Consider the following 115,343-nt stretch of genomic DNA (forward strand, 5'->3'; position numbering starts at 1 on the left):
TCGAATTCATCGACGCCGGCCAGTACACCATCGACGGCGCCGGCCCGTTCGCCTACACCCCCGGCACGCCGATCACCGGCAACGGCTGGTCGCTCAAGCTCGACGGCATCCCGGCCGCGGGCGACCAGTTCAGCCTGTCGCGCACCCCGCCGCGCTCGTCCGACAACGCCAACGCACTGAACCTGGCCGCGACCGACAAGCAGGACCTGCTCACCGGCGGCACCCTGAGCCTCACCAACGGCCTGTCGCAACTGACCGGCAAGACCGGCGGCGAAGCCCGCCACGCCGCGTTGAACCTGGAAGCGCAGGTCGCGATCCACGGCCAGGTCATTGCCGAGCGCGAGTCGGTGTCCGGCGTCAACCTGGACGAGGAAGCCACCGACCTGCTGCGTTACCAGCAGGCCTACCAGGCCGCCGCCCAGGTCATCGCCACCGCCGACAGCCTGTTCCAGTCGCTGCTCAATGCCGTCCGCCGCTGATCGGCCGACAGCACACCGACACGCATCACGAGGTCGACCGCATGAGAATCTCCACCGCCGGCATGTACGCCCAGGGCCTGCAGAGCATGTTGCAGCGCCAGTCCGAGATGGTCCGCACGCACGAGCAGATGACCACCGGCCGGCTGTACTCGCACGCCGGCCAGAACCCCGCCGCCGCGTCCACCGCGCAGGGACTGGACCACGCCCTGGCCGCGCTGGACAGCTACAAGACCAGCGCCGGCCACCTGGACCGCCGCCTCAACCTGCAGGAGCACGCGCTCACCAGCGCGAACGACCGTGTCGGCCGCGCCCGCGACCTGATCGTGCAGGCCAATACGCCGACGCTCTCGGCCGATGACCGCAAGACCATCGCGACCGAACTGCGCCACCTGCGCGCGGAGCTGATCTCGATCGCCAACAGCAACGACGGCTCCGGCCGCGCCCTGTTCGCGGGCACCCGCGACGGCGTGGTGCCGTTCGCCGACAACGCCGGCACCGTCGTCTATGCCGGCAACGACGGCCAGAACAACGTCGTCGTCGCCCCCGGCCTGAATCTCGCTGACGCCGACCCCGGCAGCGCCTTGTTCATGCGCATGCCGACCGGCGACGGGATGGTCCGCGGCAGCGCCGGCACGGCCAACACCGGCAGCGGCATCCTGCAATCGGCCAGTGTCACCAATCACGGCGCATGGAACGGCAGCGGCATCACGGTGGAATTCACCGCCTCCGACAGCTACCGCGTGCTCGACGGCAGCGGTAACCAAGTCGCCACCGGGAGCTGGGCAAACGGCCAGACCATCAGCGCCGGCGGAGTACAGCTGAAGCTCGATGGCAGCCCAGAACCGGGCGACAGTTTCAGCGTGCAACGCGCGCCCGAGGCCGACATTTTCGCCACCCTGAAATCCCTTGCCGATGCACTTGAAGCGCCCGGCGGCTCTCCCGCCGACGCAGCCCGCCGCACCAACGCACTCAATGCCGGACTGGGCGACCTGACCAGCGCGCAAGAGCACCTGATCGGCGCACGCGCCAGCACCGGCAACCGCCTGTCCGCGCTGGATGCTGCCGCGGAAAGTCGTATCGCCACCAGCCTCTCGCTGGAGACCACGCTGTCGGGTTTACGCGACGTCAACTACGCCGAAGCCGCGAGCCAATTCACCATGCAGCTCACCGCGCTGGAAGCCGCGCAGCAGGTGACCCTGCGTATCCAGGGTCTCTCGCTGTTCAACAAAATCGGCTGAACTGCAAGTTTTTTCCTAAAGCTTCTCCGGCGCTTGCCGTTACCTTTCTCAGCAGCGGACAACACCCAAACGGGACGCCCCTGCGAGCTAACCGGCGCACCGCCGGCATCCCTTTCAGGAGACCAAAACAATGTCTGTCATCAACACCAACGTGATGTCGCTGAACGCCCAGCGCAACCTCGGCGCCAACAGCGCCGATCTGGGCACGACCATTCAGCGCCTTTCCTCGGGCCTGCGTATCAACAGCGCCAAGGACGACGCCGCCGGCCTCGCCATCTCGCAGCGCTTCACCACCCAGATCCGCGGCATGGACCAGGCCGCCCGCAACGCCAACGACGGCATCTCGCTGGCGCAGACCGCCGAAGGCGCGATGGGCGAGATCGGCAACAACCTGCAGCGCATCCGTGAGCTGGCCGTGCAGTCGGCGAACGCCACCAACTCCAGCGACGATCGCGCAGCTCTGCAGAAGGAAGTCAACCAGCTGCTCAGCGAGATCGACCGTGTCGCCGACACCACTAACTTCAACGGCACCAAGCTCCTGAACGGCGACGCCTCTTCGTTCGTGTTCCAAGTCGGCGCCAACGCGGGTGACACCATCACGGTCGACTCGATGATCGACGCGAATATCGCTGCACTGGGTGGCACGATCAGTGTTTCTACCGCCGAGTCGAGCGGGATTTCGGGCCTCGGGACCGGCGCAGTCGTTGCCGGCTCGCTGACCATCAACGGCACTGATATTGGTCCGCTAGACGCGGTCGGCACCGCGTCGCAGCGAGCTGCGCAGGTGGCGAATGCGATCAACCACGTCTCGACCGAAACCGGTGTCAACGCACGAATCAATGAGTCGACGGGCAAACTCGAGCTTTCGTCCGGCGCGACCATCACTATGGGCGGCACCGATGACGGCACTCTCACGGGTTTCGACGGCGCAGGAGCTGCGGTCTCCACAGACGCCACTCACACCGGAATCGCGACGCTCGATATCAGTTCCTACGCCGGCGCCGAACTGGCGATGAAGCAAATCGACGCCGCCATGAAAGAAGTCAACGACGGTCGCGCAGATCTCGGTGCCGTGCAGAACCGCTTCTCGTCGGTGGTGACCAACCTGCAGACCAGCTCGGAGAACCTCTCCGCAGCCCGCAGCCGGATCATGGACGCCGACTACGCCAAGGAAACCGCCAACCTGAGCCGCACCCAGATCCTGGCCCAGGCCGGTACTGCGATGCTGGCCCAGGCCAACCAGGTGCCGCAGAACGTGCTCAGCCTGCTGCGTTGATCGCTCCTCCCCTGGGAGCACCCCGACCGGTCAGTGGCTCCCGCCACTGGCCGGTTTTTTGTTTCTGCCCATGGCATCGCCACGTAGGAGCGACGTCAGTCGCGAATGCACGGCGAAATCGGGCGTCAACGCATTCGCGACTGATGTCGCTCCTATGCCCACTTCCCTATCTCCCGCCAGCGGGATGGGAAGGAGCGGGAGACAAGCGGCCGGTCCACGGCAACCACGGTGATGCCGATCACGGAACCGCTAAAGGTTGGCCCGTCGTTGCCGTTATCTACATCGCAGGGGCGGCGCGCATGAAGCGCCGACAATCCACCGGAACGCTTCTTGCTTGATGCCGTTGGATCAACCGGACTGGCCGGTCAGATCGCCCCAAGGAGACGCACGTGGCTACCATTTCCAATCCCGGTTTTTCCGCCGGCCTCAGCGGGCTGATTCCGCAGTTGGTCGCGGCCGAGCGCGCTCCCGGCGATGCGCGTTTCAACCGGATCGAAAGCACCGCCACCGCGCAGATTTCCGCGTTCGGAAAACTGTCCAGCGGACTGGCCGGGCTGCAGAGCACGCTGGCAAAGTTCGAGGGCACCGACGCGTCGCTGGGCCGCAAGGTCACTCTCGGCACGGACGCGGGCTTCACCGCGACGGCGAACACCAAGGCCGCGCTGGGCAGCTACCAGATCTCGGTGGAAAGCCTGGCCACCGCCCACAAACTGCAATCCGCCGCCGTCGCCAAGGACACCCAGCTCGGCCACGGCAGCCTGTCGATCACGGTCGGCGTCGGCGAGGCGATCGAGGTGGAGATTGCCGAGGGCAAGGGTTCGCTGGCCGATATCCGCGACGCCATCAACGCCCAGGCCGGCGGCAAGGGCGTGACCGCCACCCTCGTGCGCGGCGACGATGGCGACGTGCTGGTGTTGGCCTCGACCAAGACCGGTAGCGAGGGCCGCATGCAGATCACCACCACTGGCGATGGTCTGGGCGTACTTGCTACTGAAGGCGGCACCCTGAAGGTCGCCGATCCTGGCAATCAGGCGCAGATCGAGATCGACGGCATCCTCCACACCGGCAGCAGCAACCGCCTGGACGAGGTCATCGACGGGATCACCATCGACCTGACCAAGGCCAGGCCGGGCGAGACGTTCTCGCTGTCGCTGACCTCCGACGCCAGCCCGCTGAAAGCCAGCATGCTGAGCTTCATCAGCGCCTACAACACCGCCCTGGGCGCCTTGCGCACGCAGAGCGCGGCGGGCGGCGAGAACAGCTCCGGCGCCGCCCTGAGCGGCGACTCCGCGCCGCGCACCATCACCCAGAGCCTGCGCGGCACGATCAGTGCCAACTATTCGCAACTGGCCGAGCTGGGCCTGAAGACCGGGGTCGACGGTTCGCTCAGCCTGGACGGCAGCAAGTTCGATACCGTCATCGCCGCCGACCCCGAAGCCGTACAGCGCCTGCTCGGCGACGAGGGCGCCCTGCAGAAGCCGATGGCCGCCGCGCTCAAGTCCTACCTGGGTGACGACGGCATGATCAAGGGCCGCACCGATGCGCTCAACTCGCGGCTGAAATCGCTCAAGACGGAGCGCGAGATGTTCGACCGCCGTATCAGCGACGTCGAAGCCCGCTACACGCGCCAGTTCACGGCGCTGGACATGATGGTGTCGCAGATGCAGAGCACCAGCAGCTTCCTCACCCAGCAGCTGAGCCAGATCAGTCAGCTCAGACAATCCTGAGACCGCCATGCATAGCGCCCGCAACTACGCCAACCAGTACCGCCAGACCAGCGTCAACAGCGCGGTGCTGGACGCCAGTCCGCACCAGCTGGTTGCCCTGATGCTGGCCGGTGCGCGCGAACGCGCCCGCCTGGCCATCGCCTGCCTGGAACGCGGCGACCTGCCGCGCAAGTCGCAGGCCATCAGCGACGCCAGCGCGATCATCGGTGGCCTCAACGGCGCGCTCGACATGAAGGCCGGCGGCGAGATCGCCGATGGCCTGCAGGCGCTGTACGACTACGCGCAGCGCCGCCTGCTGGAAGCCAACATCGGCAACGACCGCGCGCCGCTGGAAGAGATCGACAGCCTGCTGGGTGACATCGAATCCGCCTGGTGCGCGATTGCCCCGGGCCAGCCGGCCGCCACGACCGGCACCCAGCAGTGAATGCGATGGTGACCCCGACCCTGCCCGCCGCCGCCATCCGCGAGGCACTGGAAGCCGACGACCTGGAAACCGCGATGGGCCTGATCTCCCACCACGAGCGCGATGTCCGTGCTGCGCTGGAGAAGGCAGGCGCCGCCGACCACGACTATTCCGGCTGGCAGGCGCTGCTGGCCGAGCAACGCGCGCTGCTGGAACAACTGCAGACCGCGCGCACCGACGCATCCGATGCGCTGCAGCGACTGAAAGGCAACCGCCGCAGCGTGCAGGCCTACCAGACCGGCAGCGCAAGATGAATGCCGACAACGCCCGCGCACTGGTATTCGGCGACACTCTGGCGTGCGAGGAAACCCGACCGGCGACCTTCGTCCCCGGCGCGCTGGATGCCAACGCCCTGCGCGTGGCCTGCCTGCGCAGCGATGCCCTGCTGCGCGCGATCGCGGTGGTCGAGGACAGCCGCAACGAGGACGGCGAGGAGCGCAGCACGCAGGAACTGGCGATGCAGCGGGTGGAAGCCAAGCTCGACCTGCTGACCGCGCTGGTCGCCACCCTGGTCAACAGCCAGGAGCCGCACGACCCGCCGCAACCGATCCGCTGGTCGGCGCTGGGCGTGTGCCTGGCCGTGGACACCGCCACCGCAAGCACGGCGACGCCGGGCACCGTCGGCATGTTCCGGGTGCAGCCCTGCGACTGGTTGCCGGAAGCGTTGCAATTGCCCGCGACCGTGCTGGCCAGCGTCGCCGACGGGGACGGCCATCACCTGTGGCTGCGCTTCCAGTCATTGCCGCCCACACTGTCCGCCGCGCTGGAACGCCATCTGTTCCGCGTGCACCGGCGCGCGATCGCCGAGTCCCGCCGCCCGCGCTGAGCGACCGGTGCGGATTGCATCACCACCAACTCGGTCCTGGCTCCGGACTCCCTTCTCCCGCCTGCTGGAGAAGAGCCTGCCCCGGACCCGATCCGGGGTGCCCGAAGGGCGGATGAGGGCAAACGCGACCACCCATGCGACGAATGCGTCCCCGCGCGAAATGCCCCTGCCGGAACGACGGAAACCCGACGTCTGGCCGAAGCATCCGCCGCAGTGCCCTTTTCCGGCCATCAACTGACCGAGGTCACGGACAGGGCTCTCTTCCTTCATGCATGATTCATACCACTCGCCATGCCGGAAACCGGACATGGCCCGGTATATGAATGGGTGAAAGGGGGAAGCTGTGAAACAGGTCGCTCGTGCGCAGCTTGCGCAGACCGTCAATCTCACGCCGCAGCTGCTGCAGTCGATCCGGCTGCTGCAGTTGACGGCGCCGCAGCTGGAGCAGGAGCTGCTGCAGGCGCTGGCGCTCAATCCGATGCTGGAGCAGGACGAGGACAACGAGGTCGGCGAGACCGAGATCGACGCGCGCGACGCCCACGACGACGTGGCTGCACTGGAAGCCGCGGCCTGGGACGAGTTGCCCGAGCCGATGCACAGCGCGCCGATGTCCAGCGGTGGCAGCAGTGACGACGACGGCATCGCCCGCATCGCCGCCGGCAGCTCCACCGATCCACGCGTGCGCCTGCTGCAGGAACTGACGCTGGACTGGGACCTGGCCGACCTGCGCCTGGCCCAGTGGTGGCTGGACCACTGCGACGACCGCGGCTATCTGGAGCAGCCGCTGGACGAGTTGACCCTTGCCGGCGCGCATGCCCTGTCCGTCCCGCGACAGGACCTGCAGACCGTGCGCCTGCGCCTGCTGCACGGCCCCTGGCCGGGCATGGCCGCCGTCGACGCGGCCGAGTGCCTGCGCGCGCAACTGGCCCGGCAACGCCAGCAGGCGCGACGCACCGATGCCGGCGCGGCCGCCACTTACGACCTTGCCGACCGCATCCTGACCCGCCACATCGACCTGCTGGCCGCGCACGACCATGCCGCGCTGGCCAAGGCGCTGGGCGTGCCCCGTGATGCGATCGACCGCGCGGCCGGCCTGATCCTCACCCTGAGCCCCAGCGCGATCGAGGAACCCGCCGATGCCGTCGCGGCCTACATCACTCCCGACGTGGTGGTGCGCTTTCTTGGCGGGGAATGGCGGGTGGCCCTGAACGGCCGCGCCACACCGCGCATCCGCGTCGCCGCCCATTGCGAGCGCGCGCTGGCCGGCGCGCCGGGCGACCAGAGCGCGCTGCGCGGCCTGCTCGACGAAGCCCGCTGGCTGGTGCGCGGCGTGGCGATGCGCAACGACACCCTGCTGCGCACCGCGCAGGTGCTGGCCGAGCGCCAGCGCGGCTTCCTGGAACGCGGCGACGAGGCCATCGCGCCGCTGACCCTGCGCGAGGTCGCCGACGCGATCGGCATGCACGAGTCCACTGTCTCGCGCATCACCACCGGCAAGTACATCCAGACCCCGCGCGGCACGTTCGAGCTCAAGCGCCTGTTCGCGGTGCGGCTGGACGGCGCGACGGTGTCCGGTGCGGCGGTCAAGGCGATGGTCAAGCGCCTGATCGACGCCGAGCCATCGCACGCGCCGCTGGCCGACGACACCATCGCCGGTCTGCTCGAGCGCCAGGGCGTGCGCATCGCGCGACGCACCGTGGCCAAATACCGCGACCAGCTTTCCATCGGTCCCGCGCGCTCACGCCAGCGCCCGGCCCCTTCCGCCATCACCGGCTGACCCGGAGTAGCACCTGATGCGCAATCTCAACGTCCTGCTGGTCGACGATCACGAAGGTTTCATCAATGCGGCCAAACGCCACCTGCGGCGGCTGGAATGGATCACCGTGGTCGGCTCGGCCGGCAACGGCATCGAGGCGATCGCCCAGTGCGAGGCGCTGCACCCCGATGCGGTGTTGATGGACCTGGCCATGCCGGAGATGGGCGGGCTGCAGGCCACGCGCCTGATCAAGGCCCAGGACGAGCCGCCCTACGTGGTGATCGCCAGCCATTTCGACGACGCCGAACACCGCGAGCACGCCCAGCGCGCCGGCGCGGATGCGTTCGTCAGCAAACTGTCCTACCTCCACGACGTGGTGCCGTTGCTGGAAGCGCTGGCCGGCACCCTCGCCATCGAGCCGGCCACCCAGGTTCTGCCATGAGTGAATCCCGCATTCTGGTGCTCGACAGCGACATGGAGCGCGCCGAGCGCGTCGCCACGTTGCTGGAGTTCATGGACTTCACCCCGCGGCTGGCCGAACCCGGCGACATCGACCTCAAGCGCGCGCGACCCGGCGACTGGGTGGCGATCGTCGTGGGCGATGTCGCCGACGACCCGGTCTGGCCGGACTTCGTCCAGTGGATCGCCGCCCAGCCGCTGCATCCACCGCTGATGCTGTTGACCGGCCACGCCGACGACGCGCCCTGGCGGGCCGCGCTGCACCCGGAAACGCTGTGGCCGCTGGACTACCCGATCCGCCGCACCCAATTGCAGGAAGCCCTGCGCCGCGCCAGCCTCAAGCGCATCAACGAGGACGAGCAACGCGAGCACTCCACCGGCGGCCCGACCGGCCGCAGCCCGGCGACGCTGCGGCTGTCGCGGATGATCGACCAGGTCGCGCCGTTCGATACCACTGTGCTGATCCTGGGCGAATCCGGCACCGGCAAGGAGGTCGCCGCGCGCACCGTGCATGCGCGTTCGCGGCGCCACGACAAGCCGTTCGTGGCGATGAACTGCGGCGCGATCCCGGCCGAGCTGCTGGAAAGCGAACTGTTCGGCCACGAAAAAGGCGCGTTCACCGGCGCCCTGACCCAGCGCAAGGGCCGCTTCGAGATGGCCGACGGCGGCACCCTGCTGCTGGACGAGATCGGCGACATGAGCATGCCGATGCAGGTCAAGCTGCTGCGCGTGCTGCAGGAGCGCACCTTCGAGCGCGTCGGCGGCAACCAGACCATCCAGTGCGACGTGCGCGTCATCGCCGCGACCCACCGCGACCTGGAATCGCACATCGCCGAGGGCAAGTTCCGCGAGGACCTGTTTTACCGGCTCAACGTGTTCCCGATCGAGATGCCGCCGCTGCGCGAGCGCAGCGACGACCTGCCCGACCTGATCGCCGCGATCACCCGCCAGCTGGCCGAGGCCGGCCGCGGCCGGGTCACCCTGAGCGAAGGCGCGGTGGACGTGCTGCGCCATTACGCCTGGCCGGGCAACGTGCGCGAGTTGAGCAACCTGCTGGAACGGCTGGCGGTGCTGCATCCCGCAGAAATCGTTCGCGCCACCGACCTGCCCGCGCGCTACCGGGCCGGGATGCCGGAGCTGCCGGAGGAGCCCGCGCCGAAGGCCGTCGCTGTCGATCCGGCCGGGAACCCGACAGACGACAGGCCAGCGGACGGGCCCCACCCCGCCGCGACCCTGTCGCCGCGTACCACGTTGCCGGCGGAGGGCATGGACCTGCGTTCGCACATCGCGGATGTCGAGCTGGAACTGATCCGCGCCGCCCTGGAGCAGGCCGACGGGGTGGTCGCCCACGCCGCCCCGCTGCTGGGCCTGCGACGCACCACCCTCGTGGAAAAGCTGCGCAAGTACGGCATCGAGCGCTGAGGCATGAAGTGAATGGGACAAGCCGGTAATCCGGCGGTCAAGCGGTGCATCCGCGATGGCATGGTGACTGTGGATGGCAAACCGATCGACCGGTTCCGGATTGACTGACGCAGTTTAGAGCGACTTGGTTTTTCTCGTCATTCCCGCGAAGGCGGGAATCCAGCGCCTTCGCTTTTAACTGTTGCATGGCGATGAATAGCGCTGCGTGCGTAAAAAGCAGCTTCGGCAGGTTGCGCGAAGGGAGGCCCGTGCCGGGGGCGATTGCTCACCCCTCGGTCAGGGCGTCCTGCCCTGACTCGGGGACGCAGACCCGCTCCGCGGTCCGGCCCGGCGCAGCGCGCCGGGCGTTCACGCGACCCGCGCGGCGATGCCGCGCAAACGGGCCGCGCTCACCCATGGCCTGCTTTCCGCAATACCCCCGGCACCGGCCTCCCGCGTAGATATCCGAACTTTTGAGGCAAGGGTCAAAGCGGAATGCCTTTTTTGAAGCCTTGCCATCTGAGCTTGCCGGGGAATGGGTCAAACAACGAAATGCCCTCCGGTAAAACCCCGATACCAAAGCGCTGCCACCACAGTCTGAACTGACGCCCCATGTTTCCGAAGCCAGCGCAACGATCCGCTGAAGGCGTCCTGCGGGGTGGTTGCGTAGAGCGGGCATGGATGCCCGCGGCCCCGAGTCGGCCAGGGATGGCCGATCGAGGGGAGGAGCAACTACCCCACAGGGCGCATTCAGCAGCGCGCCAAAGATCGAATCCGATGCCTTGGCCTTTGCCGGACACCAATGCCGGAATCCCGGCGCGCCACTGGCACACCGCTTGCATCGTCAGGCGCAGTTGACCTGACAGCCTGAAACCCGGCCATGACCGACGCGATTTCCTCGATCCTCTCCCAGATCCGTGCGCACCAGATGCACGCGGGTGGCCGTCTGGGCGATGCACCGGCGGGCAACGCGATCAGCCCCGGTGCGATCAACCCCGGTGGCATCGGGCAGGCAGAGGGGATAAAGGGGCCGGGCTTCTCGGAAACGCTGAACAACGCACTCGACAACGTCAGCCGCGCGCAGAACCACGCGGGGCAGATGCAGCAGGCGTTCGAGATGGGCGACCCGCGCGCGGACCTGGCTCGGGTGATGGTCGCGATGCAGCAGTCATCGGTGGCCTTCAAGGCCACCGCCGAAGTGCGCAACCGTCTGGTGCAGGCGTACCAGGACGTGATGAACATGCCGATATGACGGCGCCGATCGCCTTGGCCGGGCGACAGGCCCGCACGCTTTCGCCACATGGCCTCCGTAACCCGGCACGCCGCAGACCAGCATTCCCGAGAACGCACCGATGAGCGCCATTCTTCCCAAGAACCCCCTGGCCGGCCTGCGCGAGATGGGGCCATTGCAGGACATCCCGGTAGTGCGCCAGATGGGCACGTTCGCGCTGGTCGCGGCGGCGATCGCGATCGGGCTGTGGCTGTTCTTCTGGACCCAGCGCCCGGACTACGTGCCGGTGTTCGCCGGACTGGACGCGAAATCCACCAGCGAGGCGTCCGACCTGCTGCGCACTGCACGCATCCCGTTCCGCGTCGATCCGGTCAGCGGCGCGCTGGCGGTGCCGACCGACCAGAGCGGGCAGGCGAAGCTGGCCCTTGCCTCCGCCGGGTTGCCGGCGGGCAACGGCGGCGGCTTCGAATCGCTGCAGGGCGACCAGGGCTTCGGCACCAGCCAGTTCGTGGAGAACGCGCGTTACCAGCACGCGCTGGAGACCGAGCTGGCCCGCACCATCGCCAACCTGCGGCCGGTGCTGGAAGCGCGCGTGCACCTGGCGATCCCCAAGCCCAGCGCCTTCACCCGCCAGAAGGAGCCGGCCAGCGCGTCGGTGGTGCTGCACCTGCGCAACGGCAGCGTGCTGGAGACCGGCCAGGTCAACGCGATCGTGCACCTGGTGTCCAACAGCATCCCGCAGTTGCCGCTGGAGAGCATCACCGTGGTCGACCAGTTCGGCCGCATGCTGTCGGAGACCGATCCGGACAGCGATGCGGCGATCGGCGCCAAGCGTTTCGAGCAGCAGCGCCGCCAGGAAGCGGTCTACGTGCAGCGCATCCAGGAACTGCTGGCGCCGATGACCGGCCCCGGCCGGGTCAGCACCCAGGTCAGCGTGGACATGGACTTCGCCCAGACCGAGCAGGCGCGCGAGGTCTACGGGCCGGACCCGGCGATCGTCCGCAGCGAACAGATTTCCGAATCCGGCAACCTCGCCGCCGCGCAGCCGCCGCAAGGCGTACCCGGCAGCGCCAGCAACACGCCCGATGCAGCAGCAGCGGCCACGGCGGCGGCCGACCCGGCACCGGCACCCGCCGCGCCGCAGAACAGCAACGGCGCGCGCACCGCGGTGCGCAACTACGAGATCGACCGCACCCTGACCCACACCCGGCAAGCGCCCGGCCGGATCACCCGGGTCACGGCGGCGGTGCTGGTGGACAACATTCCCGGCCCGCCGGGCCAGGATGGCAAGGCGGTCACCCGCGCCCTCACTGCGGCCGAGCTGGGCCGCATCGAATCGCTGGTGCAGCAGGCCGTCGGTTTCGATGCGCAGCGTGGCGACATGGTCACCGTGGTGAACGCACCCTTCGCCCGCGACCTGGTGGACGAACCGGCCGGCACGCCGCTGTGGGAAAACCCGCGCGCCAAGGAACTGCTGCGCATCGCCCTGGGCGGTCTGGCGGTGCTGGCGTTGATCTTCACCGTGCTGCGGCCCGCCCTGCGCCAGCTGATGGGGCCGGTCAAGCCGCGCACCGCGGTGGCGACGCTGATCGAGGAGGACGAGGTGCCGGTCACGCTGTCCGCCCCCGCCGCCCCGGTCCGCCTGGGCAACGACGCCAGGGAAGCACCGATGGACTTCGACGAAAAACTGCAGGTGGCACGTACGGCGGTCAGCAACGACCCCAAGCGGGTCGCCAACGTGATCCGCAACTGGGTGGAAGTCGATGGCTGAGCCGAAGGAACCGCTGACCGGCGTGCAGCGCGCCGCCGTGGTGCTGCTGTCGCTGGGCGAAACGCAGGCCGCCGAGGTGCTCAAGCACATGGGCGCGAAGGAAGTGCAGAAGCTCGGCATGGCGATGGCGTCCGTGGGCGGCGTCTCGCGCGCGACCGTCGGCCTGGTGTTCGACGATTTCGTGGAGACCCTGGCCCAGCCCAGCGCGCTGGGCGCCGGCGCGGACGAATACATCCGCGCGGTGCTCAACCAGGCGCTCGGCGAGGAACGCGCCGGCAGCCTGATCGACCGCATCCTGGCCGGCCGCAACACCTCCGGCCTGGACACCCTGAAATGGATGGAGCCGCGGGCGATCTCCGAGCTGGTGCGCAACGAGCACCCGCAGATCATCGCGATCGTGATGGCCCACCTGGACGAGGACCAGGCCGCCGAAGTGCTCAAGTGCCTGTCCGAGCGCGTGCGCGCCGACGTGCTGCTGCGCATCGCCACCCTCGACGGCATCCCGCCCAATGCGCTCAACGAACTCAACGACGTGATGGCGCGCCAGTTCGCCGGCAGCCAGAACCTCAAGTCCTCCACCGTCGGCGGCGTGCGGGTGGCGGCCAACATCCTGAACTTCATGGACACCGGCCAGGACGAGACGATCCTGGAGAACATCCGCCAGATCGACGAGCCGCTCAGCGCGCAGATCCGCGACCTGATGTTCGTGTTCGACAACCTGGTCGAACTGGACGACCGCGCGATCCAGACCGTGCTGCGCGAGGTCTCCACCGACAAGCTGGCGCTGGCCCTGCGCGGCGCCGACCAGAAGGTCCGCGCCAAGATCACCGGCAACATGTCCCAGCGCGCGGCCGAGATCCTGATCGAGGACATGGAGGCACGCGGCCCGGTGCGCCTGGCCGAAGTCGAGGCGGCGCAGAAGGAGATCCTCGCCGAGGTCCGCAAGATGGCCGACAACGGCGTCATCCAGCTGTCCGCCAAAAGTGAGGCCTTCGTTTGATCGCCATGACCGACACCGACAGCGCGCGGGCGATCCGCTGGCTGGCACCCGACCTGGACCCGGCCACGGCCCCGCCGGTGGCCGCGACGCAGGCGGAATCCAACCCCATGCTGCCCAGCGTCGAGGAGTTGCAGGCACTGGAGCGGGCCGCGCGCGAGGAAGGCTACGCCAACGGTCACGCCGCCGGCCACGCCGAAGGGCTGGCCAGCGGGCAATCCGAGGTGCGCCGCATGGTCGCGCAGATGGAAGGCATCCTGGACGGCTTTACCCGTCCACTGGCGCGGCTGGACAACGAAGTCGCCGATGCGCTGGGCGAGCTGGCGGTGCGCATCGCCGGCAACCTGCTCGGACGCACCTACCAGGCCGACCCGACCCTGCTGGCCGACCTGGTGCGCGAGGCGCTCGACGCCGTCGGCGCCAGTTCGCGCGAGATCGAACTGCGCCTGCATCCCGACGACCTGGGCGTGCTGGCGCCGCACCTGATGGGGCTGAGCGGCGTGCGCCTGAGCGAGGACAGCGGCCTGGCCCGCGGCGAACTGCGGCTGCACAGCGAGAGCGTGCGCATCGACGGCACCCTCGCCGCGCGCCTGCAGGCTTGCCTGGATGCGGCCATGGACGCGGACGCGAGCGCCGATACGAACACCGATGCGAACCTGGAGATCACCCCATGAGCCGCATCGCCGCCGACCAGTGGGAAGCCATGCGCAACCTGCGCCTTTCCGCCCGGCTGGCCACCATCAACCCGCAGCCGCCGTCACTGGGTCTGGCCCGCGAAGGCGTGTTGCGGCGCGCGGTCGGCCTGACCCTGGAGGCCTCCGGCTGCAGCGCACCCTTGGGTTCGCGCTGCCGGGTGGAAACCTCCGGCGGCCGCTGGGTCGATGCCGAAGTGGTCGGTTTCTCCGGCGACCGCACCTTCCTGATGCCCACCGCCGACCTCGCCGGTCTGCTGCCCAACGCACGCGTGGTGACCACCCGCCAGCGCGGCGAAGTGGCGGTCGGCGACGGCCTGCTCGGGCGGGTGATCGACAGCGACGGCGTGCCGCTGGACGGCCGCGGCCCGCTGCGCCCGGAAAGCTGGGTCGGACTCGGTGGCCAGATCATCAACCCGCTGACGCGCGAGCCGATCACCCGCTCGCTGGATGTCGGCGTGCGCGCGATCAACGCCCTGCTGCCAATCGGCCGCGGCCAGCGCATCGGCCTGTTCGCCGGCTCCGGCGTCGGCAAGTCGACCCTGCTGGGCATGATGACCCGCTACACCGCCGCCGACGTCATCGTGGTCGGTTTGGTCGGCGAGCGCGGACGCGAAGTGCGCGACTTCGTCGAGGCCACCCTCGGCGAGGAAGGCATGCGCCGCGCCGTGGTGGTGGCGGCCCCGGCCGACCGGCCGCCGCTGGCGCGCCTGCACGGCGCGCTGCGGGCGACGGCCATCGCCGAGTGGTATCGCGACCAGGGCCTGCACGTGCTGCTGCTGATGGATTCGCTGACCCGCTTCGCCCAGGCCCAGCGCGAGATCGGCCTGTCGGTGGGCGAGCCGCCGACCACCCGCGGCTACCCGCCGTCGGTGTTCGCCAAGCTGCCGCAACTGGTGGAGCGCGCGGGCAACGGCGCCGACGGCCGCGGCTCGATCACCGCGTTCTACACCGTGCTGACCGAGGGCGACGACCAGCAGGAGCCGATCGCCGACGCCGCCCGCGCGATCCTCGACGGCCACATCGTGCTGACCCGCCGCATCGCCGACGCCGGCCAGTACCCGGCCATCGACGTGGAGGTTTCGGTCAGCCGGGTGATGCAGGACATCACCGACGCGCCATGGCGCGAGCGCATCCGCAAGCTGCGCCGGCTGCTGGCCGCGTACTCGGCCCAGCGCGACCTGATCGCGATCGGTGCCTACCAGCGCGGCAGCGATCCGGCGGTCGACGAGGCCGTCGCCCGCTGGCCCGCGATCCAGGCCTTCCTCGGCCAGGACGTCAGCGAGGCGGCCGATGTCGAAGCCAGCCGCGCCGCCCTCGCCCGGCTGCTCGACGACACCCCAGACAACACACCCGACAACACCGCCGGCACCCGGCAACCCGCAACCCCCACTGCGCAGGAGACGTGACCGACATGCGATCGCAACGACTGGATCCACTGTTGAAAGTGAAACAACGCCACCAGGACGACGTCGCCCGCGAAGTCGCCGAGCGCGACCGCGCGGTGGCCGAGCAGGAGGCGCGGCTGGAGGCGCTGCGACGGTACGCGCTGGAATACGCCGCGCCGGGGAGTTCCAACCTCACCAGCCCGGCGTTGCTGGCCAACCGGCTGGCGTTCCGCGAGCGCCTGGACGTCGCCATCGCCCAGCAGAGCCGCGTGGTCACCGACACCCGCCAGCAGAGCGATGTCGAACGCACCCGCCTGTTGCTGGCCAGCCGCGAAACCCACGTGCTGGAGAAACTGTCGGCCAGCTACCGCGCCGAGGAATCGCGCGTGGACGAGCAACGCAGCCAGCGCGAAATGGACGACCTGGGCGCACGCCGGGCATTGAACGGAGCCCAGACCCGCGATCCGGAGCCGGCGACGTGATGGCTTCCGGTCTCGGCAGCGGCGCGGTGGCGAGCCCCGGCATCGCGCCCGCGTCGTCACCGCAGGTCACCGCTCCAGCAGGCAACGGACGCGGCGGCGGCCGTCAACAGGACACGTTTGCCGGTCTGCTGGCCGGTGTCGCGCCGACCGCCGACACCGCAGCGGCGACCGCGCCGGCCAGCACGCCGGTGCTTGCCAGCGACACGTCGCCGGAAGAAGCCGTCCTCGACGATGCCCTTCCGGAGCAGATCCTGAACCTGATCGGCGGCGCCTGGCCGTCACCGGCTCCGCCGCCCGTCGCCGACGCTCTACCGCCGGGCGGGATAGCCGGCGATCCGTTGACGGATGGCGAGCCCCCGACACCCCTCCTGCCGATCAACGGAGCCATCGCCGATGGTGCCGGCGCGGCAACCACCGGACCGGTTGCCGGTCAGGCGGGCAGCGTACCGGCTCCCGTCACCGCGACGACCGGCCCGGCGTTGCCGTTGGCCCAGGCCGGCGCCATCGACAGTGCCGATGCATCGGGCGAGCTTGCCCGGGCCATCGCCCAGACCATCGATACCGATGCCGCGGCCAAGCCGTCGGCCAGCGCCACGGAAAGTGCGGACCCCACCGAGTTCATCCTGCCCGGCCAGCAGGCCACGGCCGGCAGCCCGGCGCGCAGCGTCGCGCCGGTACTGACCAGCGCCCCCGTCGCGATGCCGGCCGAGCCGGACGCCGGCTTCGACGACAGCTTCGGCGCGCGCATCGGCTGGATGGCCGAACAGCGCATCGGTCATGCGCAGATCCGCGTCAGCCCGGACCACGTCGGCCCGATCGACGTCCGCCTGCAACTGGACGGCTCCCGCGTCAGCGCCGAGTTCGTCTCCGCCAACGTCGATGTCCGCCAGGCCCTGGAAGCCAGCGTCGGCCGCCTGCGCGACCTGCTCGACCAGCAAGGCCTGCAACTGGCCCACACCGATATCGGCAGCGGCCAATCGGGCACCTCCGGCGAGCGCGCCGCGAGCGGCAGCACGGATGCACCGGGATCCGGTGACGGCGGCGGCATCAGCGACAACCTGCCGGCACCGGCCCTGATGCGCCGTGGGCTGCTGGACGAATACGCCTGACTATTTTTTCACCACGGGCATTCCCTCCGGTCGTCCGCCTGGACTTCCTGCGGTCGTAGGACGGCTTCAACCGCGAAGCCCCGACTGGCGGACACGATGCACCGGTCGCGACTCACGTCGCTCCTGCAGACAATCGGAGTAGGAGCGACGTGAGTCGCGACCTGTACATCCTCTCCCGCGATTGAGTTGCCTTGGACGGGGCGGTGGCGTCATCGGCACCGCTTTTCGTCCACCCAGGTGGACGCACCCGGCAAATGTGGTCTCTGCGCGTTCGCGACTCACGTCGCTCCTGCAGACAACCGGAGTAGGAGTGGCGGAAGCATGCCTCCGCCGGTGAGTCGCTCCCCCCTGAACCCGGCCACATTCACGTTGGATGGCGACGACGCCACCCAACGATGGATATTGCCCTGCGGGTTGCCTCCCCGGCCTCGTCAAATCAATGGCACCGGCGTCATCCGGCACGGCGTCAATTCCCCGTCGCAGGCGGGCATTCTTCCTGCGGCACGCCCCTTGCACTGTTCCGGCAATCCTTGCCTGCCGGAGTTTTCGAGTGCCTCCCAAGTCCCCACCCCCGTCCAGAAAGATGCCCTGGATCATTGTCACCGTGCTGATCGTGGCCCTGGCCGCGGGTGGTGGCTGGCTGTGGTATTCCAAGGCAGCCGCGGCCGAAGCGGCGGAACAGGCCGAGAACTCGCCCACCGCGGCGCGCAAGCCGGCGATCTACTTCGCGCTGGAGCCGTCCTTCGTAGTCAACCTGATCGACGCCGACTCGGTGCGCTACCTGCAGGCCGACGTGCAGTTGATGACCCGCGACGACGCCACCGCCAAGGCGCTGGAACTGCATGCGCCGGCAGTGCGCAACCGCCTGCTGCTGCTGTTCGGCCAGCACTCGGCCAGCCAGTTGGCGCTGCGCAGCGCCAAGGAGCGCCTGCAGGACAAGTCGCGCGATGAAGTGAACGCCTTGCTGAAGTCCGAAGGGGCCGCGAACAAGGTCGATGCCGTCTATTTCACCAGCTTCGTGACCCAGTAGGGACGCCGGCGATGAGCATGGACCTGCTTTCCCAGGACGAGATCGATGCCCTGCTGCATGGCGTCGACAGCGGCGCGGTCGATGTCGAGGAGGCCCCGCCGGCCCCCGACGAGGCGCGCAGCTACGACTTCGCCAGCCAGGACCGCATCGTCCGCGGCCGCCTGCCGACGCTGGAGATGATCAACGAGCGGTTCGCCCGCACCTGGCGGATCGGCCTGTTCAACCTGCTGCGCCGCTCGGCCGACCTGTCGGTGCGCGGCGTCGACCTGATGCGCTTCGGCGAGTACATGCACTCGCTGCAGGTGCCCAACAACCTGAACATGGTGAAGATGAAGCCGCTGCGTGGCACCGCGCTGGTGGTGTACGAACCGCGGCTGGTGTTCACCGTGGTCGACAACTTCTTCGGCGGCAACGGCAAGTACCACACCCGCATCGAGGGCCGCGAGTTCACCCCGACCGAGATGCGCGTCATCCAGCTGCTGCTCAAGCAGACCTTCGCCGACCTGGTCGAGGCCTGGGCGCCGGTGATGCCGGTGGAGTTCGAGTACCTCAACTCCGAGGTCAACCCGCACTTCGCCAACATCATCAGTCCGCGCGAGTACATCGTGGTCAGCCGCTTCCATGTCGAGCTGGAAGGCGGCGGCGGCGAATTCCACGTGTCCATTCCGTACTCGATGCTCGAACCGATCCGCGAGCAACTCGATGCCGGCGTGCAGAGCGACCGGGTCGAGCGCGACGAGAGCTGGACCCGCGCGATGCGCGAGCAGCTGCAGGACGCGCAGGTCGAACTGAGCAGTTCGCTGGCGCAGCGCCAGATCACCCTGCGCCAGTTGAGCCAGCTCAAGGTCGGCGACGTGATCCCGATCGACCTGCCCGACACGGTGACTCTGAAGGTCGAGCAGACGCCGCTGTTTTCCGGCGAGTTCGGCACCCACAACGGCCGCAACGCGATCAAGGTCACCACCGTGCACGCCGCACGCACCCTTCCCACTTTCGAAAGCCTGACAACGTCATGAACCCAACCGACACTGCCACCCTCGAAAACGACACCCCACGCGCCGCATTCGACACCCTGACCGCCGATACCGACGGACACGGGACCGACCTCAACCTGGACGTGATCCTGGATGTCTCGGTATCGCTGTCGCTGGAAGTCGGCCGCACGCGGATTCCGATCCGCAATCTGTTGCAGCTCAACCAGGGTTCGGTGGTCGAGCTGGAACGCGGCGCCGGCGAACCGCTGGACGTGTTCGTCAACGGCACCCTGATCGCCCAGGGCGAGGTCGTGGTGGTCAACGACCGTTTCGGCGTGCGCCTGACCGACGTGGTCAGCCCGGCCGAACGCATCAAGCGGCTGCGATGAGCGAGGCGCCCGACATCGTGGATGCCGCTGTGGCCACGTCCATGGATTCCCGCCTGCGCGGCAATGACGGTGCGGGCAATGCAGCCGGCGTCGCGGTCGTGCCGCCATCGAGCGATGCGGCAATGGAAGCCACGGCGCTGGGTTCCCGCTTTCGCGGGAATGACGGGGATGTGGGCAGTGCGGCCAGCACTGCGGTTGCGGCACCGTCGGGCGACGTCGCGACGGAAGCCACGTCCATGGGTTCCCGCCTGCGCGGGAACGACGGCGGTGTGGAAGATGCCGACGTTTCCAGCCGTCATCCCCGCGCAGGCGGGGGGACGTTGGCACCTGCCACTGCGCCAAATGCGACCACGACCGACACCGCAATCGACACCGACGCCGCCACGGCGGAATCCGCCGATGCCTTTTCGCAGGTCACCGTCAGCGTCGACAGCACCGCCGAGTTTGTCGCGATATCGCTGGCACGCGCGGGCACCGCTTCGGTAACCCAAGTACCTGCGCCAGTATTCGCGCCACCCGCCAGCGGTGCGGGCGCGATCGGCGGCGGCGTCATGGCGTTGCTGCTGGTGGTCGGCCTGATCCTCGCGCTGGCGTGGCTGGCCAGGCGCATGCCCGGCGTGGGTGCCGTCACCGCCGGCAATCCGGCGTTGCGGGTGGTGGGTTCGCTGGCACTGGGGCCGCGCGAGCGCGTGGTGGTGGTCGAGGTCGGCCACACCCAGCTGCTGCTCAGCGTCGGCGCCGGCGGCACCCGCGCCCTGCACACCCTGGCCGAGCCGCTGCCGGCCACCGATGCCACCCCCTCACCTTTCGCGAGCCTGCTCGCGCAACACTTCGGAAAGAAGTCGTGAACCGTACTGTCTCCCGCAGCCGGAACCCTTGGGCGCTGCGCGTTCTGGCCGCCCTGCTGCTGGCCGCCATCGTACTGATGCTGGCCCCCGACGCCATGGCGCAGACCGTGCCGGCACCCGCCACGCCGTCGGCAGCTCCCGCGCTGCCCAACCTCAACGTCGGCAACATCGGCGGCGAGCCGGTCAGCATGCCGCTGCAGGTGCTGCTGCTGATGACCGGCATCACCCTGCTGCCGGCGGCGCTGCTCGGGCTGACCGCGTTCACCCGCATCATCATCGTGCTGGGGCTGCTGCGGCAGGCGCTGGGCACCGGGCAGACGCCGGGCAACCAGGTGTTGCTGGCGCTGGCGCTGTTTTTGACTGCGATGATCATGATGCCGGTGTTCGACCAGGCCTGGGCCGCGGGCATCTCGCCCTACCTCAACGACCAGATGGACTTCCGCAGTGCGTGGACCGCCTCGATCGAGCCGTTCCGCGGCTTCATGCTGGCGCAGGTGCGCGAGAACGACCTGATGACCTTCGCCGGGCTGTCCAACAGTGGTCCGTATGCGACCGCGGCGGACGTGCCGTTCGGCGTGCTGGCGGCGTCGTTCCTGACCAGCGAGCTGAAGACCGCGTTCGAGATCGCATTCCTGGTCTACATCCCGTTCGTGATCATCGATCTGGTGGTCGCCAGCGTGCTGATGTCGATGGGCATGATGATGCTGTCGCCGATGCTGATCTCCGCGCCGTTCAAGATCCTGCTGTTCGTGCTGGTGGACGGCTGGATCCTCGTGGTCGGCTCGCTCGCCGCCAGCTTCAACGGGGTATGAGGCGATGACCCCGGAAACCGCCATCACCGAGATCGGCCGCGGCCTGCAGATGGCGCTGATGATGGGCGCGCCGCCGCTGCTGGCGGTGCTGGTGGTCGGCGTGGTCGTGGGCATCCTGCAGGCGGCCACCCAGATCAACGAGCAGACCATCGCGTTCGTGATGAAGGCCATCGCGCTGGCCACCACGCTGGCGCTGACCGGGCACTTCCTGCTGGGCAAGATGGTCGCCTTCACGACCGACCTGTTCCAGCGCATCCCGCACCTGATCGGCTAGCACCCATGTCGCTTTCGGGCATGCCGCTCAACGGCATGGCGGACTGATGGACCCGGTCACCGCCACCACCGTCGACGGGCTCAACCTGTTCGGCATGCTCGGCCAGGTGCTGTGGTACCTGCTGCGCATCGGCGCGGCGCTGCAGGCGATGCCGATGATCGGCGGCCGTGGCATGCCGGTGCGGGCGCGCATGATCATCGCCATCGCGCTGTCGGCCACGATGTCCACCGTGCTGCCGGCCGCACCGACCGCGGCGGTGGATGCGGCGACGGTGCTCACGGTGCTGCGCGAGATGGCGGTGGGCATTTCGATCGGGCTGGTATTGCGGCTCGCGTTCGAGGCCGGCCAGCTGGCCGGCGAGCTGATCAGCCAGGGCATGGCGCTGTCGTTCGCGACCCTGGCCGACCCGCTCAGCGGCGCGTCATCGACCGTGCTGTCGCAGTGGTTCTTCCTGATCTTCGGCCTGCTGTTCTTCACCCTCGACGGCCACCTCGCGCTGGTGGGCCTGCTGGCCGACAGCTACCAGGCGCTGCCGATCGGCGCGCCGCTGGTGGACATGGACGGGTTCCTCGCCGCGCTGCCGACGTTCTTCGCCAGTTGCCTGCGCGCGGGTCTGTTGCTGGCGCTGCCGGTGATGATGGCGCTGCTCGCCTCCAACCTCGCCTTCGGCGTGCTGTCGCGCGCGGCGGCGGCGTTGAATCCGATCGCGATCGGCCTGCCGGTCGCGCTGCTGGTCGGCATGACCCTGATGACACTGCTGGCACGGGAACTGCAGGAGCCGGTGCAGCGACTGTTCGAGGATGCCTTCCTCGCGGCGCGCGCGCTGACCGGCTGAGCAAGCACCCCGGACAGCGCGCCCACCCGGCGGACCCTGCGGCCGCCAGCCACGGAAGCGAGCGATGTCCGGCGACCAGGAAGACCGCACCGAACAACCGACCGAGAAACGCAAGCGCGAAGCCCGCGAAAAGGGTGACGTCCCGCGCTCGCGCGAACTGGCCAATGTCTCGATCCTGGGTGCGACTGCGGTCGCGGTGATGGTGCTGGCGCCGGGCATCGGGGTGGATGCCCAGACCTGGCTCGGCGGTGCGCTCACGGTGGACCCGGCGATCCTCGGCAAGCCCGACCGGCTGATCACCCACGCGGTGCTGCTGGTCATCAGCCTGGTGCTGTCGATCCTGCCGATCCTGGCGGCGTCGCTGGCCGCCTGCCTGATCGCACCGGCGCTGATGAGCGGCATCCGCTTTTCCGGCAAGTCGTTGAAGTTCGACGTCAAACGCCTCAACCCCGCCGCCGGGCTCAAGCGCATCTACGGCAAGGAAGGCTTCGCCGAACTGCTGCGCTCGCTGATGCGCGTGGTGCTGGTGGTCGGCACCGGCGCGCTGGTCATCACCGGCGCGATCGACGAGATCCTGGCGATGCCGCGGATGGCGCTGGACGTCGCCATCGGCACCGGCCTGCACACCGCGATGACCGCCCTGCTGGCGATGGCCGGCTCGCTGGCGCTGATCGCCGCCATCGACGTGCCCTGGCAGCGCTACCAGCACAACGCCAAGTTGAAGATGACCAAGCAGGAAATCCGCGACGAGATGAAGCAGACCGAGGGCAACCCGGAGATCAAGGCCCGCGTGCGCCAAGTCGCCCGCCAGTTGTCGCAGCGGCAGACGATGGAGGCGGTGCCGACCGCCGACGTGATCGTGATGAACCCGACCCACTACGCGGTCGCGCTGAAGTACGACGCCGACAAGATGCGCGCGCCGCGGGTGGTCGCCAAGGGCGTGGACGAGACCGCGCTGATGATCCGCGACGTGGGTGAAAAGCACCGCATCAGCGTGATCGAGGCACCGCCGCTGGCACGCGCCTTGTATAGGCAGGCACAGGTTGATCAGGAGATCCCCGTGAAGCTCTACGCCGCCGTCGCCCAGGTCCTGTCCTACGTCTACCAGCTCAAGCGCTGGCACCCGGCGCATGGGCCCGCGCCGTCACTGGAACTGCCGGATGTCGGCCCCGATGGCGCGGTCGATCCCCAGCCCGTGAATGGCGCTGACGGAATCCCGGCACCGTGAGTGCCCAGCCCGCTCCGATGAACTTCGGCGGCATCGCCCGCTCGCTGCGCAACGGCGCCGCCGCCCCGGTGGTGGTGCTGGCGATGCTGGCGATGGTGGTGGTGCCGCTGTCGCCGCTGGTGCTGGATGCGCTGTTCACGATCAACATCGCGCTGTCGCTGGTCGTGCTGCTGGCGGTGGTGTACGTCAAGCGGCCGCTGGAATTCTCGGTGTTCCCGTCGGTGCTGCTGATGGTCACCCTGCTGCGGCTGGCGCTGAACGTCGCCTCGACCCGGGTGGTGCTGCTGCACGGCCACGAAGGCCCCGGCGCGGCCGGCCACGTGATCGAGTCGTTCGGCAACTTCGTGATCGGCGGCAGCTACGCCGTCGGCATCATCGTTTTCGCGATCCTGACGATCGTCAACTTCATCGTGGTGACCAAGGGCTCCGGACGCATCGCAGAGGTCTCGGCACGTTTCATCCTGGACGCGATGCCCGGCAAGCAGATGGCGATCGACGCCGACCTCAACGCCGGCCTGCTGAGCCGCGAGGACGCCAAGGCGCGCCGCCAGGAAGTCGCCGAGGAAGCCGACTTCTACGGCTCGATGGACGGCGCCAGCAAGTTCGTGCGCGGCGATGCGATCGCCGGCCTGCTGATCCTGGTCATCAACCTGGTCGGCGGCATCCTGATCGGGGTGCTCGCGCACGACATGCCGTTCTCCAGCGCGGCCGAGGTGTACGCGCTGCTGACCATCGGCGACGGCCTGGTCGCGCAGCTGCCGGCGCTGCTGGTGTCCACCGCGGTGGCGATGCTGGTCACCCGCGCGACGCGCGAGCAGGACATGGGGCCGGCGATCTCCAAGCAGGTGTTCGGGCAGAAGCGCGCACTGATCGTGGCCGCCCTGCTGCTGGGGCTGATCGGCGTGGTGCCGGGGATGCCGAACCTGCCGTTCCTGGTGCTGTCGGCGACGATCGGCTATGCCGCCTGGCAGTTGCACAAGCGCGAGGCGAGCGCCGCGACGGAGACCGAAGATGCCGATCCCGTCACCGGCCTGGGCAGCGCCAACCAGGCCATGGCCGAGCTGAGCTGGGACGAAGTGCGTCCGGTGGAACCGCTCGGGCTGGAGGTCGGCTACAAGCTGATCGCGCTGGTCGACAAGACCCAGGGCGGCGAGCTGCTGGCGCGGCTCAAGGGCATCCGCCGCAAGCTGACCCAGGATCTGGGTTTCCTGATTCCGGCCGTGCACGTGCGCGACAACCTGGAACTCGCGCCGGGCCAGTACCGGATCCTCGTGCACGGCGTGCCGATGGCGACCGGCGAGCTGCATCCCGACCGCGATCTGGCGCTGGATCCGGGCCAGGTGTTCGGCACGCTGGACGGCATTCCCGGCAAGGACCCGGCGTTCGGGCTGGATGCGGTGTGGATCCCGCCCAGCCAGCGCGCGCATGCCGAATCGCTGGGCTACACGGTGGTGGATGCCTCCACCGTGGTCGCCACCCATCTTTCCCACGTGGTGCGCGAGCGCGCGTCCGAGCTGCTCGGCCACGACGAGGTGCAGCAGCTGCTGGCCAGCGTCGGCAAGGCGACACCGAAGCTCGTCGAGGATTTGACACCCAAGCTGCTGCCGCTGTCGGTGGTGGTGCGGGTGCTGCAATCGCTGCTCATCGAGAAGGTGCCGCTGCGGCAGATGCGCCAGATCGTCGAAGCGCTGCTGGAGCACGGCGCACACACCCAGGACCCGGCCGCGTTGACCGCTGCGGTGCGAACCGCGCTGGGCCGTTTCATCGTGCAGGAGCTCAACGGACTCAAGCCCGAACTGCCCGTCTACACCCTGGCGCCGGCTCTGGAACGGGTATTGCAGGAGTCGGTCAACGGCGCAGGTGCCGCGTTGGAACCCGGATTGGCTGAGCGGCTGCACCAGAACCTCAGCGATTGCGTGACCCAGCAGGAAGGACGCGGTGAACCCGCCGTCCTGCTGGTGCCCGGCGGGATCCGCGCGACCATCGCGCGCCTGGTGCGCCACAGCGTGCCGGCCCTGTCGGTACTGGCCTACACCGAAGTGCCGGAAGACAAGCGTTTGCGGTTGGTCGGCTCGATCGGTTGATCGGTCCGGGTACGGAATAACCGGCAGTAACGGGCAACAACGGAAACCCCCAGCAGGGAAACATCGTCATGAGAATCAAGCGTTTCATCGCCACCGACATGCGCAGCGCCCTGGGCATGGTCCGCGAGGAGCAGGGCCCGGACGCGGTGATCCTGTCCAGCCGCACGACCGCCGACGGCATTGAAGTGGTGGCCGCGACGGATTACGACGAGGCGCTGGTGCACCAGGCCCTGCGCGCGGCCGCCCCCAGGCCGCCGTCGGAGGCAGCGGATGCGCCTGCTGCGCCGGATGCCGACGGTTTCAGGGCAACGCTCCATGACGCCCCCACCGCGCTTGCGACACCCGCACCGGCCACTGCGCCACGCGACAGTTTCGCCAGCCGCGCGCGCGCCGTGTTCCGCATCGGCGATGCGCCGGCATCGACCAAAAGCGCCAAACCGCTCACCGAGCCGACGCTGGCCGAACTGACCGGCGGATTCCCGCTGGCCGCGGCCACAACCGTGTCGGCTTCCGCACCCCGTTCCGATTCGCCAGCCCCGTCCCATTTCGAGGCCATGATGGCCACCCTGTCCGGCCCGTCCGTTGGCACGCCTGCCAGCGAAGCGGTCACGGGCCTGGTGGCGCCGTCCTGGGCCCAGCCCGCGCCGGCCAGCCCCGGCATCCCCGCGCCCGGCGAGCCTGCTGCGTCCGCGCCGGTCGCCGCCGCACCGGCAGCGCCCCATACGACCACATCGGTTTCCACCGCACCCGCTCCCGCGTCGGATCTGCAAGCCGATCCGGATCCGGCGATGGCTGCACCGGCTGTGCCAGTCGCGCCTGCCGTGACCGCGGCCGTTGCAGTTGCCCCTGCAGTCACCGAAACCCAAACCGGGTCCGCCCCGCCGTCGCCCACCGAAACCACCGTCCCCCTGCTGCAGGTCGTCGCCGAACCCGATCCGGGCATCTCCGCCATGCGCGAGGAGTTGACCTCGATGCGGCGGATGATCGAGCGCGAGATGGGCCAGTTCACCGCCGAGCGCCTGCGCGGCTCGCCCGGTCGCGCGGCGGCCTACGACATGCTGCTGGGCTACGGCTGCGACGAATCGCTGGCGCAGTCGGTGGTCGCCAAGCTCAACCCGGCGCTGCCGCCCGACAAGGTCCGCGCACCGACGCTGGCCGAGCTGGCGCGGATGCTGACGATCATGCGCAGCGAGCCGATCGACGACGGCGGCGTGATCGCCCTGATCGGCCCGACCGGTGCCGGCAAGACCACCACCGTGGCCAAGCTGGCCGCGCGCTTCGCCGCCCGCCACCGGGCCCGCGACGTCGCCATGGTCACCACCGACAGCGAGCGCGTCGGCGCGATCGAACAATTGCACGCGCACGGTCGCCGCCTCGGCATCACCGTATGCGAGGCCCACGGCGCAGAGAGCCTGGCGCAGACCCTGGAACAGCTGCAGGACTACCCGCTGGTGCTGGTGGATACCGCCGGCTACGGCGCCCGCGACCGCGCCCTGCTCGGCCAGATCACCTGGCTGCGCGCGACCCGTCAGCTGCGCAGCCTGCTGGTGCTGCCCGCCAACGCCCACCCGCACGACCTCAACGAGCTCGTCCGCCGTTACCGGATGGCCAGCCCCGAGGGCGTGGTGCTGACCAAGACGGACGAGACCGGCCGCCTCGGCGCGGCCCTGTCGGTGGCGGTCCGCAACGGCCTGAGCCTGGCCTACACCGCCCACGGCCAGCAGGTTCCCAGCGATCTGGAAGCGGCGGACGGATCGAACCTGGTGTTGCAGCTGGAGAAACTGCGACGTGCGGCCGATAACCCCTTTGTCACCGAGGACCACCATGCCATCGCCTGACTTCCAATCCGCATCGCCGACCCCGGCGCAGCCCGTTGCCGCAGCGCCGGTGGCGCCCGTGCGCGTCATTGCCGTTGCCAGCGGAAAGGGCGGCGTGGGCAAGACCAGTGTGTCGGTCAATCTGGCGATGGCGATGGTCAACGCCGGCCAGCGCACCCTGCTGCTGGACACCGACCTGGGCCTGGCCAACGTCGACGTGATGCTGGGCCTGTCGCCACGCTTCACCCTGGCCGACGTGTTCGCCGGCCGCTGCGAGCTGCGCGACACCCTGCTGGAAGGCCCCGGCGGGCTGTGGGTGGTGCCCGCCGCCTCCGGCAAGCGCCACATGACCGAACTGCTGCCGCAACAGCACGTCGGTCTGGTGCATGCCTTCAGCCAGCTGGACCTGCCGATCGACACGATGGTGGTCGACAACGCGGCCGGCATCGCCGATGGCGTACTGACCTTCTGCCAGGCCGCCCAGGACGTGATCGTGGTGGTCTGCGACGAGCCCGCCTCGGTCACCGACGCTTACGCGCTGATCAAGGTGCTCAACCGCGACCGCGGCGTCAGCCGCGTCCAGGTGCTCGCCAACCAGGTGCAGAACGCCGCCGAAGGCCGGCAGCTGTTCGGCAAGCTGGAGCGGGTCGCCTCGCGTTTCCTCGACGTCACCCTGAACTACCTGGGTGCAATCCCGCGCGACGAGTGGCTGCGCCGGGCGATCCAGCGCCAGGAATCGGTGATCGAGGCATTTCCCTCCAGCCCGTCGGCGATCGCGTTCCGCGACATCGCCCGCCGGGCCGGCCAGTGGCAGTCGCCGCTGGGCCCGAGCGGACACGTGGAGTTCTACATGGAACGCCTGATCACGCCCGCCAGGAGTGCCGTCGCATGAGCCACGCCGCCGCTGCCTACCGTGCCTCGATGCCGCGCCACGACGCCGCCGACGTGGTCGAACGCCACGGCGAGCTGGTCCGCCGCATCGCCCACCACCTCGCCGCGCGCCTGCCGTCCAGCGTCGAGGTCGACGACCTGATCCAGGCCGGCATGCTCGGCCTGCTGGACGCCGCCCGCAATTTCCAGGACGACCTGGGCGCGGCGTTCGAGACCTATGCCTCGATCCGCATCCGCGGCTCGATGATCGATGAGATCCGCCGTGGCGATTGGGTGCCACGCTCGGTCCACCGCCGCTACCGCGACGTGGTCGCCGCAACCCGCCGGATCGAGCAGGCCACCGGCCGCCCGGCCACCGCGCAGGAAGTCGCCGCCGAGCTGGAGATCAGCCTCGACGAGTACTACCGCATGCTGGAGGAAGCCTCGCGCGGCCAGCTGATCAGCCTGGACGCGCACACCGAGGAGCACGACGGCGAACCGCGCGTCGCCGCTGGCGACGCCACCCCGGCCAGTGCGTTCGACTACAGCGAGTTCCGCGAATCGCTGGGCAGCGCGATCGGCGAGCTGCCCGAACGCGAACAACTCGTGCTGTCGCTGTACTACGAGCAGGAACTGAACATGCGCGAGATCGGTGCGGTGATGTCGATCAGCGAATCGCGCGTGTGCCAGATCCACGGCCAGTCGATGCTGCGCCTGCGCGCCCGCCTGGGCGAATGGCGCGACACCGCACTGGACGCCGACTGAGCACCGCCGACCCCACTTATCAGCACCACCGCGGTGAAAGCCCGCCCTCCACGACTACCAACGAGCATCCATGGACAAGAACATCCGCATCCTGATCGTCGACGACTTCTCCACGATGCGCCGCATCGTCAAGAACCTGCTCAACGACCTGGGCTTCCACAACACCACCGAAGCCGACGACGGCACCACCGCGCTGGTGGAGTTGAACAAGGCCAGCTTCGACCTGGTGATCACCGACTGGAACATGCCCGGCATGCCCGGCATCGACCTGCTGCGGGCGATCCGCGCCAACCCGGCATTGGCCAGCATTCCGGTGCTGATGGTGACCGCGGAAGCCAAGCGCGAACAGATCATCGAGGCCGCCCAGGCCGGCGTGAACGGGTATGTGATCAAGCCGTTCACCGCCGCGACGCTGGGCGACAAGCTGGGCAAGGTGTTCGAGCGCATCGGAGCCGGTGCGTGACCAGCCACGACCGCCAGGCCATCAGCCAGCGCCTGCACGCCGCGTTGTGGGCGCTGGAGAACGACGACCACGCCGGCTGGCGCGCCAACGTCGACGCCCTGATCGAATGGCGCACCCAGCCCTTCGTGCAGGGGTTGGCCAGGCTGGCCCGCGAGCTGGAGCAGGCGCTCGGCGACACCGCCGGCAGCCCGGCCAACGCCGCCTCCCTGCCGGATGCCTGTGCCCGGCTGGAGCACGTGGTCACCCTGACCGAGCAGGCCAGCATGCGTTCGCTGGACCTGGTCGACGAATGCGGAAAACTGCTGCGCCAATTGCCGGTCCCCAACGATGCGGCCGAAGCCGAGGCGATCGCGGGCATCCGCTCGCGGCTGTCCGAGCTGACCGCGGCGCAGGGCTACCAGGACCTCACCGGGCAGATCATCCTGCGCGTGGTCGCGCTGGTGCGCGCCGTGCACATCGGCCTGGGCGAGGTGACCGGCGAGGCCGACCGTCCGCTGCAGTTGTCCAACAACCGCGGCCACGGCCCGGCGGTGGGCGGACTGGATCCGGCACCGGTCAGCCAGGACGACGCCAACTCGCTGTTGTCGTCGCTGGGCCTGTAGACCCGTGGACGTCGCCTCCGACATCTGCGCGGACTTCCTGATCGAGGCGCGCGAGATCGTGGACCAGCTCGGCGAGCAGATGGTCGCGCTGGAGTACGCGCCGACCGACCGCGAATGCCTGAACTCGGTGTTCCGCGGTTTCCACACCATCAAGGGCGGCGCGGGCTTCCTGGACTTTCCGGCGATGGTGACGATCTGCCATGCCGTGGAAGACCGCTTCGACCTCGCCCGCAACGGCGCGATGCCGATGGATGCCCTGGCATTCGACGGCGCGCAGCAGGCCCTCGACCTGCTGGTCGACATGCTCGATTGCATCGCCGCCGGCGAGCCGATGCCTGATCCGCCACAGGCGCTCATCGACAGCATGCGCGTGGATGCCCCTGCTCCCCGCGGCGCTGCACCGGTGGTCGCGGCCACGGCGGAAAGCGACGACCTCGACGACCTGGATTTCGAAGCCCTGCTCGACAGCCTGCACGGCAGTGGCGGCATCCCCGGCAACATCCCTGCCACCGACGCCGGTGCTGCACCGGCACCGGCTGCGGCTCCCGCGCCCGTACCGGCGCCGGTCGCCGCGACCCCCGTGCCTGCACCGGCACCGCCGCCGCGCAAGCCCGCCGCCGCCCCACATCCCGAAGAGCCCACGGTGCGCGTCGACGTGCGCCGGCTCGACGCGATGGTCAATCTAGTCGGGGAACTCGTGCTCGCCCGCAACCGGCTCAAGACCCTGCGCCCGCGCCTGCACGACGAGGAACTCGATCGCGCCGTCGGTGCGCTGGACGGCGCCACCTCGCGCCTGCAGTCGGCGGTGATGATGGCGCGCATGCAGCCGGTCGGCCGCGTGTTCGCGCGCTTCCCCAAACTCGCCCGCGACGTCGCCCGGCAATTGAAAAAGAACGTCGAGCTGGACGTGGTCGGCGCGGAGACCGAACTGGACCGCAACCTGGTCGAGGCCCTGGCCGATCCGCTGGTGCACCTGGTGCGCAACGCGATCGACCACGGCATCGAGTCACCCGAGGTGCGGCGCAACACCGGCAAGCCCGAGCAGGGCCATGTCCGCCTGTCCGCGCAGCAGGAAGGCGACCACGTGGTCATCGAGGTGCGCGACGACGGCGCCGGCATCGATCCCGACCGCATCCGCGACATCGCCGTGCGCAAGGGCCTCATCGACGCCGATGCGGCCGCGCGGCTGCCGTCGGACGAGTGCCTGCAACTGCTTTTCCTGCCCGGCTTCTCCACCCGTGCCGAGGTCAGCGACCTGTCCGGACGCGGGGTCGGCATGGACGTGGTGCAGTCGCGCATCCGCGAGCTGTCCGGCCAGGTGCAGATCCAGTCCGAACCCGGCCACGGCTCGCGCTTCGTGATCCGGGTGCCGCTGACCCTGGCGATCCTGCCGACCCTGCTGGTGGAGATCGACGAGGACGTCTACGCCCTGCCGCTGGTGCGCGTGGTGGAGGTGCTGGCGCACCTCCCCGGCGTGCCGATGTCGATCGACGGCCAGGATGTGATCGACCTGCGCCGGCAGCCGGTGCCGCTGCTGGACCTGCGCGACTGGCTGGGGCTCGGGTCGGGAGTCGGTTCGGATCCCGGGTCGCCCTCCATCGGCGAGCGCACCGTGGTCGTGCTGCAGGCCGGCGAACAGCGTTTCTGCCTGGCGGTGGACCGCGTGCGCGGTCGCGAGGAAGTGGTGATCAAGGCGCTGCCGCGCACCCTGCGCGGACTGCCCGGTTATGCCGGCGCCAGCCTCATCGGCGACGGACGCATGTCGTTGATCCTGGACGTGGACGCGCTGTACCGCACCGGCGTGCGCGGGTCGGGCCGGCTCAAGCAATCCCAGTCGTGACCGTTAACTGAAGCCATGGACAGACTCAGCCTCATCGGCACCGTACTCGCGCTGATCGCCCTGGTCGGCGGCAGCATATTGAAAGGCGCCGGCCTGGCCGGGCTGTGGTCGCCGGCCGCGTTCGTGGTGGTGATCGTCGGCACGCTGGCCGCGATCCTGGTGCAGACGCCGATGGACACGTTCATGCGGGCGATGAAGATCGTGCGCTGGGTATTCCGCCCGCCCTCGCACGACCGCCCGGCCCTGATCGCCAAGATCGTCGAATGGAGCACCATCGCGCGCCGCCAGGGACTGCTCGGGCTGGAGCCGGAAGTCGCCGTGCAGGACGACGCCTTTGTGCGCAAGGGCCTGCAGATGGTGGTGGACGGCGTGGAGCCCGAATCCATCCGCCAGATGCTGGAGATCGAACTGCACGGCCAGTCGCAGCGCGATCTCGCCGCGGCCAAGGTGTTCGAGGGCATGGGCATCTACGCGCCGACCCTGGGCATCGTCGGCGCGGTGCTTGGACTCATCGCGGTGATGAAGAACCTGGCCGACCCGAGCAAGCTCGGCTCCGGCATCGCCGCGGCGTTCACCGCCACCATCTACGGCATCGGCACCGCCAACCTGGCGCTGCTGCCGGCGGCCGCCAAATTGAAGGGCCTGATCAACCACCAGGCCGAGGAACGCGAGATGGTGATCGAAGGCCTGATCGCAATTGCCCAGGGCGAGAACCCGCGCAACATCGAAACCCGCCTGAACGGTTTCGTGCACTGACATGGCCCGGCGCGTGCAGCATGAGGAGCATCAGAACCATGAGGCGTGGGCGATCCCCTATGCCGATCTGATGACCCTGCTGCTGGCGTTCTTCGTGGTGATGTACGCGATCTCCTCGCTCAACGAGGGCAAGTACCGGGTGCTGGCCGACTCGCTGTCTTCCGCATTCGGTGGTCCGCCGCGCACGGTCAGCCCGATCCAGGTGGGCAAGACCCAGCTGCGCGGCTCGGCCTTCGACCGCCCCTCGATCCAGACCGCCGCCTCCAAGGCCGGCCCGGCGGCGGCCACGCCGATCAATTCACCGCGCATGCTGCAGGTGCTGGACATGCCGACCTTCGGCCACCAGCAGCGCAGCGCGCAGGCCGATGCGGCGGCTGCGGCGGCGGCTTCCGCGACCGCCGCGACCATCGAGCTCGAAAGCCGCCGGCAGGGCGAGCTGCACCAGCTCGGGCAACGCATCCAGGAAGCCCTGGTCGAGCTGGTGCGCGAGAAGCTGGTGACCGTGCGGCGCGGGCCGGCGTTCCTCGAAGTCGAGATCCAGAGCGACATCCTGTTCGCCAGCGGCGTGGCCCAGCCGAGCCCGCTGGCGGTGGACACGGTCCGCAAGCTGGCCAACATCCTGCGCGACGAGCCCAACGCGGTGCGCGTGGAGGGCTACACCGACAACATGCCGATCGCCACCGCGCGGTTCCCCTCCAACTGGGAGCTGTCCGCGGCGCGCGCCGGCAGCGTGGTGCACGAGATGATCGCCTCCGGCGTGCACGCCGCGCGCCTGGCCATCGTCGGCTACGGCGAGTACCAGCCGGTCGGCGACAACCGTACCGTCGAAGGACGCAATGCCAACCGTCGCGTGCTGCTGGTGATCCTGGCCTCGCCGCAGGGGCCGGATGCGATCACCGCGCCACTGCCGCCGGCGGTGACCGCGACGCAGGAGCCACCCGCTGGCGCGGTCGCACTGGTTCCCCTTCTGCCCATGAAGACAACGACGCCCGAGCGTCCCACCACGAACTCCGGAGCCGGCTGACATGCAGACCTGGGCCATAGCCAACCAGAAAGGCGGCGTGGGCAAGACCACCACCTCGCTGTGCCTGGCGCGCGGACTGGCCACGATGGGGCACCGCGTGCTGCTCATCGACCTGGACCCGCACGCCTCGCTGACGCGTGCCTTCGGCGTGCCCGCCGATCCGCCGCCGGCGGGCACCCACGACGTGTTCTCCAACTTCAGCGTGGAGCTGTCGACCCTCTCGCGCCGCACCGGGATCGACGGCCTGTTGCTGGTGGCCGCGCAACCCGCGCTGGCAACGCTGGAACGCCGCGGCGCGACCCAGCCCGGGCTGGGCCTGTCGCTGGGCCGCGCGCTGCACGCCGCGCGTGGCGGCTACGACTACGCCCTGCTCGACTGCCCGCCCACGCTCGGCCTGCTGATGGTCAATGCGCTGGCCGCGGCCGACCGGCTGATCGTCCCCACCCAGACCGACCCGCTGGCCATGCACGGGCTGACCGACATGCTGCGCACTGCGGACATGGTCGAGCGCTCGCGCCGGCGGCCGTTGCCGCGGCATATCCTGCCGACCCTCTACGACCGCCGGACCCGCGCCGGGGTGCTGGTGCTGGAGCAGCTGCACGACCGCTATGAAGGTCTGGTCTGGCCCAAGGCGGTGCCGATGGATACACGCCTGCGCGACGCCATGGCATTGACCACCGGGACCGCTCCCACCGGCCGCGGCGCGGACGCCTACCGCTCCGCCCTCAACTGGCTGCTCGCCGCCCTGCCGGCGCAGCAGAAAGCGGCATGAGCGCGCAGATGGTCGACGCCTACCTGGACGAGCTGCTGGCTCCGCTGGAGGAGGACGCCCGGGTTCAAGTCGAATCCGGCAGCGCCTACGAAAACCAGGCGGCGAACGAGGCCGAAAACCCGGCCGGGCCTCAAGCCGGACTCCAGGCCGCCGCTCAGGCCGTCGCCCGGGTTGAAGCCGATTTCGAGGCCGACTTTGCGGCGGAAGCGGCGGCATTTGCCGAAGCGGCGTCCGTTGCCGAGGCAGCCACCGCGCCGGCACCTGTCCCTCGGCCCGAACCGCACATCGCCGAGCCCGTGCAGCCCCCGACGCCACCGGTACCCGGGCAGGAAATCGACCCCCAACCCCTGCCACGCCAACTCCCGGCAGCGACACCCTTGGCGAACCAGCACGCGCAGGCACCCGCGCGGACGCCCCACAACACGTCCGGCAACCGCTGGCTGCGCGCCGCGCTGGGCGACGACCGCTATGCATTCGAGCTGCTGCGCGTGCAGGAGGTGGTGCGCATGAGCCCGATCATCGCCCTGCGCGGCACCAGCCACGCGATGCTGGGCGTGATGAACCTGCGCGGACGGATCGTCCCGGTGTTCGACCTCGCACGCTGGCTGGGCACCGGCCGGGTCGATCCCGACGAGCACGCCCGCATCATCGTGGTGGAGCGCGACGACGAGCTGATCGGCGTGCTGGTTTCCGCGGTGGATGACGTGGTGACCCTGTCGCGCGAGCACATCGAACCGCCGCTGCCGGGTACCGACCCGGGCGGCGTGGTCGGCGTGGCCCGCGTCGGCCGGCTGCCCACGGTGCTGCTGGACGCCAATGCGCTGTTCCAATGACTGGGCGGATGAGTCTGCCGAAATGAGCCTGTTGCATGGGTTTGCCGGATGCGCCGGTTCCGCCGTGATTGGGACGTGCCGACAACGCCGGGTTCCGTCCGCTCAAGTTTCCGCATGCCCGGCCGTTGAACCTTTCGACCGCACCGGCTGCCCATCCCCATGAATGAACTTTCGCTACAGCCCGACCTGGGCATCGAACATGTTGCCGAGCTGCGCGCCGCACTGGCGCCGCACTTTGACGATGCCGGCCCGATCGCCCTTGCCGGCGATCGTGTCGAACGTGTCCACACCGCCGGGCTGCAGCTGCTGCACGCCTTCATCCGCGACCGCGCCAGCGCCGGACGCGCCACCACCATCACCCTTGCCTCCCCGGCCCTGGTCGATGCCGCCCGCGTACTCGCGCTGGCCGCCAGCCTGGGACTGGGGTCGCAGGCCGACCGGCCCGACGGCCCTGAACACAACGGAGACCCCGCATGAGTGCCCAGCTGTTGATCGTCGACGATTCCACCTCCATGCGGCAGATGGTCGCCTTCGCGTTGTCGTCGGGCGGCTACACCGTGCGCGAGGCGGAAGACGGCCAGGCCGCGCTGGACATCGCCAAGACCACCCGCTTCGACGCCGTGGTGACCGACGTCAACATGCCGCGCATGGACGGGATCGAGCTGATCCGCCACCTGCGCCAGCTGCCCGACTACAAGTTCACCCCGCTGCTGATGCTGACCACCGAGTCGGGCGGCGACAAGAAGCAGGAAGGCCGCGCCGCCGGCGCCACCGGGTGGCTGGTCAAGCCCTTCGATCCCGAGCAGCTGCTCGCCACGGTCCGCAAGGTTCTCGCCTGACACCATGGACATCACCCAGTTCCACGCCGCGTTCTTCGAGGAAAGCCGTGAAGGCCTGCAAGCCATGGAAGCCGGCCTGCTGCGCCTTGAGACCGACATGGAGCCGGGCACGGCACCGGGCACCGTCGCCGGCGACACCATCAACGTCATCTTCCGCGCCGCCCACTCGATCAAGGGCGGAGCGGCCACGTTCGGCTTCCGCGACGTCACCGACCTGACCCACCTGCTGGAAACGTTGCTGGACGAAGCGCGCGCCGGTCGCCGCTGCCTCGACCCCGTCGCCATCGATGCACTGCTGGACTCGGTCGATGTGCTGCGCGGCTTGCTGGCCGTGGCCGAGCACGGCGGCCAGAGCGACCAGCAGGCCATGCGCCGCGCGCGTGCCGGGCTGGACCGCCTGCTGGCGGCGGAAGCCGGCGATGCGCTGGGCGCTGCCGGAGATCCCGACGGCGCCGGCGACCCCGAACACTGGCGCATCGGCTTCCGCCCGGAAACCTCGTTGTTCATGACCGGCAACGACCCGCTGCGGATCCTGCGCGAACTCGGCAGCCACGGCGCACTGACCGCGACCTGCCTGGACGACCGCCTGCCGGCGTTCGACGTGCTCGATCCGTTCGAGGCGCACCTGGCCTGGGACCTGATGCTGCCCGGCACCGTGCCGCGCGCCGCCATCGACGAGGCGTTCGCGTGGGTCGAGGACCAGTGCGAGCTGTCGATCGAAGCCGTCGCCCCGGCGTTGTCGAACACGGCGTCGTCGGTCCCGATGCCGTCCATCGACACTGCCGCGCTATCGTCCGATGGCGACGCCACCGTCACCGCCACCGGGTCGAATGCCGCCCGCACCGCCAATGCCGATGCCGACACCTCCATCCGCGTCGCCGTGGCCAAGGTCGATGCGCTGATCAACCTGGTCGGCGAACTGGTCATCACCCAGGCGATGCTGCGCCAGCGTTCCGAACACCTCGACCCGGTCGCCAACGAAACCCTTCTGACCGGCCTGGGCCAGCTCGACCGCAATACCCGCGACCTGCAGGAGGCGGTGCTGAGCGTGCGGATGCTGCCGGTGGAATTCGCCTTCAGCCGCTTCCCGCGCATGGTCCGCGACCTCGCCTCGCGGCTCGACAAGAAGGTCCGCCTGCGCACCTTCGGCGAGGCCACCGAGCTGGACAAGGGCATGATCGAGAAGATCGTCGACCCGCTGGTGCACCTGATGCGCAACGCGATCGACCACGGCCTGGAGTCCGCCGACGAGCGCCGCGCCGCCAACAAGGACGAGACCGGCACCATCACCATGAACGCCTCCCACCAGGGCGGCCACATCATGATCGAGGTCAGCGACGACGGCCGCGGCATGGACCGCGAGCGCATCCTGCAGAAGGCGGTCGAACGCAACCTGCCGCTGCCGGAAAACCCCACCGACGCGCAGGTCTGGGACCTGGTGTTCCACCCCGGCTTCTCCACCGCCGATGCCCTGTCCGACCTGTCGGGCCGCGGCGTCGGCATGGACGTCGTCAAGAGCAACATCCTCGCGCTGGGTGGCCAGGTCGAAGTACGCAGCGAGAGGCACGTCGGCACCACCGTGTCGATCCGCCTGCCGTTGACGCTCGCGATCCTGGACGGCATGTCGGTGGCGGTCGGCGACGAGGTGTTCATCCTGCCGCTCAACACCGTGATCGAGTCGTTGCAGCCCCAGCCGCACGAGGTACGCACGATTGCCGGCGACACCCGCGTGCTGCACGTGCGCGAGGACTACCTGCCGCTGATCAACCTGCGCCAGCAGTACCGCCTGCCCGCGGCCGACGGGGCCGCTGCCGCGCCGATCGCGGTGGTGGTGGAAAGCGGTGGCCGCCGCCTGGCGCTGGAAGTCGACGAACTGCTCGGCCAGCAGCAGGTGGTGGTGAAGAACCTGGAAGCCAACTACCGCCGGATCCCGGGCATCTCCGGCGCGACCATCCTGGGCGACGGCCGCGTCGCGCTGATCATCGACGCCGGCGGCATCGTGACCGCCACTCCATTGCCTGCAGCCGCCTGACCCTCTCCACCCCACGCATTGCCACCGCCACGGATGCACCAAGGACACCTCCCATGACCAACCCCAACCGCTCCCTTCTCGCCCCGCGCGCCGCCCACGCCCAGACGGGCCTGGATGCCGACGCCGACAACAGCGAATTCCTCACCTTCGCCCTGGGCGAAGAGGAGTACGGGGTGGACATCCTCAAGGTGCAGGAAATCCGCGGCTACGACGCCGTCACCCGTCTGCCCGATGCGCCCGACTACATCAAGGGCGTGATCAACCTGCGCGGCACGATCGTGCCGGTGATCGACATGCGCCTGAAGTTCCGCCTCGCCACCGCCGACTACACCGCGGTGACGGTGATGATCGTGCTGAACGTCTCCGACCGCATCGTCGGCATCGTGGTGGACAGCGTCTCGGACGTGATCCGCCTGGGCGGCGACCAGATCCGCCCGGTACCCGAGCTGGGGGCGACCATCGATCGCCAGTTCCTGACCGGCATCGGCACGCTCGACGAACGCATGCTGATCCTGCTGGATATCGAGCGCCTGATGACCAGCACCGAGATGGGCCTGGTGGCCGCCGAGGCCGCGGCGGTACTGCAGTAACCGTCTGCTTGGGCCGTCTCCTGCACGCGTCACTTGCAGGAGACAACAAAAAACGCGCCCATCCGGCGCGTTTTTTTAGGTTCTTCACGGATTGCCGGGAACAGGCAAAAGAGCGGTGGCGTGCGGGTATCCCTGCCCTTGGTGGCGAATGTCCCCCGGCGACGGCCTGCGGCCATCGCCTCCTCCTTGATTTCGCCCCCAAGGGCAGGGACACCCGGCGAGTGAAAGGGTGCGGTGGTCCGGGGGCATAACGTCGGGATTTCATGACTCCCGTTACACGTCCCCACAGGCCCAGCCCCGTCGCGGCCGGCAGGCCTTTGCAGGGAAGTCAAGGCGGAGGCCTCCGTCGGCGGACGGAGGCCGGGGGACATGAGCTGCGAAGGCCTGCCGGCCGCGACGGGGTGCCCCAGGCCACGCAGAAGTCAAAGCGAAGCAGCGGACACTGGATTTCAGAGGTTGAAGTCCAGGCGCACCTTGCCGCGACCACCGCCCGGCTCGAACGTCCACTGCTTCACCGCGCTCACCGCGGCCGACTCGAACGTGCGCGACGGACGCGCATTGACGACCGAAACGCTCTCGACCTTGCCGTCGGCGCCCACGGTGAATTCCACTTCGACGAATCCCTCGGTCCGGTTGCGGGCGGCGTCGGCCGGATAGGTCGGCTCCACGCGCTTGACCGGCTTGAGGGCCTGGGCGTTGGCCTGGGCGGGGAATGCGAACGCCAGCGCGAGCGCGGCAATGGCAAGGGTCTGGTAACGGGACATGGAGGACTCCTGATAGTGGGGGGGGATGTGCCGGACAGCGGTGGACAGAACCGGACGGGAGCAAACGCTCCCGCTGCCACCCACACATCGGCCGACCCCGGAATTTCTTTAGCGCCGCAGGCAATCGTCGGGAATCGCTAAAGTTTCCGTTCATCCCGCCGTTGTCCCGGAGGTCGATCAAAACGATTCACTATCCGAGGTCTCCGATGTCCAATCGCCACTCCCCCACCTTGCTGGACCGTGCCTTGGCCCCAGCCATGCAGCTCATGGCGCGCCTGCGCTTCGGCCACAAGGCGTTGGTCATCGGCGCCGCGTTCATGCTGACCTGCGGCCTGCTGGCCGGCATCCTGGTCGTGCGCACCAACATCGACATCAGGGAAGTCAGACAACAGCGCACGGCGGTCGAAGGCCTGTCGCACCTGCAACGCTCGATGCTGGCGATGCAATCCCATCGCCAGATGGCGACCCGGGTCTCGGCCAAGCAGGACGTCCCCGCGCAGGAAATCGCCGGCGCCGCATCCACTGCCGCCACCGAACTGGAAGCTGCCGCACGCTGGGCCGGCCAGACCCTGAAGGATGCCGACGTCCGTACCGCCTTCAAGCAGGCGCAGGACGGATGGGCCAGCGTCAGCAGCGGCGACGCCGGCGCCGACGTGACCGAATCCACGATCCAGCAGGTGCGCGGACTGATGGGGCTGGTGGCGGAACGCACCGGCCTGTCGCACTCGCAGGAGCCGACCGTGCTGTACATGGGCCGCGCCGCCAGCGAGTGGTTGCCGACGCTGGCCGAATACACCTCCCAGCAGGGCGAGGTCGGCCTGCGGGTGCTTGGCGAAGGTGCGATCTGGGTCGACGACCGCACCGGCCTGGCCGTGTCGCGCACGATGCAGGACTTCCTGCGCAGCCGGATCGAACTGGAGCTGACCAACGCCGAGCAGCGCATGCCGTCGCTGGCCACCACCGCCGGCAAGCCGATCCGCAACGCGCTGGAAGCGATGGGCAAGCAGAACGAAGCCATCGCCACCCACATCCTGGACGCCGACACCCCGGAACTGCCGGTGGAAACGATGGCCGCGCGCGAACAGGCGACCCAGTTGGCGATGGCCGCCGCGATGCTCGGATCGATCAAGTCGCTGGACGCCGCGGCGGCCGCCCAGATCTCGCGCATGACAACCTCGGCCAACTTCACCTGGCTGGTCGTGGCGCTGATGCTGCTGGTCGCCGGCTATCTGTTCCTGGGCTTCAGCCGCAGCACGCGCGAGTCGCTGCGCAAGATCCAGCAGGCCACCGAGTCCATCGCCGCCGGCGAGTTTCCGCAGACCGTCCGCGTCGACAGCCGGGACGAACTGCGCGACATCGCCCGCAGCCTGGACCGCGCAGTCACCAGCCTGCGCACGTTCGCCGGCGCGCAGCGCGACGTCTACGAGGCCCACCAGGCCGGCAACATCGATGAGCGCCTGGACGCCGCGACATTCCCGGGCGCGTTCGGCGAGATGGCCGAGGAGATCAACACCCTGGTCGCCTCGCACATCGACCTGACCCGCAAGACCATCGAGATGGTCGGTGCGTACGCGCACGGCGACCTGTCGGGCGACATCGAGCGTTTCCCCGGCACCAAGGCGGAAGTCACTGCCGCGGTGGACGCGGTCAAGGCCAACACCCAATCGGTCACCGCCGAGATCAAGATGCTGGTGGACGCCGCCGTGGCCGGCGATTTCAGCCAGCGCGGCGACGCCGAGCGGTTCCAGTTCGTCTACCGCGACATGATCCTGGGCCTCAACGAACTGATGGCCAGCGCCGACCGCGGCCTCGGCGAAGTCGGCAACCTGTTGGCCGAGATGGCGCAGGGCGACCTGACCCACTTCGCGGATACCAGCCTGCCGGGCCAGTTCGGCCGCCTGGCGAACGACGCCAACGACACAGTGCGTCAGCTGTCGGAGATCGTCGGCCAGATCCGCCAGGGCAGCGACGCGATCAGCGCCGCCGCCAGCGAAATTGCCGCCGGCAACAACGACCTCTCGCGCCGTACCGAGCAGCAGGCCGCCTCGCTGGAGGAAACCGCCTCTTCGATGGAAGAGCTCACCTCCACCGTGCGCCAGAACGCCGACAACGCCCGCCAGGCCAACCAGCTGGCGATCGGTGCGGCCGAAGTCGCCGAGGTCGGGGGCGAGGTCGTCGGCCGGGTCGTGGACACCATGACCGGCATCAACGAGTCCTCGCGCAAGATCGTCGAGATCATCAGCGTCATCGACGGCATCGCATTCCAGACCAACATCCTCGCCCTCAACGCCGCGGTCGAAGCCGCCCGCGCCGGCGAGCAGGGCCGCGGCTTCGCCGTGGTCGCCTCCGAGGTGCGCTCGCTCGCGCAGCGCTCGGCCGCCGCAGCCAAGGAGATCAAGACCCTGATCGACGACTCCGTCAGCAAGGTCGAAAACGGCAGCGCATTGGTCGGCCAGGCCGGCAAGACCATGGGCGAAATCGTGACCAGCGTGAAGCGCGTCACCGACATCATTGCCGACATCTCCGCCGCCTCGCAGGAGCAGAGCAGCGGTATCGAGCAGGTCAGCCACGTCATCACCCACATGGACGAAGGCACCCAGCAGAACGCCGCGCTGGTGGAGGAAGCCACCGCTGCCGCCCGCTCGCTGGAGCAGCAGTCCGAGCAGCTGGTGCAGACCGTCGCCGCGTTCCGGCTGGAGGCCGACGCCGCTCAGGCGCAGGCCCGCGCGCACACCGGCGCCATCAACCGCGTCAGCGGGCTGGCCGGCGCTGCCGCGAATACTCCGGTCAACGCGGCGGCCAACACATCCACCAGAACCAGCCAGCCGGCCACCGCGGCCACGCCTCCCCGCGCGGTGCGGGCCGCTCCCAAGGCGGTCGCCAACGACCAGCACTGGCAGGAGTTCTAACCCGGGCCCCGACGGATCCGCGGCTCCCCGCCCGACAATCCACATGGAAGCGATGCCCTGGCGGGCGTCGCTTCCTTCATCGCCCTGCCGACTTCGACACGCTCTCCCTGGTAACGGGAGGGCGCGCGGTGCGCGGTGCGCCGCACGCCCCACGCTCCGCGCTCAAGACATCCGCCGCCCGGCCGATATCCGGGGTGCCTGCGCACGTTCCACCGCCGGCCCCCCACCGCTCCATGCCGACGACAGACGCGGTTCCCAGGCCGCGGAGTACCCCATGCGAAACAACCTCCCCATCACCGGTATCGAGATCGAACTCGACGACGATGCCACGCTGGTTTCCTACACCGACCCCGCTGGCACCATCCTGAAGGTGAATCGCGAACTCATCCGGGTGAGTGGATTCAGCGAAGCCGAACTCGTCGGCCAGCCGCACAACATCCTGCGTCACCCGCACATGCCCAGCGCGGTATTTGCCGACCTGTGGCAGACCCTCCGTGCCGGCCGGCCGTGGGTGGGCGTGATCAAGAACCGGAGCAGATGCGGCGACCATTACTGGGTGCAGGCGCATGTCGCCCCGGTCCACGAGCATGGCCGGATCACCGGCTACATGTCGGTCCGTCGCAAGGCCAGTCCCGCGGCCGTGGCGGCTGTCCAGCACCTTTATGCAGCGCTCCGTGAAGGCCGGCCGCAGGGCCTGCGCATCCGGGCCGGGGCGGTCGGCAGGCGCGACTGGCTGCGCGATCTCAATCCCCTGTGGCGGTTGTCGCTGCGCCAACGGCTGATGCTGGCGGCTGTCGGCGTCGGCGCGCTCGGAATGGGTCTGGCGACCATGGCGGCCTCCGGCATCGAGCCCCGCCTGATCTACGCCATCGCCGCGCTCAGCGGGTGTTTCGGCCTGTACAGCGCGTGGTGGCTGTCGCGCGACATCGTGGACCGGCTGGAGCAGGCGACGAGCCATTTCCGGCGCATCGGCGAAGGCGACTACACCGAGGTCATTGCGATCGCGCGCAACGACGAGATCGGCCGGGTGATGCAGGGCATCAAGTCGATGCAGATCCGCCTGGGCTTCGAGGTCCAGGAGCAGCAGCGCAATCACCGCGCGAGCACGCGCATCCGCAACGCACTGGATTTTGCCCACACCAATATCCTGGTCGCCAACCAGGACCTGGCCATCGTCTATGCCAACAGCGGCATCCGGACGTTGATGGGCGCTGCCGCCGACAGTCTCCGAGACACCGTTCCGGGATTCGACATCGAACGCCTGATGGGCAGCGACATCACGCCATTGCTGCAGGATCCTGCGCAGCCACGGGAACAACTGCTGCAACTCGACGACGCCTCGACCCGACGGCTGCACCTGGGCGCACGCACGGTGGACGTGATCGTCACGCCGGTGCGCGATGCCGGCGGCACCCAGATCGGTCTGGTCAGCGAGTGGCAGGACCGCACCACCGAGCTGGCCATGGAGGACGAGGTCACGCAGGTGCTGGAGGCCGCCGCCGACGGCGACTTCAGCCGCCGCATCCGCACCGACGACAAGCAGGGTTTCCTGCTGCTGCTGGCCGAAAGCATCGACCGGCTGCTGGCGTCGACCAGCGCCAGCCTCGATGCGATGCAGTCGGTGCTGCATGCACTGGCGCAGGGCGACCTGAGCCGCCGCATCGATGCCGACCTGCGCGGCGTGTTCGGTGACATGAAGGCCAGCACCAACCGCACCGTCGACCAGATCGCCGCGACCGTCGGTGCGATCCAGACCGGCGCCCACGCCATCGATGCCGCCGCGTCGCAGATCGCCGTCGGCAACCAGGAACTGTCGCAGCGCACCGAGCAGCAAGCCGCGTCGCTGGAGGAAACCGCCTCCTCGATGGAGGAGCTCACCTCCACCGTGCACCAGAACGCCGACAACGCGCGCCAGGCCAACCGGCTGACCATCAGCGCGGCCGAGGTGGCCAGCCAGGGCGGCGAAGTCGTCGGCCAGGTGGTCCACACCATGAGCGGGATCAGCGAGTCCTCGCGCAGGATCGTCGACATCATCGGCGTCATCGACGGCATCGCGTTCCAGACCAACATCCTCGCCCTCAATGCTGCGGTGGAAGCCGCGCGCGCCGGCGAGCAGGGCCGCGGGTTCGCGGTGGTCGCCTCCGAGGTGCGCTCGCTCGCGCAACGCTCCGCCACCGCCGCCCGGGAGATCAAGACCCTGATCGACGATTCGGTCGAGCAGGTCGGCATCGGCAGCCAGCTGGTCGAGCAGGCGGGCCGGACCATGCAGGACATCGTCAGCAGCGTGAAGCAGGTGGCCGGCCTGGTCGCCGACATCAGCCAGGCATCGCAGGAGCAGTCCGCCGGGATCGACCTGATCAACCAGATGATCACGCAGGTGGACGAAGGCACCCAGCAGAACGCCGCGCTGGTCGAGGAAGCCGCCGCCTCGGCGCGCAGCCTGGAACAGCAGTCCGGACACCTGGTGCAGACCGCGGCGGCATTCCGCCTCGGCAATGAAGACACCCGACCCGCGACACCCGCGCTGAGCGCCGAATACCCGAAGGCCGGGACACACCGCTCATCAGGCGTCACGGCAGCCGTGGCAGGGCCAGTCACCAGACGGATGCCCCGACATGCATGAGACCGTTGCGACTGCGCCCCGTGACCCGGCGACGGCGCGGGAGTTCGTCTTCGACGAGCGCGACTTCCGTCGCGTGGCCCGGTTGATCCACGTCCGAGCGGGAATCGCCCTCAGCCCACACAAGCGGGACATGGTGTACAGCCGCCTGGCCCGGCGCGTGCGCGCGACCGGCATGGAGCGCTTCGACGAATACCTGGATGCCCTGGAGCGCGACGACGGTCCGGAATGGGAGCACTTCACCAACGCGTTGACGACCAACCTCACGTCGTTCTTCCGCGAGTCGCACCATTTCGACATCCTGTCCGAGCACCTGCTCGCCGCCCACGCGACGCGCACCGACCGCCGCGCGCCACTGACGATCTGGTGCTGCGCCGCGTCCACCGGCGAGGAGCCCTACTCCATCGCCATCGCGGCCTGCGAGGCGTTCGCCACCCTCGCCCCGCCGGTGCGTATCCTGGCGACCGACATCGATACCAGCGTGCTGGAGACCGCCGCCCTGGGGCGGTATTCGCTCGACCGCATCGACGCGCTGTCACCGCAGCGGCGGCAGGCCTACTTCCAGGCCGGCAGCGGTCCCAACGCGGGTCTGTGCCGGGTACGCCCGGAGCTGCAATCGCTGGTGAGCTTCCGCCCGCTCAACCTGCTGGATGAAAGCTACCGCCTGCGCGGCGGGTTCTCGGCGGTGTTCTGCCGCAACGTGATGATCTATTTCGACAAGCCCACCCAGTACCTGGTGCTGTCGCGGATCGCGCCGTTGCTGGCGCCGGGCGGGCTGCTGTTCGCCGGCCACTCCGAAAGCTTCACCCACGCGCTCGACGTGGTCACCCCGTGCGGACGCACCACCTACCGGGCCACCGGAACCGCGACTTCGCCATGAGAAGCCGCCATTCCGGCAGTGCCGCTGTTGCCGATCCGGCCCGGGTCACCGAGCCCGGCCACTATTACGACAAGGCCCTGCAGACCCACGCGGTGCGGCTGATGCCGGCCGAATACCGGGTCAGCAGCGAGCCGCTGGCACTGGTCACCCTGCTGGGGTCGTGCGTGGCGGCCTGCCTGTACGACCCGCTGGTCGGCGTCGGCGGCATGAACCACTTCATGCTGCCCGGCGCGGCCGGCAACACCCGCAACGACCTCGCCGATGGCGACATGAGCGCCCGCTATGGCGCGCACGCGATGGAGCTGGTGATCAACGATCTGCTCAAGCGCGGCGCCAGCCGGTCGCGGCTGCTGGCCAAGGTGTTCGGCGGCGGCAACGTGCTCAGCGGCTTCCAGAACGACCCCATCGGCACCCGCAACGCGCGCTTCGTGCTGCAGTACCTGGTGGCCGAGCGCATCCCGGTGGTCGCGCAGGACCTGGGCGACACCCAGCCGCGCAAGGTGTGCTTCTTCGTCCAGACCGGCCGCACCCTGGTGCGCCGCCTGCCATCCACCCGCGACGACGACATCGTCCGCGCCGAGCGCGCCTACTACGGCGACCTCAACCGCGCGCCGGTCGCCGGCAGCGTCGAGCTGTTCTGATGACCCCCCTTCGCACCGCCCCCAAACCAGCGACGGACGGAAGACGCGTCCGGGTGCTGGTGATCGACGACTCCGCGCTGATGCGCCGGCTGATGAGCGACCTGCTGTCGGTCGACCCGCTGATCGAGGTGGTCGGCACGGCGGCCGATCCGTTCATCGCCCGCACCAAGATCAAGCGCCTGTCCCCCGACGTGCTCACCCTGGACGTCGAGATGCCGCGCATGGACGGACTGAGCTTCCTGGGCAACCTGATGCGCCTGCGGCCGATGCCGGTGGTGATGGTGTCCACGCTGACCGCAAAAGGCGCGGCTGTGACCCTGGACGCGCTGGCCGCCGGCGCGGTGGACTGCATCGCCAAACCGCAGGCCGATCTCGGCGGCGGGCTGTCGGCGTACGGCGAACAGCTGCGGGCGAAGGTCCGCCAGGCCGCGAACACCCGTGCCGTCAGCCGCGCCACGGCGCCCAACCGACCTGTGCCCGCTACCGCCTACCGGCACCCGAACCTGCATGTCATCGCCATCGGCGCCTCCACCGGCGGCACCAACGCGATCCTCGATGTGCTGTCGGCGCTGCCCGCGGACACGCCGCCGATCGTGATCGCGCAGCACATCCCGGGCGCCTTCAGCGCGGCGTTTGCCGAGCGCCTCAACCAGCACAGCGCGATGACGGTGGTGCACGCCGGGCCGAGCCAGCCGCTGCTGCGGGGGCATGCCTACGTCGCTCCGGGCGGGTTCCATCTGCGCGTGTATCGACGCGGCACCGCCTGGCACTGCGGTACCAGCGACGACGAGCCGGTCAACGGCCACCGCCCCAGTGTCGACGTGCTGTTCGAGTCGGTCGCCCAGCACGTCGGCTCCGGCGCCGGTGCCGCCCTGCTGACCGGCATGGGCAGCGATGGCGCACGCGGGTTGCTGGCGTTGCGCAATGCGGGCGCCTACACACTGGCCCAGGACCAGCCCAGCAGCATCGTCTGGGGCATGCCCGGGGCCGCGGTCGCGCTGGGCGCGGCGCAGCAGGTCGCGCCGCTGAACCAGGTCGCGACCCGCCTGCTGGGCCGGGGCGAAGTGCGTTGACCGGCTTGCCAGCTCCGCACGACGCGCCGCGCAACTGCCCGGCAAGCCCAATGCAGCGGCTCCCTCCTAAAGCCCGCCGCCTCCCGGCCGTTATCTGATATTGACCGCCCCCCAATGAGAGCAGCAATGGACTCCCGTGTAGTCATTCGACTGGCCGCGCCGCTGGCACTGACCCTTCTTCTGTTGTGTGCCCAACTGTTCGACTGGCCGACGGCCGCGCGACTGGGCATCACCGTCGCCACCGCGGCGGCCTGGCTGGTGTTCGCCTGGGTGCAGAACCAGGGCACCCCGTCGGTGGTGATGCGCGAGCAGACCCGCGTGCTGGAGGACCTGCGCAACTTCATCAGTGCCGAAGTCAGCGGTTCGCGCACCGAGATCGAACGCACCCGCGAGCTGATCCGCGAGTCGGTGGGCAAGCTGGGCGGCAGCTTCGAGGCCGTCAACCGCAAGTCGCGCCAGCAGAGCGAGATCGTCACCCGCATCATCGACCGCACCGGCGAGGAAGGCGGCATGGACGTGCACCAGTTCGCCCTGCAGGCCAGCCAGAAGATGGAGCAGCTGGTCGAGGCGTTGGAAGAGGTCAGCGGCCAGAGCAGCAACACCGTCACCCATATCGACGCGATGGCCGAGCACCTGGACGGCATCTTCGCCCTGCTGGAAGACGTCAAGTCGATCGCCGACCAGACCAACCTGCTCGCGCTCAACGCCGCAATCGAAGCGGCGCGTGCGGGCGAGGCCGGACGCGGGTTCGCCGTGGTCGCCGACGAGGTCCGCAACCTGTCGGAGCGCTCCACCACGTTCAACGAGCAGATCCGCAAGCTGGCCCACAGCTCCAAGGATGCGATCGCCAAGGTCCGCGACACCGTCAGCCGGATGGCCTCGCGTGATCTGGACCGCTCGCGCGGCGCGCGTGCCGAAGCGGCCGGCATGCTGGAACGCGTGGACGGCATGAACCGCGGCCTCGGCAACGGCATGCGCGAAATCGCCGAATGCGGCCAGGCCATCGACAGCTCGGTAGCCGAGGCGGTGCGTTCGCTGCAGTTCGAGGACATCGCCACCCAGGCCCTGGGCGCGGCAACCCTCCACCTGGAGCGCCTGAACGACATCAACCGCGAGGCCGCCACGCTGCAGGAGCTGCTCCACCGCCGCCACAGCGACAGCGACGTCCAGCTCGCCCTCAAGCAGCTGATGCAGCGCGTCGGCCAGATGCGCGGCGAATGGGAGCGCCCGCCGCACAAGCCGGTGATGCAGCAGTCCATGGATGCCGGCAGCGTCGAGTTGTTCTGAGGCGAGCTGTTCTGAGTCGAGCTGCTCCGAGGCGAGCTGACCTGAGCCACGTTGGACAACCAGACCAGCGTCGTCGATCCATGAAACAAAGCGGGCCCATGCAGCAGTGCATGGACCCGCTTTTTTTCGTCCGACTGGATTCCCTTCCGTTGTAGGAGCGACGTGAGTCGCGACCTGTACATCAATTCCGGGCCCGTGTGCGATCACGGCTGTCGTAGCAACGGGATGCGGGTGGAGCCACGACGTCAGCGTGTATCCCTGCGCGTTCGCGACTGACGTCGCTCCTACGAAAAGCCGGTCATCGTGTCGTGGCAGTCACGACGGCGACTCGCCGGGACGCCAGACTTACCGCCGATGCCGCCACGCGGCCAGCAATACCGCGGTCGCGGCGGCAACGTTGAGGCTTTCCACCGCACCGCTGCCGGGGATCGACAGGCGCAGGTCACAGGCGCTGGCGAACTGGCGGTCCATGCCTTCGCTTTCCGCGCCAAGCACAAACACCAGTCGCCCGGGCAACGCCGTCGCGAACAGATCGTCTCCGCCTTCGACCACGGTCGCGGCGAGGGCGAAGCCGGCGTCGTGCAGCTGCGCGAGCGCATCGGCGCTGTCCGGCAGACGCACCATCGTCACCGCTTCCGCGCCGCCTTCGGCCACGCGGGCGGCGGCACCGGACAGCGCCAACGGCGAGTCGGCCGGCAGCAACACCGCGGCTGCGCCAAAGTGCGCGGCCGAGCGCAGGATCGCGCCGAGGTTGTGCGGGTTGCCCACGCCATCGAGCCAGATCACGCACTGCGGACCGGTCGGCACGTCGCGCAACCAGTCCGACAAAGGCATCGGCTCGACACGCAGCACATCGGCGACCACGCCTTCGTGGTGCGAGCTGGCCGCCAGCTTGCGCAGGTCATCCTCCTCCACCACCCGATAGCCGACGCGCTGGGCGGCGCACCACTTCAACAGGGGCTGCAGCTGCGGGATCCTGGCCTCGGCCAGATAGACCTTGCGGATCGCCTCGGGCCGCTGTGCGAACACCGCGCTGACCGCGTTGAAGCCGTACAGACGCAGCTCGCGGCCCTGCTTGTCGGACGCGTGCTTGTCGAACACGCGAGGGGGCGATGCCGGGGACGGCTCCGTCGACCGGTCTGCTTCGCGTGATGGCCGGTCACCGCGGGCTGCCCACGGCGAGCCTGTCTGCGGTGCACGCGGTGACGCGGGGCGCGCATCATCACGGCTGCCGCCGCGACCGTCGCCCTTGTTGCCACCGTCGCGGCCACCCCCGCGCTTCCAGGGATCAGCGGACATCGGCATCAGCCAACAACGGTGCGGGCATCACGTCAGCCGCGGCAGCGCGTTCACGCACGGCATGGCTCGCCACCCGCTCTTCCCAGAATCCGGCGTTGCGGATGCCCAGCGACAAAGGATCGAAAACCGGATCCAGTCCCAGCTTCCGCTGCCGCTCGTAATCGCGCAGCGCCAGCATCGCCGGCTTTTGCACGACCAGGATCGCGACGACGTTGAGCCACGCCATCAGCCCCACGCCGATGTCGCCCAGCGCCCAGGCCATGTGGGCGTTGTGGTACGCACCGAAGACCACCATCCCGATGATGCCCAGCCGCAGCAGCAGCGTCGCCAGCGGGTGGGTGCGGCGGGTGCCGGCGATGTAGGTCAGGTTGGTTTCGGCCATGTAGTAATAGGCCATGATCGTGGTGAAGGCGAAGAAGAACAGCGCCAGCGCGACGAAGCCCGCGCCCCAGCCCGGCAACACCGATTCCACCGCCGCCTGGGTGTACTGCGCGCCCTCGGAGGGCCGCAATCCGGGCACGCCGGTGTACATCGCCTCCAGCGTTTCCCCGCCGGCGTCCTTGACCACGCGGAAGGTGTTGTACATGCCCGTGGACAGCACCAGGAACGCGGTGGAGGTGCACACCAGCATGGTGTCGAAGTAGATCGCGAACGCCTGCACGTAGCCCTGCTTGGCCGGGTGCGAGACCTCGGCCGCGGCCGCCGCGTGCGGGCCGGTGCCCTGGCCGGCCTCGTTGGCGTAGATGCCGCGCTTCACGCCCCAGGCGATGGCCTGGCCGATGATCGCGCCGAACGCGGCATGCGCGCCGAACGCGCTGGAGAAGATGTCGGCGAACATCGTCGGCACTTTTTCGGCGTTGAGGATCATCACCATCACCGCCATCAGGATGAAGGCCAGTGCCATGAACGGCACCACGATCTCGGCGAAGGTGGCGATGCGCCGGATCCCGCCGAAGATGATCACCGCCAGCAGCACGCCGACACCGAGCCCGATCCACAGCTTCACCATCCCGGCCCCGCCGAACGGCACGCAGGCGTCACCGCCGTTGCACAGCACATTGCTGGCGCTGTCGGCGATCGCGTTGGCCTGCACGCCCGGCAGCAACAGGCCGGTGGCCACAATGGTGGCGACCGCGAATGCGGTGGCGTACCACTTCAGGCCCATCGCCTTTTCGATGTAGTAGGCCGGACCGCCGCGGTAGCGACCCTCGGCATCCTTGGTCTTGTAGATCTGCGCCAGGGTGGACTCGACGTACGAGGTCGATGCGCCGAGGAAGCCCATCACCCACATCCAGAAGATCGCGCCCGGCCCGCCGTAGGCGATCGCGGTGGCGACGCCGGCGATGTTGCCGATGCCCATGCGCCCGGCCATCGAAATCGCCAGCGCCTGGAACGAGGACACGCCGGCCTCGGACTTCTGCCCGCTGACCGTGAGCCGGCACATCTCGGCGAAGCCGCGTATCTGCATGAAGCGCGTGCGCAGGCTGAACCACAGGCCCGCGGCCAGGCACATGAAGATCAGCGCGTTGCTCCAGATGACCCCATTGATTGCGTTGACGACTGCTTCCACGAATTTCCCCGGTTTGGCCGGCCAGATGACCGGCGACAAGAGTGGCACCTTAACCGCATTGGGCCGTCACGAAAAACCCCGGTCCGAAGACCGGGGCAGAAGGGGTTGCCGGTGGCTCAGGCGTGGCCGCCGACCTCCGGGGTTTCCGCCGCCAGCGTGTCCAGCTCGTTGGACAGCGCCTGCGGCGAGCGGGTGTATTTCGCCAGCAGCACGTAGAACGCCGGCACCACGAACAACGACAGCAGGGTCGACAGCGACACGCCGAAGATGATCACCACGCCGATCGTCGCCCGGCTGGCCGAACCCGGGCCGCCGGCCGCGACCAGCGGCACCGCACCGACCGCGGTGGAGATCGAGGTCATCAGGATCGGCCGCAACCGCACCCCGGCCGATTCGATGATCGCCTCCTGGATGCTGCGGCCCGAATCGCGCAACTGGTTGGCGAACTCGACGATCAGGATGCCGTTCTTCGCCGCCAGTCCCACCAGCATCACGATGCCGATCTGACTGAACAGGTTCAGCGTGCCGCCGGTCACCGCCAGCCCGACCAGCGCGCCCAGCACCGCCAGCGGCACCGTCAGCATGATCACGAACGGATGGATGAAACTCTCGAACTGGGCCGCCAGCACCAGGTACACCACCAGCAGGGCCAGGGTGAAGGTCAGCAGCACCGCGCTGCCGGCTTTCTGGAACTCGCGCGACTCGCCCTTCCAGTCGACCTGGGCGTACTCGGGCAGCTCGGCCGCGACCGTGGCGTTCAGGAACGCCAGCGCCTCGCCCATCGTGTAGCCCGGCGCCAGGCCGGCGGTGATGGTGATCGCGCGCATGCGGTTGAACCGGTTCAGGCTGCCGGCCTCGGCCAGCTCGCTCAGGGTGACCAGGTTGGACAGCGGGATCAGTTCGCCGCCATTGCCGCGCACCTGGATCGCGGTCAGGTCGGCCGGCGAGGCGCGACCGGCGCGGCCGGCCTGCACCAGCACGTCGTATTCCTCGCCTTCCTGGACGAACGTGGTGACCCTGCGACCACCCATCATCGTCTCCAGCGCGTGGCCGATCTCGGTCACGCTCACGCCCAGGTCGGCCGCGCGCTGGCGGTCGATCTCGACCCGCATCTGCGGCCGGGTTTCCTTGTAGTCCGAGTCCACCGAGAACAGCCCGGGGTTGGCTTCCATCTTCTCCATCAGGGTGTCGCGCCATTGCGCGATCTCGGCATATTCCGGGCCGCCCAGCACGATCTGGATCGGCTGCCCGCGGCTGCCGACCAGGCCGCCGCCGACGCGCGGCTGCGCCTGCACGCCGGTCAGTTTGCTGAAGTCGGCGCGCAGCGAATCGGCGACCTCGGCGGTGCTCATGTCGCGCTGGTTCCAGTCCTGCAGGAACACGATCACGTTGCCGGTATGCATCTCCTCGCTCGCCCCCCAGCCGCCCGGCGCACGCGAGTTGTAGCGGCGGATCGCCCGGTCCTCGCCGGTGTGTCCGGCCATGATCTGCTCGACCTGCTGGATCTGCGCGACCGTGTAGTCGAAGCCGGCGCCCTCCGGACCGACGACCGACACGAAGAACGAGCCGCGGTCCTCGGCCGGCGCCAGTTCGGACGGCACGTAGCGGATCAGGCCGTAACTCAGCGCCAGCGCGCCCAGCATCAAGCCGGCCACCAGCCATGGCTTGCCCAGGTGACGCCCCAGCCACGCCTGATAACTGCCGCTGAGCTGGGCCAGCTTGCCGCTGATCCAGCGATGGACCCGGTTGGAGCGCTCCTCGCCCCGCGGCCGCACCAGCTTGGAGGACATCATCGGCGTCAGGGTCAGGGCGACGAACGCCGACAGCGCCACCGCACCGGCCAGCGCCACCGACAGCTCGCGGAACAGCCGCCCGGTGTTGCCCTCCATGAACCCGACCGGCAGGAACACCGCCACCAGCACCGTGGTGGTCGCGATCACCGCGAAGGCAACCTGTTTGGTGCCGCGCGCGGCGGCGACCAGTGGCGGTTCGCCGAGGTCGGCACGACGCTGGATGTTCTCCAGCACCACGATCGCGTCATCGACCACCAGGCCGATCGACAGCACCAGTGCCAGCAGGGTCAACAGGTTGATCGAGTAGCCGAACAGGTACAGCGGGATGAACGCGGCGATCAGGCACACCGGCACCGTCACCGCCGGGATCAGCGCGGCGCGGAAGCTGCCCAGGAACAGCCAGATCACCAGCAGCACCAGCACCATTGCCTCGGCCAGCGTCCAGTACACACGCTTGATGGATTCGTCGATGAACACGGTCGCGTCGTAGGCGACGAAGATGCTCATCCCTTCCGGCAGCGTCTTCTGGATCTCCACCGCCTCGGCCTTGGCCGCGCGGGTCACGTCCAGCGCGTTGGCGGTGGAGGTCTTGATGATGCCCAGCCCGACGTTCGGCTCGCCGTTGCTCTTGTAATAGGCGCGGCGCTCCGCCGATGCGAGCTCGACCTGGGCGACATCGCCCATGCGCACCACATAGCCGTCGGCACCCTGCTTGATCCGGATCTGGGCGAAGTCCTCGGGCTTTTCGTACTGGCGTGCCACGCGCAGGGTGAAGTCCCGGTTCTCCGACTCGATCCGGCCGGCCGGCAGTTCCACGTTCTCGGCCCGCAGCGCGCTCTCGATGTCGCGCGCGGTGATGTCGCGCGCTGCCATCGCCGCGCTGTCCAGCCAGATCCGCATCGCGTAACGCTGCTGCCCGCCGATCCGCACCTGGGCGACCCCGTCAAGGCTCGACAGGCGGTCGGCGATGTAGCGGTCGGCGTAATCCGACAGCTGCAGTGCGTCCATCGTGGGAGAGCTCATGTTGAGCCAGATGATGGTGTCCGAATCGCTGTCGGCCTTGCGCACCTGGGGCGGATCGGCCTCATCGGGCAGGCGGCTGGCGACGCCGCTGATGGCATCGCGCACGTCGTTCGCGGCCGCCTCGATGTCGCGCTCCAGGGTGAACTCCAGGGTGACCCCGGAGCGCCCGTTGATGCTGCGCGACTGGATCATCTCCACGCCTTCGATGCCCGACAGCGCATCCTCCAGCACCTGGGTGATCCGGGTCTCGACCACCGCCGCGGACGCGCCGGGATAACTGACATCCACCGATACGATCGGCGGGTCGATCGCCGGCAGCTCGCGCAGGGTCAGGCGCGAGAACGCCATCACGCCCAGCACCATCAACAGCAGGCTGATGACGGTGGCGAACACCGGCCGGCGGATGGAAAGATCGGAGAGATTCATGAGCCTTCGGCTGCCGTCTTGCGCTCGGCGTCTTCCGTGCCCGCCGCATCCTTTCCGGGCACCTCGCCGGCCGGTGCCGTTGCGTCAGCCGGCGTCGCCGCCGCATCTGCGGCGGTGATCTTCGAGCCGACCCGCAGCTTGCCGGTGCCGTCGACCACGATCTCGTCGCCGGCCTGCAACCCGCTGGTCACCTCCGCCAGGCCATCTGCACGGCTGCCGACCGTCACGTCGGCGCGTTCCACGGTCCGGTCCGGCCGCACCCGGTAAAGGTAGGAACTGCTGCCCACCTGCACGATGGCGATCTCGGGCACCAGCAGCGCCTCGCGCGCAGGCCGTACCAGGGTGACCTGCATCAGCATGCCCGGACGCAGGCGGCGGTCCTCGTTGGGGAAATCACCGCGCACCACCACCGCGCGTGTGGCCGGATCGATCCGCGAATCGACCATCGCGACGCTGCCGGTGAACTCCTGTCCGGGCCACGACGCACTGGTCGCGCGCAGCACCTGGCCAACGCCCAGATGCGCCAATGCCGATTCCGGCACGGGGAAATCGACGTACACGCGGCTGGTGTCGTCCAGGTTCGCGATCGGCGTTCCCGGCGTCACCAGCGCGCCCGGACTGACCTGGCGCACACCCAGCACGCCGGAAAACGGCGCCCGGATCACCCGATCCGACAACTGCGCGCGGATCTGCTCGACCCGCGCGGCCGAGGCATCGCGCACGGCGCGCTGGGTATCGACGGCGGATCGGGCGACCAGCTGCTGTTCACCCAGCTGCGCGAGCCGCCGGTACAACCGGTCCGCCTCGCTCGCACTGGCCTGCGCTTCGGCCAGGTTGGACTGCTGCTGCCGGTCGCTCAGGGTCACCAGCGGTGCGCCGGCCTTGACCAGGTCGCCACTGTCGAAATGCACGTCCTGCACGGTTTCGCTGACCTTGGCGGTGAGCGTCACCGACTCGCGCGCCTTGACCGTGCCCAGCGCCTGGACGGTGTCGTTCCAGGCCTGCATCCGCACCTGGTGGGTGGTTACCGGGATCGCACCCGCCATGGTGGGCGCCGGCGCGTCCTTGCCGCAGGCCACCAGTAAAAATGCAGATAAAAGGGCGCAGGCCGCGCGTCGTCCGGTCTGGATTCGCATGCTTTCTCGGGTCAATCAGAAGTGTGGGGATACAGCCAAGGAAAAATGAACAGCTGGAAACCGGTATCGCACGTCCTCAAGACGGACAGCCCGATGAGTCTAGTCGTCGCTGGCAACGTCCGCGTGGGCCATAGGTTGACCCCGGGTCGGACTGAGGACAGACCCGGCAAAGTGGTGCAACCCAGCGTTTCACTGGCTCACTGTGTCTTTACCGGGGTATGGCGCAGGCTTGCGGACGACCCGACGACCGCGGGCTCTCCATGGATGAAGGAACCTCCCAGATGATCCACGACAGCATTCTCGACACCATCGGCCACACCCCCGTGGTACGCCTGAACCGGATGACACCCGCCGGCGTCACCCTCTATGCCAAGGCCGAATCATTCAACCCCGGCGGCTCGGTCAAGGACCGGCTGGCGCTGGCGGTCATCCTGGACGCCGAGGCGCGCGGCCTGCTCAAGCCCGGCGACACCGTCATCGAAGCGACCTCGGGCAACACCGGCGTGGCCCTGGCAATGGTCTGTGCCGCGCGCGGCTACAAGTTCGTCGCGGTGATGACCGAGACGTTCTCGATCGAGCGCCGTAAATTGATGCGCGCCTACGGGGCCAAGGTCATCCTCACCGCGGCCGCCGAACGCGGCACCGGCATGGTGCTCAAGGCCGAAGCGCTGGCGAAGCAGCACGGCTGGTTCCTCGCCCGCCAGTTCGCCAACCCGGCCAATCCCGCCTATCACCGCCAGACCACGGCGGCGGAAATCCTGCGGGACTTCGCCGGCCGCCGGCTCGACTGTTTCGTCAGCGGCTGGGGCACCGGCGGCACCCTGACCGGCGTCGGTGAGGTGCTCAAGGTCGCCCGTCCCGAAGTCCGCATCGTCGCCTGTGAGCCGGCCGGCGCGGCCCTGTTGGCCGGCCAGGAATGGCACCCGCACAAGATCCAGGGCTGGACCCCGGATTTCCTGCCCGAAGTGCTCAACCGCGACATCGCCGACGCGATCCTGCCGGTCGACGACGTACTGGCCCGCGACACCGCGCTCCGCCTGGCCCGCGAGGAAGGCATCTTCGTTGGTATCTCCGCCGGCGCCACCGTCGCCGCCGCACTGGAGGTGGCGAAATCCGCTGCTGAAGGCACGGTGATCCTGGCGATGCTGCCCGACACCGGCGAGCGCTACCTCAGCACCTTCCTGCTGGAAGGCGTCAACGAAGGTTCCGATGACGAGTGGCTGGCGGGCCTGTAGTTGTAGCCGGGTGGTGCATTGCGCCTTCGGCTTGATGCACCCTACGCCCGTCACCCGTAGGGCGTATTAGGCCGGCAGGCCGTAATACGCCGGTGCCGGCAGGCCGTAATACGCCGATGCCGTAGGCTGCAATACGCCGGGCACCACACCCACCGAACACAATGCAGAACGCCGGCACGAGGCCGGCGTTCTGCGCTGTTCCACCATCGACTGGAATTCGGTCGACCCGGTATCAGCCCTTCCACTCGCCCAGCGCGGCCAGGCCGTTGGCGCGGGCGCGCTCGAACACCATCGCCTGCGCCGGGCCGATGTTGCCGGCGATGTCCTTCGACCAGATCTGCAGCGCCGCCGACTGCATCGCGCGGCCGTAGGAGAACGACAGCGGCCAGGGGTTCGGGCCCGCGAGGTTCATGGCGTTGAGATGCGCGGTGGCGTCCGCGTCGGACTGGCCACCGGACAGGAACACGATGCCCGGCAGGGTGGCCGGCACGGTCGACTTCAGGCAGCGCAGGGTCTCGGCGGCGACTTCCTCGATCGACGCCTTGTCGCTGCAGGTCGAACCCGGCAGCACCATCGACGCCTTCAGGATCGTGCCCTCCAGCATCACGTTGTGCTCGTACAGCGAGCCGAACAACGAACGCAGGGTGACTTCGGTGACGTCGTAGCAGGTGTCGATGTCGTGGCTGCCGTCCATGATCACTTCCGGCTCGACCATCGGCACCAGGCCCTGCTCCTGGCACAGTGCGGCGTAGCGCGCGAGCGCGTGCGAGTTGGCCTCGATGCAGGTGCCCGACGGGATGTCATCGCCGATGTTGATCACCGCGCGCCACTTGGCGAAGCGGGCGCCGAGCTTGTAGTACTCCTCCAGCCGCGCACGCAGGCCGTCCAGGCCTTCGGTCACCACTTCGCCCGGGAAGCCGGCCAGCGCGTGGGTGCCCTTGTCGACCTTGATGCCCGGGATGATGCCGTTGTCCATCATCACCTTCGCGAACGGCACGCCGTCCCTGGTGGACTGGCGCAGGGTCTCGTCGAACAGGATCGCGCCGGAGATGTGCTGGCTCAGGTTCGGCGTGGTCAGCAGCATCTCGCGGTAGGCGCGGCGGTTCTCTTCCGTGCACTCGACGCCGACGCTGTCGAAACGCTTCTTGATGGTGCCGGTGGATTCGTCGATCGCGATGATGCCCTTGCCCGGGGCGACCATTGCCTGGGCGATTTCAGCAAGCTGTTCGATGCTCATGGAGTTCCTGCAGGAAGTGGCGGAGTCAGCCCGTGAGTATAGCGGCCCACCGGAGCAAAGGCCATTGCGAAACAGTGGCTTACGGGCACATCACAGCTCGCCCAGTCCCTCGGTGCTGCCCTCCTCGCCCACCAGCAGCAGGCGCAGGGTGTTGGTCGCGCCGCGGTGCTCCATGTGGTCGCCGCTGGTGAAGATCACCCGCTCCCCCACGGCCAGCTGGTCGGCCTGGAAGAGTTGCCGGATCGCACTGCGCACGGCGTCGCGCGTGGCCAGGCCGCGGCTGTCGAAATCCAGCGGGATCACGCTGCGCATCAACGCCATCTTGCGCCGGGTGCCGGGGTGACGGGACAGGCCGAAGATCGGCACCGGCGCGCGGAACCGCGACAGGAAGCCGGCCGTGCCGCCCGACTCGGTCATCGCCACGATCGCGCGCACCCCGATGTGCTCGGACACGAACATCGCCGCCATCGCGATCGCCTGGTCGGCGCGCTGCAGGTTGCGCGGAGCGGCCTCGAAATCGGTGTCGTGGTCGAACTGGCGCTCCGCGCCCAGGCAGATGCGCACCAGCGCCTCGACCGACTTGACCGGATAGCGGCCGGCGGCGGATTCGGCCGACAGCATCACCGCATCGGTGCCGTCGATCACCGCATTGGCGACATCGAGCACCTCGGCGCGGGTCGGGATCGGGCTTTCGACCATCGACTGCAGCATCTGGGTGGCGGTGATGACCACCCGGTGGCGGGCCAGCGACTCGCGGATGATCTTCTTCTGCAGGCCCGGCAGCTCGGCATCACCGATCTCCACCCCCAGATCACCGCGCGCCACCATCACCACGTCGCTGGCGTCGATGATCTCGCCCAGGTTCTCGATCGCTTCGGCACGCTCGATCTTCGATACCAGCGCGGCATCGCTGCCCGCCGCGCGCGCGATCCGGCGGGCATCGTGCATGTCGGCGGCGGTACGGCAGAACGACACGGCGATGAAGTCGACCCCGATCTGCGCGGCCACCTGGATCAACGCCTCGTCGTGTTCGGTCAGCGCACCCAGCGACAGGCCGCCGCCCTGCTTGTTCAAACCCTTGCGGTCCGACAGGACGCCGTCGTTGAGCACGCGGGTGACGATGCGCTGGCCGTCCACCGCTTCCACGCGCAGCTGCATCATGCCGTCGTCGAGCAGCAGCACATCCCCTGCAACAACATCGCCGGGCAGGCCGAGGTAGCTGACGCCGACCTCGATTTGCGTGCCCGGCGGGGCATCGGCGCGGGCCAGCAGGTCGAAGCGGTCGCCGGCGCTGAGGTGCACCTTGCCTTCGGCGAAGCGGTCGATGCGGATCTTCGGCCCCGGCAGGTCGGCCAGGATGCCGATCTCACGCCCGACCTTGTGCGCGGCCGCGCGCACCGCCTCGGCGCGTGCGACATGCGACGCCGGATCGCCGTGGGAGAAGTTCAATCGCACCACGTCGACACCGGCGGCGATGATCGCCTCCAGCACGCCGGGCGCATCGGTCGCCGGGCCGAGGGTGGCAAGGATCTTGGTACGTCGCAGCAGCGCGGCCATCGGGAAACTTCCATGCAGGGATCGATCGGATCACGCTAGCACGAGTTCCGGGCCCTCCTGCCCGATGAAACTCCCGGCAGACGGCAGCCGCGGCAACTCCGGAATGGATCGGCCAACCGGTCCCGCGGAACGGTTCAACCGGCCAGCAGGCCAGCCAATTGCGCCGGCTCGGCTGCCAGGGTCTGCGCACCGGCGGCGCGCAGTTCCGCTTCCCCGCCGAAGCCCCACAGAACGCCGACGTTGCGCATGCCGTGATGGCGCGCGCCTTCGATGTCCATGCGGCGGTCGCCGATCATCCAGCACTGCGCCGGGTCCAGCTGCAGCCGATCCAGCGCCTCGGCGATCAGCTCGGGCTTGTCGCTGAGGCGGCCGTCGACGGTCGCGCCGATCACGTCGTCGAAGCGATGGCCGAACGGCAGGTGGTCGACGATCTTGCGCGCGTGCGGCTCGTTCTTCGCGGTCACCACGGCAAGGCGGTGGCCGGCGGCGTGCAGCGACTCGATGACCGCGCCGATCCCGGCATAGAGCTCGTGCTCGGCCCAACCGTGGGTCTCGAAGCGCACGCGGTAGTGTTCCACCGCACGCTCGACATCGGCCGGGTCATCGAACAACGGCCCGAAGCTGGTACGCAGCGAAGGTCCGATCCAGCGTCGCAACTCCGACTGCGGGGGCACCGCCACGTCCATCTGCGTCAGGGCGTGCGCCACACAGCGGGTGATGCCGACCGCCGAGTCGATCAGCGTGCCGTCCATGTCGAAGAACAGGGTGGGTTTCATCGACGCTCAGCCGCGCGCCTTCAGGGCCGTCACCGCCGGCAGCTCCTTGCCTTCCAGGAACTCCAGGAACGCGCCGCCGCCAGTGGAGATGTAACTCACCCGGTCGGCGATGCCGTACTTGTCGACCGCCGCCAGAGTGTCGCCGCCACCGGCGATCGAGAACGCGTTGCTGTCGGCGATGGCGCGGGCCAATGCCTCGGTGCCCTTGCCGAACGCATCGAACTCGAACACCCCGACCGGGCCGTTCCAGACCACCGTCCCGGCACTCTTGATCATTGCCGCGTAGCGCGCCGCGGTGTCCGGGCCGATGTCGAGGATCATGTCGTCCGCGCCGACCGCATCGACCGCCTTCACCGTGGCCGGCGCATCGGCCGCGAACGCGGGTGCGACCACCACGTCGGTCGGCACCGGGATGTCGGCGCCGCGCGCTTTCGCGTCGCTCATGATCTGCTTCGCGGTGTCGACCAGGTCCATTTCCACCAGCGACTTGCCCACCCCATGCCCCATCGCGGCGATGAAGGTGTTGGCGATGCCACCGCCGACGATCAACTGGTCGACCTTGCCCACCAGCGAGGACAGCAGCTCCAGCTTGGTGCTGACCTTGGAGCCGGCGACGATCGCCAGCAGCGGCCGCGCCGGCTGGTCGAGTGCCTTGCCAAGCGCATCCAACTCCGCCATCAACAACGGGCCACCGGCCGCGACCGGCGCGTGCCGGATGACGCCATGGGTGGAGGCCTGCGCACGGTGTGAGGTGCCGAACGCGTCCATCACGAACACATCGCACAGCGCGGCATAACGCTTCGACAAAGCCTCGTCATCGGCCTTCTCGCCGACGTTCATGCGGCAGTTTTCCAGCAGCACCAGCTGGCCGGGAGCGACCTCGACACCGTCGACCCAGTCCTTGACCAGCGGCACGTCGATGCCGAGCAGCTCCGACAGCCGCGCTGCCACCGGTGCCAGCGAGTCGGCTTCGCTCCAGTTGCCTTCGGTCGGCCGACCGCGGTGCGACATCACCATCACCGCCGCGCCCTTTTCCAGCGCCAGCTTCAGGGTCGGCAGCGCCGCCGTGATGCGCTGCTCGGAGGTGATCCGGCCCTCGGCGTCGATCGGCACGTTCAGATCCTCGCGGATCAGCACGCGTTTGCCGGCTAGGTCGAGGTCGGTCATGCGGAGAATGGTCATGGGCGTTTCCGTGATGGCGATAAGAGCCGGGCGATCGCCAGGCTCGGGCCGGCCATTGTCCCGTCCGGGGAGGAGTCGGGCAAACCTTGCACGGTTGACTGAGGTGCAGGCCCGGAAAGGCGTGGCAAGCCATTGGCCAAAAAAATCCCGGACAGCGGACGAGCGCGCGCACGGGGCATCGCCGCAAGTCGCTCCACGATATTCGCTTGGTTTCGCCGATACCCCGCACACGCCTGCACACTGACGATGCGGTTGATGGAGCAAAGCGGGAAGCCATCGGGCTGGCGGACATCTCGACCCGAAACCGACCGTCCGATACAGGCCAAAGCGGACGCAACCAAAAGGCCAAACGAGCGCCGGCGTACTCGGGTAGCGCCTGTCGGGTGGCTTGGACACCAGGCGAATTTCGTGGAGCGACTGGCCAAGCTGCCCGGCAGGCGCGCTCACGAATCTCTCCCGCCGCGGCTCACTCCATGGCCAACAAGCGATCCCACCGCAGATCACATGCCGAGCAACCATCGCAGCCGGAAGAAAAACAGGCGCCGATCCACTGCCACGCGCCTGTCGGGTGGCTGGGACATCAGGCGAATTTCGTGGAGCGACTGGCCAAGCTGTCCGGCAGGCGCAATCGCGAATCTCTCCCGTCGCCGCCCTTCATTGCAACAACATTCCGACCCGACCCGGCTATTTCACGTCGCGGCAACTACCCACATATTGTGTTGACTAACCAACAAAACACGATATGTTGTGCCCGTCGGTGCCGATCCTCGCGGTCGGCTGAAAAGGGAAGCCGGTGTGAATCCGGCGCTGCCCCGCAGCGGTAAATGGAAACGAACGCCGTCTTGGCACTGGGGCAACACGCCCTGGGAAGCGACGGCCAGTAGGAAAGTCAGGCGCTGCCTGCCACGTCCAGAGCCCGAAGACCTGCCGACAACCGCGCGATGCACACCGCGCGGTGACCGGCCAGGGAGTCTTCGGGGGAAGACGGTCGGTGTCGCAGCACCCTGCCTCGCGGCGGGGTGACAGGGCGTCCACCGACGCCAGCCGACACCTTCCGCTTCAGACCCGGAAACTCCACCGCCCGCGGGGGCGTGGCCGTGCCGTCGGCACCGCGTTCTTTGCGCGTGTCGGTGGCGCGACACGCCTCCGTGCGTCGTCCTTCGAGGGAAGGCCGACGACCCGTGCGCCCTGCACCGGAGCCCACCCATGACCGTCCTCCACGCCGAGACAGACCTCGCACCACCCGGCATCGCCGCCACCCACTCGGCCGAAGTGGTTCCCACCATCCCCGGCCACGCCCGCGAATCTGCCGATTCCGTCAGCACCGAAGCGACCGTGACCGATGCGACCGGGAATACCGCATCCACCGCAACTGCGCCATCGGGCGACAACGACCAGCCCGGCTTCACCCTCACTCCGCCCGCCGCCGCCCTGAGCATGCGGGTGACCAAGCGCAACGGCAGCCGCGAGCCGGTCGACCTCAACAAGATCGTGCGTGCGATCACCCGCTGCAGCGACGACCTGTACGCGGTCGACCCGATGCGCGTCGCCACCCGTACGATCTCCGGCCTGTACGACGGCGCGACCACGTCCGAGTTGGACGAGCTGTCGATCCGCACCGCCGCCCTGCTGACCGCCGAGGAGCCCGAATACGGCCGCCTTGCCGCGCGCCTGCTCGCCGGCGTGATCGAGAAGGAAGTCGCGTCCATCAACATCAACGCGTTCTCGCAATCGGTGCAGCGCGGCTTCGACCTGGGCCTGATCAACGAACGCCTGCTGGGCTTCGTGCAGGCCAACGCGCGCAAGCTCAACGACGCGATCGACCACACCCTCAACACCCGTTTCGACTACTTCGGCCTGCGCACGGTGTACGACCGCTACCTGTTGCGCCACCCGACCGCGCGCACGGTGATCGAGACGCCGCAGCAGTTCTTCCTGCGCATCGCCTGCGCGTTGTCGGAGGACGTCAATGATGCGCTCGCGCTGTACCGGCGCATGGCTCAGCTGGACTACCTGCCCAGCTCGCCGACGCTGTTCAACGCCGGCACCACCCACGAGCAGTTGTCGAGCTGCTTCCTGCTCGACTCGCCCGAGGACTCGCTGGAGGCGATCTACCAGCGCTACATGGACGTCGCCAAGCTGAGCAAGTTCAGCGGCGGCATCGGGCTTTCCTGGAGCCGGGTGCGCTCGCGCGGCTCGCTGATCCGCTCCACCAACGGGCTGAGCAACGGCATCGTGCCGTGGCTGAAGACGCTGGATGCCTCGGTCGCGGCGGTGAACCAGGGCGGCAAGCGCAAGGGCGCGGCCTGCGTGTACCTGGAGCCGTGGCACGCCGATGTGGAGGAGTTCCTGGAGCTGCGCGACAACACCGGCGAGGACGCCCGCCGCACCCACAACCTCAACCTCGCCAACTGGATCCCCGACGAGTTCATGCGCCGGGTGGAAGCCGACGCGATGTGGTCGCTGTTTGATCCGGCGGTGCTGGCCCGCAACGGCACGCAGCTGACCGACCTGTTCGGCGAGGCGTTCGACCGCGCGTACCACGCCGCCGAAGCCGCCGGCCTGGCGACCCGACAGGTCAAGGCGCGCGAGCTGTACGGACGGATGATCCGCACCCTCGCCCAGACCGGCAACGGCTGGATGAACTTCAAGGACAAGTCCAACCGCGCCTGCAACCAGACCCTGCGCGAAGGCAACGTGGTGCACCTGTCGAACCTGTGCACGGAGATCCTGGAAGTGACCTCGCAGGAGGAGACCGCAGTCTGCAACCTGGGCTCGATCAACCTCGCCCACCACGTCGAGGGCAGCGGCATCGGCGATGTTGCCCGGTTCGATTTCGACAAACTGGCCGAGACCGTGCGCCTGGCGGTGCGCCAGCTGGACCGCGTGATCGACCTGAATTTCTACCCGATCGACACCGCGCGCCGGGGGAACCTCAAATGGCGGCCGGTCGGTCTGGGCGCGATGGGCCTGCAGGACGTGTTCTTCAAACTGCGGCTGCCGTTCGACTCCGGGCCAGCGCGCGAGCTGTCCCGGCGGATCGCCGAGGAGATCTACTTTCACGCCCTGTCCGCCTCCTGCGAGCTGGCCATCGAGCAGGGTCGGCATCCCGCGTTCGGCGATACCCGCGCCTCGCAGGGCGAACTGCAGTTCGAGGCATGGGACGTGACCCCGACCGACCTCGCCCGCTGGGACGCACTGCGCTCGCGCATCCGCGAAAACGGCCTGCGCAACTCGCTGCTGATCGCGATCGCCCCGACCGCCACCATCGCCTCAATCGCCGGCTGCTACGAATGCATCGAGCCGCAGGTGTCCAACCTGTTCAAGCGAGAAACGCTGTCGGGCGATTTCCTGGTGGTCAACAAGTACCTGGTCGAGGAGCTCAAGACGCTCGGGCTGTGGACGCCGGACCTGCGCGACGCGGTGAAACTGGCCGACGGCTCGATCCAGGGTATCGGCCAGATTCCCGAAGCGCTGCGGCAGGTCTACCGCACCGCCTGGGAGTTGCCGATGCGCTCGCTGATCGACATGGCCGCCGACCGCGGTGCCTTCATCGACCAGAGCCAGTCGCTGAACCTGTTCATCGAGAACCCGAGCATCGGCCCGCTGTCGTCGATGTACATGTACGCGTGGAAGCGGGGCTTGAAGACGACTTACTACCTGCGCTCGCGGCCGGCGACGAGGATTGCCAAATCGACCGTCAGCGCGCCGGTGCCCAACGCCGAAGCGATCGCCTGCTCGCTGGAGAATCCGGAGAGCTGCGAAGCCTGCCAGTAGGCGGTACCGCCACACCATATCCGGCGACCTCCCCATCTATCCCGTCGCCGACTTCCCTCCGTTGTAGGAGCGACGTAAGTCGCGATTTCCACAGCCCGGCGATCGTCGAGGCATTCGCGACTTACGTCGCTCCTACGACAGCCCCCGCTTCCAAGGATCCACCATGACCACCCCACGCCTGCTCGACCCCGGCTTCGACCTCACCCTGCGCCCGATGCGCTACCCGCGTTTCTACGAGATGTACCGCGACGCGATCCGCAACACCTGGACGGTCGAGGAGGTCGACTTCTCGCTCGACGTCAACGACCTGCGCGGCAAGCTCGGCCCGGCCGAGCGTCATCTGGTCGAGCGGCTGGTCGCATTTTTCGCCACCGGCGATTCGATCGTCGCCAACAACCTGGTGCTGAACCTCTACCAGCACATCAACGCACCCGAAGCGCGCATGTACCTGTCGCGGCAGCTGTACGAGGAGGCGCTGCACGTGCAGTTCTACCTGACCCTGCTGGACACCTACCTGCCCGACGACAAGGCACGCACCGAGGCGTTCGCGGCGGTCGAGAACATCCCGTCGATCCGTGCCAAGGCGGAGTTCTGCTTCAAGTGGATCGACTCGATCCAGGACCTCAAGCGCATCGAGACCCGCGCGCACCGCCGCCAGTTCCTGCTCAACCTGATCTGCTTCGCCGCCTGCATCGAAGGCCTGTTCTTCTTCGGCGCGTTTGCCTACGTCTACTACCTGCGCTCGCGCGGACTGCTGCACGGTCTGGCCTCGGGCACCAACTGGGTGTTCCGCGATGAGAGCTGCCACATGGCGTTCGCGTTCGAGGTGATCCGCACCGCGCGCGAGGAGGAGCCGGAGCTGTTCGACGCGTCGATGCAGCGCGATGTCATCCAGATGCTGACCGAGGCGGTCGAGTGCGAAATGCTGTTCGCCCAGGACACCTTGTCGGGCGGCGTGGTCGGCCTGTCGCTGAAGGACATGCGCCAGTACCTGGAATATTGCGCCGACCAGCGGCTCGGCCAGCTCGGCATGCCAAAGCACTTCGGGGCAAGCAATCCGTTCGGTTTCATGGACCTGCAGGACGTGCAGGAAGTGACCAACTTCTTCGAGCGCCGCGTGTCCGCTTACCAGGTCGGCGTGCAGGGCGAGGTCGCGTTCGACGCCGCGTTCTGACGCGAGACCGCTCGCAGCGGAATGTGCTCTCCCGCATGGGGCGATGATCCGATTTCCGCATAGATGCGGTTCCAGCAGGTGGCAGGAGGCCGCCGCTCCGGCAGGATGACCGGAGGCAACGACGACAGGGCCGTTGTCGACGCAGCGGATGGATGCCGCGCGGGCACTGCAACGCCAACCCGGCGGCAAGGACGCCGCCACCTTCCCTTACGCCTCCCGGCGCTGCGACCCCTCGCCAGCGTCGGTGGCAGGAGTCCGACCCCGATGACCGCCACCCGCACGACCCTGCCCAGCACCGAGGCGCGCATGACCGAGATCGTGTTCCCCGACCACACCAACCACCTGGGCACGCTGTTCGGTGGCCAGGCGCTGGCGTGGATGGACAAGGCCGCGTTCATCGCCGCTTCGCGCTATGCACGCTGCACCGTGGTGACCGCGCGCTCGGAGCAGATCGACTTCCACACCGCGGTCAACCAGGGCGCGCTGGTGCAACTGGTCGCGCGGGTGGTGGCGACCGGGCGCACCTCGTTGCAGGTGGAAGTGGAGATGCACAGCGAGGACCTGCATTCCGGCCAGGCGCTGCTGGCCACGCGCGGCCGGTTCACGATGGTCGCGCTGGACGACCGGGGCCGGCCGACGCCGGTCCCCCCGATGCGGGTGTCGAGCGCAAGCACTGAGGATGCGCAAGGCGCATAGAGCGCACGTGGGGGTGCAGGACGCGCAGGGCGCGTAGGGCGCATTAGCCAAAGGCGTAATGCGCCGCACCAAAGGCGAAATGCGCCGAACCAAAGGCGCGCCGCCCGGCCTCGATCCCCCACTCAATAAAACATCAGCTTCGCAAGCACCACTATGCCGGCCATCAGCGCCAGGATGATCTGGTGGGTATGGCGGACGCTGCAGGGATCCAGGCCGCCGCGCGCGCTGGCCAGCACCGTGCGCGCGAACACCGCCAGCACCATGAAGGCCAGCGTCACCTTGGCCAGCAGCATCCAGCCGAAACGCGAGCCGACGCAGGCGAATCCGTCACAGCGGATGTCGAACAAGGCGAATCCGCTCAGGAACAGCAGGCCGACCACCCACGGCATGAACCGTCGTGCGCGCGCCATCACGGCCTGCTCGATGCGACGCATCAGCGCCGGTTCGAACTGACCGTGCAGCGACTCCAGCACCAGCACCTCGAAGGCGACCGCGCCGATGAAGACGATCGCGCACGACAGGTGCAACAGCAGGATCAGGGGGTACCAGCTGGCCATGAACGCTCCTGTATGTCGGGTTGGTGCGGCGCATTGCCCATGCGCCCTACGCCTCTATGCGGGTCGATGTTTGCTGCGGCAGGTTGATTTCAACCGCCGACGATCGGCAGTCCCAGCGAGCGACCGCCATCGTTCAGCCCCAGCCCGTAACGCAGGCTGCGACCTATGCGCTCGGCGTACTCGTGCACCAGCGCGGCGTGTTCGGCGTCGAGGACTTCATCTGCGGTCTCCCGCCAGAGCGCCAGCCACTCGTCGAAATGCCCGGCGTGGATATTGTGGCCGCGGTGTTTCGCCATCGGATTACCGCGATAGCTGCGCGTGCCCAGCGCGACCGACGACCAGAACGAGGTCAGCAGCGCCTTGTGTTCCGGCCAGTCGTGCACGGCGGCATTGAATACCGGCCCGAGGGTCGGATGAACCTGGATCTTGTCGTAGAAACGGTCGACCAGGGCCGCCAGTTGCGCCTCGGTGAGTTCGGTGGAGTCGCGTGTCATGAGGCACCGGCAAAAATCGCGACGACGAATCGCGAAAACGGAAAAGGGGCGACCGCAGTGGTCGCCCCTTCCCAGATGGTGACTTACTTGGACAGAGTCAAGCTGCCCTTCATGATCCCGGCATGGCCGGGGAACGAGCAGAAGTAGGTGTAGTCTTCGCCCGCCTTCAGCTTCGCGACCGGAATGGTGACGGTGGTCGACTCGCCACCGCCGATCAGCTTGCTCGCCGCGATCACCCGCGGATCGCCGGCCTTGACGTAGTTGGCGTCCGCACCGGCCTTCATGCCGTCGGCGTTGATGCCGGCGACATCGGCGGTCTTGCCGAGCACGAAGTTGTGCCCCATCACCGTCTTGGGCAGCTGCCCGACATGCTTCAGGGTGACCTTGAACTCCTTGCACGAGGCCGGCACCTGCAGGCTCTTGGTGGTGAACTGCATCGCGTCGTTGCTGTCGACGGTGGCCGCGCAATTGGCTGCCATCGCGGGGAGGGCGAACATGCCGGCAACGCCGAGCAGGGCTACTGCGGACAACTTGCGGATCATCTTTCTGACTCCATGTAGTGGGGGGGGGTGTTGGCGCTATTGTCCCGGCGCGCCGACCAGACCGCCTTGATCCATGTCAGGGCCGCGACAAATCAATACGCGAGAGAATGGCAATGCTGGAACCTGTCAAGGTGGACCTCCCATGACCCACGTCGTCACCGAAAACTGTATCAACTGCAAACACACCGATTGCGTCGAGGTGTGTCCGGTCGACTGTTTCCACGAGGGCCCGAACTTCCTGGTGATTGATCCCGACGAATGCATCGACTGCACCCTGTGCGTGGACGAGTGCCCGGTCGGTGCGATCTACCCGGAAGACGATGTCCCGGCGGGGCAGGAGAAGTTCCTCGCGATCAATGCCGAACTGGCGCCGTTGTGGCCGGTGATCGACCGCAAGATCCCGGCGCTGGAGGATGCGGCGAAATGGGACGGTGTGCCGGACAAGCTGCCGTTGCTGAAACGCTGAAAACGCCCGGAACAGTTCGCTTTTGAAGGACGTCGTCAGCCAAGCCCACGGATCCCCGCCTTCGCGGAGATGACCGCAGCGGTCCAGGACGGCGTTACGGAATCCAACAAAAAACCGGGCGATGAGGCCCGGTTTTTCGTGGAGGCAGTGGCGATTACTTCGCCACGACCCGGACCATCTCCAGGCACTTGTTGGAGTAGCCCCACTCGTTGTCGTACCAGGTGACCAGCTTGACGAAGGTGTCGTCCAGCGCGATGCCGGCTTCGGCGTCGAAGATCGAGGTGCGGGTGTCGCCGCGGAAATCGGTCGCGACCACCTTGTCGGTGGTGTAGCCCAGGATGCCCTTCAGCGGGCCTTCGGACTGCGCCTTCATCTCCGCGCAGATCTCCGCGTAGGTCGCCGGCTTCTCCAGCTCGACGGTCAGGTCGACCACCGACACGTCCGAGGTCGGCACGCGGAAGCTCATACCGGTGAGCTTCTTGTTCAGCTCCGGGATCACCACGCCGACGGCCTTGGCCGCGCCGGTGGACGAGGGAATGATGTTCTCCAGGATGCCGCGGCCGCCGCGCCAGTCCTTGTTGCTCGGACCGTCGACGACCTTCTGGCTCGCGGTGGCCGCGTGCACGGTGGTCATCAGGCCGCGCTTGATGCCCCACTTGTCGTTGAGCACCTTGGCGACGGGCGCGAGGCAGTTGGTGGTGCAGGAGGCGTTGGAGATGATCGCCTCGCCGGCGTACTTCTTGTCATTGACGCCGAAGACGAACATCGGCGTGTCGTCCTTCGACGGCGCCGACAGGATCACCTTCTTCGCGCCGGCGTCGAGGTGCTTCTGCGCCGCTTCCTTGGTCAGGAACAGTCCGGTGGACTCGATCACCACGTCGACATCGACCTCGCCCCACTTCAGGTTGGCCGGGTCGCGCTCCTGGGTCAGGCGGATCTTCTTGCCGTTGACGACGATGTCGTTGCCCTCGACCTTGATGTCACCGTCGAAACGGCCGTGGACGGAGTCGTACTGCAGCATGTAGGCCAGGTAGTCCGGCTCCAGCAGGTCGTTGATGGCAACCACTTCGATGTCGCTGCCGAAATTCTGAATCGCAGAACGCAGGACGTTGCGTCCGATGCGGCCAAAACCGTTGATACCAACCTTGATCGCCATTGCAGGGCTCCTGACGGGCATGTGTAGGGAAAAAGCTCCCCATTTTAGCCCATCCCGGCGGCGAGAGGCTCCTGGTGCGGTGGACAACGCCATGTCGCTGACGTGGATCAAGCGCTGCTTCGCACCTCAACGCCGCCGCACCCTTCATCGGGCAACGCCAGTTCACGCACGGTGGTAAGGGCCCTGCTCGGCTACCCTTGCCGGCATGAATCGAACCCCTTGCAGCACTTTCCTGGCGCTCACGCTGGCCACCTGCGCACTGTTTGTGTCTTTCGACGCCCCGGCCTGGGGGCCGCGGGGTCATCAACTGGTCGCCTCGCTGGCCGACGACGCGCTGACGCCGCAGGCACGCGGCGAAGTCGAGCGCCTGCTCGCCGACGATCCGGGGCACGACCTGGCCGGCATCGCCAGCTGGGCGGACGAGCTGCGCGAGCACGACCCGGACCTGGGCAAGCGCAGCGCGCGCTGGCATTACGTCAACATCGCCGAGCACGATTGCCGTTACGACGCCGCCCGCGATTGCCCCGGTGGCGATTGCGTGGTCGAGGCCATCCGCGCCCAGACCGCGATCCTGGCCGATCGCACGCAGCCGCTGGAAGCACGGCGGCAGGCGCTGAAATTCGTCGTCCACTTCGTCGGCGACATCCACCAGCCCGCGCACGCCGGCTATGGCCACGACCGCGGCGGCAACCAATTCCAAATCAATCTGTACGGCAAGGGCAGCAACCTGCACCAGCTCTGGGACAGCGGACTGATCAACACCCGCGGACTGGACACCGCGCGTTATCTGGAACGGCTGCGCAAGCTGCCGGAACCGGCGCTGTCCTCACCCCCGGGACTGCTGGCGCCGGTGGCCGACAGTGCCCACGAATGGGCCGAGCATTCCTGCACGATCGTGGTCCAGCCTGGCTTCTATCCGCCGCGCGCCAAGATCGACGGCGATTACGTGCAGGCTTGGCGACCGGTCGCCGAAACGCAGCTGCGCCTGGGCGGCGCCCACCTCGCGGCGGTGCTGAACCAAGCGCTTGGCGAGCCGTAGCCGGTGCGCGGTCACGGCTTTCTCAACTGCGTAATGCGGGCGTCACGGGTGGTGAAAGTCGCGCCGTTGGCGTAGTCCTGCGCGTTCGCGGCGGACACCGCTCCTACCAAGGAACAGACCGCGATGGCCAGGCTTTTGTCCGGCTGGCCTTCCTCCGGTCGTAGCGGCTGTATAGAGTGACGTGAGCCGCGAACGCTCTGATGTCGGGAATCGCCGTGCGGTCGCGACTCACCGGCGGCGGCATGCCTCCGCCACTCCGACGCACGCGGGGGGCGTTCCGTCCATGCCGTGATTATTCGGCGGCCGGCGCCGATTCAAGCACCTCGCGCACGCGCGACCCCAGGCTGCCAAGACCGGCCTCGCGTCCGAATGCGATGGCCTGGTCGGTCGTCATTCCGTCGTCCTTCGCCGCACCCAGCGCCAGCAAGGCGCCGACCCGGTTGCCCGACGCGCAATGCACCAGCACCGGGCCGGGGGCCTGCTCGATCAGCTGCCGCAACTGTTCCGCGTTGGCCATGTTCACGTCGCCCGCGCCGGCGACCGGCAGATGGTGGTAGACCAGTCCGGCGTCGGCGACCTCAGCGGCTTCGTTGCGTCCCTGCATCTCCCCTTCCGGACGCAGGTCGATCACCGTGGTGACGCCGTGCCGGGCGGCGGCTGTCCACGCCTCGGCGTCAGGCTGGCCGGCGGTGTAGAGACCCGCGCGCGGCTCACGCAGTCCGGGGATCGCCGACGCGAGTGTCGGCTCCGCTTCTTCGGCCATGGCCATGCCGACCGCCGTCCCGTCGACACCCGACGCAGACGCGGCGGCCGCAGCTCCGGCCACCGGGTCAGAGCCGGGCGATGCCGCATTACCGCAGCCGGCGAGCAACGCCAGGGCAAGGCCGGCGGCGAGACAGGCTGGCCCTGTGGGATGTACGTGACGTTTCATGACGGGTTCCTCGCTGGATCTGGCCGGTACGGACCGATGGGCTGGATGGCATCGCAGTAGCTGCATTCTCGCCTGCCGCGGCAACCGGCTGCGCCGCCGGGCATCGATGCTCAGCCCGGCAGGTGCTGGCGCGTCCAGCGCACGATATCAGCCGCGGCCATCGCGCCGGCCTGCCGCGCCCGTTCGCGACCGCCCTTGAACAACACCAGGGTGGGGATGCTGCGGATCGCGTACTGCTGGCCCAGGGTGGGCTCGCTCTGGGTGTCGACCTTGGCCAGCCGCACCTGTGGTTCCAGTTCGGCGGCGGCACGCTCGAACTGCGGCGCCATCATCTTGCACGGCCCGCACCACGGCGCCCAGAAGTCCACCAGCACGGGCAGGTCGCCACGATTGACGTGGGTCGCGAAGTGGTCGACCCCCAGCGCCACCGGCTTGCCGTTGAACAATCCCTGCCCGCAGCGCCCGCAGACCGGCGCTTCCGACAGGCGCGCCGCCGGCACCCGGTTGGGGGCGTGGCAATGCGGGCAGGCGACCAGCAGCGGGTCGGTCGCCGGGGTTCGTTCGGTTGTGCTCATGCCAGCTCCTCCGCCGACTCCGCCAAAGGCGGCCGGCTGCGATGCATCAAGGTGTAATACAGCAATGGAATCACCACCAGGGTGAGGACGGTGCTGACAAGGATGCCGAAGATCAGCGACACCGCCAGTCCGTTGAAGATCGGGTCGTCGAGGATGAAGAACGCGCCCATCATCGCCGCCACGCCGGTCAACACGATCGGCTTGGCGCGCACCGCGCAGGCATCGACCACGGCCTGCTCGAGCGGGCGTCCAGCTGCCAGTGCGTGGTTGATGAAGTCCACCAGCAGGATGGAATTGCGCACGATGATGCCGGCCAGCGCGATCATGCCGATCATCGAGGTCGCGGTGAACTGCGCGCCCAGCAGCGCGTGGCCCGGCATCACCCCGATCACGGTCAGCGGGATCGGCGCCATGATCACCAGCGGCACCAGGTAGCTGCGGAACTGGGCGACCACCAGCAGGTAGATCAGCACCATCCCGGCCGCGTAGGCGATGCCCATGTCGCGGAAGGTCTCGTAGGTGATCTGCCATTCGCCGTCCCACTTGATCGCGAAATCGCTGGTATCGGGCGGTTGCGTGATGAAGGTCTGGGCGATGTGCCGGCCGTCCACCTCATCGCGCCCGAGCTGGCCGACCAGATCGAACATGCCGTACAGCGGGCTATCCAGCGCGCCGGCCTCGTCGCCGGTCACGTACACCACCGGCAGCAGATCCTTGTGGTGGATCGCGCCGTCCCAGTGGCCACGCTCGACGCTCACCAGCTCCGACAGCGGCACCAGCTGGCCTTGGCCGCCGCGCACCTGCAGCGCCAGCAGCCGGTCCATGCCGGCCTGCTCCGACGCCGGCAGGCGCAAGCGCACGGGGCGCGGGTACTTGGATGCGCCGTCATGCACATAGGTGGCATCGATACCGGACACCGCCGCCTGCAATGCCTCGGCAATCGCGGACTGCGGTACGCCCAGGCGCGCGGCACGGGCGCGGTCGACGACGAGGGTCTCGCGCGGCGCGGCGTGCTCCACGCTGGTATCCACGTCGACCACGCCTTCGGTCCGGCGGAAACGCTCGGCCAGTTCCAGCGCCAGTTCGCGACTGCCCGCGTAATCGGGCCCGTAGACCTCGGCGACCAGCGGCGACAGCACGGGCGGGCCGGGCGGGACTTCCACCACCTTGACCGACGCGCCGTGGCGCTCGCCGACGGCCGCCAGTTGCGGTCGCAATGCACGGGCGATGGCATGGCTCTGGCGGTCGCGCTCGTGCTTGTCGACCAGGTTCACCTGCAGGTCGCCGACATTGCTTCCGCGGCGCAGGAAGTACTGCCGCACCAGCCCGTTGAAGTTCATCGGCGCGGACGTGCCGGCATAGCCCTGGTAGTCGAGCACCTCGGGCACGGTGTCCAGCACGGCGGCCAGCTCCACCAGCAACGCGTTGGTGTCCTCCAGGGTGCGGCCCTCGGGCAGATCCACGACCACCTGGAACTCGGACTTGTTGTCGAACGGCAGCATCTTCATCACCACCAGCTGCACCACCGCCAGCGATGCGGCCAGCACCACCAGCCCGGCCATGCCGCCGAACAGCCACCAGCGGCGCCGTCCACCAACGCGCGGGTCGAGGAACGGGCGCATCAGCTTTCCGAACCCGCGGTGCAGACGGGTTTCCTCATCGGCGACGGTATCGCCGGCATCACCGCTGGCAGGCGCGTGGCGACGCAGCAGTTTGAGCGACAGCCACGGGGTGACGATCAGCGCGATGGCCAGCGACAGCAGCATGCCGACCGAGGCGTTGATCGGGATCGGCCGCATGTACGGGCCCATCAGGCCGGACACGAACGCCATCGGCATCAGCGCGGCGATCACGGTGAAGGTCGCCAGGATGGTCGGGCCGCCGACCTCGTTGACCGCCGGCGGGATCGCCTCGAACAGGGTCCTGCCGCCGCGCGCCATGTGCCGGTGGATGTTCTCCACCACCACGATCGCGTCGTCGACCAGGATGCCGATCGAGAAGATCAGCGCGAACAACGACACCCGGTTGAGGGTGAAGCCCATCGCCCACGACGCGAACAGGGTCAGCGCCAGCGTCAGCACCACCGCGCTGCCGACCACGACCGCCTCGCGCCAGCCCAGCGCGAACAGCACCAGCAGCACGACCGAACCGGTCGCGAACACCAGCTTCTGGATCAGCTTCTGCGCCTTGTCGCTGGCGGTGCGGCCGTAGTCGCGGGTGACGGTGACGTGGACGCCTTCGGGAATCAACTCGCCCTGCAGTTGCGCGACCCGGCCGGTGATGGCGCCGGTGATGTCGGCGGCGTTGCTGCCCGGCTTCTTGGCGATCGCGAGGGTGACGGCCGGCGCGATGCCGGCGACCGGACCATCACGGCCGACCGGAGCGCCATGCCAGGCGTACTGGGTGGCGACATCGGCGCCACTGCGGATGTCGGCCACATCGGAAAGATGCAGGGGATGGCCGTCGCGCAGGCCGATCACCAGTTCCGCCACACCGTCGACGTCGACCAGGAACGCGCCCGCTGCCAGTGGCACCGCGCCGTCGGGCCCGACCCGCTCACCGACGTGGCGCACCGTGTTGGCCGCCTGCAGCGTCTGCATCAGGTCCGCCACCGCGAGCCCGTGCACCGCCAGTTTTGCCGGATCGAGGGTGACCGCGACGATGTGTTCCGGCGCGCCGATGGTGTAGACATCGCGCGTGCCCGGCACCCGCTTGAGCTCCGTTTCCAGGGTGTGGGCGACCTCGGCCAGGTCGGTGGCGCTGCGTTGCGGGTCATCGGTCCACAAGGTCAACGCCATCACCGGCACGTCGTCGATGCCCTTGGGCTTGATCAGCGGTTGGCCGACGCCAACGTTTGGCGGCAACCAGTCCTGGTTCGAAAAGACCTGGTTGTACAGACGCACCAGCGCCGGCTGGCGCTCCACGCCGACGGTGTACTCCACCGTCAGCACCGCCATGCCGGGGCGGCTGATGGAGTAGACGTGCTTGACGCCTTCGATCTCCGACAGCTTCTGCTCCAGCGGCGTGCTGACCAGTTGCTCGACATCCCGCGCGCTCGCGCCCTCGAACGGGACCAGCACGTTCGCCATGGTCACGTCGATCTGCGGCTCCTCCTCGCGCGGGGTGATCATCACCGCGACCAGGCCCAGCAACAGCCCGAGGATCGCCAGGATCGGCGTCAGCGGATTGGCCTGGAAGGTGGCCGCGAGCCGGCCCGACAGGCCCAGGCGGGCCTCGGCCGCACCGTTGCGCGCATCGGTCATGGCCGACTCCCCTCGCCTTTGCGCTGCGCCATCAGCGCCTGCAGCGCGGCAACCGGATCGCTGGCGACCGTCTCGCCCGGCTTCAACCCGGCCAGCACCTCGACCCGGCCACCGCTGGCCCGGCCCAGCCGCAGCTGGCGCAGAACCGGACGCCCATCGGCCAGCACATACGCTCCCGTGAGTTCACCACGCCGCAGCACCGCGGCCGATGGAATCCACAACACCTCGGTGCCGCCGGCGACCGGGAACAGGACCTTGGCCGTGGTTCCGGGCACCAGCGCCTCGTCCAGCGGTGGCAGGGTGATCCGGACACCGATGCCGTGCGTAAGCGGATCGGCGCTGGGCAGCACGCTGACCGCGGCCGCCTCGACCCGGCGACCGTCGGCAAACACGACGCTGGCACGGTTGGCGGCGGCAATACCCGCAGCTTCCGACTGCGGTACCTGCACGCGGATCCGCAACGCCTCCGGCGCGTACAGCGACAGCAACGGCTGGCCCGGCGCGACGCTCTCGCCCGGCTCGACCCGGCGGGCGTGGACGACACCGGCGAACGGCGCACGCACTACGGTGTACGCGGCCTGCTGGCCGATCTGCTCCAGCTGGGCGCGTGCCGCATCGCGCGCGGCCGCGGCCGAGTCGCGGGCCGCGCGCGCCTGGTCGATCTGCGCACGCGAGACGAACTGGCCGTCGCCGAGCGCCGCATAGCGCCGATGGTTCGCAGCGGCCTCCACGGCCAGCGCCTCGGCCGCGCGCAACTGCGCACGGGCATTGTCCACACCGGCCTGCTGCTCCACCGCGGACAGCCGCAGCAACACGTCACCGGCCTCGACCCGGTCATCCAGATCGACATTCACCGCCACGACCCGTCCCTGCGTCTGCGCCGAGATGTCGGCCTGCTGCACGGCCTCCACGACGCCGTCCCAGGCGCGCCCCGGCGACTCGCCGTCCGCCTCCACCACGAAGGTGTCGAGTGCCGGCAGCGGTGGCAACGTCGACTGCGAAACCTCGCCACCACAGGCGACCAGCGCAGCCAGCAAGCCGGCCGCCACGCCCAGCCGCGTCATCTGCCGCCTGACGGCCGGTCCGACAACCTGTCTATTTGCCACAGCAGCCGCCCGTGGTCCCCCGACCTACTCCCAGCCGGCGCATCACCATCGCCGCCGGACAGAAGCCGGTGAAGCTGGATTGCAGCAGGTTGATGCCGATGAACGCCGTCATCAGCCACCACCACGGCGACACCAGTTGGGTCAGCGCAACGCTGATCAGCACCATCACGCCCGCGAAGGCGGTCACTGCACGCTCGATACTCATGGGACTCTCCCGGCAAACCGGCCTGGGCGACATGCCCTTGCTGCGGTCCGGACATAACATTAGATTGTTCTTATATTAGAGTCCAGTGATATGATGCCGCCGGACCATCAACAGGAAATCGCCATGCAACTGACCGCCAACGACCTCGTCGCCGAAGCCCGCCGCCAGATCCGCGAGATCGCTCCGGGCGAGTACGCCGCCGGCCCTGGCCACGTCCTGATCGACGTGCGCGAACCGGCGGAATTCCAGACCGGCCACATCGCCGGCGCGATCAACATCCCGCGCGGCGTGCTGGAGTTCCAGGTCGACGCGCATCCGGCCGTGGCCAACGCCAGCGATCCCGCGCTGTCGCAGAAGGCCTGCCCCATCGTGCTGTATTGCCGCACCGGCGGCCGCGCGGCGCTGGCGGCGTTGAACCTGCAACGCATGGGCTTCAACGATGTGCGCTCGATCGGCGGCGGCATCACCGCGTGGACCGACGCGGGCCTGCCGGTCAGTAGCCGCTGAGGCGGCGAGGATGAGCAGGCTCCCTCAAGGCGGGGCCAACGCCCCGCCACCACCGGCGATCGATCCCGACGCCATGCGCGCCCACGCAGGCGAGGCGGTGCGCCTGCTCAAGGCGCTGGGCAACGAGAAGCGCCTGATGCTGCTGTGCATGCTGGTGACAGGCGAGCAGTCGGTCAGCGAGCTGAACGCGCATCTGGACCTGAGCCAGTCCGCGCTTTCGCAGCATCTGGCGCTGCTGCGCGAGGACGGTCTGGTGCAGACCCGGCGCGAGGCGCAGAGCATCTTCTATTCACTCGCCGACGGCCCCGCCCGGCGCATCATCAGCACCCTGCACAGCATCTATTGCGCCGCCGACGCTCCGCAGCCGGAACCCTCCCCATGACCGACGACCTGCTCATCCAGCCGTTCTTCCATGCGCCGACCGGGACCTGGAGTTACGTCGTCAGCCTGGGCACCGACGCGGTGGTGATCGATCCGGTGCTCGACTTCGACCACCGATCCGGCCGGGTATCCACCGGCAGCGCCCGCGCCCTGCTCGACCACATCGCAACGCACGGACTGCAGGTGCACCGGATCCTGGAAACCCACGCCCACGCCGACCACCTGAGCGCGGCCGCGTTCCTGCGCGCGCGCACCTCCGCAACGGTGGCGATCGGCGCCGGCATCCGCACGGTGCAGGCGCACTTCGCCGAGGTGTTCGGGATGGCCACCGACGACGACACCCTCGTCCACGCGTTCGACCAGCTGCTGTCCGACGGCGAGGTCATCCAGGCCGGCCGTCTGCGCATCGAGGTGGTGGCGACGCCCGGGCACACGGCCGATGGCCTGAGTTACCGGATCGGCGACAACGTGTTCATCGGCGACACGCTGTTTGCGCCCGACCTGGGCACCGCCCGCTGCGACTTCCCCGGCGGCAACATCGAGCGGTTGTACGCTTCGATCCAGCGCCTCTACGCCCTGCCCGACGAGACCGTGCTGTGGCTGTGCCACGACTACCCGCCGGCCGGCCGCGAGCGCCGGGCCAGCGTCAGCGTCGGCGAGTCGCGCCGCGACAACCGCATGCTCGACGGCGACACCACACTGGAGGCCTTCCACGCCGCCCGCAGCGCGCGCGATGCCGGCCTGCCCGCGCCCAACCTGCTGTACCCCTCGTTGCAGGTGAACATCCGCGGCGGCCGCCTGCCCGCGGCAGGAACCGACGGCCGCCGCTACCTGTTCATTCCGTTGCAGGTGGAGCCGCCGGCGGAGGGTCTGTAAGCGGTGCGGGAACCGCGGGAGGTGCGTGAGCAGGTGGCCCGGCCGGGGCCCGCGGCGGCAGGGGCGGTGCCGGCGGCGCATGAGCCGCAGGCGCAACAGAAACCGCAGGTGGCGAGGGAGGTGCCGGAGGCGCGGGCCGGTCAGGCTCGAACTCCACTGGTACCCGGATACGGCTGGTAACCGGCTTGCCGTTTTCGATCTTCGGCTCGAACCGCCAATTGCGCGCCGCGTCCACCGCGACCTGATCGAACACGCCGGCAGGCTCGGCCGACTCGACCTGCACCTCGGCGGGAAGCCCCTGCGCGTCCACGTCGATCACCAGGTTCACTTTCCCGCCAACACCCTGGCTGGCCGCTTCGGCCGGATAACGCGGCGGCACCAGCGATCCGACACTGGCGACTTCCTGATCCGGCGCGGGCCTGACCGGCTGTGCCGCCCAGGCGCTGTAGCCGACCAGCACGCTCAACGCCGCGACGAGGGCGCTGCCGGCGATCCAGCGCGGAACCGTGGGAATGGGTTGCTTGAGCATCGCGATTCTCTCCGTGAGTGGATGGCTGTAGCCCCAGTGGCATCCCAGCGGCAGGGGCTGTGCGGCCAACTGGGTTTTCAACATCGCCTCGCCGTACGCGCGGCGCGATGTCGGATGACGGGCGATCACGCGCTGGTCGCAGGCCAGCTCCTGGTCGTGGCGGAAATGCCGGGCCGCGGCATGCGCCAGCGGGTTGAACCAGAACACGCAGCGCAATGCGACGACGGCTGCGTTGATGTGCAGATCGCCGCGACGGATATGGCTGGCTTCATGCGCCCGCATCAGCGCGCGCTGCTCGTCGGTGTAACGCTGCTCGAAATCGGCCGGCACCACGATCCGCGGCCGCCACAACCCCAGCGCCGCCGGCAGGCCATCGATCGTGCCGGCCTGATGCAGTCCATCGGGCCGTCGGCGCAGCGGCCCGAGCGCGCGGTGGAACCGGCGCTGCTGCAGGCTGAAACGCAGCGCCATCGCCAGCATGCCCAGCCACCACATCGGGATCAGGACCGGGGCGGCGTCGCGCATCGACAGGGTTTGGGCCGCAACCGCCTGTGGAACCGCATTGCCGAGCAGCAACGTCATCGAGGTCGGCACCGGCGTGACCGCGGCAGACGGCAACAACACCGCCAGCAACGCGACGGGCACCAGCAGCCACGCCGCGTAGGCGGTCGCCGCGCCAAAGCGGACGCGCAACGGGCGCCGCAACAGCATCACCAGCACGATCGCCACACTGGAAGCGACCGCGCTCTCGACCAACGCGGCCAATAGCTCAGGGGCTTGCATCATCGATCTCCTCCAGCAGTCTGCGCAGCTCGGCGATGTCCTTGCGGCTGAGCTTGCGGTGCTGGCTGAAATGCGCGACCAGCGGCGCGACCCGGCCATCGAACAGGCGATCCAGCAGGTTTTCGCTTTCGCCGATCAGCCAGTCCTCGCGCTTGAGCACCGGCGTGTACAGATAGCGGCGGCCGTCCTTCTCGGCGGTGATCGCGCCCTTGTTGAGCAGGCGGTTGAGCAGGGTCTTGATGGTCGCCTCCTGCCATTGCCGGCTCTCGGCCAGGGCGGCGACCACGTCCTCGGCCGCCAGCGGCTGCCGCCGCCAGAGCACGTCCATCACGATCGATTCGGCTTCGCTGATCTGCATTGTTTACGCCTGTAATCTTTTTGACAGATTACGAATGTAAACGGTGATGTCAAGCCCCAGAACGATCCGGCCTTCATCGGCGCCGGAAGGCCGGTTTCCGGTAGCGGCGACGTCTCCGTGGGGACTCCAATTGGGGCGTGGCGCAAGTCGCGAGACTCGGGCCTCAAGTTACCGGCCCGCCGGCCGATATCCCGCACGATGCCCCTGAATCCATCGACCGGCACCGGCGTGCCCACTTCCCTGCCCCCGTTCGGGCCACCGCTTGCTGCGGAGGTGCCCGAGGGGCGGGTGTTGCTGATCGGGAACTCGCGCTCCTACGCCAACATGCTGGCGGCCGAGCTGCGCGAACGCCTCGGCCTGGAAGTCGTCACCGCGGACTCGCTGGCAGCGGCGCATGACGCCATGGCCACCGGCGGGACGTTCTTCCTCGCCCTGACCGGGCTGGTGCTGCCCGACGCGGAGCCGGAACAGATCATCGAGGCGCTGGCCCGCAAGGCGGTGCCGATGGTCGTGGTCACCGGCGTCTACGACGACAGCATCCGCGCGCGCATGGTGAACTTCCCCATCATCGACTACGTGCTCAAGGAAGCACCCGGCACGATCGAGTACCTGACCTGGCTGGTGCGCCGGCTGGAGCGCAACCGCCAGATCACCGCGCTGGTGGTGGACCGCTCACCCGGCTCCCGCGCCCACATCGCCGCATTGCTGGCGCTGTACGGCTTCCGCGTACTCCAGTCGGCGGACGCGGCCGGCGCGCTGCAGGTGCTGGACACGGATGGCGCGATCCGGCTGGTCGTACTGGAGCATGCCGTGCTGGACCATGCCGCCCAGGAGCAGGACGACGCCGGCATCGACGGCATCGCATTCATCCAGCAGGTCAGGCTCTCCCACCCGCGCGCCATGCTGTCGGTGATCGGGGTGTCGTCCTCTGCCGATGCTTCCCAGGTCGCCCGCTTCCTCAAGAACGGCGGCAACGACTTCCTCAACAAGCCGTTCTCGCGCGAGGAATTCTTCTGCCGGATATCGCAGAACATCGACAACCTCGAATTGATCGGCACGCTGCAGGACCTGGCCACGCGCGACTACCTCACCGGCCTGCCCAATCGCCGCCATTTCTTCGAACTGGGATACAAGGCCCTGCGCGGCCGAAACGGGCCGGTGGCGATGGCGATGCTGGACGTCGACCACTTCAAGCACGTCAACGACACCTACGGTCACGATGCAGGCGACCAGGCGTTGCGTGCCGTGGCCACCGCCATTGCCGTCCATGCCCGCCCGCAGGACGTGGTCGCCCGCTTCGGCGGCGAGGAGTTCTGCCTGCTGGTGCCAGGCGTGTCGCTGGCCGGGGCGGAAGTGTTCTTCGAGCGGCTGCGCGAATCCATCGCCTCGCTGCAGATCAACGTCAAGCACCACACCCTTCGCGTGACCATCAGCATCGGCGTCTGCCACCGCAGCGACGGCGACCTGCATGCGCTGATCACCGAAGCCGACCGGCTGCTCTACCTGGCCAAGGCCAACGGCCGCAACCAGGTCGTGTGCGAATCGCAGGACACCGCGGCGGCGTAAGCGATAACAGGGCCGCGGCAGGGCAATCCGCCCCTGCCATGGCCACCGGCGGAATCAGCCCAAGGAGCGCGCCACCTCGACCACGCGCTCGACGGTGAAGCCGAAGTGCGGGAACAGCTTGTCCGCCGGGGCGCTGGCGCCGAAGGTGTCGATGCCGATCACCGCGCCGTCCAGGCCGACGTACTTGCCCCAGAAACCGCTGACGCCGGCTTCGATCGCGACCCGCTTGCGGCAGGACTTCGGCAATACCGATTCGCGGTATGCCGCGTCCTGGCGCTCGAACACGTCGGTCGAGGGCATCGACACCACACGCACGTTGTCGCCGAGCTGCGCGGCGGCCTTCATCGCCAGACCGACTTCCGAGCCGGTCGCGATCAGGATCACGTCCGGGTTCGCGCCGCCGTCCCTGAGCACGTAACCGCCGCGGGCGATATCGGCGACCTGGGCTTTGTTGCGCGGCTGGTGGTCGAGGTTCTGACGCGAGAACACCAGGCAGCTCGGACCGTCCGCGCGTTCGATCGCGGCCTTCCACGACACCGCCGACTCGACCGCGTCACACGGACGCCAGACGTCGTTGTTGGGGATGTAGCGCAGGCTGGCGAGGTGCTCGACCGGCTGGTGGGTCGGGCCGTCCTCGCCCAGACCGATCGAGTCGTGGGTGTAGACGTGGATTGCACGTGCGCCCATCAGCGCGCTCATGCGCACCGCGTTGCGGGCGTAGTCGCTGAACACCAGAAAGGTCGCGTCGTACGGGATGAAGCCGCCGTGCAGGGTCAGGCCGTTGCTGATCGCGGTCATCGCGAACTCGCGCACGCCGTAATAGATGTAGTTGGCGTCGCGGTCGTCGGTGGTGACCGACTTGCTGCCGCTCCACAGGGTCAGGTTGGAGCCGGCCAGGTCGGCCGAACCGCCGATCAGCTCCGGCAGGTGCGGCGCGAACGCCTCGATCGCCATCTGCGAGGCCTTGCGCGAGGCGACGACCGGGCCGTCGGCCTGCAGCTTGGCGATGTACGCATCGGCGGCGGCGGCGAAGCCGTCCGGCAGTTCGGCGTGCGAGCGGCGGATCAGTTCGGCGGCCTCGGCCGGGAAACGCGCCGCGTATTTGTCAAACGCCTCGTTCCACTGGTCCTCGCGGAACTGGCCGACCTGGCCTACGCGCCAGCCGTCGTAGATCGCCGGCGCGATGTGGAAGGCCTCGTGCTCCCACTCAAGCGCGCCACGGGTGGCGGCGATCTCGTCGTGCCCCAGCGGCGCACCGTGGCTGGACTCGCTGCCGGCCTTGTTCGGCGAGCCGTGCCCGATCGTGGTGCGGCAGCAGATCAGGGTCGGCTTGTCGACGCACAGCAGCGCCTGGTCGATGCCGCGCTTGATTGCGTCCGCGTCGTGGCCGTCGATATCACGCACCACGTTCCAGCCGTAAGCCTCGAACCGTGCCGGGGTGTCGTCGGTGAACCAGCCATCGGTGTTGCCGTCGATCGAGATCTTGTTGTCGTCCCAGAACGCGACCAGCTTGTGCAGGCCCCAGGTGCCGGCCAGCGACGCCGCCTCGTGCGAGATGCCTTCCATCAGGCAGCCATCGCCCATGAACACCCAGGTGCGGTGGTCGACGATCGCGTGCTCGGGGCGGTTGAAGCGCTGCGCCAGCAGTTTCTCCGCCAGCGCCATGCCGACCGCGTTGGCGAACCCCTGGCCCAGCGGGCCGGTGGTGGTTTCCACGCCCGGTGTCATGAAGTTTTCGGGATGACCGGGGGTCCTGGAGTCGAGCTGGCGGAAGTTCTTCAGGTCATCGATCGACAGGTCGTAGCCTGACAGGTGCAGCAGCGCGTACTGCAGCATCGAGCCGTGGCCGTTGGACAGCACGAAGCGGTCGCGGTTGAACCAGCCCGGGTTGGCCGGGTTGTGGCTCAGGTAGTCGTTCCACAGCACCTCGGCGATGTCGGCCATGCCCATCGGCATGCCGGGGTGGCCGGAATTGGCGGCCTGGACGGCGTCGATGGCGAGGAAACGGATGGCATTGGCGAGGTCGCGGCGGCTGGGCGTGGGCATGGCGGATCCAGAAAGGGAAGGCTCGACCCGACCCGGATACCCGGGCCGGCGGGCGCCAATTGTCGCCGAGTCCGCGCGTGCGGCCAAATAACCCGTCCTACCTTGCCGATGCCGGCGGATTTCCCGACCGCTCCCGTGCGTGCGGCTGTCGTCTGCCGCATCCAGGGGCGTCAGCCCCCGGCGTCACGTCGCGGCAGCGGCCGGAGCATCCATCTTCGTGTCGCTCTCGCCCTTGGACACGATCGCGGCAATGGCGAGGTCGCCGGTGACATTGAGCGTGGTCCGGCACATGTCGAGGAAATGGTTGACGCCCAGGATCAGGCCGATGCCTTCCGGCGGCACCCCGACCATCACGCAGATCATCGCGATCACCGGCAGCGATCCCGACGGCACGCCGGCGGTGCCGATCCCGCCCAGGATGCACACCATCATCACCAGCACCTGCTGGCCGAGGCTCAGGTCGACGCCGAAGAACTGCGCCAGGAAGATCACGGTGACGCCCTCGAACAGCGCGGTGCCGTTCTGGTTGGCGGTGGCGCCCACCGTCAGCACGAAGCGGGACACCTGCCGCGGCAGGCCGAGCTCGGTGTCGGCGACGCGCAGCGCGGTGGGCAGCGTCGCGTTGCTGGAGGCGGTCGAGAACGCCAACACCATGGCTTCCTGCACGCCGCGGAAGAACACCAGCGGCGAGCGTCCGCCGAGGTATTTCAAGGCCAGCGAGTACACCACAAACATATGCAATGCCAGCGCCAGGAAGACCACACCGACATACGCGCCCAGCCGCACCAGCAGGTCCCAGCCGAACAGCGCGGCGAGATTGAACATGAAGCAGAAGACCGCGTAGGGCGCCAGCCGGATCACCAGGCCGATCAGCGTCATGGAGACCTCGAACAGTCCCTGGATCGCCTTGCGCAGGGGGTCGGTCGTCGTCCCCGGCGTCAACACCATGCCGATGCCCAGCATCAGCGCGAAGAACATCACCGCCAGGATGCTGCCGTCGGCGGCGGCACCGACCACGTTGTCCGGCACGATCGACAGCAGCATGCCCACTCCGCTGTCGGAAGCGACACCGTCCTGGACGATGCCACGCGCCCGGTCGGCGTTCTCGGCCATCAGGTGTTGCGCCAGGGCCGGATCCACGCCGGCACCCGGCGCAATCCAGTTGACCAGCACCAGGCCGATCAGTACCGCGATCGACGACATCAGCACGGTCAATCCAAGCGTGCGCCAGCCGATGCGGCCCAGCGCGTTGATGTCGCCCATCTCGCTGACGCCCATCACCAGCGCGGAGAACAGCAGCGGGATCACCAGCATGAAGATCAGCCGCAGGAACAACTGGCCGAAGGGATCGGTCACGTACTGGGTGAACAGCTTCAGCCACGGCGTGCATCGCCAGGCCGCCTCCGCGTCTCCGCCGACCGCGCACAACAGGTGGTCAGCCGGCAGGCCGCGCCACTCACCCAGGCCGGACGCGTAGGCGATGAGTCCGAAAGCCAGGCCGACGATGAAGCCGATCGCCATCTTCCAGTGCAGCGGCATCTTCTGCTTCTTTCCGGGACGGGTGTTCGCGTCGGTCATAGCATGGCTTCCCCAGGACAGCGGCCGAGCTTAGCAAACCGCATTACCAGGCCCGCGGCCGTTTGGTCACGACTCCGCGCGCTCAGGTGTCCGGATACAGCGGCGGCAACGGCGATGGCGGCGCTGCCGATGACGGGCGCCAACGCGGGCCGCGGGCAAACGCGTCGCGCATCAAGCGGCGCGCAACCACGCCATCCCCACCGCCCCAGCGCGCGCGCTGCATGGCCTCCACGGCATCGGCCTGGGCCGGATCGGCCAGGCGCGCGCGCACCTCGTCAAGGCCCTGCACGGGCGGCTGCGCCAGCGCACACAGGCGGTCGGCGACCTCGTCAAAGTCACCGCTGTCGAGCGCCCGTTTGAAGGCCGCGATGCCGGGCTTTGCCGCCGGCGCGTGGGTCATGGCTGCGGACGGGTTCGCGGCAACGTGTGCGGGCTGGCGATGCAGGCCCCACAGCAGGGTCAGCAACCACAGCAGGCCGAATGCGGCGGTCGCCAACACCCAGCGCCGGTCCGCGCCGGTCGGCAGGGACGATGCCGTGGGGGGGGCCGCTGGATGACGCGGGCGGGTTGGCAGCGGCAGGCGCAGCCGATGCCGACGGCGGCCTTCCGGCCCTGCCGCCCGTGCCCGCGGCGACGGTCCACTCCAGCGGCGGCAGCCGGGCAATGCGGGCCTGATCGCCACCCACGTCCCACCAGTCCAGTTGCAGGCCCGGCATCCTCAATGGACCCGCGCGCGACGGCACCAATGCGAACTGACGGGTCAGGGTCACCTGCGGACGGCCATCGACGAAGCGCTCGTCGGCCTGGACGGGTTCGGCGAACACCTGCACGCCGTCGACAGGCGGCAACTGCAACTCCGGCATCTGGGCGGCGCTCGCACCGTCGACGACGGCCTCGACGGTCAGCGTCGCCGCCTCACCGACACGCAGTTGCTGCGGCGTGGCGCGGTAGTTCAACGTCAGTCCGTGCAACGGCAGCCAGGGCTGCGGTGCCTGCGCGGGCACGGGCTGCACCGCCACCTTCCGCGGCGGGGCCTGCGCCTGCAGCGCGCCACCACCGCCAAGGAATTCATCGAAGAATCCCGATGCGCCCCGGCCCTGGAACGTCGCACCGGGAACGACCAGATCGCCGCTGCGCTCGGGGATCAGCAGGTAGCGGCGCTCGATCACCTGGTAACGACGGCCGTCGATCTGCCGGCTGTATTGCGCGTCGTCGCCGACCTGGCGCAGCGACGCGCCATCCGGGGCGGGCTGGTCGAGCTGACCCGACACCAGCGGCACCGCCGAATACAGCCGCACCACCCAGCCGACCGCCTGCTGCACATAGGGACTGGCGTCGTCGGGCTCGCTCTCCAGGAACACATCGTCGCCCGCCCCCGCCGGAGGTACCGTGCTGGCCGGAGCCACCACCAGCACCAGCGGGTCGGTGCGCTGGTTGCCAACGCTCAGGCCGGGGATCGTGATCACCCCATCGCGCCGGGGGCGCAGCGCCACCGCGTACAAGGTCCGGGTCCGGACACCGCTACTGCCCAGCTCGACCTGGCGCCGGCTGCTGCGGCCACTGATATCGAACCCGGCCTGCAACGGGCCGTAATCCGGCGCGGCATTGGCGTCGGTTTCGATATTGAGGGTGACCGTCTCGCCGAAGGCGATGCGGTCGCGATCCAGCCACGCCCGGGTCTGCGCGGTCGCGGCCAGACAGGAAAACGACAGCAGCAACAACACGACGATCTGCAGCGACACTCGCGACATCGACTTCATTCCTCCGCGCCCCCCTGTTGCAGGCGGCGCTGGTATTCGATCCGGAACTTCTCCCGCAACAGGCCGCCCGGGTCGTCCGGTACGCGCCGCAACCAGGCCTCGTTGGCAATGCGGCGTTCGCGTTGTTCGGCGCTTTCCGGCGTGGCTTCCGCAGTCGATGCGTCGTCCTTGCCCGCATCCTTTTCCGCCTGCGCCTGCGCCAGCGCCGCCTGCATGCGCTCGCGCTGGGCCTGGTCGGCGGCCTGCTGGGATGAAGCATCCGCCGGGGTGGGGGATTCCGGCGGCGGGTTCCCGCCATCCTGCGATGTCTCGCCATCCTGTCGGGGAGTCGATTCGTCGGGCTTGCCCTGGCCGGATTCATCCTGCGGCGAACCCGGGCCATCCCGGGATGCCTGCGGCTGTTGGCCTTGCTGGCCAGCCTGCTGGCCCTGATCGTCTTCATCCCGATTGCCGGCGCTGCTTTCGTTGTTGCCCTGGCCTTGTTGATCCGGCGGAGGCTGGCGCTTCATCGCCGCCTCGACCGCCTGCTTGTTGGCCAACGCGTCCGGCATCGCCGGATTGCGACGCAGGGCCTGCTCGTACGCTTCGATCGCCTCGGGGTAGTGACTTTCCCGCGCCAGTGCGTTGCCGCGGTTGTAGTCGGCCTCGGCGCTGTCGAGCTCGCCATAGAGTTTCGCGGCCATGGCGAAATCACCCTGCCGGTAGGCCTGCGCGGCCTGCTCCATCGTGCGGTGCGCACGCTGGTCGGGGCGCTGCCACAGGTCGGCAGCATGAGCGGACCGTCCCGGCAGCCACAGGCACAGCACCAGCACCACCACCGGCGCGCCACGCCGAAATGCGAGCAGCGCCAGCGCCATCAACGGCAGCAGCAGCCAGTAACCGTCGTCCTGCCAGCTCATTCCCGACTTGCCGCCGGCTTGACCTGCGAGCTCTGCATCGCCACCGGCAGCGATGCCCTGGTCGTCCGGATCCAGCACACCCAGCCGTGCCAGGTCGCTGTCGTCCCGCGTCAGCGCGACGTAGTCGCCGCCCGCCGTCGCCGCCAACTGGCGCAGCGAATCGGCGTCCAGCCGCGCATGGAGGATGGTGCCGTCCGCGGCCCGGTAGGGCGCGCCATCGGCCGTGCCCAGACCGATGACCGACACCGAATAGCCGCGCGCCCAGGCGTCAGCGGCGGCTTTACGCGTTGCCGCATCGGCATGGTCGGTCAGCAGCAGGATCCGCCCGCGCTGCAACCCCGCCTGCGCCAGCAGCCGCGCCGACCAGGCGATGGCACGGTCGCTGCGCTGGCCATCGACCGGCATCACGTTGGGGTGCAATGCCTCCAGGAACAAGGCGACGTTGGCGGCGTCCCCGGTCAGCGGCGCCACCGTGAAGGCCGCGCCCGCGTAGGCCACCAGACCCACCTGGCCATCCTTGCGCTCGCGCAGCAAGGTCGCCAGCTTGGCCCGCGCCTGGGCCAGCCGTGACGGCGGCAGGTCGCCGGCGAGACTCGCGCTGGACAGGTCCAGCGCGATCACCAGCGGCGCCTGCCCCTGCCACGACGGTTGTTCGCTCTGGCGCCAGCTGGGCCCGGCCAGCGCCAGCACCGCGAGCACATAGCCCAACATCCCGATGGCCAACGCCAGCCGGCCGCGCACCTTGTCGCCGCGGTCCAGCAGGTGCGCCAGCAGGTGCGGATCGACCGCCTCGTGCCAGACGTTGGCGCGGCGGCGACGCTGCCACCACCAGCCCGCCAGCAGCGGCAGCACCGCCATCGCCCACAACCAGTCGGGCCGCAACCAGTGCAGCGTGTCGAACGGCGGGATCATGCGCGCCTCCGTTGCGGGAGGGCGAACGCCAGCAGGCCCAGCACGAACGCGGCACCCAGCGGCCAGGCATAGCGCTCGATCTTCGGCCGCACCGCCAGGCCGGCGCGCTCGACCGGTTCCAGGCGGTCGATCTCGGCATAGATGCCGGCCAGTTCCGCGGTGTCGCGCCCCCGGAAGAACCGCCCGCCGGTGGTTTCGGCGACCTTGCGCAGGGTCGCCTCATCGACCTCGTCGCCCCCGCCGGGCATCGGCAACTGGAAGCCGAACAGCGACATCGATCCGTCCCCGCCAAAGGCGATGGTATGCACGCGCACCCCGGCATCCCGGGCCAGTTCCGCGGCCTTCAGCGGCTCCAGCAGGCCCGCGGTGTTGACGCCATCGGTCAGCAGGATCAGCACGTGCTCATCGCCTGCGCGGGCCGCCGGCCCGGCGGCCAGGCGCTTCACCGCCAACCCGATCGCGTCGCCGATCGCGGTCTCCTGCCCGGCCAGTCCGACCACGCTGTCGGCCAGCTGCGAGCGCACGCTGACCAGGTCCTGGGTCAGCGGCGTGAGGACGTAGGCGCGGCGACCGAACACCAGCAGGCCGACCCGGTCGCCCTGGCGGCGGTCGAGGAAATCCGACAGCACTGCCTTGGCCGCCGTAAGCCGGTCCACCGCACGACCGCCCAGCTGCATGTCCGGCTCGCTCATGCTGCCCGACAGGTCCAGCGCCAGCATCAGCTCGCGCCCCTGATGCGGCGGCTGGATCGGCTCGCCCAGTTGTTGCGGCCGCGCCGCCGCCACGCACAACAGCGCCCAGGCCAACCATGCCAGCCAGGACACCGCGCCCGAACGCAGACCACCGGCGGCGCCTCCGAGCCGTTGCATGCGCTCATCGAAAGGCACCTTCAACGCGGCCGAGGTGCTGTGCCGCGCCGGCAGCAGCCAGCGCGCAAGCCACGGCAGCGGCAGCACCAGCAACAGCCACGGCCATGCAAAACCGTCGAGCCACGCCGTCAGCGATGCCATCCACTGGTCGATCATCGGTTCGCCATCCACTGCAGGAAACGGGCGCGCACCAGCGGCCGCAGTGCCGCCACCTCACTGGCATCGACATCGGCCCGGTAACCGCCGTCCAGCAACAACCGGCCCGGGCCTTGGGTGAATTCATTGGTCGCGCGTCTTGCCGCGCGACGCTTGCCGGCACCACCATCGCCACGGTCGAGAAATGCCAGCCACGCCTCGCCCTGCAGGCGGTCGGCGGCGGGGTCGATGCGGCGTGCGGCACGGCGCAGCAGTTCGGACATCGCCGCGACTTCCGCCGCCGGCGTGGCGCCCGTGGCCACGGCATCGCCGAACAACTTCACGATGACCTCGTGGCGACGCCGACGACGGCGCAGCCACCACAGCGCAGCGGCCACCACCAGCAGCAGGAGCGCTGCGAGCAGCCACCAACCCGGCGCCGGCGGCCACCACGGCGGCGCGGGCGGCTGGTGGATATCCCGCAACACCAGCGACGGATCCTGCATCACGCCACCATCGGCCGCTGCCGGCCCAGCATCGACAACCAGGACTCACTGGCGGCATCGGTGGACAAGGCCTGCACGCGCACACCGCACGCCGGCAAGGTTGCCAGCGCGGCTTCCATCGGACCGACAAATTCGGCCCGCCAGCGTTGCCGCTGCGTGGCGCTGCCGAGGTCGATCTCGACCCGCTCGTCGCCGCTCCGGAATGGCAGCGTGGTCGCCGGCGGGGCCGACTCCAGCGGATCGGTCATCAGCAGCACGACCACTTCATGATGCTGGGCCAGCACCGGCCAGCGCCGCTCGGGCAACTCCGCCACGCTGCGCGGGTCGGCCAGCACGACCAGTCGCGAACCGGGCCGCAGCAGGCGCTGGGCATGGTCGAGGGCGACCGCCAGGCCGGCGTCCTCGGCAGGGGGCTGCGAGTACCAGCGCACGAGCGCATCCAGCACCCGCAATGCGCCACGCGGCCCGCCCGCCGGCGGCACCGGCGGCTCGCGACGGCTGCCGCGCAACGCGGCGATGCGGTCGCCATCACGCACCGCGATCCACGCCGCCACCGCTCCGGCGCGCGCGGCCTGCACCGACTTGAACCGCGTGCGGGTGCCGAAATACAGCGAAGGCGCGGTGTCGGCGACGATCAGCGTGAGTCGTTCGCGTTCGGCCTGGTAGAGCTTGGTGTGCGCGCGACCGGTACGCGCGGTGAGTCGCCAGTCGATGTGGCGGGCGTCGTCGCCGGCGATGTACTCGCGCGATTCGGCGTACTCCATGCCGCGCCCACGCATCGGCGACAGCGCCTGACCGCTGATACCGTGACGACCGAGCTTGGCCCCGCGCCGTCCGCTGGCCGCCGCACGCAGCGCGACCAGTTCAGCAAGGGTGGGAGTGATGCCGTCAGTCACGCGGGACAACCACCTGCAGGAGCGGCTTCAGCCGCGAGCTGGAATCGGCGCGCACGGACGGTTTCCGATCGCGGCTGAAGCCGCTCCTGCGCCCCGAAGAAGGTCCCCTTGAGAGACAGAAGTCCGGCGTTCCGCAGGCGGGAACCCGGCGCGTAACCACGCGGGGGATGTCCGCCATCACGGCAACGGCACCCTGGCAAGCAGCTCCTTCACCAGACGCTCGCCATCCCAGCCTTCGGCGGTCGCCTCGTAACTGGGCAGGATGCGATGGCGCAACACATCCGGGGCCACCGCGCGGACGTCATCGGGCGTCACGAAGTCGCGCCCCAGCAGCCAGGCGTGTGCACGCGCGCAGCGTTCCAGCGCGATCGACCCGCGCGGACTGGCGCCCCAGGCAATCCGCTGCGCCAGCGGGGCGTCGTAGGCCCGGGCATCGCGCGAGGCCAGCACCAGCTCGATCAGGTAACGCTCCACCGCCGGCGCCAGATGCACGTCGAGTACCGCGTTGCGGGCCGCGAACACATCCGCCTGCGACAGCCGTTGCGCGGCCTCGACCGCAGGCTTGAGCGCATTGCGCGCCCGGTCGCGGGCGAGCTTGAGGATGCCGGCCTCGGTTTTCGCTTCCGGGTAGCCGATCCTCACATGCATCAGGAACCGGTCCAGCTGCGCCTCCGGCAGCGGAAAGGTGCCCTCCTGCTCGATCGGGTTCTGGGTCGCCATCACCAGGAACAGGGCCGGCAACGGGTAAGTGGCCCGGCCGACGGTCACCTGCCGCTCACCCATCGCCTCCAGCAACGCGGACTGCACCTTGGCCGGCGCCCGGTTGATCTCGTCGGCCAGCAGGATCGGATGGAAGATCGGCCCGGGCAGGAACTCGAAACGGCCGTCCTGGGGCCGCCAGATCTCGGTGCCGGTCAGGTCGGCCGGCAACAGGTCCGGGGTGAACTGGACCCGCGCAAACTCGGCATCCAGCCGGGCCGCCAGCGCCCGGATCGCACTGGTCTTGGCCAGTCCCGGCGCGCCTTCCACCAGCAGGTGGCCATCGGCCAGCAGCGCGATCAGCAGGCGCTCGACCAGCGCCGCCTGGCCAATGATCTCGGCCGACAACGCCAACCGCAGTTCATCGAAAGCCGCACGCAGACGGGCAGATTCGGTGTGATCGGCGGTGCCGGCGTCGGTATCACCGTCGGTCGGGATTTCATCCATCGCAAACTCGTCCATCAGGGTCTCGGCTTCGGGTCCGGGTCGAGTTTGACCCATGCGACGTGACGAGGTTCAACTCGGCCACGCCCGCTTCACGATGCCAAAGCCGTCAACGGGCTCCCACAAGCAGGACACCTCAAACAGGGCATCCCAAACAGGGCATCCCCAAACAGGGCACCCCCAAACAGGAACGGAGCCCGTAGGCTCCGTTCCGTTACCGCCGATCCCGTAGATCAGTTGCGGTGATTGCGCTGCGACACCTCAAGCACCTTGGGGGTCACGAAGATCAGCAGCTCCGCCTTTTCGCGGTTCTTGCCCTTCCGCTTGAACAGATTGCCGAGGAACGGGACGTCGCCCAGGAACGGTATCTTGCTGACGTCATCGCGATCACGGATTTCATACACGCCGCCGACCACGACCGTCTGCCCGTCCTCCACCAGCACCGCCGTGTTGATCTCACGCCGGCTCAGCTGCGGCACCGAACCGATGCCCGTGGTGATGAAGCCGTCCAACTCGTCCTTCTTGATATTCATGTCCAGGAACACGCGGCCATCGTTGGTGATGGTGGGCGTTACCAGCAGCTCAAGCAGCACTTCCTTGAACTGCACGCTGGGCGTGGCCACGCCACCCGCGGTCGCCGGCTGGATGGTCACGTAGCCGACTTCCTTGCCCTGCTTGATCGACGCTTCGCGCTGGTTGCTGGTAACCACGCGCGGGTTGGAGATCACCTCTCCACGCCCCTGCTCCTGCAGGGCCGACAGCTCGACATCCAGCAGATAACCGGCATTGAGGATCGACAGCGCCAACGCACCCGGATTTTCCGCAATCGATCCCAGGTTGCTCATCAGGCTGCGGGTGATCGTGTTGGTCGTCGGGTCGCCATCGTTGACCGAGTTCAGGTTGAGCCTGTTCGTTTCAAGATCACCGCTGAATCCAACGTTGTCCTTCGTGCCGCTGATACCGAATTTCGCCCCCAGTTCCCGCGAGAAGCTCTCGGTCGCAATGACCACCCGCGCCTCGATCACGACCTGGTCGACCGGACGGTCGATCACCGCGATCAGCTCCTTCATCTCGGCGACTTTTTTCGGCGTGTCGCTGATCATCAGGGTGTTGGTGCGGTCGTCCGCCACCAGCCGTCCACGCGGCGACAGGAAACCGGTGTCGGTATTGCTGCTGCCACCGGAACCGCCACTGCCGCTGCCGCCGGAACCGCCGACGCCCTTCGCCTCGGTCAGTGCCTTATAGATCTGGCCGGCATTGTGGTAGTTGATCTGGATGTATTCGGTGGTCAGCTCGACCCGGTTCGACATCGCGATGCGGGCATCCTCGCGCGCCTGCTCATGCTGGGCGAGCTCGGCCTGCGGTGCGACCCAGACCACGTTGCCGCTGCGGCGCTTGTCGAGGCCTTTCGCCTGCAACACGATGTCCAGCGCCTGGTCCCACGGCACGTTGATCAGACGCAGGGTGACGTTGCCCTGCACGGTGTCGGCGGCAACGATGTTGAGGTTGGATTCCTCGGCGACCAGCTGCAGCACGGTGCGCACCGGCACGTCCTGGAAGTTGAACGTCACCGGACGGCCGCCGTAAGCCTTGGCACTGGTGGTGTCGGTGGCGCTGGTGGCTCCCATCGCCGCACTGCCGCGCTTGCCGGCGCCGGTCTTGGCCACGGCCGCGCGCGGCACGATCTCGACGACGTAGTCCTTGCCGGTCTGGTAGGCCATCGACTCGAATGCGCCTTCGGTATCCAGCACCAGGGTGGTGCCGGTGCCGCTGCTGCGCGCGTCGATGTGTCCCACCGGGGTAGCGAAATCGGAGACGTTGAGCGGCCGTTGCAGGGAAGCGGGCAATGACGCGTTGGCGACATTGATCACCACTTTCGAGCCCTGGTTGCGCAGGTCCGGGGCGGCGCCCTCGCCCGTGAAGCTCAGGATCAGTCGCCCGGCACCGCCGTCACCGCGCTTGAAGTCGATGTTGGACACCGCAATGGTGCCGGCGACCTGCTTGGACGGGTCCAGGCTCGACACCGGCGCTACCTGCCCGATGGCGGTCGTAGCCGGGCCGGACATGGTGGCAACCGGCTCGGCAGCGTGGACGGCTGTGAATGCCGCGACGGCCCCCAGCAGCAGGCCGAAACCCGTATGGCGAAGCACCAAGGGGCGCTGCGCACGTCGCGATCGTGTGGCTTTGAAAACGGTCATCGTGCTAATTCCCCAATCCTTATTGATCTTCCAAGGCGAGCGAAGCCGGGCGTTCAAGCCAGCCCCCCGCACCGTCCGACACCAGTTCAACCAACTCGATGCGGTCTTCGAATACCCCGGTCACACGACCGTCGCTCTGCCCCATGTAAGCCCCCGGGCTCACCCGATAGGTGACCTTGTCGGGCGCCATCACCAGTGCCACGGTGCCGCTGCCCTGGCCGAGCGTACCGACCATATCCAGCGTGTCCAGCGGAAACTGTTCCAGTGTCTGCTTGCGGCGGTCCGAATCCGGACGCAGGCCGTTGCTGCCGTCGCGGTCGGTGAATGCGTTGCTGAACGGATCGCGCAGGCCATGGGCCGCATATTCGAAGGTTTCAAACTGCTGCATGATCGGCAGCGGATCCAGCGGCGGTGCGGGGCGGGTCTTGACGTCGGCCACCCAGCCCTCGAGGTTGGGCGCGTCCCCATACGTGCTGGTGACGCCACGGGTGCAGCCGGCCAGCGCCACAGCCGCCAGTGCGGTGATCAACAACCGGGGAGCGAGTTTACGGCTGCACACAGCCAGGCCATGCCCAATCAGGTCATGCATCTCAGGATCCCCCCTTCTTGCCGGTCTCGGCCGGCTTGTTCTGCTCCGCCATTTCTTCCTCGTCGAGGTAGCGGTAGGTCTTGACCGTACCTGCCAGCTCAAGCGGCGAATTGACGGTGATGCCCGAATCCTTGTCCTTGCCGCGCGGCTTCAGCGAGATGTCGTGCATGGTCATGATGACCACCCGCGGCAACGACGCCACGCCGCTGACGAAGCCACCGAACTGGTGGTAGGTGCCCACCATGCGCAATGCGATCGGCTTTTCGGCGTAGAACTCCTTGGGCTGCTCGGGGCCGGGCTGGAACAGCTCGTTGGAGATGCCGGTCGCCAGCGCGGTCTGGGAGATATCGACGATCAGGTCGGGCATCTCGGTCTTGCTCGGCAACTGGCGCAGCATCTGCTGCAACTGCTGCTCCATCTGCGCGAGTTGCAGCTTCAACGGCTCCAGGTTGGAAGCACGACCCTGTTTGGTTTCGAACTCGGTACGCAACTCGGTCTCGGTGCGCTCCAGACCGGCCAGGGTCTCGCGCTGGTCACGCACGAAGACCCACCAGCTCAGGCCGACGATGACCAGGCCGATGATCACGCACAGGCCGATCTTGGCCTGCTGCGGCCAGCCACCGATGTTGTTGAAGTCCAGCTCTTTGATATTGATCTTCTTGCTCACGAGTCGGCTCCGGTGGCAGGGGCGGCCGCAGTTTCGACCTCGGCTGCGGGACTGTCAGCCGGGGTCGCCGCATCGGCGGCATCCGCCGGAGCGGTCGATGCCGAATCGGCCGGCGCCGGTGCAGATTCCGTGGTCTGCACAGCAGCGTCTGCGGTTACCGGATCAGGCACGCCGTCGCCATCCTCGTCGGTGGGTGCATTCGGGTTGGCCAGCTTGACCTGCAACTTGAATTCGTATGGCAGGCCCTTGTCGAACCCCTTCGCCTCGATGATCGAAAGCTCCGGACGCGTCATCCAGCCCGAGCCTTCCAGATTCCGCATGTAGGTACTGACGCGCGCGTTGGATTGTGAGCGTCCTTCCAGGGTCAGCGTCTCGCTGTCCTGCTTGATCGAGGTCAGGATCACGCCATCGGGAATCGTCCGCACCAGCGAGTCGAACAGGTGAACCATCTGGGAGCGGTTCGCCTGCAGCTCCTCGATGACTTCCTTGCGCGCCAGCAGCTTGGATTTCTTCCGGTCCAGCTCGTCGATTTCCTCGATCTGCTTGTCGACCTCGGCGATACGGGCCTTCAGGAAACTGTTGCGCTCGTTCTGGCCGTCGATCTGGGCATTGTGGTAACCCACGATCAGGAACGACAGCACGACGGCCGCCAGCGCGGACAGCGCCAGCATCAACATGGCGTCTTTCTGGCGCTGCTTGCGGCGCTCGGCGCGCCACGGGAGAAGGTTGATCCGTGCCATCAGTCAAAGCTCCTCAGGGCCAGCCCGCAGGCGATCATCAACGCGGGCGCGTCCTGGGCCAATGCATGGGCCTGCACGCGCGGCCCCAGGGTCATGTGGGCCAGCGGGTTGGCGATCATCGTCGGCACCCCGAGTTGCTCCTCGACCATTGCGGCAATGCCGGCGATCGCAGCGCAGCCACCGGCGAGCACGATCTGGTCGACCCGGTTGAATTCGCTGCCGGCGTAGAAGAACTGCAGCAGGCGACTGACCTGCTGGACCAGGGCTTCCTTGAACGGCTCCAACACTTCGGCCTCGTAGGTATCGGGCAAGCCGCCCTGGCGCTTGGCCAGACCCGCCTCCTCGTAGCTGAGGCTGTAGCGGCGCATGACCTCGTCGGTCAACTGCTTGCCGCCGAACACCTGTTCGCGGCTGTACACGCTGCGACCGTTGCGGAGCACGTTGAGCGTCGTCATCGTCGCGCCGGAGTCGATCAGCGCCACCAGGCCATCGCGCGGGACCGTGAACTGGTCGGCCAGCAGGCCGAACGCGTTCTCGATCGCGAACGCTTCCACATCCATCACCCTAGGGATCAGCCCGCCAAGTTCCAGCGCGGAGGCGCGGACCTCGACGTTTTCCGAGCGCGAGGCGGCAAGCAGCACCTGCACCGATTCCGGACTGCCGGGCATCTCGCCGAGCACTTCGAAGTCGAGGTTCACTTCCTCGATCGGATACGGCACGTAGTTGACCGCTTCCAGCTCGACCTGCGCTTCCAGTTCGTCGCCTTCCAGCTCGGCCGGCATCGGGATCACCTTGGTGATCACCGCCGATCCGGACACCGCCGCGGCGGCGTGTTTTGCGCGGGTTCCCGAACGTGCCATCGCCCGCTTGATCGCCTCGCCCACGGCTTCCGGCTCGACGATGTTCTTCTCCACCACCGCGTTGGGCGGCAGCGGCTCAACCGCGTAATGCTCCACGCGATAGCGGTTGCCCGCCCGTGAAAGCTGCAAAAGCTTGACCGCAGTCGAACTGATATCCACACCGACGAGTGCCGGCTGGCTCTTCTTGATGACGCCCAAAGTTATCTCCCCTTGTCACCGGATGCTTGCGCGCACCTGCTTGTGACCGTGTCCTAGATAACGGACTTTTCACAAGCCCGCAACCACTTCAATCGCCAATTGCCCAGCAGTGCCCGCTTTTGCCCCAAAAGGCCATGCCCCAAAATGACGCCCCGCCAGATCATAACCTTCCCGATACGGCGGTGCTGGTCGGTCCGCTGACCCTCCTGCGCTCACTCTATACTCCACCGACCACGACAGCCGCAATCCGGAACTCCTTGATGCCTTCCCGTTTTCGTCGTTTCCTGCGTTGGATCCTGTTCTCGATCATCGGCCTGGGCCTGCTTGGCGCCATCGCACTGGGCACGCTGTATTACCTGATCGCCCCGAAGTTGCCCGACGTGGAGACCCTGCACGATGTCGAGCTGCAGGAGCCGATGTACGTGTATGCGCGCGACGGCCGGCTGATGGCGGTGTTCGGCGAGACCCGCCGCTACCCGATCGACATCGCCGCGGTACCGGAAGCCTTGAAGCAGGCCTTCATCGCGATCGAGGACAGCCGCTTCTACGAGCACCACGGCGTCGACTACCGCGGCGTGGCGCGGGCGGTCTGGCTGCTGGCCACGACCAGCGACGAACGCGTGCCGGGCGGGTCGACGATCACCCAGCAGGTCGCGCGCCAGTTCTTCCTGAGTTCGGAATACAGCTACACCCGCAAGATCGCCGAGATGATGCTGGCATGGCGGATGGAGAACGAGCTGTCCAAGGACGAGATCTTCGAGCTGTACCTCAACAAGAGTTTCTTCGGCAACCGGGCCTACGGCGTGGCGGCGGCGGCCGAGTTCTACTACGGCAAGAAGCTGGACGAACTGGACCTGGACGAGATCGCCTCGCTGGCCGGCATCCCCAAGTTCCCTTCCAGCGGCAACCCGCTGAGCAACCCGGAACGTGCGCGGGTGCGGCGCGACTACATCCTGCAGCGGATGGCCGAACTGGACTTCATCACGCCGGCGCAGATGGCCCAGGCCCAGGCCAGGCCGATGCACGCCAGCCCGCACGAGCCGCCGATCCAGCTGTATGCGCCGTTCGTGTCGGAGATGGTGCGGCAGGAAATGGTCGCCCGTTACGGCGCCGAGGCGCTGACCAAGGGCTACCACGTCACCACCACGATCGACCCGACGATGCAGCGCGCGGCCAACCAGGCGGTGCGCGACGGACTGGTCATCTACGACAAGCGGCACGGCTGGCATGGCGTGGAGCAGCATTTCGACCTGGCCGATGACGAGGATGCCGACACGGTGCGCGCGCGGCTGCGCGACATACCGGTCCAATCCGACATGATCCCGTCGATCGTGCTGGGCAGCGACGGCAACAGCGTCACCGCGGTCCTGCCCAGCGGGCGCCAGATCACGCTGGATCGCAACCAGGGCTGGGGCGGACGCAGCCCGGCCAGCCTGCTCAAGCGCGGCGACCTGGTCCGCGTCCATCAGGTCGAGCCCCCGGCAAGCAAGAAGGGCAACGACGACACGACCGTCACCACACCGGCCGCGCCCCGTTACGAACTGACGCAGATTCCGCGCGGCGAGTCGGCGCTGGTTTCGCTGGAGGCCGATACCGGCGCCGTGCGTGCGCTTTCCGGCGGCTTCAGCTTTGCCGGCAGCAAGTTCAACCGCGCCACCCAGGCGCTGCGCCAACCGGGGTCGAGCTTCAAGCCGTTCCTGTACGCCGCCGCGCTGGAGCGGGGCTTCAATCCGGCATCGATCGTCCTTGACGCCCCGGTCGTGTTCAAGGACCGGCGCGGTCACGAGTGGCGGCCGCAGAACGACGATGGAAAATTCTCCGGCCCGATGCGTCTGCGCGAGGCGCTGGTGCGCTCGCGCAACCTGGTGTCGGTACGCCTGCTGGATGCCATCGGGGTGGATTACGCACGCAAATACATCAGCCACTTCGGCTTCGAGGAATCCAGCCTGCCACCCAATCTGTCGATGTCGCTGGGCACCGCATCGCTGACCCCGCTGTCGGTCGCGCGCGGGTATGCGGCCTTCGCCAACGGCGGGTTCCGGGTCGAGCCGTGGTTCATCGACCAGGTCAAGGACCGCGACGGCGCGGTGATCTTCCAGGAGAACCCGGCCACGGCGTGCCCGTATTGCGACGGCGCCGGCAACGCCACGGCCACGCGCGCGGCGGCGACAGTGGGCGGCTTCAACCTCGGCCCCGCCGTCGCCCCGGCCCCGACCCCGGCGAGCCAGGACAAGCCCGCCGACACCACCCCGATCGAGCCGCCGGCCGACATGATCGTGGCTCCCCGCGCGATCGACAGCCGCGTCGCCTACCAGATGGTCTCGATGATGCGCGACGTGGTCCTGCGCGGCACCGGCACGCGCGCCAAGGTGCTGGGCCGCGAGGATGTCGGCGGCAAGACCGGTTCGACCAACGAACACCGCGACGCGTGGTTCTCGGGTTTCGGCGGCAACCTCGCCACCACGGTGTGGGTCGGCCGGGACAACTTCCAGTCCCTGGGACGCGGCGAGTATGGTGGCCAGGCCGCACTGCCGATCTGGATCGACTTCATGCGGGTGGCGCTGGAAGATCGCCCGGTCGCCGCCAACACGCCACCGGACGGCATGGTCGAGGTCTCCGTGTCCGCCAACGGCAACCTGCTGCCCGCCGGCAGTGGCGGGATCGCGGAATGGATCAAGGTGGAGGATCTGGAGCGGCTGCAAAGCTATGTCGATTACGACGATGGCCAGTTCGAGCCCGCCGAAGAGTCCTTCGATATCTTCTGACACGCCTGCCGCTGACATGCACTGACACGCACACTGTCCTGACCCGCAATTCGCCACCTCCCACATCGGGCCGGTGGCGATCCACTGGATTCCGCATCACGCCTGCGCGCGGAGGTCGCCATGCCACGCCACGCCGGGAAACGCCCCCGCAAACACGAACGCACACCAGCCACGGGGCCTTCCGTCCCGCCCCGCAACCTGGCCCGTCTCGCCGGGCAGCGCCATCGCCTGGCGCAGGAGGCCGCGCGACTGATCGCCGAGGACGGCCTGCACGACTACCAGCAGGCCCGGCTCAAGGCCGCGCAGCGGCTGGGCATCGCCGACCGGGCCTGCCAGCCGCGCCATCAGGACATCGAGGAGGCGTTGCGCGAGTACCAGCGCCTGTTCCGGCCCGACACCGCGGCGCAGTCCAGGCGGCGCCGCGAGGCGGCCCTGCAGGCGATGGCGTTCTTCGAGCCGTTCCAGCCGCGCCTTGCCGGAGCCGTATTGGAGGGCACCGCCGATGCACACAGCCCGGTGGAGCTGCACCTGCACGATGACGATGCCGATGCAGTGGCCCGGCACCTGCAACAGCATGCGATTCCGGCCGACTCCGGCAGCCGCCGCCTGCGTCTGGACCGCCAGCGCAGCGGCGAGTTTCCGGTGTGGCGTTTCAGCGCGGATGACATCGCGTTCGAACTGACCGTGCTGCCGCTGGCGCAGTTGCGCCAGCCCCCGCTCCGGGCCACTGAAGGCAATCCGATACCGCGCGCCAGCGCGACCCGGGTCCGGCAACTGCTGGCCGACGAGGACATCGGCGCGCGCGGCATCTGAAGCCGGCATCCCGCCTGAACACGTAGGCAAAATCGCGCGCACAACCTGGCGCGCATGAAAAAAGGCCCCACCTGCGTGGAGCCTTTTCATTTGCGCGGACTGCGATCCGGTCCGGCAGCAGCCTGCGCATCAGCTGCACAGGCCAGATTCAGGCCGACGCAGCGTCAGGCCGACGCAGCGTCAGGCCGACGCAACGTTCAGCGCTTGTCCATGCCGACGTAGTCGCGCTGGCCCGCACCGGTGTAGATCTGGCGCGGACGGCCGATCTTGTTTTCCGGATCGTCCTGCTGCTCCAGCCAGTGCGCCACCCAGCCGGCGGTGCGCGCGATGGCGAACATCACGGTGAACATCTCCACCGGGATGCCGAGCGCCTTGTAGATGATGCCGGAGTAGAAATCGACGTTCGGGTACAGCTTGCGCTCCACGAAGTAGTCGTCCTTCAGCGCGGCCTCTTCCAGCTTCATCGCCACGTCCAGCAGCGGGTCGTTGACGCCGAGCTGGCCCAGCACTTCGTGGGTCATCTTGCGCACCAGCGCCGCGCGCGGATCGTAGTTCTTGTAGACGCGGTGACCGAAGCCCATCAGGCGGAAGCCCGAATCCCGGTCCTTGGCCTTGTCGACCGCCGACTGCACGTTCTCCGGCCGCCCGATCTGGCTGAGCATCTTGAGCACGGCTTCGTTGGCGCCACCGTGCGCCGGGCCCCACAGCGCGGCGACGCCGGCGGCGAGGCAGGCATACGGGTTGGCGCCGGTCGAACCGACCAGCCGTACGGTCGAGGTCGAGGCGTTCTGCTCGTGGTCGGCGTGCAGGATGAACAGCAGGTCCATCGCCTTGGCCGCGACCGGGTTCAGCTCCAGCGGCTCGGTCGGCACCTCGTACATCATGTGCAGGAAGCGCGTGGTGTAGTCGAGGTTGTTGCGCGGGTAGTTGAGCGGCCAGCCCACCGAGTGGCGGTAGCACGCGGCGGCGATGGTCGGCACCTTGGCGATCAGGCGGATCGCGGCGAGGCGGCGCTGCTGCGGGTCTTCCAGGTCCAGCTCGTTGTGGTAGAAACTGGCCATCGAACCGAGCATGCCGACCAGCATCGCCATTGGATGCGCGTCATGGCGGAAGCCGCCCAGGAAGCCCTTGTAGGCCTCGTGCATCATCGTGTGGTGGGTGACATCGTGCTCGAACGCACTCGACTCGGCCTTGTTGGGCAACTCGCCGTTGATCAGCAGGTAGGCGACTTCCAGGAAGCTGGAGCTCTGCGCCAGCTGCTCGATCGGGTAACCGCGATACAGCAGCACACCCTGCTCGCCGTCGATGTAGGTGATCGCGGACTTGCAACTGGCGGTGGCGGTGAAACCGGGGTCGTAGGTGAAGCAACCGGTGCCCTTGGGCAGCCTGGCGATGTCGATGCATGGCGCACCCAGCGTCGGATGCTGGACCGGCAGGTCGACGCTCTTGTCGCCCACGGTAAAGGTGGCCTGGCTCTCACCAGATGTGTTCTGGCCGGATGACGAATCGGACACAAAAAACTCCTCATGTCTGCGCATTCGCGCAGGGCGCGATACGGGAGGGGGGACAAAGGATCGCGACAAACCGCGAACGTCCAATTATCGCACAGTGCTGTACCGCATGGCCCGGGCGGATCACAGGAATACGTGATGCAGCGTTGCAGCCATGTGGCTGGATACGACAACGGCCGCCTTTCGGCAGCCGTTGTCAAAAACCCGGATATACAGCGCGCGGCGCGGCCGAGAATTACTTCTGGGCGTAACGCTTGCGGAACTTGTCCACGCGGCCACCGGTATCCATGATCTTGTGCTTGCCCGTGTAGAACGGGTGCGAGGCCGACGAGATGTCGATCTTGATCAGCGGATACTCGTTGCCGTCTTCCCACTTGACCGACTCCTTGCTGCCAAGGGTCGAGCGGGTCAGGAACTGGAAGTCGCTGGTCACGTCCTGGAACACGACTTCGCGGTATTCGGGATGGATGCCGGCTTTCATTGGCACTCACCAATTTATAGCGGAAGGAAGCTGGAAATTATAGCGTCTGCCCACCCCCGAGCGCAAGCCCCAGTTCTCCGTGGCGGGACACGACGGCCGATTCACGGTAGTTCCGTCGGGCCGTGGTCGCTCAACCAGCATTCAGCCGTCCTCCGCGCCTCGCGCGTCTACGATCGGAGCAGCGGCGCCCTGCCCATCCGGTTGCCCGGGAATGCGCGAATGCGCCCCCGGATCCACTTCGTACAACCCGAACAGCTCCGCCGCCGTGGCGTCTTCGGGAAGAATGTAGACGATTCCGGCGGTGTTGGTGAACGCTGGACTGACGACGTGCTCGTAGAACTTCACCGGAACATTGATGCAGCCATAGGAGATGCGGTTGTCCTGAGGCGTCGGGCTTTCCAGGCGCTGGGCGCGCCGTTCGGCGGGTAGACCCTTGGGAACCCGGTGGAGTGCGAGCGCGGTATCGTAGTCGACCCAGAGGATCTCTTGCCCCTGCAAGTCGCGGTCAAGCGATGCCACGAAACGCCCGGCCGGTGTGGTGCGATCTTCGGGGCGCATGGCCGACAGCTTCTGCTCGCCAATCCCTTCTGCAGAGCCGTCGCCGCGGGACATGCCGAGCAGCGCCGCCGCCGCGCCCTGCAAGTGTCCGCCGGCGTCGAACATGAACACCCGCGCATCGACCTTGTCGACGATCATGTACGGCAAACCATTGTTGTCACCGGAGTCCACCACCCAGTGTGCAACGTGCTTGGCCTCGGCTGATGCAGACTCGTCCTTGAAGTCCGCCCTGGCGCGTTGCCGGCCCGGCGCCGCAGGAGCAGCGGGCGCCGAGGCGTATTGGACAAGCTTCGTCACCGGCTCGACCAAGCTGGTCTGGCCGGGTGTCGCTGCAGCCGCGGTTGTCCAGAATGCGAGTATCACGGCCAAGCCGGTTCTCGCGCCGCAGGTCGCTGCTGCAAGGCGCGAAGATACAGGGACCCGGCGCAACAACGTCGCCACTGGGCCTTGCACGCCCCTAGTTACGGTAAGGCTTGGGTGCGCGGATCGGCGCAACATACGGCGGCACCTCTTCCGGCGGCGGCGGAATCAGCACCAGCGCCATCTGTGGTTGCGAGTCGGGCGAAACCACGACCAGCGCTCCCGGCGGCGGGGGCAACACCGCACCTGGACGCACGATTCCGAGCACGGGCGCCCCCGGACGCGGCGACAATTCAACCCCAGGCGGAAACTCCGGCGTCACGGGCGGTGGTGTGACCGGCGGCGTCACGGGCGGCGGTGTCACAGGTGGTGGCGTCACCGGCGGCGGTGTGACCGGCGGCGGCGTCACGGGTGGTGGCGTGACTGGCGCAGGCGAGATGGTCCCGGTCGTGCTTGCGACGATGGGTCCGCAGCAGTTGAGCGGCAGGGCATATGAACCTGCATCGGTGCCCGCCAGGGTATAGCCGGTGAAGGTGATGCGTTTGTTCGCCCCTTCATCCGGGGAGCTGAAATCGGCGCTGCTTCCCGGTCCGGCGACCAGTGTCACCCCTACCGGGTCACCTTTGAGCCCACCCAGTGTTGTGGTGGTGGTGCCGTCGAAGGCCTTGTCGCCGCCGTCAGCGAATACGAGCATGTACTGCTGCAGGGCAGCACCCTCGGTCAACGTGAAATTGCTCGAATAGTCCGTGGGTGCCGTGTACGAAATCGGGTTGTAGTAAATATTGACCGGAGCCGCGGTAACGGTCGCCGGTGGCGCCAGCGAATCGAACACGACGGTCCCGCCGGCGATGCCAGGGCCGGTGCCATCGGTGTCGGCACTGAGGGTCAACCCCAGCGGCAGACCCAGGCTTCGGGTCGGATCGCTGGTACCGCGGGTCACGGTGATGGCATCGAAGATGTTCACGTCGTTTGCGGCGCACATCATCAGGTTGCCATCGGTGACCGTGATGGCGGCCCGCTGGTTGACATCGCGCCCTGCGGCCAGCAGCACACTGCCATTGGTCGCAGTGATCGCCGCATTGACATTGACGTCCTGGCCACAGCACACGGCCAGGTTTCCGTTGGTGGAAGTGATCGCGGCGTTGATGTCGACATTGCGATCGGCGGTCAAGCTCAGCGTGGTGGGCGCGCCGCTTGCCGTCCAGCTCACCGCGTCATTGACGAAAATATCGCCGTTCGCGGCACCGGCACCCGTCGTGCCGATGGTGATGTTGTTGGTCACCAACTGCGCCGACAGCGTCGCGCCCGAAATGTTGGCCCCCGGCGTACTGCCAATGGTGAAATCCTGCGGATCGATCAGCCACTCACCGGTCTGGCCCTGGGGCGCAACGGTGCTGACAGTGACGCCGTCCTGGATATTGACGCGTGCCGCGGAGGTCTCTACAAACCCGCCATCACCCCCGTTGGCTGCACTGGCGTCCAGCGTGCCGCCGACATCCACGGTGCCGGTCTGCATGTCTCCCAGCAACACGATCGTGCCATTGCGGTTCTCGATCGTCCGAGCCTGGATCACGCCGGTGTTGTTGACCACCGTATGCAGCAGGTTGCCGGCGGCTTGCGCCGTGAGCAGGACGTTGCCGCCGTCGGCGCGGATCATCCCGCCGTTTTCCGCCAGTGCATTCACCGCGCCCATCGCCACGGACACATTCAATAGACCGTCGCCGGCGACGTCCAGGGTCACCGCTTCGCCCGCAGCCAGCGCCACGGTGCCCAGGCGCGCCGAAATGACGCCCTGGTTGCTCACGTTCCGGCCCATCAGAGCCACGTAGCCACCATCCGCGGCCTGGATGATGCCCTCATTGGCGATCGAGCCGGCACCGGCGTCCGTGAACGCATACCTGCCGGCCATGAAATCCGCATCACTGATGCCCATCGTGGATGCGACCAGCCCGCCGACGCTCACCGTCGAACCCTTGCCGAAAAGAATGCCGTTGGGGTTGAGCAGGAACACGCTGCCGTTGGAGGTGAGGTTGCCCAGGATGACGGACGCATCAGCGCCCACCACGCGGTTCAACGCCACCGAACTGGTGCCCGGCTGCACGAACTGGACGCTGTGGCCGGTCCCGATGCTGAAATCCTGCCAGTTGATTGCGACGTTGGCCGTGGACTGGGTGATGGTCGTGTTGACGCCATTGTTGGCGATCGTGGCCTGGCCGGCGGTAACCACGCCGCCCTGGGGACCCGCTGCGTGTGCGGCGGTGGCGAGGGCAAGCATCAATGCCGCGGACAATGCCTGACGGGCAAATTGCGGCACGCTGGCAGCGCGCTGCGATTGCCGACTTCCGGTGGCGGGGGTCAATCGTTGTGTGCAGTTCATGGGTGGATCCTCGAATGCTTTCAGTAACGCGTATGTGGGCTGGACGGGATCAGAAATACTTGATCGCCTGGACCCAGAATCGTCCCGACTTGTCGGGGGCTGAAAGCGCATCCTCGCCGCCAAGTTTGCGGGCGTAGTACGTCCTCACGGCGAAGTTTCCGGGGTCACCCCACATCGCGCCCACGCCCGCCCCACTGAGGCTTCTGTCGTTGTCGCCGGCATTCCAGGGATTCTTGTTGATGGTGATTTTTCCGGCATCGGCGAAGCCAAGCAGATGCACCTGACCCGGCACCGACTGCGACAGCCCTGCCAGCAGGAAGCGCGCTTCCAGATTCACCAGGTAGCCCTGGTCGCCGAATCCTTCGCCCTGCGGATAGGCGCGAACGCCGTCCATCCCACCCAAAACCATCTTCTCGGATGCGTCGAGATTCTTCGAGGCCATCTGGCCGGTCACTGATGCGTGCAGCGACACCACGTCGGTGACGCGTTGCAGGCGCGTCGCGTTGACCCACAACTTGCTGTACGAACCGTCCGTGCGTGCGGTTGCAGCATCGTCCGCCAAAGCTGAAGGGGTGCGGATGTCGAGGACTCCTGAAGACAGGCTTACGACGAACGCACTCACCCCACCACCGCCGATGGTGTCGTGGTGATTGCCATACAGCGTCGGGGTCCAGACGCGTGCCTTCCTGTCCACGACCGAATTGACGAGGTCGACCCGGTCCTGGAACGTCCGGTCGTCATAGCTCAGTCCGGCGTAGAGATTGGTGTCGCGCGACCGGATCAGGGCGTAGTTCCCGAACACACTGGCGACTTCAGCGGTGCCGTTAGCGCCCAGGCTTTCAAACTGCTCGCCCAACTCGTAGTCGAGCCTGCTGTAGGCAACGCCGGCCGTGGCCCGGCCAAATGGCATCTGATACGACGCGCGGCCGTACTGCAGGCCAGAGCCGGAGGTCAGCGCACGCAAGCTGGCCACATCGCCTCGCCCAAGGGGATTGTTGAGATTTACCGTCGCACCGACCCGGTACTCACCGGTGTAGGGGTTGCCTGCGTTGTCGGCGTCGATGCTGCCGGTGACGCGCCGACCCGGAACGACGTCGACGATCAGGTCGGAGCTTCCCGGCAAGGTTCCGGGAACCAGGGTCGATGACACCTGCACACCGGGCAGGTCGGAAAGCAGCAGCAGGCGGTTTTCCAGAGGCGCGATGGTGATTGCATCGCCACTGTCCAAGCCCGCGAGAGTGCGCCGGGCGACGCTGTCGTCGAGCGTGCTCTGGTTGCGCAGGGTGACCTGACCGTAGGCGCCTTCGCTGACGGTGATGTTCACCACGTTGTCGCTGACGTCCTGTGCGGGAAGGTAGGCCCGCGCCACGAAGTAACCGTTGCTGCGGTAGTGCTCGGTGATGCGCGATGCCATTTCCTGGAGCTCTGCGAGCGTCAACTGCGCGCCGGGGACGAAACGAGCGACCTCCACCAGTTCGGTCGCGGTGAAAGCGTGCGCTCCCGTCACCTGCAGGGTCCTGACCATTACCCGGACCGAATCGTCAACCGACGCATTGACTGTCGCAGCCTCTTGGATCCGGATTTCCGGCGAGGCTTTGAGTGGCGCAGGAGGCGGTGGCAGCTGATTGAGCTGTGTGCCTCCGCCAGGCAGTTGCTGGGCCAGCAAGCCGTGACTGAGTGTCAGCAACACCAGTGGCAGCAGTTTAATGTTTGTTTTCAAAAGGGATCCCTTTACTGAGCTCTCAGCACAACCGCCACGACAACAAGCGCCGGCTCAGCAGTTGCGCTGTCCGGGTCCGTCGAGATAACCGAGGGGTTCTGCGTGAGGGTGCCCGCGTCTGCGAGCGTACTGATGAGAGTTGCGGATGGATCATCCCCGCCTGTGTCGATAAAGCCCGGTTGTATGAAACCGGTCTGTGACAAAGGTGCCCAACAACATCCGTGCGTTAGTGGCGGCAGTAGGCGCACTTTCGGATGAACAGGGTGTGACCAGCACTGAAAACATGGGTCGGATCACTGGCGACCGGCAGGGCCACTGCCCTGTGCCGGCCATACGCGGGACCGCGCGTGGCCGGCAGCGGAACGGGCTGTTGGAACTGTTTTGGCACCGTTGTCTAGGCGGCCAGCAACGGCAATGAGCTGGCGCCAATGCGGCAGGGCTGAAAAATACCGCCCTGACAATGCACTTACCTCCAATAAGAAGGTGCTTGTCTCAGATGACATGGTCCGGCGCGAGTATTCACTCCCATGCCAAACCGCCCTATCCGGCCGCCAGTGCCAGCCGGATCAACTCCTCGAACCGGCTCTGGTCATAGCGCATCAGGATGGTGGCGTTGTCGATCCCGCCGTGTTCGCGCTGCCAATCGACCACGGTCGCGCCGCGGGTATGCCGCCCTTCCAGCTCGACCGCCAGCGGGCGCAATGCCAGTTCGGTCGCGCCCTGCGGATACAAGGCATGCGCCATGGCCAGGGCATCGGCGGCGAACCAGTCGTTGCCGCGGCGGTCGACCGACCACTCGCGGGTCTTGCGGGAGATGTCACGGAAAAATTGCGCGCGCGGACTGTCAGCCTCCAGCCAGGTCACCACCTGCTCGTGCGGCAGGCCGTGGGCAACCGTCGCCTCCCAGTCGACCAGCTCGAACTGCGGGAACGCGGTCAGCACGATGTGCGCCGCTTCCGGGTCGAAGGCGATGTTGAACTCCGCCGCCGGGGTCATGTTGCCGTGCGCGCTGACCGCGCCGCCCATCACCACCAGCCGGCCGATGCGCGACGGCAGGCTCGGGTCCAGCTTGAGCGCCAGCGCCAGATTGGTCAGCGGGCCGAGCGCGACGAGCCGCAGCTTGCCCGCGTACTGGTGCGACAGGCGCAGGATCGCCAGCGCGGCGTGCTCGGTTTCGGCACGGCGGGTCGACGGGGTGTAGCCGATATCGCCGAATCCGTCCTGGCCGTGCACGTAGGCGGCATCGAGCGCCGGGTGCAGCAGCGGCCCGGCACAGCCGGCAAACACCGGCACGTCCACGCCGGCCACGTCGCACAATTTCAAAGCATTGCCGACCGTGTGCGCCAGGCCCACGTTGCCGGCGGCGATGGTCAGCCCGACCACCTCGTGGCGTTCGTCGTTGAACGCCATCAACAGCGCGAGCGCGTCGTCGACGCCGGGGTCGGTGTCGATCAGCAGCGGAATCCGGGGTTCAGTCATGAGCGGAAAATCGCCTCTGGTGTCATTCGTTCGTGTGTATGGATCGCAGGCATGAGTGGCGTCGAAAACCGGCTCAGTCGTTGCTTGCGGAGGTAACCGGCGTCTTCGCCTGATAGCCGCCGAAGCTGCCGGCCGCGCCGGGAAACACGACCGGGCTTTCGGCGCCATCGACGGACACCGCCGCGACACCGAAGAAGTAGTTGTCGATCACCACGTTGTGCAGGGTGTACTCGGCCACGTCACCGACGTAGCGGCTGTGGGTCCATTGTGGCTCGGTGGTCAGGCGCCAGTAGATGCGGTAACCGGCGAGATCGGGGGCCTGCGACCTGGCCGGACGGGCCCAGCTGAGGCTGGTGTCGGCGGTGACCGCACCCTTGATGGCGACCTCCGCCGGCGGTGGCGGTGCACTGGCCAGCCCGGCCAGGGTCACCGCGTTGAGCGCGGTCAGCTTGGCGGCGTAGGCGAAATCGACACCGTCGATGGTATCGCCGTACACCACGCCGTCTTCGGTGCGCAGGTCCTGGTGCTGGCGGTGGTAATTCTCGTTGGCCTCCATCACCCGCACGGCCGGCATGCCGAGGTCGTTGAACGGCCGATGGTGGCCACCGCGCCCGAAGCGGTCCAGCCGATAGACCATCATCACGTCCAGGTTGGGGACGTAGAGATCGGCCATGCGGTCGATGTAACGGGCCAGGTTGCGCGAGGGCGAGTCGACCTCGCCTCCGGTGAAACGGCGCGCGGTCGCCTCCGCGGCGGTCTCATCGAACCGGGTGCCTTCGGCGAACACGCGGGCGGTGGTGTTGTCGATCACGCCATTGAGGCCGGCGATGTTGCCGATCATGTCGTTGTTGAGCACCGCCTCGATCCGCCAGCCGTTGTTGCGCGCGTACTCGGCAAGGATCCTGCCGCCGAACAGGCCCTGCTCCTCGCCGGCGAGCGCGGCGTACACAATCGAGCCGTTGAACCTGTGCTTCGACAGCACCCGCGCGGCTTCCAGCGTGCCGGCCACACCGGAGGCGTTGTCGTTCGCGCCCGGCGAGTCGGACGTGAAGTCCATGACGTCGGACACGCGCGAGTCGATGTCGCCGCTCATGATCACGTAGCGCCCGGGATCGCTGGTTCCGCGCTGGATCGCGATCACGCTGACCACCTCGACCGGGTCGGGTATGCGGGTCTCGCCGGATACCACGTCACTGACGTAACGCACTTCCAGGCAGCCGCCGCATTCGGCGGAGATGCGTTCGAACTCGGCCTTGATCCAGCGTCGGGCGGCGCCGATACCACGGGTGTCCGACCCGGTTTCCGACAGGGTGTGGCGGGTACCGAAACCGACCAGGGTGCGGATGTCGGCCTCGATCCGTCCGGCCGAGGGCGCGATGCCGATCTGTTGCAGCAGCGGCTGCGATGCCGGAGGTACCGGCGCCGGCTGGGCAGCGGACACGGTCACGGGCAGGCACAACAGCAAGGCGGGAATCGTGAATCGCCGCATACGGGAACTCTCCGTTGACGGAAGGATGACGCCGGTGGGCGCGGGCCGGACACCATACCGCCGAACGCGCCCCGGCTGGAATGGCTTGGCTGCCGCGGACATCGATCCCCCAATGCGGTTGCAATCGGAGTGCCGGCAGGAAAACGGGGCTTCGTGGAACAAAGCGTGGTGTGTGGTGTCAGGGCAGTTCCCGAAGCGGTGGCGGCCGGGTGCTCCGGTCCTTTACGGCGAGTGTCCCCCGGCAACGGGCGCAGGCCGTTACCTCCTCCTTTATTTCGCCTCCAAGGACCGGGGCACCCGTCTTGCGAGTGAGCAGGGCGGTGTGGAGCTCTTGTACTGGTCGGGGCGCGTTGGGGCCGGCAAGCCTTCGCAGCGAAGTCAAGGAGGAGGTCTCCGCTGGCAGGCGGGAACCGGGGGACATGAGCGGAGAAGGCCTGCCGGCCACAACGCGGCGCCACAAACCGGCAAAAGCCCACCGGTCGGCCGGTCAACCAGCCAGCAGGTCAGGAAGCGACCGATCGGGCTGTCCGTCAGACACTTCCGGAACACCCATTTGCAGCCGGAGGTCTGCCGGAGCCCCGCTCAGGCTCCTGCATAGCGCACCGCGGACCCAACCCAGCGCGCGACGATGCGGTCGGCGGTATCGGGGGCGTCGACAAGCAGTTGCTCGGCCAGCGCATGCACCTGCGGCAGCAGGTCGGCATCACGCACGAGGTCGGCCAGACGGAACTCGGCCAGGCCGGTCTGGCGGGTGCCCAGCAGTTCGCCGGGACCGCGCAGCTCCAGATCCTTCTCGGCGATCACGAACCCGTCGCTGGTCTCGCGCATCGTCTCCAGCCGCTGCCGCGCCAGCATCGACAACGGCGAGCGGTACAGCAGCACGCAGCTGGATTCCGCACTGCCGCGCCCCACCCGGCCCCGCAGCTGATGCAGTTGCGCCAGGCCGAGCCGCTCGGCGTTCTCGATGATCATCAGCGAGGCGTTGGCGACGTCCACCCCGACCTCGATCACCGTGGTCGCCACCAGCAGGTCGATCCGGCCGGCCTTGAACGCGGCCATCGTGGCCTGCTTCTCGGCCGGCTTCATGCGGCCGTGGACGAGGCCGATGCCGAGCTCCGGCAGTTGCGCCGACAACGCCTCGAACGTGGTCTGCGCGGCCTGGGCTTCGATTTTCATTGACGCGCCATTCATCGCCGCGCCGGGCTTGTCGCCTTCCTCCGGCTCATCGATCAGGGTGCAGATCCAGTACGCCTGCCGGCCCTGCGCGCAGGCGACGCGGATGCGCTCGACCAGCTCCGGGCGACGCTCGCTGCTCAATGCGACCGTCTGCACCGGCGTGCGGCCCGGTGGCAATTCGTCGATCGAAGACACATCGAGGTCGGCATAGGCCGACATCGCCAGGGTGCGCGGGATCGGGGTCGCGGTCATGACCAGCTGGTGCGGAACGATGGCGCCGGGACCATCGCCCCCGCCGACGCCCTTGTCGCGCAGAGCCAGGCGCTGGTGCACGCCGAAACGGTGCTGTTCGTCGATGATCGCCAGCGCCAGGTCATGGAACACCACGCCCTCCTGCATCAGCGCATGGGTCCCCACGACCATCGGCGCCTCGCCGGACGCGACCTGCGCAAGCACCTGTGCGCGCGCCTTGCCGGTGACCTTGCCCGCGAGCCAGGCGATCGGGATGCCCAATGGCTCCAGCCAGCCACGCAGATTGGCCAGGTGTTGCTCGGCCAGCAGTTCCGTCGGCGCCATCAGCGCGGCCTGCTTGCCGCCGGCCACCGCCACCATCGCCGCCATCGCCGCCACCACGGTCTTGCCCGAGCCCACGTCGCCCTGCACCAGCCGCAGCATCGGCGAAGGCCGGGCCAGATCGAGAAGGATTTCATCGAAGACGCGCTGCTGCGCGCCGGTCAGGCGGAACGGCAGGTCGTCACGCAGCCGTGCGGCCAGCCCGGTGTCGGCCAGTACCGGCGCGGCATGCGCCTGCTGGGCCATGCGCTGGCGGCGCAGGCTGAGGTGATGGGCCAGCAGCTCCTCCAGCGCGAGCCGGCGCTGGGCCGGGTGGGTGCCGGCCAGCAACGCGGCGACATCGGCATCCCGCGGCGGCCGGTGCACCGTCAGCAACGCCTTGCGCAGCGACGGCAGGCGCAACGGCTCGCGCAATGCATCCGGCAGCAATTCGAGCGATTCGTCGTCGGGCAGGCGATCCAGGGCCAGGCCGATCAACCGCCGCAGCGACACCGGCCCGATGCCCTCGACGGCCGGGTAGACCGGATCCAGCGCGTCGCCGAGCTCGTCACCGGCCGCCGCACCGAGCACCTGGTAACTGGGGTGCACGATCTCCAGGCCGTGCAGGCCGGGACGCGGCGTGCC

Annotated in this window: 100 protein-coding genes, 1 pseudogene and 1 riboswitch (2 of these 102 only partly in view); of the genes and pseudogenes, 58 read left to right on the forward strand and 43 right to left on the reverse strand. The window is 68.2% G+C overall.

Features of this window, described 5'->3' with window-relative positions:
* From flgK to N792_RS08935, 40 genes are all read left to right on the forward strand, one after another.
* Positions 1 to 479, forward strand: partial view of a flagellar hook-associated protein FlgK gene (gene flgK / locus N792_RS08740; protein ID WP_036194164.1) — the 3' portion only. Its footprint begins 1,405 nt before the window's first position; 479 of the gene's 1,884 nt are visible here — the last part of the coding sequence; the start codon falls outside the window, past its left edge; its stop codon occupies positions 477 to 479.
* A gap of 41 nt (positions 480 to 520) precedes the next feature.
* Positions 521 to 1,717, forward strand: coding sequence for a flagellar hook-associated protein FlgL (flgL, locus tag N792_RS08745; protein WP_036194166.1), 1,197 nt, complete (start codon positions 521 to 523; stop codon positions 1,715 to 1,717).
* A gap of 130 nt (positions 1,718 to 1,847) precedes the next feature.
* The gene (locus N792_RS08750; protein WP_036194168.1) at positions 1,848 to 2,993 is read left to right on the forward strand and encodes a flagellin; all 1,146 of its coding nucleotides are present in this window, start codon (positions 1,848 to 1,850) and stop codon (positions 2,991 to 2,993) included.
* A gap of 389 nt (positions 2,994 to 3,382) precedes the next feature.
* Positions 3,383 to 4,720 (forward strand): flagellar filament capping protein FliD, encoded by a 1,338-nt coding sequence (fliD, locus tag N792_RS08755; protein WP_084105608.1) that lies wholly within the window; start codon positions 3,383 to 3,385, stop codon positions 4,718 to 4,720.
* Positions 4,721 to 4,727: 7 nt separating this feature from the next.
* A complete protein-coding gene (fliS, locus tag N792_RS08760) occupies positions 4,728 to 5,144 on the forward strand; it encodes a flagellar export chaperone FliS (protein WP_036194171.1) in 417 nt (138 codons plus the stop codon).
* 8 nt (positions 5,145 to 5,152) lie between these two features.
* A complete protein-coding gene (locus N792_RS08765) occupies positions 5,153 to 5,437 on the forward strand; it encodes a hypothetical protein (RefSeq protein ID WP_191150473.1) in 285 nt (94 codons plus the stop codon).
* Complete coding sequence (locus N792_RS08770) at positions 5,434 to 6,009, forward strand: PilZ domain-containing protein (protein WP_036194175.1); 576 nt, start codon at positions 5,434 to 5,436, stop codon at positions 6,007 to 6,009. Before N792_RS08765 ends, N792_RS08770 begins: the two co-directional genes overlap by 4 nt.
* A gap of 343 nt (positions 6,010 to 6,352) precedes the next feature.
* Positions 6,353 to 7,786 (forward strand): RNA polymerase factor sigma-54, encoded by a 1,434-nt coding sequence (rpoN, locus tag N792_RS08775; RefSeq protein ID WP_036194176.1) that lies wholly within the window; start codon positions 6,353 to 6,355, stop codon positions 7,784 to 7,786.
* A 16-nt stretch (positions 7,787 to 7,802) separates the two neighbouring features.
* Positions 7,803 to 8,207 (forward strand): response regulator, encoded by a 405-nt coding sequence (locus N792_RS08780; protein ID WP_036194178.1) that lies wholly within the window; start codon positions 7,803 to 7,805, stop codon positions 8,205 to 8,207.
* On the forward strand, positions 8,204 to 9,646 hold the full coding sequence (locus N792_RS08785; RefSeq protein WP_036194180.1) for a sigma-54 dependent transcriptional regulator: 1,443 nt from the start codon (positions 8,204 to 8,206) through the stop codon (positions 9,644 to 9,646). The genes N792_RS08780 and N792_RS08785 overlap by 4 nt, the downstream gene beginning before the upstream one ends.
* An 859-nt stretch (positions 9,647 to 10,505) precedes the next feature.
* Positions 10,506 to 10,877, forward strand: a complete 372-nt coding sequence (fliE, locus tag N792_RS08790) for a flagellar hook-basal body complex protein FliE (protein ID WP_036194182.1) — start codon at positions 10,506 to 10,508, stop codon at positions 10,875 to 10,877.
* Positions 10,878 to 10,977: 100 nt separating this feature from the next.
* On the forward strand, positions 10,978 to 12,627 hold the full coding sequence (gene fliF, locus N792_RS08795) for a flagellar basal-body MS-ring/collar protein FliF (protein ID WP_036194184.1): 1,650 nt from the start codon (positions 10,978 to 10,980) through the stop codon (positions 12,625 to 12,627).
* 13 nt (positions 12,628 to 12,640) lie between these two features.
* Positions 12,641 to 13,627 (forward strand): flagellar motor switch protein FliG, encoded by a 987-nt coding sequence (gene fliG, locus N792_RS08800; RefSeq protein ID WP_036194351.1) that lies wholly within the window; start codon positions 12,641 to 12,643, stop codon positions 13,625 to 13,627.
* A 5-nt stretch (positions 13,628 to 13,632) separates the two neighbouring features.
* On the forward strand, positions 13,633 to 14,298 hold the full coding sequence (locus N792_RS08805) for a FliH/SctL family protein (RefSeq protein ID WP_052103879.1): 666 nt from the start codon (positions 13,633 to 13,635) through the stop codon (positions 14,296 to 14,298).
* Positions 14,295 to 15,725, forward strand: coding sequence for a flagellar protein export ATPase FliI (gene fliI / locus N792_RS08810; RefSeq protein ID WP_052103827.1), 1,431 nt, complete (start codon positions 14,295 to 14,297; stop codon positions 15,723 to 15,725). The genes N792_RS08805 and fliI overlap by 4 nt, the downstream gene beginning before the upstream one ends.
* A 5-nt stretch (positions 15,726 to 15,730) precedes the next feature.
* On the forward strand, positions 15,731 to 16,186 hold the full coding sequence (gene fliJ / locus N792_RS08815; RefSeq protein ID WP_036194355.1) for a flagellar export protein FliJ: 456 nt from the start codon (positions 15,731 to 15,733) through the stop codon (positions 16,184 to 16,186).
* Positions 16,186 to 17,295, forward strand: a complete 1,110-nt coding sequence (locus N792_RS13480) for a flagellar hook-length control protein FliK (RefSeq protein ID WP_052103829.1) — start codon at positions 16,186 to 16,188, stop codon at positions 17,293 to 17,295. The genes fliJ and N792_RS13480 overlap by 1 nt, the downstream gene beginning before the upstream one ends.
* 583 nt (positions 17,296 to 17,878) lie before the next feature.
* The gene (locus tag N792_RS08825) at positions 17,879 to 18,325 is read left to right on the forward strand and encodes a flagellar basal body-associated FliL family protein (protein WP_052103831.1); all 447 of its coding nucleotides are present in this window, start codon (positions 17,879 to 17,881) and stop codon (positions 18,323 to 18,325) included.
* 17 nt (positions 18,326 to 18,342) lie between these two features.
* Positions 18,343 to 19,341, forward strand: a complete 999-nt coding sequence (gene fliM, locus N792_RS08830; RefSeq protein ID WP_425478870.1) for a flagellar motor switch protein FliM — start codon at positions 18,343 to 18,345, stop codon at positions 19,339 to 19,341.
* Positions 19,338 to 19,688 carry a flagellar motor switch protein FliN gene (gene fliN, locus N792_RS08835; RefSeq protein WP_036194191.1) on the forward strand — a complete coding sequence of 117 codons (351 nt, stop codon included), beginning with the start codon at positions 19,338 to 19,340 and terminating at the stop codon, positions 19,686 to 19,688. Before fliM ends, fliN begins: the two co-directional genes overlap by 4 nt.
* Positions 19,689 to 20,140: 452 nt before the next feature.
* Entirely contained in the window at positions 20,141 to 20,536 is a 396-nt protein-coding gene (gene fliO / locus N792_RS14315; RefSeq protein WP_425478872.1) for a flagellar biosynthetic protein FliO, read from the forward strand.
* A gap of 77 nt (positions 20,537 to 20,613) precedes the next feature.
* Entirely contained in the window at positions 20,614 to 21,348 is a 735-nt protein-coding gene (fliP, locus tag N792_RS08845) for a flagellar type III secretion system pore protein FliP (protein WP_084105650.1), read from the forward strand.
* A gap of 4 nt (positions 21,349 to 21,352) precedes the next feature.
* Entirely contained in the window at positions 21,353 to 21,622 is a 270-nt protein-coding gene (locus N792_RS08850; protein ID WP_036194194.1) for a flagellar biosynthetic protein FliQ, read from the forward strand.
* A 46-nt stretch (positions 21,623 to 21,668) separates the two neighbouring features.
* Positions 21,669 to 22,457 (forward strand): flagellar biosynthetic protein FliR, encoded by a 789-nt coding sequence (gene fliR / locus N792_RS08855; RefSeq protein WP_036194196.1) that lies wholly within the window; start codon positions 21,669 to 21,671, stop codon positions 22,455 to 22,457.
* 64 nt (positions 22,458 to 22,521) lie between these two features.
* Positions 22,522 to 23,685: a flagellar biosynthesis protein FlhB gene (gene flhB / locus N792_RS08860; protein WP_052103834.1), complete on the forward strand. Its 1,164-nt coding sequence runs from the start codon at positions 22,522 to 22,524 to the stop codon at positions 23,683 to 23,685.
* Complete coding sequence (gene flhA / locus N792_RS08865; RefSeq protein WP_425478871.1) at positions 23,682 to 25,769, forward strand: flagellar biosynthesis protein FlhA; 2,088 nt, start codon at positions 23,682 to 23,684, stop codon at positions 25,767 to 25,769. The genes flhB and flhA overlap by 4 nt, the downstream gene beginning before the upstream one ends.
* 68 nt (positions 25,770 to 25,837) lie before the next feature.
* Positions 25,838 to 27,607, forward strand: a complete 1,770-nt coding sequence (locus N792_RS08870; RefSeq protein ID WP_036194199.1) for a flagellar biosynthesis protein FlhF — start codon at positions 25,838 to 25,840, stop codon at positions 27,605 to 27,607.
* Positions 27,594 to 28,478, forward strand: coding sequence for a MinD/ParA family protein (locus N792_RS08875; protein WP_036194202.1), 885 nt, complete (start codon positions 27,594 to 27,596; stop codon positions 28,476 to 28,478). The genes N792_RS08870 and N792_RS08875 overlap by 14 nt, the downstream gene beginning before the upstream one ends.
* Entirely contained in the window at positions 28,475 to 29,221 is a 747-nt protein-coding gene (locus N792_RS08880) for an RNA polymerase sigma factor FliA (protein ID WP_036194203.1), read from the forward strand. Before N792_RS08875 ends, N792_RS08880 begins: the two co-directional genes overlap by 4 nt.
* Positions 29,222 to 29,291: 70 nt before the next feature.
* Positions 29,292 to 29,684, forward strand: coding sequence for a chemotaxis response regulator CheY (gene cheY, locus N792_RS08885; protein ID WP_036194205.1), 393 nt, complete (start codon positions 29,292 to 29,294; stop codon positions 29,682 to 29,684).
* Complete coding sequence (locus tag N792_RS08890) at positions 29,681 to 30,286, forward strand: protein phosphatase CheZ (RefSeq protein ID WP_036194207.1); 606 nt, start codon at positions 29,681 to 29,683, stop codon at positions 30,284 to 30,286. Before cheY ends, N792_RS08890 begins: the two co-directional genes overlap by 4 nt.
* A gap of 4 nt (positions 30,287 to 30,290) precedes the next feature.
* Positions 30,291 to 32,126, forward strand: coding sequence for a chemotaxis protein CheA (locus N792_RS08895; RefSeq protein WP_052103836.1), 1,836 nt, complete (start codon positions 30,291 to 30,293; stop codon positions 32,124 to 32,126).
* Positions 32,127 to 32,141: 15 nt separating this feature from the next.
* Positions 32,142 to 32,882 carry a flagellar motor protein gene (locus N792_RS08900; protein ID WP_036194209.1) on the forward strand — a complete coding sequence of 247 codons (741 nt, stop codon included), beginning with the start codon at positions 32,142 to 32,144 and terminating at the stop codon, positions 32,880 to 32,882.
* A 1-nt stretch (position 32,883) separates the two neighbouring features.
* Positions 32,884 to 33,906 carry a flagellar motor protein MotD gene (motD, locus tag N792_RS08905; RefSeq protein WP_084105612.1) on the forward strand — a complete coding sequence of 341 codons (1,023 nt, stop codon included), beginning with the start codon at positions 32,884 to 32,886 and terminating at the stop codon, positions 33,904 to 33,906.
* 1 nt (position 33,907) lies between these two features.
* On the forward strand, positions 33,908 to 34,678 hold the full coding sequence (locus N792_RS08910) for a ParA family protein (protein ID WP_036194211.1): 771 nt from the start codon (positions 33,908 to 33,910) through the stop codon (positions 34,676 to 34,678).
* Positions 34,675 to 35,511: a chemotaxis protein CheW gene (locus N792_RS13490; protein WP_052103838.1), complete on the forward strand. Its 837-nt coding sequence runs from the start codon at positions 34,675 to 34,677 to the stop codon at positions 35,509 to 35,511. The genes N792_RS08910 and N792_RS13490 overlap by 4 nt, the downstream gene beginning before the upstream one ends.
* Before the next feature lie 159 nt (positions 35,512 to 35,670).
* Entirely contained in the window at positions 35,671 to 35,988 is a 318-nt protein-coding gene (locus N792_RS08920) for an STAS domain-containing protein (RefSeq protein ID WP_052103840.1), read from the forward strand.
* Positions 35,985 to 36,350 carry a response regulator gene (locus tag N792_RS08925; protein WP_036194212.1) on the forward strand — a complete coding sequence of 122 codons (366 nt, stop codon included), beginning with the start codon at positions 35,985 to 35,987 and terminating at the stop codon, positions 36,348 to 36,350. The genes N792_RS08920 and N792_RS08925 overlap by 4 nt, the downstream gene beginning before the upstream one ends.
* 4 nt (positions 36,351 to 36,354) lie before the next feature.
* Positions 36,355 to 38,382, forward strand: coding sequence for a chemotaxis protein CheA (locus N792_RS08930; RefSeq protein WP_036194214.1), 2,028 nt, complete (start codon positions 36,355 to 36,357; stop codon positions 38,380 to 38,382).
* A gap of 53 nt (positions 38,383 to 38,435) precedes the next feature.
* Entirely contained in the window at positions 38,436 to 38,972 is a 537-nt protein-coding gene (locus N792_RS08935) for a chemotaxis protein CheW (RefSeq protein ID WP_084105614.1), read from the forward strand.
* Positions 38,973 to 39,001: 29 nt separating this feature from the next.
* Here N792_RS08935 and N792_RS14105 read toward each other — a convergent pair whose 3' ends face one another.
* Together N792_RS14105 and N792_RS08940 are read right to left on the reverse strand one after the other, a co-directional pair.
* Positions 39,002 to 39,148, reverse strand: a complete 147-nt coding sequence (locus N792_RS14105) for a hypothetical protein (protein WP_191150474.1) — start codon at positions 39,146 to 39,148, stop codon at positions 39,002 to 39,004.
* 273 nt (positions 39,149 to 39,421) lie between these two features.
* Positions 39,422 to 39,736, reverse strand: a complete 315-nt coding sequence (locus tag N792_RS08940; RefSeq protein ID WP_052103841.1) for an energy transducer TonB — start codon at positions 39,734 to 39,736, stop codon at positions 39,422 to 39,424.
* Between the two features lie 206 nt (positions 39,737 to 39,942).
* On the opposite strand from N792_RS08940, the gene N792_RS14275 reads away from it, so the two are divergent.
* From N792_RS14275 to N792_RS08970, 6 genes are all read left to right on the forward strand, one after another.
* Positions 39,943 to 42,645: a methyl-accepting chemotaxis protein gene (locus N792_RS14275; protein ID WP_269572107.1), complete on the forward strand. Its 2,703-nt coding sequence runs from the start codon at positions 39,943 to 39,945 to the stop codon at positions 42,643 to 42,645.
* 274 nt (positions 42,646 to 42,919) lie between these two features.
* Positions 42,920 to 45,268: a methyl-accepting chemotaxis protein gene (locus N792_RS08950; RefSeq protein WP_052103845.1), complete on the forward strand. Its 2,349-nt coding sequence runs from the start codon at positions 42,920 to 42,922 to the stop codon at positions 45,266 to 45,268.
* The gene (locus N792_RS08955) at positions 45,261 to 46,145 is read left to right on the forward strand and encodes a CheR family methyltransferase (protein ID WP_036194216.1); all 885 of its coding nucleotides are present in this window, start codon (positions 45,261 to 45,263) and stop codon (positions 46,143 to 46,145) included. Before N792_RS08950 ends, N792_RS08955 begins: the two co-directional genes overlap by 8 nt.
* Positions 46,142 to 46,786, forward strand: coding sequence for a chemoreceptor glutamine deamidase CheD (gene cheD, locus N792_RS08960; RefSeq protein ID WP_036194218.1), 645 nt, complete (start codon positions 46,142 to 46,144; stop codon positions 46,784 to 46,786). The genes N792_RS08955 and cheD overlap by 4 nt, the downstream gene beginning before the upstream one ends.
* On the forward strand, positions 46,786 to 47,859 hold the full coding sequence (locus N792_RS08965) for a protein-glutamate methylesterase/protein-glutamine glutaminase (protein WP_052103846.1): 1,074 nt from the start codon (positions 46,786 to 46,788) through the stop codon (positions 47,857 to 47,859). The genes cheD and N792_RS08965 overlap by 1 nt, the downstream gene beginning before the upstream one ends.
* Before the next feature lie 126 nt (positions 47,860 to 47,985).
* Positions 47,986 to 49,146: a methyl-accepting chemotaxis protein gene (locus tag N792_RS08970; RefSeq protein WP_036194223.1), complete on the forward strand. Its 1,161-nt coding sequence runs from the start codon at positions 47,986 to 47,988 to the stop codon at positions 49,144 to 49,146.
* Positions 49,147 to 49,491: 345 nt separating this feature from the next.
* On the opposite strand, the gene N792_RS08975 is transcribed toward N792_RS08970, so the two are convergent.
* From N792_RS08975 to N792_RS08990, 4 genes and pseudogenes are all read right to left on the reverse strand, one after another.
* Complete coding sequence (locus N792_RS08975) at positions 49,492 to 50,445, reverse strand: TrmH family RNA methyltransferase (protein WP_084105652.1); 954 nt, start codon at positions 50,443 to 50,445, stop codon at positions 49,492 to 49,494.
* Between the two features lie 73 nt (positions 50,446 to 50,518).
* Positions 50,519 to 52,015 (reverse strand): annotated as a pseudogene (locus tag N792_RS08980) (alanine/glycine:cation symporter family protein); the annotation flags it as partial.
* A gap of 116 nt (positions 52,016 to 52,131) precedes the next feature.
* The gene (locus N792_RS08985) at positions 52,132 to 55,257 is read right to left on the reverse strand and encodes an efflux RND transporter permease subunit (RefSeq protein ID WP_036194224.1); all 3,126 of its coding nucleotides are present in this window, start codon (positions 55,255 to 55,257) and stop codon (positions 52,132 to 52,134) included.
* Entirely contained in the window at positions 55,254 to 56,393 is a 1,140-nt protein-coding gene (locus N792_RS08990) for an efflux RND transporter periplasmic adaptor subunit (RefSeq protein WP_084105620.1), read from the reverse strand. The genes N792_RS08985 and N792_RS08990 overlap by 4 nt, the downstream gene beginning before the upstream one ends.
* Before the next feature lie 281 nt (positions 56,394 to 56,674).
* Between N792_RS08990 and cysK the strand changes: the two genes are divergently transcribed.
* Positions 56,675 to 57,628, forward strand: coding sequence for a cysteine synthase A (gene cysK, locus N792_RS08995; RefSeq protein WP_036194377.1), 954 nt, complete (start codon positions 56,675 to 56,677; stop codon positions 57,626 to 57,628).
* A 232-nt stretch (positions 57,629 to 57,860) separates the two neighbouring features.
* On the opposite strand, the gene N792_RS09000 is transcribed toward cysK, so the two are convergent.
* From N792_RS09000 to N792_RS09015, 4 genes are all read right to left on the reverse strand, one after another.
* Positions 57,861 to 58,865 carry a class I fructose-bisphosphate aldolase gene (locus N792_RS09000; RefSeq protein WP_036194227.1) on the reverse strand — a complete coding sequence of 335 codons (1,005 nt, stop codon included), beginning with the start codon at positions 58,863 to 58,865 and terminating at the stop codon, positions 57,861 to 57,863.
* A gap of 90 nt (positions 58,866 to 58,955) precedes the next feature.
* Positions 58,956 to 60,422, reverse strand: a complete 1,467-nt coding sequence (pyk, locus tag N792_RS09005) for a pyruvate kinase (protein WP_036194228.1) — start codon at positions 60,420 to 60,422, stop codon at positions 58,956 to 58,958.
* Between the two features lie 134 nt (positions 60,423 to 60,556).
* Positions 60,557 to 61,198: an HAD hydrolase-like protein gene (locus tag N792_RS09010; RefSeq protein ID WP_036194230.1), complete on the reverse strand. Its 642-nt coding sequence runs from the start codon at positions 61,196 to 61,198 to the stop codon at positions 60,557 to 60,559.
* Positions 61,199 to 61,204: 6 nt separating this feature from the next.
* Entirely contained in the window at positions 61,205 to 62,380 is a 1,176-nt protein-coding gene (locus N792_RS09015; protein ID WP_036194233.1) for a phosphoglycerate kinase, read from the reverse strand.
* A 738-nt stretch (positions 62,381 to 63,118) separates the two neighbouring features.
* Positions 63,119 to 63,326: riboswitch (cobalamin riboswitch) on the forward strand.
* Positions 63,327 to 63,817: 491 nt separating this feature from the next.
* Between N792_RS09015 and N792_RS09025 the strand changes: the two genes are divergently transcribed.
* From N792_RS09025 to N792_RS09035, 3 genes are all read left to right on the forward strand, one after another.
* Positions 63,818 to 66,157, forward strand: coding sequence for a ribonucleoside-diphosphate reductase subunit alpha (locus N792_RS09025; RefSeq protein WP_084105654.1), 2,340 nt, complete (start codon positions 63,818 to 63,820; stop codon positions 66,155 to 66,157).
* Positions 66,158 to 66,320: 163 nt separating this feature from the next.
* Positions 66,321 to 67,331 carry a ribonucleotide-diphosphate reductase subunit beta gene (locus N792_RS09030; RefSeq protein WP_036194237.1) on the forward strand — a complete coding sequence of 337 codons (1,011 nt, stop codon included), beginning with the start codon at positions 66,321 to 66,323 and terminating at the stop codon, positions 67,329 to 67,331.
* A gap of 264 nt (positions 67,332 to 67,595) precedes the next feature.
* Entirely contained in the window at positions 67,596 to 68,027 is a 432-nt protein-coding gene (locus N792_RS09035) for an acyl-CoA thioesterase (RefSeq protein WP_036194239.1), read from the forward strand.
* A gap of 122 nt (positions 68,028 to 68,149) precedes the next feature.
* On the opposite strand, the gene N792_RS09040 is transcribed toward N792_RS09035, so the two are convergent.
* The 3 genes from N792_RS09040 to azu form a co-directional block, all read right to left on the reverse strand.
* Positions 68,150 to 68,584, reverse strand: a complete 435-nt coding sequence (locus N792_RS09040) for a membrane protein (protein ID WP_036194241.1) — start codon at positions 68,582 to 68,584, stop codon at positions 68,150 to 68,152.
* 89 nt (positions 68,585 to 68,673) lie between these two features.
* A complete protein-coding gene (locus N792_RS09045; RefSeq protein WP_036194243.1) occupies positions 68,674 to 69,078 on the reverse strand; it encodes a group III truncated hemoglobin in 405 nt (134 codons plus the stop codon).
* 83 nt (positions 69,079 to 69,161) lie between these two features.
* A complete protein-coding gene (gene azu / locus N792_RS09050) occupies positions 69,162 to 69,620 on the reverse strand; it encodes an azurin (RefSeq protein ID WP_156969362.1) in 459 nt (152 codons plus the stop codon).
* A gap of 142 nt (positions 69,621 to 69,762) precedes the next feature.
* Between azu and fdxA the strand changes: the two genes are divergently transcribed.
* Positions 69,763 to 70,086, forward strand: coding sequence for a ferredoxin FdxA (fdxA, locus tag N792_RS09055; protein ID WP_036194245.1), 324 nt, complete (start codon positions 69,763 to 69,765; stop codon positions 70,084 to 70,086).
* A gap of 154 nt (positions 70,087 to 70,240) precedes the next feature.
* Here fdxA and gap read toward each other — a convergent pair whose 3' ends face one another.
* Complete coding sequence (gene gap / locus N792_RS09060; RefSeq protein WP_036194247.1) at positions 70,241 to 71,242, reverse strand: type I glyceraldehyde-3-phosphate dehydrogenase; 1,002 nt, start codon at positions 71,240 to 71,242, stop codon at positions 70,241 to 70,243.
* A 205-nt stretch (positions 71,243 to 71,447) separates the two neighbouring features.
* Between gap and N792_RS09065 the strand changes: the two genes are divergently transcribed.
* Positions 71,448 to 72,281: a S1/P1 nuclease gene (locus N792_RS09065; protein WP_084105622.1), complete on the forward strand. Its 834-nt coding sequence runs from the start codon at positions 71,448 to 71,450 to the stop codon at positions 72,279 to 72,281.
* A 292-nt stretch (positions 72,282 to 72,573) separates the two neighbouring features.
* Here the strand turns inward: N792_RS09065 and N792_RS09070 are convergent, their stop codons facing one another.
* The 5 genes from N792_RS09070 to N792_RS09090 all read right to left on the reverse strand — a co-directional run bounded on the left by N792_RS09070 (position 72,574) and on the right by N792_RS09090 (position 78,361).
* Positions 72,574 to 73,212 carry a protein tyrosine phosphatase family protein gene (locus N792_RS09070; RefSeq protein ID WP_191150475.1) on the reverse strand — a complete coding sequence of 213 codons (639 nt, stop codon included), beginning with the start codon at positions 73,210 to 73,212 and terminating at the stop codon, positions 72,574 to 72,576.
* A 110-nt stretch (positions 73,213 to 73,322) separates the two neighbouring features.
* A complete protein-coding gene (gene trxC, locus N792_RS09075; RefSeq protein ID WP_036194251.1) occupies positions 73,323 to 73,787 on the reverse strand; it encodes a thioredoxin TrxC in 465 nt (154 codons plus the stop codon).
* Positions 73,784 to 77,050: an efflux RND transporter permease subunit gene (locus tag N792_RS09080; protein WP_052103848.1), complete on the reverse strand. Its 3,267-nt coding sequence runs from the start codon at positions 77,048 to 77,050 to the stop codon at positions 73,784 to 73,786. Before N792_RS09080 ends, trxC begins: the two co-directional genes overlap by 4 nt.
* Positions 77,047 to 78,114, reverse strand: coding sequence for an efflux RND transporter periplasmic adaptor subunit (locus N792_RS09085; RefSeq protein ID WP_052103850.1), 1,068 nt, complete (start codon positions 78,112 to 78,114; stop codon positions 77,047 to 77,049). The genes N792_RS09080 and N792_RS09085 overlap by 4 nt, the downstream gene beginning before the upstream one ends.
* Positions 78,115 to 78,145: 31 nt before the next feature.
* On the reverse strand, positions 78,146 to 78,361 hold the full coding sequence (locus tag N792_RS09090; RefSeq protein ID WP_036194253.1) for a YgaP family membrane protein: 216 nt from the start codon (positions 78,359 to 78,361) through the stop codon (positions 78,146 to 78,148).
* Between the two features lie 123 nt (positions 78,362 to 78,484).
* Here N792_RS09090 and N792_RS09095 point away from each other — a divergent pair, with 123 nt between their 5' ends.
* Genes N792_RS09095 through N792_RS09105 form a run of 3 tightly spaced genes read left to right on the forward strand, consistent with a single transcriptional unit; the run spans position 78,485 to position 80,125 of the window.
* Positions 78,485 to 78,868, forward strand: a complete 384-nt coding sequence (locus tag N792_RS09095; protein WP_036194386.1) for a rhodanese-like domain-containing protein — start codon at positions 78,485 to 78,487, stop codon at positions 78,866 to 78,868.
* Between the two features lie 10 nt (positions 78,869 to 78,878).
* Positions 78,879 to 79,250 carry an ArsR/SmtB family transcription factor gene (locus tag N792_RS09100; RefSeq protein ID WP_036194255.1) on the forward strand — a complete coding sequence of 124 codons (372 nt, stop codon included), beginning with the start codon at positions 78,879 to 78,881 and terminating at the stop codon, positions 79,248 to 79,250.
* Positions 79,247 to 80,125 carry an MBL fold metallo-hydrolase gene (locus N792_RS09105; protein ID WP_036194256.1) on the forward strand — a complete coding sequence of 293 codons (879 nt, stop codon included), beginning with the start codon at positions 79,247 to 79,249 and terminating at the stop codon, positions 80,123 to 80,125. The genes N792_RS09100 and N792_RS09105 overlap by 4 nt, the downstream gene beginning before the upstream one ends.
* Here N792_RS09105 and N792_RS09110 read toward each other — a convergent pair.
* Positions 80,085 to 81,437: a TonB family protein gene (locus tag N792_RS09110; protein WP_084105656.1), complete on the reverse strand. Its 1,353-nt coding sequence runs from the start codon at positions 81,435 to 81,437 to the stop codon at positions 80,085 to 80,087. The two genes, N792_RS09105 and N792_RS09110, sit on opposite strands and share 41 nt — an antisense overlap.
* Positions 81,424 to 81,795, reverse strand: a complete 372-nt coding sequence (locus N792_RS09115; protein ID WP_036194258.1) for a BlaI/MecI/CopY family transcriptional regulator — start codon at positions 81,793 to 81,795, stop codon at positions 81,424 to 81,426. The genes N792_RS09110 and N792_RS09115 overlap by 14 nt, the downstream gene beginning before the upstream one ends.
* Positions 81,796 to 82,119: 324 nt before the next feature.
* On the opposite strand from N792_RS09115, the gene N792_RS09120 reads away from it, so the two are divergent.
* On the forward strand, positions 82,120 to 83,361 hold the full coding sequence (locus tag N792_RS09120; protein WP_224743956.1) for a GGDEF domain-containing protein: 1,242 nt from the start codon (positions 82,120 to 82,122) through the stop codon (positions 83,359 to 83,361).
* Positions 83,362 to 83,415: 54 nt separating this feature from the next.
* On the opposite strand, the gene tkt is transcribed toward N792_RS09120, so the two are convergent.
* The 14 genes from tkt to N792_RS09185 all read right to left on the reverse strand — a co-directional run bounded on the left by tkt (position 83,416) and on the right by N792_RS09185 (position 99,417).
* The gene (tkt, locus tag N792_RS09125; protein WP_036194260.1) at positions 83,416 to 85,407 is read right to left on the reverse strand and encodes a transketolase; all 1,992 of its coding nucleotides are present in this window, start codon (positions 85,405 to 85,407) and stop codon (positions 83,416 to 83,418) included.
* A 183-nt stretch (positions 85,408 to 85,590) separates the two neighbouring features.
* Positions 85,591 to 86,985 carry a dicarboxylate/amino acid:cation symporter gene (locus N792_RS09130; protein WP_036194262.1) on the reverse strand — a complete coding sequence of 465 codons (1,395 nt, stop codon included), beginning with the start codon at positions 86,983 to 86,985 and terminating at the stop codon, positions 85,591 to 85,593.
* An 82-nt stretch (positions 86,986 to 87,067) separates the two neighbouring features.
* Positions 87,068 to 87,385 (reverse strand): hypothetical protein, encoded by a 318-nt coding sequence (locus tag N792_RS14005; RefSeq protein WP_052103852.1) that lies wholly within the window; start codon positions 87,383 to 87,385, stop codon positions 87,068 to 87,070.
* Positions 87,321 to 88,736, reverse strand: coding sequence for a BatD family protein (locus N792_RS09135; RefSeq protein ID WP_198025586.1), 1,416 nt, complete (start codon positions 88,734 to 88,736; stop codon positions 87,321 to 87,323). The genes N792_RS14005 and N792_RS09135 overlap by 65 nt, the downstream gene beginning before the upstream one ends.
* A gap of 5 nt (positions 88,737 to 88,741) precedes the next feature.
* On the reverse strand, positions 88,742 to 90,556 hold the full coding sequence (locus N792_RS09140) for a VWA domain-containing protein (RefSeq protein WP_036194264.1): 1,815 nt from the start codon (positions 90,554 to 90,556) through the stop codon (positions 88,742 to 88,744).
* The gene (locus tag N792_RS09145; protein WP_052103886.1) at positions 90,553 to 91,581 is read right to left on the reverse strand and encodes a vWA domain-containing protein; all 1,029 of its coding nucleotides are present in this window, start codon (positions 91,579 to 91,581) and stop codon (positions 90,553 to 90,555) included. The genes N792_RS09140 and N792_RS09145 overlap by 4 nt, the downstream gene beginning before the upstream one ends.
* Positions 91,578 to 92,066 carry a DUF4381 family protein gene (locus tag N792_RS09150; RefSeq protein ID WP_036194266.1) on the reverse strand — a complete coding sequence of 163 codons (489 nt, stop codon included), beginning with the start codon at positions 92,064 to 92,066 and terminating at the stop codon, positions 91,578 to 91,580. Before N792_RS09150 ends, N792_RS09145 begins: the two co-directional genes overlap by 4 nt.
* On the reverse strand, positions 92,066 to 92,971 hold the full coding sequence (locus N792_RS09155; protein ID WP_036194268.1) for a DUF58 domain-containing protein: 906 nt from the start codon (positions 92,969 to 92,971) through the stop codon (positions 92,066 to 92,068). Before N792_RS09155 ends, N792_RS09150 begins: the two co-directional genes overlap by 1 nt.
* A gap of 168 nt (positions 92,972 to 93,139) precedes the next feature.
* Positions 93,140 to 94,168: an AAA family ATPase gene (locus N792_RS09160; RefSeq protein WP_084105658.1), complete on the reverse strand. Its 1,029-nt coding sequence runs from the start codon at positions 94,166 to 94,168 to the stop codon at positions 93,140 to 93,142.
* A 230-nt stretch (positions 94,169 to 94,398) separates the two neighbouring features.
* On the reverse strand, positions 94,399 to 96,363 hold the full coding sequence (locus N792_RS09165; RefSeq protein WP_036194270.1) for a type IV pilus secretin PilQ: 1,965 nt from the start codon (positions 96,361 to 96,363) through the stop codon (positions 94,399 to 94,401).
* Positions 96,364 to 96,382: 19 nt separating this feature from the next.
* Entirely contained in the window at positions 96,383 to 96,943 is a 561-nt protein-coding gene (locus tag N792_RS09170; RefSeq protein WP_425478873.1) for a pilus assembly protein PilP, read from the reverse strand.
* A 10-nt stretch (positions 96,944 to 96,953) separates the two neighbouring features.
* On the reverse strand, positions 96,954 to 97,619 hold the full coding sequence (locus tag N792_RS09175) for a type IV pilus inner membrane component PilO (RefSeq protein ID WP_036194272.1): 666 nt from the start codon (positions 97,617 to 97,619) through the stop codon (positions 96,954 to 96,956).
* The gene (locus N792_RS09180; protein ID WP_036194274.1) at positions 97,616 to 98,359 is read right to left on the reverse strand and encodes a PilN domain-containing protein; all 744 of its coding nucleotides are present in this window, start codon (positions 98,357 to 98,359) and stop codon (positions 97,616 to 97,618) included. Before N792_RS09180 ends, N792_RS09175 begins: the two co-directional genes overlap by 4 nt.
* The gene (locus tag N792_RS09185; protein ID WP_036194276.1) at positions 98,359 to 99,417 is read right to left on the reverse strand and encodes a pilus assembly protein PilM; all 1,059 of its coding nucleotides are present in this window, start codon (positions 99,415 to 99,417) and stop codon (positions 98,359 to 98,361) included. Before N792_RS09185 ends, N792_RS09180 begins: the two co-directional genes overlap by 1 nt.
* A 260-nt stretch (positions 99,418 to 99,677) precedes the next feature.
* Between N792_RS09185 and N792_RS09190 the strand changes: the two genes are divergently transcribed.
* Both N792_RS09190 and N792_RS09195 read left to right on the forward strand, forming a co-directional pair.
* Complete coding sequence (locus N792_RS09190; protein ID WP_036194279.1) at positions 99,678 to 102,182, forward strand: penicillin-binding protein 1A; 2,505 nt, start codon at positions 99,678 to 99,680, stop codon at positions 102,180 to 102,182.
* Between the two features lie 120 nt (positions 102,183 to 102,302).
* The gene (locus tag N792_RS09195) at positions 102,303 to 102,995 is read left to right on the forward strand and encodes a hypothetical protein (RefSeq protein ID WP_224743870.1); all 693 of its coding nucleotides are present in this window, start codon (positions 102,303 to 102,305) and stop codon (positions 102,993 to 102,995) included.
* A 197-nt stretch (positions 102,996 to 103,192) separates the two neighbouring features.
* Here N792_RS09195 and N792_RS09200 read toward each other — a convergent pair whose 3' ends face one another.
* The 8 genes from N792_RS09200 to recG all read right to left on the reverse strand — a co-directional run.
* Positions 103,193 to 104,509, reverse strand: coding sequence for a citrate synthase (locus N792_RS09200; RefSeq protein ID WP_255516650.1), 1,317 nt, complete (start codon positions 104,507 to 104,509; stop codon positions 103,193 to 103,195).
* 232 nt (positions 104,510 to 104,741) lie between these two features.
* Positions 104,742 to 104,987, reverse strand: coding sequence for a type B 50S ribosomal protein L31 (locus N792_RS09205; RefSeq protein WP_036194283.1), 246 nt, complete (start codon positions 104,985 to 104,987; stop codon positions 104,742 to 104,744).
* Between the two features lie 141 nt (positions 104,988 to 105,128).
* Complete coding sequence (locus tag N792_RS14010; protein ID WP_156969363.1) at positions 105,129 to 105,914, reverse strand: hypothetical protein; 786 nt, start codon at positions 105,912 to 105,914, stop codon at positions 105,129 to 105,131.
* An 88-nt stretch (positions 105,915 to 106,002) separates the two neighbouring features.
* Entirely contained in the window at positions 106,003 to 108,264 is a 2,262-nt protein-coding gene (locus N792_RS09215) for a two-partner secretion domain-containing protein (protein WP_198025587.1), read from the reverse strand.
* Between the two features lie 67 nt (positions 108,265 to 108,331).
* Positions 108,332 to 110,002 (reverse strand): ShlB/FhaC/HecB family hemolysin secretion/activation protein, encoded by a 1,671-nt coding sequence (locus N792_RS09220; RefSeq protein ID WP_036194285.1) that lies wholly within the window; start codon positions 110,000 to 110,002, stop codon positions 108,332 to 108,334.
* A 540-nt stretch (positions 110,003 to 110,542) separates the two neighbouring features.
* Positions 110,543 to 111,481: a nucleoside hydrolase gene (locus N792_RS09225; RefSeq protein ID WP_036194287.1), complete on the reverse strand. Its 939-nt coding sequence runs from the start codon at positions 111,479 to 111,481 to the stop codon at positions 110,543 to 110,545.
* A gap of 73 nt (positions 111,482 to 111,554) precedes the next feature.
* Positions 111,555 to 112,970: a M28 family metallopeptidase gene (locus N792_RS09230; RefSeq protein WP_052103858.1), complete on the reverse strand. Its 1,416-nt coding sequence runs from the start codon at positions 112,968 to 112,970 to the stop codon at positions 111,555 to 111,557.
* Positions 112,971 to 113,552: 582 nt separating this feature from the next.
* A protein-coding gene (recG, locus tag N792_RS09235) for an ATP-dependent DNA helicase RecG (protein WP_036194289.1) crosses the window boundary here: on the reverse strand, positions 113,553 to 115,343 show its 3' portion. The gene runs 378 nt beyond the window's last position; the window shows 1,791 of its 2,169 coding nt (coding positions 379-2,169); its start codon lies off the right edge, out of view; it ends in the stop codon at positions 113,553 to 113,555.

The organism is Lysobacter concretionis Ko07 = DSM 16239, assembly GCF_000768345.1.
Classification (GTDB): Bacteria; Pseudomonadota; Gammaproteobacteria; order Xanthomonadales; family Xanthomonadaceae; genus Novilysobacter; species Novilysobacter concretionis.

What these genes read in the sequence shown, in the direction of transcription:
- N792_RS09095 (WP_036194386.1), top strand. Translation starts at nt 78,485, where the DNA reads ATGCAACTGACCGCCAACGACCTCGTCGCCGAAGCCCGCCGCCAGATC.
- N792_RS08825 (WP_052103831.1), top strand. Translation starts at nt 17,879, where the DNA reads ATGCCCTGGATCATTGTCACCGTGCTGATCGTGGCCCTGGCCGCGGGT.
- N792_RS08870 (WP_036194199.1), top strand. Translation starts at nt 25,838, where the DNA reads ATGAGAATCAAGCGTTTCATCGCCACCGACATGCGCAGCGCCCTGGGC.
- N792_RS09115 (WP_036194258.1), bottom strand. Translation starts at nt 81,795, where the DNA reads ATGCAGATCAGCGAAGCCGAATCGATCGTGATGGACGTGCTCTGGCGG.
- cysK (WP_036194377.1), top strand. Translation starts at nt 56,675, where the DNA reads ATGATCCACGACAGCATTCTCGACACCATCGGCCACACCCCCGTGGTA.
- N792_RS08990 (WP_084105620.1), bottom strand. Translation starts at nt 56,393, where the DNA reads ATGCGAATCCAGACCGGACGACGCGCGGCCTGCGCCCTTTTATCTGCA.
- N792_RS08940 (WP_052103841.1), bottom strand. Translation starts at nt 39,736, where the DNA reads ATGTCCCGTTACCAGACCCTTGCCATTGCCGCGCTCGCGCTGGCGTTC.
- N792_RS09100 (WP_036194255.1), top strand. Translation starts at nt 78,879, where the DNA reads ATGAGCAGGCTCCCTCAAGGCGGGGCCAACGCCCCGCCACCACCGGCG.
- N792_RS09070 (WP_191150475.1), bottom strand. Translation starts at nt 73,212, where the DNA reads ATGAAACGTCACGTACATCCCACAGGGCCAGCCTGTCTCGCCGCCGGC.
- N792_RS08880 (WP_036194203.1), top strand. Translation starts at nt 28,475, where the DNA reads ATGAGCCACGCCGCCGCTGCCTACCGTGCCTCGATGCCGCGCCACGAC.
- N792_RS09190 (WP_036194279.1), top strand. Translation starts at nt 99,678, where the DNA reads ATGCCTTCCCGTTTTCGTCGTTTCCTGCGTTGGATCCTGTTCTCGATC.
- N792_RS14275 (WP_269572107.1), top strand. Translation starts at nt 39,943, where the DNA reads ATGTCCAATCGCCACTCCCCCACCTTGCTGGACCGTGCCTTGGCCCCA.
- N792_RS09120 (WP_224743956.1), top strand. Translation starts at nt 82,120, where the DNA reads ATGCTGGCGGCCGAGCTGCGCGAACGCCTCGGCCTGGAAGTCGTCACC.
- N792_RS08925 (WP_036194212.1), top strand. Translation starts at nt 35,985, where the DNA reads ATGAGTGCCCAGCTGTTGATCGTCGACGATTCCACCTCCATGCGGCAG.
- N792_RS09000 (WP_036194227.1), bottom strand. Translation starts at nt 58,865, where the DNA reads ATGAGCATCGAACAGCTTGCTGAAATCGCCCAGGCAATGGTCGCCCCG.
- N792_RS09150 (WP_036194266.1), bottom strand. Translation starts at nt 92,066, where the DNA reads ATGCAGGATCCGTCGCTGGTGTTGCGGGATATCCACCAGCCGCCCGCG.
- N792_RS09110 (WP_084105656.1), bottom strand. Translation starts at nt 81,437, where the DNA reads ATGCAAGCCCCTGAGCTATTGGCCGCGTTGGTCGAGAGCGCGGTCGCT.
- N792_RS13480 (WP_052103829.1), top strand. Translation starts at nt 16,186, where the DNA reads ATGGCTTCCGGTCTCGGCAGCGGCGCGGTGGCGAGCCCCGGCATCGCG.
- cheY (WP_036194205.1), top strand. Translation starts at nt 29,292, where the DNA reads ATGGACAAGAACATCCGCATCCTGATCGTCGACGACTTCTCCACGATG.
- N792_RS08965 (WP_052103846.1), top strand. Translation starts at nt 46,786, where the DNA reads ATGACCCCCCTTCGCACCGCCCCCAAACCAGCGACGGACGGAAGACGC.
- cheD (WP_036194218.1), top strand. Translation starts at nt 46,142, where the DNA reads ATGAGAAGCCGCCATTCCGGCAGTGCCGCTGTTGCCGATCCGGCCCGG.
- N792_RS09080 (WP_052103848.1), bottom strand. Translation starts at nt 77,050, where the DNA reads ATGACCGATGCGCGCAACGGTGCGGCCGAGGCCCGCCTGGGCCTGTCG.
- N792_RS09180 (WP_036194274.1), bottom strand. Translation starts at nt 98,359, where the DNA reads ATGGCACGGATCAACCTTCTCCCGTGGCGCGCCGAGCGCCGCAAGCAG.
- N792_RS09145 (WP_052103886.1), bottom strand. Translation starts at nt 91,581, where the DNA reads ATGATCGACCAGTGGATGGCATCGCTGACGGCGTGGCTCGACGGTTTT.
- N792_RS09195 (WP_224743870.1), top strand. Translation starts at nt 102,303, where the DNA reads ATGCCACGCCACGCCGGGAAACGCCCCCGCAAACACGAACGCACACCA.
- N792_RS13490 (WP_052103838.1), top strand. Translation starts at nt 34,675, where the DNA reads ATGAGCGCGCAGATGGTCGACGCCTACCTGGACGAGCTGCTGGCTCCG.
- N792_RS08930 (WP_036194214.1), top strand. Translation starts at nt 36,355, where the DNA reads ATGGACATCACCCAGTTCCACGCCGCGTTCTTCGAGGAAAGCCGTGAA.
- N792_RS08875 (WP_036194202.1), top strand. Translation starts at nt 27,594, where the DNA reads ATGCCATCGCCTGACTTCCAATCCGCATCGCCGACCCCGGCGCAGCCC.
- N792_RS09140 (WP_036194264.1), bottom strand. Translation starts at nt 90,556, where the DNA reads ATGATCCCGCCGTTCGACACGCTGCACTGGTTGCGGCCCGACTGGTTG.
- N792_RS09160 (WP_084105658.1), bottom strand. Translation starts at nt 94,168, where the DNA reads ATGGATGAAATCCCGACCGACGGTGATACCGACGCCGGCACCGCCGAT.
- N792_RS09205 (WP_036194283.1), bottom strand. Translation starts at nt 104,987, where the DNA reads ATGAAAGCCGGCATCCATCCCGAATACCGCGAAGTCGTGTTCCAGGAC.
- N792_RS08935 (WP_084105614.1), top strand. Translation starts at nt 38,436, where the DNA reads ATGACCAACCCCAACCGCTCCCTTCTCGCCCCGCGCGCCGCCCACGCC.
- fliP (WP_084105650.1), top strand. Translation starts at nt 20,614, where the DNA reads ATGCTGGCCCCCGACGCCATGGCGCAGACCGTGCCGGCACCCGCCACG.
- flgL (WP_036194166.1), top strand. Translation starts at nt 521, where the DNA reads ATGAGAATCTCCACCGCCGGCATGTACGCCCAGGGCCTGCAGAGCATG.
- N792_RS09030 (WP_036194237.1), top strand. Translation starts at nt 66,321, where the DNA reads ATGACCACCCCACGCCTGCTCGACCCCGGCTTCGACCTCACCCTGCGC.
- fliE (WP_036194182.1), top strand. Translation starts at nt 10,506, where the DNA reads ATGACCGACGCGATTTCCTCGATCCTCTCCCAGATCCGTGCGCACCAG.
- motD (WP_084105612.1), top strand. Translation starts at nt 32,884, where the DNA reads ATGGCCCGGCGCGTGCAGCATGAGGAGCATCAGAACCATGAGGCGTGG.
- fliM (WP_425478870.1), top strand. Translation starts at nt 18,343, where the DNA reads ATGGACCTGCTTTCCCAGGACGAGATCGATGCCCTGCTGCATGGCGTC.
- N792_RS09135 (WP_198025586.1), bottom strand. Translation starts at nt 88,736, where the DNA reads ATGTCGCGAGTGTCGCTGCAGATCGTCGTGTTGTTGCTGCTGTCGTTT.
- pyk (WP_036194228.1), bottom strand. Translation starts at nt 60,422, where the DNA reads ATGGCCGCGCTGCTGCGACGTACCAAGATCCTTGCCACCCTCGGCCCG.
- N792_RS09225 (WP_036194287.1), bottom strand. Translation starts at nt 111,481, where the DNA reads ATGACTGAACCCCGGATTCCGCTGCTGATCGACACCGACCCCGGCGTC.
- N792_RS09165 (WP_036194270.1), bottom strand. Translation starts at nt 96,363, where the DNA reads ATGACCGTTTTCAAAGCCACACGATCGCGACGTGCGCAGCGCCCCTTG.
- N792_RS08770 (WP_036194175.1), top strand. Translation starts at nt 5,434, where the DNA reads ATGAATGCCGACAACGCCCGCGCACTGGTATTCGGCGACACTCTGGCG.
- N792_RS09025 (WP_084105654.1), top strand. Translation starts at nt 63,818, where the DNA reads ATGCGGGTGACCAAGCGCAACGGCAGCCGCGAGCCGGTCGACCTCAAC.
- gap (WP_036194247.1), bottom strand. Translation starts at nt 71,242, where the DNA reads ATGGCGATCAAGGTTGGTATCAACGGTTTTGGCCGCATCGGACGCAAC.
- fdxA (WP_036194245.1), top strand. Translation starts at nt 69,763, where the DNA reads ATGACCCACGTCGTCACCGAAAACTGTATCAACTGCAAACACACCGAT.
- azu (WP_156969362.1), bottom strand. Translation starts at nt 69,620, where the DNA reads ATGATCCGCAAGTTGTCCGCAGTAGCCCTGCTCGGCGTTGCCGGCATG.
- N792_RS08900 (WP_036194209.1), top strand. Translation starts at nt 32,142, where the DNA reads ATGGACAGACTCAGCCTCATCGGCACCGTACTCGCGCTGATCGCCCTG.
- fliF (WP_036194184.1), top strand. Translation starts at nt 10,978, where the DNA reads ATGAGCGCCATTCTTCCCAAGAACCCCCTGGCCGGCCTGCGCGAGATG.
- N792_RS08950 (WP_052103845.1), top strand. Translation starts at nt 42,920, where the DNA reads ATGCGAAACAACCTCCCCATCACCGGTATCGAGATCGAACTCGACGAC.
- N792_RS08780 (WP_036194178.1), top strand. Translation starts at nt 7,803, where the DNA reads ATGCGCAATCTCAACGTCCTGCTGGTCGACGATCACGAAGGTTTCATC.
- fliN (WP_036194191.1), top strand. Translation starts at nt 19,338, where the DNA reads ATGAACCCAACCGACACTGCCACCCTCGAAAACGACACCCCACGCGCC.
- fliR (WP_036194196.1), top strand. Translation starts at nt 21,669, where the DNA reads ATGGACCCGGTCACCGCCACCACCGTCGACGGGCTCAACCTGTTCGGC.
- fliJ (WP_036194355.1), top strand. Translation starts at nt 15,731, where the DNA reads ATGCGATCGCAACGACTGGATCCACTGTTGAAAGTGAAACAACGCCAC.
- N792_RS08850 (WP_036194194.1), top strand. Translation starts at nt 21,353, where the DNA reads ATGACCCCGGAAACCGCCATCACCGAGATCGGCCGCGGCCTGCAGATG.
- N792_RS08785 (WP_036194180.1), top strand. Translation starts at nt 8,204, where the DNA reads ATGAGTGAATCCCGCATTCTGGTGCTCGACAGCGACATGGAGCGCGCC.
- N792_RS09085 (WP_052103850.1), bottom strand. Translation starts at nt 78,114, where the DNA reads ATGACGCGGCTGGGCGTGGCGGCCGGCTTGCTGGCTGCGCTGGTCGCC.
- N792_RS09035 (WP_036194239.1), top strand. Translation starts at nt 67,596, where the DNA reads ATGACCGCCACCCGCACGACCCTGCCCAGCACCGAGGCGCGCATGACC.
- N792_RS09130 (WP_036194262.1), bottom strand. Translation starts at nt 86,985, where the DNA reads ATGACCGACGCGAACACCCGTCCCGGAAAGAAGCAGAAGATGCCGCTG.
- tkt (WP_036194260.1), bottom strand. Translation starts at nt 85,407, where the DNA reads ATGCCCACGCCCAGCCGCCGCGACCTCGCCAATGCCATCCGTTTCCTC.
- N792_RS09045 (WP_036194243.1), bottom strand. Translation starts at nt 69,078, where the DNA reads ATGACACGCGACTCCACCGAACTCACCGAGGCGCAACTGGCGGCCCTG.
- N792_RS14005 (WP_052103852.1), bottom strand. Translation starts at nt 87,385, where the DNA reads ATGACCCACGCGCCGGCGGCAAAGCCCGGCATCGCGGCCTTCAAACGG.
- fliI (WP_052103827.1), top strand. Translation starts at nt 14,295, where the DNA reads ATGAGCCGCATCGCCGCCGACCAGTGGGAAGCCATGCGCAACCTGCGC.
- N792_RS08970 (WP_036194223.1), top strand. Translation starts at nt 47,986, where the DNA reads ATGGACTCCCGTGTAGTCATTCGACTGGCCGCGCCGCTGGCACTGACC.
- N792_RS08805 (WP_052103879.1), top strand. Translation starts at nt 13,633, where the DNA reads ATGACCGACACCGACAGCGCGCGGGCGATCCGCTGGCTGGCACCCGAC.
- N792_RS08985 (WP_036194224.1), bottom strand. Translation starts at nt 55,257, where the DNA reads ATGAATCTCTCCGATCTTTCCATCCGCCGGCCGGTGTTCGCCACCGTC.
- N792_RS08955 (WP_036194216.1), top strand. Translation starts at nt 45,261, where the DNA reads ATGCATGAGACCGTTGCGACTGCGCCCCGTGACCCGGCGACGGCGCGG.
- N792_RS09040 (WP_036194241.1), bottom strand. Translation starts at nt 68,584, where the DNA reads ATGGCCAGCTGGTACCCCCTGATCCTGCTGTTGCACCTGTCGTGCGCG.
- N792_RS09015 (WP_036194233.1), bottom strand. Translation starts at nt 62,380, where the DNA reads ATGACCATTCTCCGCATGACCGACCTCGACCTAGCCGGCAAACGCGTG.
- N792_RS09090 (WP_036194253.1), bottom strand. Translation starts at nt 78,361, where the DNA reads ATGAGTATCGAGCGTGCAGTGACCGCCTTCGCGGGCGTGATGGTGCTG.
- N792_RS09010 (WP_036194230.1), bottom strand. Translation starts at nt 61,198, where the DNA reads ATGAAACCCACCCTGTTCTTCGACATGGACGGCACGCTGATCGACTCG.
- N792_RS08975 (WP_084105652.1), bottom strand. Translation starts at nt 50,445, where the DNA reads ATGTCCGCTGATCCCTGGAAGCGCGGGGGTGGCCGCGACGGTGGCAAC.
- N792_RS09065 (WP_084105622.1), top strand. Translation starts at nt 71,448, where the DNA reads ATGAATCGAACCCCTTGCAGCACTTTCCTGGCGCTCACGCTGGCCACC.
- N792_RS08910 (WP_036194211.1), top strand. Translation starts at nt 33,908, where the DNA reads ATGCAGACCTGGGCCATAGCCAACCAGAAAGGCGGCGTGGGCAAGACC.
- N792_RS14105 (WP_191150474.1), bottom strand. Translation starts at nt 39,148, where the DNA reads ATGGCCGCAGGCCGTCGCCGGGGGACATTCGCCACCAAGGGCAGGGAT.
- flhB (WP_052103834.1), top strand. Translation starts at nt 22,522, where the DNA reads ATGTCCGGCGACCAGGAAGACCGCACCGAACAACCGACCGAGAAACGC.
- N792_RS08920 (WP_052103840.1), top strand. Translation starts at nt 35,671, where the DNA reads ATGAATGAACTTTCGCTACAGCCCGACCTGGGCATCGAACATGTTGCC.
- N792_RS09230 (WP_052103858.1), bottom strand. Translation starts at nt 112,970, where the DNA reads ATGCGGCGATTCACGATTCCCGCCTTGCTGTTGTGCCTGCCCGTGACC.
- trxC (WP_036194251.1), bottom strand. Translation starts at nt 73,787, where the DNA reads ATGAGCACAACCGAACGAACCCCGGCGACCGACCCGCTGCTGGTCGCC.
- N792_RS08750 (WP_036194168.1), top strand. Translation starts at nt 1,848, where the DNA reads ATGTCTGTCATCAACACCAACGTGATGTCGCTGAACGCCCAGCGCAAC.
- fliS (WP_036194171.1), top strand. Translation starts at nt 4,728, where the DNA reads ATGCATAGCGCCCGCAACTACGCCAACCAGTACCGCCAGACCAGCGTC.
- N792_RS09105 (WP_036194256.1), top strand. Translation starts at nt 79,247, where the DNA reads ATGACCGACGACCTGCTCATCCAGCCGTTCTTCCATGCGCCGACCGGG.